Source organism: Marichromatium sp. PS1, assembly GCF_041155115.1.
GTDB classification, from domain to species: Bacteria; Pseudomonadota; Gammaproteobacteria; order Chromatiales; family Chromatiaceae; genus Marichromatium; species Marichromatium gracile.
This window is the reverse complement of record NZ_BAAFHB010000001.1, coordinates 56236-169630: the sequence shown is the minus strand read 5'-3', so window position 1 is coordinate 169630 and position 113395 is coordinate 56236. Positions and strand designations below refer to the sequence as shown.

The 113395-nt window shown below is 67.5% G+C and carries 98 protein-coding genes, 5 pseudogenes and 1 riboswitch (2 of these 104 running past the window's edge); of the genes and pseudogenes, 53 read left to right on the top strand and 50 right to left on the bottom strand.

The annotated features are described in order from the left end of the window. The 11 genes from bchB to ACAM26_RS00735 all read left to right on the top strand — a co-directional run. Positions 1-466, top strand: the 3' end of a protein-coding gene (gene bchB, locus ACAM26_RS00785) for a ferredoxin:protochlorophyllide reductase (ATP-dependent) subunit B (protein WP_123139967.1). Its footprint begins 1124 nt before the window's first position; only the last 466 of its 1590 coding nucleotides appear in the window; its start codon lies off the left edge, out of view; it ends in the stop codon at positions 464-466. After that, complete coding sequence (locus tag ACAM26_RS00780) at positions 441-4187, top strand: magnesium chelatase subunit H (protein ID WP_123139966.1); 3747 nt, start codon at positions 441-443, stop codon at positions 4185-4187. The genes bchB and ACAM26_RS00780 overlap by 26 nt, the downstream gene beginning before the upstream one ends. A gap of 26 nt (positions 4188-4213) precedes the next feature. After that, positions 4214-5062, top strand: a complete 849-nt coding sequence (gene bchL / locus ACAM26_RS00775) for a ferredoxin:protochlorophyllide reductase (ATP-dependent) iron-sulfur ATP-binding protein (RefSeq protein ID WP_207301277.1) — start codon at positions 4214-4216, stop codon at positions 5060-5062. Continuing rightward, a complete protein-coding gene (gene bchM, locus ACAM26_RS00770; protein ID WP_123139964.1) occupies positions 5062-5763 on the top strand; it encodes a magnesium protoporphyrin IX methyltransferase in 702 nt (233 codons plus the stop codon). The genes bchL and bchM overlap by 1 nt, the downstream gene beginning before the upstream one ends. A 266-nt stretch (positions 5764-6029) precedes the next feature. Then, positions 6030-6812: a photosynthetic reaction center subunit H gene (gene puhA / locus ACAM26_RS00765; protein WP_123139963.1), complete on the top strand. Its 783-nt coding sequence runs from the start codon at positions 6030-6032 to the stop codon at positions 6810-6812. Continuing rightward, positions 6809-7450, top strand: a complete 642-nt coding sequence (gene puhB, locus ACAM26_RS00760) for a photosynthetic complex putative assembly protein PuhB (RefSeq protein ID WP_123139962.1) — start codon at positions 6809-6811, stop codon at positions 7448-7450. Before puhA ends, puhB begins: the two co-directional genes overlap by 4 nt. Before the next feature lie 51 nt (positions 7451-7501). Further along, a complete protein-coding gene (gene puhC / locus ACAM26_RS00755) occupies positions 7502-7921 on the top strand; it encodes a photosynthetic complex assembly protein PuhC (protein ID WP_223806025.1) in 420 nt (139 codons plus the stop codon). Between the two features lie 134 nt (positions 7922-8055). Beyond that, positions 8056-8964, top strand: coding sequence for a putative photosynthetic complex assembly protein PuhE (gene puhE, locus ACAM26_RS00750; RefSeq protein ID WP_123139960.1), 909 nt, complete (start codon positions 8056-8058; stop codon positions 8962-8964). A 485-nt stretch (positions 8965-9449) separates the two neighbouring features. After that, on the top strand, positions 9450-10808 hold the full coding sequence (hemN, locus tag ACAM26_RS00745; RefSeq protein ID WP_123139959.1) for an oxygen-independent coproporphyrinogen III oxidase: 1359 nt from the start codon (positions 9450-9452) through the stop codon (positions 10806-10808). Continuing rightward, the gene (gene bchJ / locus ACAM26_RS00740) at positions 10805-11416 is read left to right on the top strand and encodes a bacteriochlorophyll 4-vinyl reductase (RefSeq protein ID WP_123139958.1); all 612 of its coding nucleotides are present in this window, start codon (positions 10805-10807) and stop codon (positions 11414-11416) included. Before hemN ends, bchJ begins: the two co-directional genes overlap by 4 nt. A gap of 4 nt (positions 11417-11420) precedes the next feature. Continuing rightward, positions 11421-12839, top strand: coding sequence for an AMP-binding protein (locus ACAM26_RS00735; RefSeq protein WP_123139957.1), 1419 nt, complete (start codon positions 11421-11423; stop codon positions 12837-12839). Positions 12840-12881: 42 nt separating this feature from the next. Here the strand turns inward: ACAM26_RS00735 and ACAM26_RS00730 are convergent, their stop codons facing one another. From ACAM26_RS00730 to ACAM26_RS00690, 9 genes are all read right to left on the bottom strand, one after another. Then, a complete protein-coding gene (locus ACAM26_RS00730) occupies positions 12882-13652 on the bottom strand; it encodes a DUF4412 domain-containing protein (RefSeq protein WP_123139956.1) in 771 nt (256 codons plus the stop codon). Positions 13653-13679: 27 nt separating this feature from the next. After that, positions 13680-15017, bottom strand: coding sequence for a phenylacetate--CoA ligase family protein (locus ACAM26_RS00725; RefSeq protein WP_082805914.1), 1338 nt, complete (start codon positions 15015-15017; stop codon positions 13680-13682). A 23-nt stretch (positions 15018-15040) separates the two neighbouring features. Beyond that, positions 15041-15478 (bottom strand): hypothetical protein, encoded by a 438-nt coding sequence (locus tag ACAM26_RS00720; RefSeq protein WP_005221249.1) that lies wholly within the window; start codon positions 15476-15478, stop codon positions 15041-15043. Between the two features lie 56 nt (positions 15479-15534). Further along, positions 15535-16869, bottom strand: coding sequence for a phenylacetate--CoA ligase family protein (locus ACAM26_RS00715; RefSeq protein WP_123139955.1), 1335 nt, complete (start codon positions 16867-16869; stop codon positions 15535-15537). Between the two features lie 88 nt (positions 16870-16957). Next, complete coding sequence (locus ACAM26_RS00710) at positions 16958-17449, bottom strand: indolepyruvate oxidoreductase subunit beta (RefSeq protein WP_062272373.1); 492 nt, start codon at positions 17447-17449, stop codon at positions 16958-16960. 92 nt (positions 17450-17541) lie between these two features. Next, positions 17542-19161, bottom strand: coding sequence for a thiamine pyrophosphate-dependent enzyme (locus ACAM26_RS00705; protein WP_369612939.1), 1620 nt, complete (start codon positions 19159-19161; stop codon positions 17542-17544). Between the two features lie 90 nt (positions 19162-19251). Beyond that, the gene (locus ACAM26_RS00700; RefSeq protein WP_369612938.1) at positions 19252-20622 is read right to left on the bottom strand and encodes an alginate export family protein; all 1371 of its coding nucleotides are present in this window, start codon (positions 20620-20622) and stop codon (positions 19252-19254) included. Continuing rightward, positions 20609-20782 (bottom strand): symporter small accessory protein, encoded by a 174-nt coding sequence (locus tag ACAM26_RS00695; RefSeq protein WP_165913431.1) that lies wholly within the window; start codon positions 20780-20782, stop codon positions 20609-20611. The genes ACAM26_RS00700 and ACAM26_RS00695 overlap by 14 nt, the downstream gene beginning before the upstream one ends. An 81-nt stretch (positions 20783-20863) precedes the next feature. Next, complete coding sequence (locus ACAM26_RS00690) at positions 20864-22690, bottom strand: sodium:solute symporter (protein WP_369612937.1); 1827 nt, start codon at positions 22688-22690, stop codon at positions 20864-20866. A 127-nt stretch (positions 22691-22817) separates the two neighbouring features. On the opposite strand from ACAM26_RS00690, the gene ACAM26_RS00685 reads away from it, so the two are divergent. Further along, entirely contained in the window at positions 22818-23177 is a 360-nt protein-coding gene (locus tag ACAM26_RS00685; RefSeq protein ID WP_123139952.1) for an acyl-CoA thioesterase, read from the top strand. 383 nt (positions 23178-23560) lie between these two features. Beyond that, entirely contained in the window at positions 23561-24550 is a 990-nt protein-coding gene (locus ACAM26_RS00680) for an IS110 family transposase (protein WP_369612936.1), read from the top strand. 98 nt (positions 24551-24648) lie between these two features. Here ACAM26_RS00680 and ACAM26_RS00675 read toward each other — a convergent pair whose 3' ends face one another. Further along, on the bottom strand, positions 24649-25080 hold the full coding sequence (locus ACAM26_RS00675) for an acyl-CoA thioesterase (RefSeq protein WP_369612935.1): 432 nt from the start codon (positions 25078-25080) through the stop codon (positions 24649-24651). A gap of 128 nt (positions 25081-25208) precedes the next feature. On the opposite strand from ACAM26_RS00675, the gene catB reads away from it, so the two are divergent. From catB to ACAM26_RS00660, 3 genes are all read left to right on the top strand, one after another. Next, the gene (gene catB / locus ACAM26_RS00670; RefSeq protein ID WP_123139950.1) at positions 25209-25844 is read left to right on the top strand and encodes a type B chloramphenicol O-acetyltransferase; all 636 of its coding nucleotides are present in this window, start codon (positions 25209-25211) and stop codon (positions 25842-25844) included. A 129-nt stretch (positions 25845-25973) separates the two neighbouring features. Next, entirely contained in the window at positions 25974-26291 is a 318-nt protein-coding gene (locus ACAM26_RS00665) for a hypothetical protein (protein WP_148040507.1), read from the top strand. A 395-nt stretch (positions 26292-26686) separates the two neighbouring features. Further along, on the top strand, positions 26687-26875 hold the full coding sequence (locus tag ACAM26_RS00660; RefSeq protein WP_200189243.1) for an SHOCT domain-containing protein: 189 nt from the start codon (positions 26687-26689) through the stop codon (positions 26873-26875). A gap of 15 nt (positions 26876-26890) precedes the next feature. On the opposite strand, the gene ACAM26_RS00655 is transcribed toward ACAM26_RS00660, so the two are convergent. The 5 genes from ACAM26_RS00655 to ACAM26_RS00635 all read right to left on the bottom strand — a co-directional run bounded on the left by ACAM26_RS00655 (position 26891) and on the right by ACAM26_RS00635 (position 33742). Continuing rightward, on the bottom strand, positions 26891-27580 hold the full coding sequence (locus ACAM26_RS00655; RefSeq protein ID WP_132228647.1) for a M48 family metallopeptidase: 690 nt from the start codon (positions 27578-27580) through the stop codon (positions 26891-26893). Between the two features lie 19 nt (positions 27581-27599). Continuing rightward, on the bottom strand, positions 27600-28229 hold the full coding sequence (locus tag ACAM26_RS00650; protein WP_123142049.1) for a glycine zipper domain-containing protein: 630 nt from the start codon (positions 28227-28229) through the stop codon (positions 27600-27602). Between the two features lie 70 nt (positions 28230-28299). Continuing rightward, positions 28300-29469, bottom strand: a complete 1170-nt coding sequence (locus tag ACAM26_RS00645; RefSeq protein WP_369612934.1) for a VWA domain-containing protein — start codon at positions 29467-29469, stop codon at positions 28300-28302. A gap of 120 nt (positions 29470-29589) precedes the next feature. Continuing rightward, on the bottom strand, positions 29590-31374 hold the full coding sequence (locus tag ACAM26_RS00640) for a protein kinase (protein WP_369612933.1): 1785 nt from the start codon (positions 31372-31374) through the stop codon (positions 29590-29592). 91 nt (positions 31375-31465) lie between these two features. Next, positions 31466-33742 (bottom strand): FHA domain-containing protein, encoded by a 2277-nt coding sequence (locus tag ACAM26_RS00635; RefSeq protein WP_369612932.1) that lies wholly within the window; start codon positions 33740-33742, stop codon positions 31466-31468. A 174-nt stretch (positions 33743-33916) separates the two neighbouring features. Between ACAM26_RS00635 and ACAM26_RS00630 the strand changes: the two genes are divergently transcribed. Beyond that, positions 33917-35263 carry an alpha/beta hydrolase gene (locus tag ACAM26_RS00630; protein ID WP_369612931.1) on the top strand — a complete coding sequence of 449 codons (1347 nt, stop codon included), beginning with the start codon at positions 33917-33919 and terminating at the stop codon, positions 35261-35263. Here ACAM26_RS00630 and ACAM26_RS00625 read toward each other — a convergent pair. The 4 genes from ACAM26_RS00625 to ACAM26_RS00610 form a co-directional block, all read right to left on the bottom strand. After that, entirely contained in the window at positions 35250-36518 is a 1269-nt protein-coding gene (locus ACAM26_RS00625; RefSeq protein ID WP_123143435.1) for an alpha-amylase family glycosyl hydrolase, read from the bottom strand. The two genes, ACAM26_RS00630 and ACAM26_RS00625, sit on opposite strands and share 14 nt — an antisense overlap. A 43-nt stretch (positions 36519-36561) precedes the next feature. Beyond that, on the bottom strand, positions 36562-38448 hold the full coding sequence (locus tag ACAM26_RS00620) for a glycogen synthase (RefSeq protein WP_369612930.1): 1887 nt from the start codon (positions 38446-38448) through the stop codon (positions 36562-36564). Between the two features lie 95 nt (positions 38449-38543). Beyond that, positions 38544-40367, bottom strand: a complete 1824-nt coding sequence (locus ACAM26_RS00615) for an Hsp70 family protein (protein WP_369612929.1) — start codon at positions 40365-40367, stop codon at positions 38544-38546. Next, positions 40364-40876 carry a DUF2760 domain-containing protein gene (locus tag ACAM26_RS00610; RefSeq protein WP_369612928.1) on the bottom strand — a complete coding sequence of 171 codons (513 nt, stop codon included), beginning with the start codon at positions 40874-40876 and terminating at the stop codon, positions 40364-40366. Before ACAM26_RS00610 ends, ACAM26_RS00615 begins: the two co-directional genes overlap by 4 nt. A 176-nt stretch (positions 40877-41052) precedes the next feature. Between ACAM26_RS00610 and ACAM26_RS00605 the strand changes: the two genes are divergently transcribed. The 7 genes from ACAM26_RS00605 to secF all read left to right on the top strand — a co-directional run bounded on the left by ACAM26_RS00605 (position 41053) and on the right by secF (position 47856). Continuing rightward, positions 41053-41268 carry a DUF2934 domain-containing protein gene (locus ACAM26_RS00605; protein ID WP_369612927.1) on the top strand — a complete coding sequence of 72 codons (216 nt, stop codon included), beginning with the start codon at positions 41053-41055 and terminating at the stop codon, positions 41266-41268. 373 nt (positions 41269-41641) lie between these two features. Further along, entirely contained in the window at positions 41642-42175 is a 534-nt protein-coding gene (gene msrA, locus ACAM26_RS00600) for a peptide-methionine (S)-S-oxide reductase MsrA (protein WP_123139936.1), read from the top strand. 373 nt (positions 42176-42548) lie between these two features. Beyond that, on the top strand, positions 42549-43241 hold the full coding sequence (locus ACAM26_RS00595; RefSeq protein WP_123139935.1) for an HAD family hydrolase: 693 nt from the start codon (positions 42549-42551) through the stop codon (positions 43239-43241). Between the two features lie 19 nt (positions 43242-43260). After that, entirely contained in the window at positions 43261-44364 is a 1104-nt protein-coding gene (gene tgt, locus ACAM26_RS00590; protein WP_123139934.1) for a tRNA guanosine(34) transglycosylase Tgt, read from the top strand. A gap of 182 nt (positions 44365-44546) precedes the next feature. Then, positions 44547-44879, top strand: a complete 333-nt coding sequence (yajC, locus tag ACAM26_RS00585; RefSeq protein WP_123139933.1) for a preprotein translocase subunit YajC — start codon at positions 44547-44549, stop codon at positions 44877-44879. A gap of 159 nt (positions 44880-45038) precedes the next feature. Next, positions 45039-46895, top strand: a complete 1857-nt coding sequence (secD, locus tag ACAM26_RS00580) for a protein translocase subunit SecD (protein WP_123139932.1) — start codon at positions 45039-45041, stop codon at positions 46893-46895. A 10-nt stretch (positions 46896-46905) separates the two neighbouring features. Then, the gene (secF, locus tag ACAM26_RS00575) at positions 46906-47856 is read left to right on the top strand and encodes a protein translocase subunit SecF (protein ID WP_123139931.1); all 951 of its coding nucleotides are present in this window, start codon (positions 46906-46908) and stop codon (positions 47854-47856) included. Positions 47857-47936: 80 nt separating this feature from the next. On the opposite strand, the gene ACAM26_RS00570 is transcribed toward secF, so the two are convergent. Together ACAM26_RS00570 and ACAM26_RS00565 are read right to left on the bottom strand one after the other, a co-directional pair. Continuing rightward, a complete protein-coding gene (locus tag ACAM26_RS00570; protein WP_369612926.1) occupies positions 47937-49064 on the bottom strand; it encodes an NAD(P)/FAD-dependent oxidoreductase in 1128 nt (375 codons plus the stop codon). A 53-nt stretch (positions 49065-49117) separates the two neighbouring features. Continuing rightward, positions 49118-49738, bottom strand: a complete 621-nt coding sequence (locus ACAM26_RS00565; protein ID WP_123143249.1) for an arylesterase — start codon at positions 49736-49738, stop codon at positions 49118-49120. Between ACAM26_RS00565 and ACAM26_RS00560 the strand changes: the two genes are divergently transcribed. Further along, a complete protein-coding gene (locus ACAM26_RS00560) occupies positions 49737-50426 on the top strand; it encodes an ABC transporter ATP-binding protein (protein WP_123139928.1) in 690 nt (229 codons plus the stop codon). The two genes, ACAM26_RS00565 and ACAM26_RS00560, sit on opposite strands and share 2 nt — an antisense overlap. After that, the gene (locus ACAM26_RS00555) at positions 50423-52912 is read left to right on the top strand and encodes an ABC transporter permease (RefSeq protein ID WP_369612925.1); all 2490 of its coding nucleotides are present in this window, start codon (positions 50423-50425) and stop codon (positions 52910-52912) included. The genes ACAM26_RS00560 and ACAM26_RS00555 overlap by 4 nt, the downstream gene beginning before the upstream one ends. Positions 52913-52946: 34 nt before the next feature. Here ACAM26_RS00555 and ACAM26_RS00550 read toward each other — a convergent pair whose 3' ends face one another. Beyond that, positions 52947-53144, bottom strand: a complete 198-nt coding sequence (locus ACAM26_RS00550; RefSeq protein WP_005221303.1) for a hypothetical protein — start codon at positions 53142-53144, stop codon at positions 52947-52949. Positions 53145-53557: 413 nt separating this feature from the next. Here ACAM26_RS00550 and ACAM26_RS00545 point away from each other — a divergent pair, with 413 nt between their 5' ends. From ACAM26_RS00545 to soxZ, 3 genes are all read left to right on the top strand, one after another. Further along, positions 53558-55036 carry a M48 family metalloprotease gene (locus ACAM26_RS00545; RefSeq protein ID WP_123139926.1) on the top strand — a complete coding sequence of 493 codons (1479 nt, stop codon included), beginning with the start codon at positions 53558-53560 and terminating at the stop codon, positions 55034-55036. 197 nt (positions 55037-55233) lie between these two features. Continuing rightward, positions 55234-55707, top strand: coding sequence for a thiosulfate oxidation carrier protein SoxY (gene soxY / locus ACAM26_RS00540; protein WP_369612924.1), 474 nt, complete (start codon positions 55234-55236; stop codon positions 55705-55707). A gap of 49 nt (positions 55708-55756) precedes the next feature. Further along, entirely contained in the window at positions 55757-56071 is a 315-nt protein-coding gene (gene soxZ, locus ACAM26_RS00535; protein ID WP_123139924.1) for a thiosulfate oxidation carrier complex protein SoxZ, read from the top strand. 40 nt (positions 56072-56111) lie between these two features. On the opposite strand, the gene ACAM26_RS00530 is transcribed toward soxZ, so the two are convergent. Continuing rightward, entirely contained in the window at positions 56112-57113 is a 1002-nt protein-coding gene (locus tag ACAM26_RS00530) for a lysophospholipid acyltransferase family protein (RefSeq protein ID WP_255419406.1), read from the bottom strand. A 116-nt stretch (positions 57114-57229) separates the two neighbouring features. Here ACAM26_RS00530 and ACAM26_RS00525 point away from each other — a divergent pair, with 116 nt between their 5' ends. Further along, positions 57230-57661: a rhodanese-like domain-containing protein gene (locus tag ACAM26_RS00525; RefSeq protein WP_123139922.1), complete on the top strand. Its 432-nt coding sequence runs from the start codon at positions 57230-57232 to the stop codon at positions 57659-57661. Between the two features lie 15 nt (positions 57662-57676). On the opposite strand, the gene hscB is transcribed toward ACAM26_RS00525, so the two are convergent. The 4 genes from hscB to ACAM26_RS00505 form a co-directional block, all read right to left on the bottom strand. Then, positions 57677-58234, bottom strand: a complete 558-nt coding sequence (gene hscB / locus ACAM26_RS00520) for a Fe-S protein assembly co-chaperone HscB (RefSeq protein WP_223806177.1) — start codon at positions 58232-58234, stop codon at positions 57677-57679. A 64-nt stretch (positions 58235-58298) separates the two neighbouring features. After that, positions 58299-58781: a Fe-S cluster assembly transcriptional regulator IscR gene (gene iscR, locus ACAM26_RS00515; protein WP_123139921.1), complete on the bottom strand. Its 483-nt coding sequence runs from the start codon at positions 58779-58781 to the stop codon at positions 58299-58301. Positions 58782-58879: 98 nt separating this feature from the next. Next, positions 58880-59689: a serine O-acetyltransferase gene (cysE, locus tag ACAM26_RS00510; RefSeq protein ID WP_123139920.1), complete on the bottom strand. Its 810-nt coding sequence runs from the start codon at positions 59687-59689 to the stop codon at positions 58880-58882. Beyond that, positions 59674-60483, bottom strand: a complete 810-nt coding sequence (locus tag ACAM26_RS00505; protein ID WP_123139919.1) for an RNA methyltransferase — start codon at positions 60481-60483, stop codon at positions 59674-59676. Before ACAM26_RS00505 ends, cysE begins: the two co-directional genes overlap by 16 nt. Before the next feature lie 78 nt (positions 60484-60561). Between ACAM26_RS00505 and ACAM26_RS00500 the strand changes: the two genes are divergently transcribed. The 4 genes from ACAM26_RS00500 to ACAM26_RS00485 all read left to right on the top strand — a co-directional run bounded on the left by ACAM26_RS00500 (position 60562) and on the right by ACAM26_RS00485 (position 64641). Further along, a complete protein-coding gene (locus ACAM26_RS00500; protein WP_123139918.1) occupies positions 60562-61359 on the top strand; it encodes an inositol monophosphatase family protein in 798 nt (265 codons plus the stop codon). A 198-nt stretch (positions 61360-61557) separates the two neighbouring features. Beyond that, complete coding sequence (locus tag ACAM26_RS00495) at positions 61558-63291, top strand: 2-oxoacid:acceptor oxidoreductase family protein (protein WP_369612923.1); 1734 nt, start codon at positions 61558-61560, stop codon at positions 63289-63291. After that, positions 63284-64126: a thiamine pyrophosphate-dependent enzyme gene (locus tag ACAM26_RS00490; protein ID WP_369612922.1), complete on the top strand. Its 843-nt coding sequence runs from the start codon at positions 63284-63286 to the stop codon at positions 64124-64126. Before ACAM26_RS00495 ends, ACAM26_RS00490 begins: the two co-directional genes overlap by 8 nt. A gap of 17 nt (positions 64127-64143) precedes the next feature. Next, the gene (locus ACAM26_RS00485) at positions 64144-64641 is read left to right on the top strand and encodes a rubrerythrin (protein ID WP_369612921.1); all 498 of its coding nucleotides are present in this window, start codon (positions 64144-64146) and stop codon (positions 64639-64641) included. A gap of 3 nt (positions 64642-64644) precedes the next feature. Here the strand turns inward: ACAM26_RS00485 and ACAM26_RS00480 are convergent, their stop codons facing one another. From ACAM26_RS00480 to ACAM26_RS00465, 4 genes are all read right to left on the bottom strand, one after another. After that, positions 64645-65808, bottom strand: coding sequence for a DUF5610 domain-containing protein (locus ACAM26_RS00480; protein WP_123139914.1), 1164 nt, complete (start codon positions 65806-65808; stop codon positions 64645-64647). 235 nt (positions 65809-66043) lie between these two features. Beyond that, entirely contained in the window at positions 66044-67669 is a 1626-nt protein-coding gene (locus ACAM26_RS00475) for a methyl-accepting chemotaxis protein (RefSeq protein ID WP_123142924.1), read from the bottom strand. A gap of 362 nt (positions 67670-68031) precedes the next feature. Continuing rightward, positions 68032-68424, bottom strand: a complete 393-nt coding sequence (locus ACAM26_RS00470) for a superinfection immunity protein (protein ID WP_369612920.1) — start codon at positions 68422-68424, stop codon at positions 68032-68034. Positions 68425-68498: 74 nt separating this feature from the next. Continuing rightward, complete coding sequence (locus ACAM26_RS00465; protein ID WP_123142923.1) at positions 68499-69431, bottom strand: AraC family transcriptional regulator; 933 nt, start codon at positions 69429-69431, stop codon at positions 68499-68501. Between the two features lie 154 nt (positions 69432-69585). Between ACAM26_RS00465 and ACAM26_RS00460 the strand changes: the two genes are divergently transcribed. Beyond that, entirely contained in the window at positions 69586-71106 is a 1521-nt protein-coding gene (locus tag ACAM26_RS00460) for an aldehyde dehydrogenase family protein (RefSeq protein WP_123139910.1), read from the top strand. 51 nt (positions 71107-71157) lie between these two features. Here ACAM26_RS00460 and ACAM26_RS00455 read toward each other — a convergent pair whose 3' ends face one another. Beyond that, complete coding sequence (locus ACAM26_RS00455) at positions 71158-71493, bottom strand: hypothetical protein (RefSeq protein ID WP_369612919.1); 336 nt, start codon at positions 71491-71493, stop codon at positions 71158-71160. Positions 71494-71648: 155 nt separating this feature from the next. Then, positions 71649-72707, bottom strand: a complete 1059-nt coding sequence (rsgA, locus tag ACAM26_RS00450) for a ribosome small subunit-dependent GTPase A (RefSeq protein ID WP_369612918.1) — start codon at positions 72705-72707, stop codon at positions 71649-71651. Positions 72708-73089: 382 nt separating this feature from the next. Between rsgA and ACAM26_RS00445 the strand changes: the two genes are divergently transcribed. Continuing rightward, positions 73090-77442: a hypothetical protein gene (locus tag ACAM26_RS00445; RefSeq protein ID WP_369612917.1), complete on the top strand. Its 4353-nt coding sequence runs from the start codon at positions 73090-73092 to the stop codon at positions 77440-77442. A gap of 39 nt (positions 77443-77481) precedes the next feature. Here ACAM26_RS00445 and ACAM26_RS00440 read toward each other — a convergent pair. The 3 genes and pseudogenes from ACAM26_RS00440 to ACAM26_RS00430 all read right to left on the bottom strand — a co-directional run. Then, positions 77482-77742, bottom strand: a pseudogene (locus ACAM26_RS00440) (transposase); the annotation flags it as partial. A gap of 251 nt (positions 77743-77993) precedes the next feature. After that, positions 77994-78734: a hypothetical protein gene (locus ACAM26_RS00435; RefSeq protein ID WP_132228674.1), complete on the bottom strand. Its 741-nt coding sequence runs from the start codon at positions 78732-78734 to the stop codon at positions 77994-77996. A 123-nt stretch (positions 78735-78857) separates the two neighbouring features. Continuing rightward, positions 78858-79139 (bottom strand): annotated as a pseudogene (locus ACAM26_RS00430) (GNAT family N-acetyltransferase); the annotation flags it as partial. An 81-nt stretch (positions 79140-79220) separates the two neighbouring features. Between ACAM26_RS00430 and ACAM26_RS00425 the strand changes: the two are divergent. The 4 genes and pseudogenes from ACAM26_RS00425 to ACAM26_RS00410 all read left to right on the top strand — a co-directional run. Beyond that, a complete protein-coding gene (locus ACAM26_RS00425) occupies positions 79221-79931 on the top strand; it encodes an IS1 family transposase (RefSeq protein WP_369612975.1) in 711 nt (236 codons plus the stop codon). A gap of 164 nt (positions 79932-80095) precedes the next feature. Then, positions 80096-80800 (top strand): GIY-YIG nuclease family protein, encoded by a 705-nt coding sequence (locus ACAM26_RS00420; RefSeq protein ID WP_369612916.1) that lies wholly within the window; start codon positions 80096-80098, stop codon positions 80798-80800. A 163-nt stretch (positions 80801-80963) separates the two neighbouring features. Beyond that, a protein-coding gene (locus ACAM26_RS00415) for an IS3 family transposase (protein WP_369612915.1) occupies positions 80964-82054 on the top strand; the annotation gives its coding sequence in 2 pieces (ribosomal slippage) (positions 80964-81216 and positions 81216-82054; 1092 coding nt in all). Between the two features lie 17 nt (positions 82055-82071). Next, positions 82072-82233, top strand: a pseudogene (locus ACAM26_RS00410) (transposase); the annotation flags it as partial. Positions 82234-82547: 314 nt separating this feature from the next. On the opposite strand, the gene ACAM26_RS00405 reads toward ACAM26_RS00410, so the two are convergent. From ACAM26_RS00405 to ACAM26_RS00360, 10 genes and pseudogenes are all read right to left on the bottom strand, one after another. After that, positions 82548-83257 (bottom strand): IS1 family transposase gene (locus ACAM26_RS00405; protein WP_369612976.1). Its coding sequence is split into 2 segments (ribosomal slippage): positions 82548-82976 and positions 82979-83257, totalling 708 coding nucleotides; the frame shifts between segments, so codons are not numbered across the junction. Between the two features lie 256 nt (positions 83258-83513). Next, on the bottom strand, positions 83514-84224 hold the full coding sequence (locus ACAM26_RS00400) for an IS1 family transposase (RefSeq protein WP_369612975.1): 711 nt from the start codon (positions 84222-84224) through the stop codon (positions 83514-83516). A gap of 67 nt (positions 84225-84291) precedes the next feature. Next, the gene (locus ACAM26_RS00395; RefSeq protein ID WP_369612914.1) at positions 84292-84852 is read right to left on the bottom strand and encodes a hypothetical protein; all 561 of its coding nucleotides are present in this window, start codon (positions 84850-84852) and stop codon (positions 84292-84294) included. 262 nt (positions 84853-85114) lie between these two features. After that, a pseudogene (locus ACAM26_RS00390) lies at positions 85115-85285 on the bottom strand (transposase); the annotation flags it as partial. A gap of 306 nt (positions 85286-85591) precedes the next feature. After that, positions 85592-86249: pseudogene (locus ACAM26_RS00385) on the bottom strand (IS5 family transposase); the annotation flags it as partial. Next, positions 86246-88609: a nitric oxide reductase activation protein NorD gene (locus ACAM26_RS00380; protein WP_369612913.1), complete on the bottom strand. Its 2364-nt coding sequence runs from the start codon at positions 88607-88609 to the stop codon at positions 86246-86248. The pseudogene ACAM26_RS00385 and the gene ACAM26_RS00380, both read right to left, overlap by 4 nt. A gap of 132 nt (positions 88610-88741) precedes the next feature. Further along, complete coding sequence (locus ACAM26_RS00375) at positions 88742-89128, bottom strand: GxxExxY protein (protein ID WP_369612912.1); 387 nt, start codon at positions 89126-89128, stop codon at positions 88742-88744. A gap of 77 nt (positions 89129-89205) precedes the next feature. Further along, the gene (locus ACAM26_RS00370) at positions 89206-90012 is read right to left on the bottom strand and encodes a CbbQ/NirQ/NorQ/GpvN family protein (protein ID WP_062272487.1); all 807 of its coding nucleotides are present in this window, start codon (positions 90010-90012) and stop codon (positions 89206-89208) included. A gap of 91 nt (positions 90013-90103) precedes the next feature. Continuing rightward, complete coding sequence (locus ACAM26_RS00365; protein ID WP_005221368.1) at positions 90104-90460, bottom strand: ribulose bisphosphate carboxylase small subunit; 357 nt, start codon at positions 90458-90460, stop codon at positions 90104-90106. Positions 90461-90740: 280 nt separating this feature from the next. Further along, complete coding sequence (locus ACAM26_RS00360; protein WP_369612911.1) at positions 90741-92159, bottom strand: form I ribulose bisphosphate carboxylase large subunit; 1419 nt, start codon at positions 92157-92159, stop codon at positions 90741-90743. A 198-nt stretch (positions 92160-92357) separates the two neighbouring features. On the opposite strand from ACAM26_RS00360, the gene ACAM26_RS00355 reads away from it, so the two are divergent. The 3 genes from ACAM26_RS00355 to gloB all read left to right on the top strand — a co-directional run bounded on the left by ACAM26_RS00355 (position 92358) and on the right by gloB (position 96158). Beyond that, positions 92358-93275: a LysR family transcriptional regulator gene (locus ACAM26_RS00355; RefSeq protein WP_123141482.1), complete on the top strand. Its 918-nt coding sequence runs from the start codon at positions 92358-92360 to the stop codon at positions 93273-93275. A gap of 93 nt (positions 93276-93368) precedes the next feature. Beyond that, entirely contained in the window at positions 93369-95300 is a 1932-nt protein-coding gene (dxs, locus tag ACAM26_RS00350) for a 1-deoxy-D-xylulose-5-phosphate synthase (RefSeq protein WP_123142916.1), read from the top strand. Between the two features lie 78 nt (positions 95301-95378). After that, positions 95379-96158 (top strand): hydroxyacylglutathione hydrolase, encoded by a 780-nt coding sequence (gene gloB / locus ACAM26_RS00345; RefSeq protein ID WP_369612910.1) that lies wholly within the window; start codon positions 95379-95381, stop codon positions 96156-96158. A 40-nt stretch (positions 96159-96198) separates the two neighbouring features. Here the strand turns inward: gloB and metF are convergent, their stop codons facing one another. The 3 genes from metF to metK form a co-directional block, all read right to left on the bottom strand. Next, the gene (gene metF, locus ACAM26_RS00340) at positions 96199-97059 is read right to left on the bottom strand and encodes a methylenetetrahydrofolate reductase [NAD(P)H] (RefSeq protein WP_369612909.1); all 861 of its coding nucleotides are present in this window, start codon (positions 97057-97059) and stop codon (positions 96199-96201) included. A gap of 145 nt (positions 97060-97204) precedes the next feature. Beyond that, positions 97205-98611, bottom strand: coding sequence for an adenosylhomocysteinase (ahcY, locus tag ACAM26_RS00335; RefSeq protein WP_369612908.1), 1407 nt, complete (start codon positions 98609-98611; stop codon positions 97205-97207). 25 nt (positions 98612-98636) lie between these two features. Next, a riboswitch (S-adenosyl-L-homocysteine riboswitch) is annotated at positions 98637-98724 on the bottom strand. A 16-nt stretch (positions 98725-98740) separates the two neighbouring features. Then, positions 98741-99931, bottom strand: coding sequence for a methionine adenosyltransferase (gene metK, locus ACAM26_RS00330; RefSeq protein WP_062272501.1), 1191 nt, complete (start codon positions 99929-99931; stop codon positions 98741-98743). A 361-nt stretch (positions 99932-100292) separates the two neighbouring features. Here metK and ACAM26_RS00325 point away from each other — a divergent pair, with 361 nt between their 5' ends. The 10 genes from ACAM26_RS00325 (at position 100293) to tilS (ending at position 113015) form a co-directional block, all read left to right on the top strand. Then, complete coding sequence (locus ACAM26_RS00325) at positions 100293-100850, top strand: thioredoxin family protein (RefSeq protein ID WP_123142913.1); 558 nt, start codon at positions 100293-100295, stop codon at positions 100848-100850. 363 nt (positions 100851-101213) lie between these two features. Then, positions 101214-103226: a transketolase gene (gene tkt, locus ACAM26_RS00320; RefSeq protein WP_369612907.1), complete on the top strand. Its 2013-nt coding sequence runs from the start codon at positions 101214-101216 to the stop codon at positions 103224-103226. Positions 103227-103364: 138 nt separating this feature from the next. Then, positions 103365-104366, top strand: a complete 1002-nt coding sequence (gene gap, locus ACAM26_RS00315) for a type I glyceraldehyde-3-phosphate dehydrogenase (RefSeq protein WP_123141473.1) — start codon at positions 103365-103367, stop codon at positions 104364-104366. Between the two features lie 159 nt (positions 104367-104525). Then, a complete protein-coding gene (locus tag ACAM26_RS00310) occupies positions 104526-105707 on the top strand; it encodes a phosphoglycerate kinase (protein ID WP_369612906.1) in 1182 nt (393 codons plus the stop codon). Between the two features lie 72 nt (positions 105708-105779). After that, on the top strand, positions 105780-107222 hold the full coding sequence (pyk, locus tag ACAM26_RS00305; protein WP_123141470.1) for a pyruvate kinase: 1443 nt from the start codon (positions 105780-105782) through the stop codon (positions 107220-107222). A gap of 57 nt (positions 107223-107279) precedes the next feature. After that, positions 107280-108344: a class II fructose-bisphosphate aldolase gene (gene fba / locus ACAM26_RS00300; RefSeq protein ID WP_123141469.1), complete on the top strand. Its 1065-nt coding sequence runs from the start codon at positions 107280-107282 to the stop codon at positions 108342-108344. Between the two features lie 140 nt (positions 108345-108484). Next, on the top strand, positions 108485-108946 hold the full coding sequence (locus tag ACAM26_RS00295; protein WP_123141468.1) for a hypothetical protein: 462 nt from the start codon (positions 108485-108487) through the stop codon (positions 108944-108946). Positions 108947-108969: 23 nt separating this feature from the next. Then, complete coding sequence (locus ACAM26_RS00290) at positions 108970-109683, top strand: DUF2726 domain-containing protein (RefSeq protein WP_369612905.1); 714 nt, start codon at positions 108970-108972, stop codon at positions 109681-109683. 1015 nt (positions 109684-110698) lie between these two features. Further along, positions 110699-111655: an acetyl-CoA carboxylase carboxyltransferase subunit alpha gene (locus tag ACAM26_RS00285; RefSeq protein ID WP_123141459.1), complete on the top strand. Its 957-nt coding sequence runs from the start codon at positions 110699-110701 to the stop codon at positions 111653-111655. Position 111656: 1 nt separating this feature from the next. Continuing rightward, positions 111657-113015 carry a tRNA lysidine(34) synthetase TilS gene (tilS, locus tag ACAM26_RS00280; protein WP_123143340.1) on the top strand — a complete coding sequence of 453 codons (1359 nt, stop codon included), beginning with the start codon at positions 111657-111659 and terminating at the stop codon, positions 113013-113015. Here the strand turns inward: tilS and trxA are convergent. Further along, a protein-coding gene (trxA, locus tag ACAM26_RS00275; RefSeq protein ID WP_123143341.1) for a thioredoxin crosses the window boundary here: on the bottom strand, positions 113009-113395 show its final stretch. The gene runs 477 nt beyond the window's last position; the window shows 387 of its 864 coding nt (coding positions 478-864); its start codon lies beyond the right edge, outside the window — the gene reads right to left on this strand; the stop codon is at positions 113009-113011. The two genes, tilS and trxA, sit on opposite strands and share 7 nt — an antisense overlap.

Genomic DNA, 113395 nt, shown 5'->3' with positions numbered 1-113395 from the left:
CGCCAAGCGTCTGGGGGTGCCGTGCGCGGTGATCTCGGCGCCGGTGCACGTGCAGGACTTCCCTGCGCGCTATGCCCCGCAGATGGGCTTCGAGGGCGCGAACGTCCTCTTCGACACTTGGGTCCACCCGCTGATGATGGGTCTCGAGGAGCACCTGATCACCATGTTCAGGGAGGACTTCGAGTTCAACGACGCGTCGACCCCGTCGCATCTGGGACATGGCGCGAGCCCCGGACGGGCCCCTGAAGCCGCCGCGTCCGCACAGCCGGAGGAGACGCCCGCCGCCGCGGCTGGCGACCCCGCTGCAATGGCTTGGGCACCGGAAGCCGAGCAGGAACTGAAAAAGATCCCGTTCTTCGTGCGCGGCAAGGCCAAGCGCAACACCGAGCGCTATGCCACGGAGCGCGGGATCCAGACCATTACTGTGGAGACGCTCTACGATGCCAAAGCGCATTTCGGCCGCTGATCAGCGCGCCAAGAAACCCGATGAGACTCCGGTTCGCGTCGTCATCATCAACCTTGACGGGCATCTGGCGGGAACCACCGAGCGCGCACTGCCGGAGGTGCGGCGCGACCTCCCGGGTCTGGAGCTGAGTCTGCACGCGGCGACCGACTGGGCCGGTGACGCCGAGTCGCTCGAGCGTTGCCACGCCGACATCGCCCGGGGTGACATCATCATGGTCACCATGCTGGTGATGGAGGAGCACTTCCGCCCCATCCTGCCGGCGCTGCAGGCGCGTCGCGACGACTGCGACGCGATGATCGTGTGCATGTCGGCCAGCGAGCTGATGCGCCTGACCAAGCTCGGCGGCTTCACCATGGACGGCAGCGCCCAGGGCGGCCCGATGGCGCTGCTCAAGCGTCTGCGCGGCAACAAGGAGCGCAAGCAGCAGAGCGCCGGCGCCCAGCAGATGTCGATGCTGCGCCGCATCCCCAAGCTGCTGCGCTTCATCCCCGGCACCGCGCAGGACGTGCGCGCCTACTTCCTCACCCTGCAGTACTGGCTCGCCGGCTCCGCCGACAACCTCGGCAACATGATCCGTTTCCTGGTCGACCGCTACGCCGACGGCGAGCGGCGCCATCTGCGCGGCACCCTCAAGGTCGGCGCGCCCATCGAATATCCCGAGGTCGGGCTCTTCCACCCCGCCGTCAAGGGTCGCATCACCGAGCAGCTTGCCCAGCTCCCCAATCCCGGCAAGGGTGGCTTCAAGGGACGTGTCGGCCTGTTGCTGATGCGCTCCTACGTACTCGCCGGCAACTCCGGGCACTATGAGGGCGTGATCAAGGCGATTGAGGCCCACGGTCTGCAGGTGGTCCCGGCCTTCGCCAGTGGGCTCGACGCCCGTCCGGCGATCGAGAAGTTCTTCATGAAGGACGGCAAGGCGACGGTCGATGCGGTGGTCTCGCTTACCGGCTTCTCGCTGGTTGGCGGTCCCGCCTACAACGACTCCAAGGCCGCCGAGGAGATGCTCGAGAAGCTCGACGTGCCCTACATGTCGACCCTCGCCGTGGAGTTCCAGACCCTCGATCAGTGGCAGGACTCCGACCAGGGGCTGATGCCGGTCGAGTCGACCATGATGGTGGCCATCCCCGAGCTCGACGGCGCCACCAACCCGATGGTCTTCGGTGGTCGTACCGGCGACGGCAGCGGCGATGCCAACCGCGACATGAACGCCAAGGACGATCGCGCCGCGATGCTCGCCGCCCGTGTCGCCAAGCTGGTGCGGCTGCGTCGCGCCGAGCGCGCCGAGCGCAAGGTCGCGGTGGTGCTGTTCAACTTCCCGCCGAACGCCGGCAACACCGGTACCGCGGCCTATCTGTCGGTGTTCTCCTCGCTCTATCACACCCTGGTGTCGATGAAGGAGGCCGGCTATGGCGTCGAGCTGCCCGAGAGCGTCGATGACCTGCGCGAGCGTGTGGTCAACGGCAACGCCTCGCGCTTCGGTGCTCACGCCAACGTCCACACCCGCATCGCCACCGACGATCACGTCCGTCGCGAGCCGCATCTCGCCGAGATCGAGGCCCACTGGGGTCCGGCCCCGGGTCGTCAGCAGAGCGACGGCGCCTCGATCTTCGTGCTCGGTGCCCAGTTCGGCAACGTCTTCGTCGGCATCCAGCCCTCGTTCGGCTACGAGGGCGACCCGATGCGCTTGCTGTTCGAGAAGGGCTTCGCCCCGACCCACGCCTTCTCGGCCTTCTATCGCTATATCCGCGAGGACTTCGGCGCTCACGCGGTGTTGCACTTCGGCACCCACGGCGCGCTCGAGTTCATGCCGGGCAAGCAGGCCGGTCTGTCCGGCGCCTGCTGGCCGGATCGTCTCATCAACGATCTGCCCAACGTCTATCTCTACGCCTCCAACAACCCCTCCGAGGGCGTCATCGCCAAGCGTCGCGCGGCTGCGACCCTGGTGAGCTATCTCACCCCGCCGATCGCGCATGCCGGTCTCTACAAGGGGTTGGTCGAGTTGAAGTCGTCGATGGAGCGGTGGCGCTCGCTGCCGCCGAGCGAGACCGACGAGCGCGCTCAGCTCGCCGAGGTGATCCAGGCCCAGGCCGCCGAGCTGGAGCTCGCCGAGCTCGAGCCGCAGTGGGCCGGCACCGAGATCGACTCGCGCATCACCCGCCTCAACGAGGAGGTGCTCGAGCTCGAGTACACCCTGATCCCGCACGGTCTGCACGTGGTCGGCGAGGCGCCGACCGACGAGGAGCGCATCGACACCCTGGTGGCGGTGGCCGAGTCGACCCGCGACATCCGCCCGGAGCGCGACGCGGTCGCGGCACTGGTCGCCGGCAAGTCGCCGGAGAAGGCGCTCAAGGCCGCCAAGATGGCGACCTCCGAGGAGAACGTCGAGCTGTTCCGCGAGCTGGCCAAGATCAACCTGCAGCTGCAGCAGGACACCGAGACCCCGGCGATCCTCGCCGCGCTCGACGGACGCTTCATCCCGCCGGCGCCCGGCGGCGATCTGCTGCGCACCCCGGAGATCCTGCCCACCGGTCGCAACCTGCACGGCTTCGACCCCTTCCGCATGCCCAGCCGCTTCGCCCAGCGCGACGGCGCGCTGCAGGCCAAGCTGCTGATCGAGCGTCACCAGGCCGAGGGCAACGGCTTCCCCGAGAGCATCGCGCTGGTGCTCTGGGGCACCGACAACCTCAAGACCGAGGGTGGCCCGATCGGTCAGGCCCTGGCGTTGATGGGCGCGCGCCCGCGCTTCGACAACTACGGCCGGCTGTGCGGCGCCGAGCTGATCCCGCTCGAAGAGCTGGGACGCCCGCGCATCGACGTGGTGATGACCCTCTCGGGCATCTTCCGCGACCTGCTGCCGCTGCAGACCAAGCTCCTCGCCGAGGCCGCCTTCCTCGCCGCCGAGGCCGACGAGCCGGTCGAGCAGAACTTCATCCGCAAGCACGTGCTCGAGTACATGGAAGCGCACGACTGCGACCTCGAGACCGCCGCGCTGCGGGTGTTCAGCAACGCCGACGGGGCCTACGGCGCCAACGTCAACAACCTCATCGACAGCAGCAGCTGGGACGAGGACGGTGAGCTCGCCGAGACCTATACCCGGCGCAAGAGCTTCGCCTACGGCCGCTCCGGCAAGCCGATGCAGCAGACCGAGCTGCTCAAGGACGTGCTCGGCAAGGTGCAGCTGGCCTATCAGAACCTCGACTCGGTCGAGCTCGGCGTCACCACCGTCGACCACTACTTCGACACCCTCGGCGGCATCGCCAAGAGCGTCGGTCAGTTCAAGGGCGACGAGGTGCCGGTCTACATCGGCGACCAGACCCGTGGCGACGGCGTGGTGCGGACCCTGGCCGAGCAGGTCGCGCTCGAGACCCGCACCCGCATGCTCAACCCCAAGTGGTACGAGGGCATGCTCAAGCACGGCTACGAGGGCGTGCGCCAGATCGAGGTCCATGTGACCAACACCATGGGTTGGTCGGCCACCACCGGTCAGGTCGCCCCCTGGGTCTACCAGCAGCTCACCGAGACCTTCGTGCTCGACGATGAGATGCGCAACCGGCTGGCCCAGTTGAACCCCACCGCCTCGGCGAAGGTCGCCAACCGACTGATCGAGGCGCACGAACGTAACTATTGGTCGCCCGACGAGGCGACGCTCGAGGCCCTGCGCAAGGCGGGCGAAGAGCTTGAAGATCGCCTTGAAGGCGTCGTCGAGGAGGCTGCCGCGTGACGAAGTACCTGGACGGAGAGGGCAGCATGCAGGTGCAGCTCGATCCCAACCTGCAGATCGAGTCGGCCAAGGTCTTTGCCGTCTACGGCAAGGGCGGGATCGGCAAGAGCACCACCTCGTCGAACCTGTCGGTCGCCTTCTCGAAGCTCGGCAAGCGGGTGCTGCAGATCGGCTGCGATCCCAAGCACGACTCGACCTTCACCCTGACCAAGTGCCTGGTGCCGACGGTCATCGACGTGCTCGAGTCGGTCGACTTCCACGCCGAGGAGCTGCGCCCCTCCGATTATGTCTACGAGGGCTACAACGGGGTGATGTGCGTCGAGGCCGGCGGCCCGCCCGCCGGCACCGGTTGCGGCGGCTACGTGGTCGGTCAGACGGTGAAGCTGCTCAAGCAGCATCATCTGCTCGAGGACACCGACGTGGTGGTCTTCGACGTGCTCGGCGACGTGGTTTGCGGCGGTTTCGCCGCGCCGCTGCAGCATGCCGATCGCGCGCTGATCGTCACCGCCAACGACTTCGACTCGATCTTCGCGATGAACCGCATCGCCGCGGCCATCCAGGCCAAGGCCAAGCACTACAAGGTGCGTCTCGGCGGCGTGGTGGCCAACCGCAGCCGTCAGACCGACGAGATCGATCGTTTCATCGAGGCCGTCGGTCTCGAGCGTCTGGCACACCTGCCCGACCTCGACATCATCCGTCGCAGCCGACTGAAGAAGTCGACCGTGTTCGAGATGCAGCCGGAGCCGGACTCCGGGCTGGAGGCCGCGCAGCAGCAGTATCTGCAGCTCGCCCAGCAGCTCTGGAACGGGGTCGAGCCGCTGGACGCGCGACCGATGCGCGATCGCGACATCTTCGATTTTCTGGGGTTTGACTGATGACCGAGGGTTCCTATCAACAGCGTCGGAGTCAGATCAAGACCTACTTCGACCGCACCGCCTCCGAGGCCTGGTCGAAGCTGACCTCGGATGCCAAGGTCTCGCGTATCCGCGAGACGGTGCGCGCCGGGCGCGACGACATGCGCAACACCCTGCTCAGCTGGCTGCCGGGCGATCTCGCCGGCAAGCGTCTGCTCGACGCCGGGTGCGGGACCGGGATGCTCTCGGTCGAGGCGGCGCGCCGCGGTGCCGAGGTCTGCGCCATCGATGTGGCGCCGAGTCTGATCGAGGTGGCGCGTGAGCGCCTGCCGGCCGATCTCGGGCCCGGTGTGGTCCACTTCGAGGCCGGTGACATGCTCGACCCGGCCCACGGTCGCTTCGATTACGTGGTGGCCATGGACTCGCTGATCCACTACAGCCCCGAGGATGTGGTGGATGTGCTCGCCGGGATCGCCGAGCGCACCAGCGGATCGATCCTGTTCACCTTTGCGCCACGGACGCCCTTGCTGGCACTGATGCACGCCGTCGGCAAGTGGTTCCCGCGCAGCGATCGCTCGCCGGCGATCGTGCCGGTGAGCCTGGAGCGACTGCAGGCGCTGATCGCCGCCGAGCCCAGGCTCAGTGGCTGGAAGCCAGGGCGCACCCACCGGGTGATGGTCGGCTTCTACACCTCTCAGGCCCTGGAGCTGGTGCCGGCATGAGTGCCTGCCCCAGGGTGCAGTGCGCACTGTCCACGCCGCGCGTGGCTGTGTTCGGGTCGCGCCACGGGGCGGAGAGGGGTCCGGTCGAGACCGGTTTGTCGGCCGGTTATGGAGTTGTCACATCACGCGAGTTCGTTTTTTCATCTGCCACGTTGGTCGTCACTGGTGCGCTTGCGGGTCTGGCCCATCGACCCGGTCCAAGGCGGTCATCGCGCTTCGGTCTGGCCGGTTAGCCGGCTGGCCATTTGTCCTACGGAGGTCACAACATGAATGCTGCCATCACTGAATACATCGATGTCGCCCAGCTCACGATCTGGGCTTTCTGGTTCTTCTTCGCCGGTCTGATCTACTACCTGCGTCAGGAAGACAAGCGCGAGGGTTATCCGCTCGACTCCGATCGCACCGAGCGCTCGGGCGGTCGCGTCAAGGTTGTCGGTTTCCCCGGCATGCCCGCGCCCAAGACCTTCATCCTGCCGCACAACGGCGGTACCGTGCAGGCGCCGAACCCGAAGGCACCGGAGACCAACCTCAAGGCCAAGCCGATCGCGCCCTTCCTCGGTGCCCCGATCGAGCCGATCGGCGATCCGATGACCGCTGGCGTCGGCCCGGGCTCCTCGCCCAACCGTGAGAAGCACCCCGACCTCACCGAGGACGGTCGTCCGAAGATCGTGCCGCTGCGCGTGGCCACCGACTTCTCCATCTCCAGCAAGGATCCCGATCCGCGCGGCATGACCGTGGTCGGTCTCGACGGCGCCAACGGCGGCACCATCACCGACGTCTGGGTCGATCGCTCCGAGCCGCAGATCCGTTACCTCGAGATGAAGACCGCTCAGGGTGGCAAGCAGGTGCTGCTGCCGATCAACTTCTGCCGCTTCAACAAGAAGGAAGGCAAGGTCAAGGTGGTGTCGCTGCGCGGCGAGCACTTCGCCAAGGTGCCGACCCTGGCCAGCCCGGATCAGGTCACCCTCTATGAAGAGGACAAGGTCTGCGCCTTCTATGCCGCAGGCAAACTCTACGCCACCGAAGAGCGTGCAGAGCCCCTGCTGTGAAGGAATACGACTTCGAGCCTATTCGGGGTTTGCCCGAGCAGCTTCCTCCTGGTGAGGAGCTGCTCTGGCAGGGCGCGCCGCGCTGGAACGTCCTGGCGCGGCGCGTCTTCCACGTCAGGAAGATCGCCGTCTACTTCCTGTTGCTGGCAGTGCTGCTGGCATTCGGGTGGGCGGATCAGGGCGGCGTTGCCGCCGTGGTGCAGGGAACGCTGTGGATCGCCATGCTGGCGGCGCTGGCCATCGGCGCCCTCGTGTTGCTGGCCTGGGGGATGGCGCGGACCACCGTCTACACCATCACCTCGCGTCGGGTGGTGATGCGGATCGGTGTGGCGCTGCCGATGATGATGAATCTGCCCTTCGCGCAGATCCGCACCGCTGATCTGCGTCGCTACGCCGATGGCTGTGGCGACATCCCCCTGCTGCTCGCTGAGTCCGCGCGTCCTTCCTACGTGCTCTTCTGGCCCCATGTCCGCCCCTGGACCTTCTCGCCTCCACGCCCGATGCTGCGGGCGATCCCGGACGTCGACCGGGTCGCCGGAATCCTGGCCGATGCCCTCAAGGCCTTCGCCGAGAGCGGCGAGGAGCAGGATTCCGCGAGCGACAGCGAGGCCGAGTCCAGTCCCGCAGCCGCTTCCTGACGAGGTCTCATCTTGAGTGATCCATTTGGTGAACGCCCGTTTCCGCGGGGCGTGCTGATCGCAGTCGCGATCCTGCTCGGCTCGATCATCCTGATGATCAGCATCGCGCGTCTCACCGGCATGTCGCCGGAGCAGATCCCGGTGGCCCCGGCGGTCGAGACCAGGGATCTGCGTTTCGAGTCGCAGCCCGAGGACGTGCTCGCCGTCTACGACGACACCACCGGCGAACTGATCGAGACCTTCGCGCCCGTCGAGGGCGGTTTCGTGCGTGGCGTGCTGCGCAGCATGGGGCGCGAGCGCATGCTGCACCAGGCCGAGGCCGGGGCACCCTTCCAGGTGGCGCGTCGCGCCGACGGTGCGATCACCCTGGAGGATCCGGAAACCGAGATCCTGATCCGGTTGCGCGCCTTTGGCGAGAGCAACGAAGGCGTGTTCGCCGAACTCCTGGACGCCGAGCCGGTCTCCCAGTGAGCCCATTCGTGGCGCGTCCCCGCGGGGACGCGCCTGCTCGCGCGTATCGACCCTGATGCGACCGAGCAGCGGATGGTCTCGGTGATATCGGCGAGCCCTGCGGCTCGCCTCAGCAGCAGAATGGGTCGCATCGCATGACCGACTTCGGTTTCCCAGTCCTCTTCGCGCTCGGGCTGTGGTGGTTGGGCACCGGCGTGGTGCTCTATCTCGACAATCTGCCGCGTCGCACCTTCCGCTGGACCATGCTCGGCGGCATCGTGGTGCTGGCGGTGGCGATCTTCGGTTTCGCCCTGAGCAGCCTGCACGACGGCCGTCTCGCCGCCTATGCCGGTTTCACCTGTGGTCTGGTGATCTGGGGGGTGTTGGAGATGAGCTATTTCACCGGCTTTCTCACCGGTCCGCGCAAGCTTGCCTGCCCCCGGGACTGTCGTGGCTGGCGTCGCTTCTGGCTGGCGGTGCTCACCAGCCTCTATCATGAGCTGGCGATCATCGCCACCGCCGTGTTCCTCATCCTGATCGCCTGGGAGCAGCCCAACCAGGTCGGGGTCTGGACCTTCATGGTGCTGTGGCTGATGCGCTGGAGCGCCAAGCTCAATCTCTTCTTCGGTGTGCCCAACCTCAACGAGGATTGGCTCCCCGAGCATCTGCGCTATCTCAAGAGCTACATGCCCAATCGCGGCATGAACCTGCTCTTCCCGATCTCGATCACCGTCTCCACCGTGGTGGTGGTGCTGATGGTGCTCGAGGCGATTGCGCCACACTCGGCCGGCGCCGCCGCGGTGCGCCTGAGCCTGGCCACCACACTGCTCGCGCTGGCGCTGCTCGAGCACTGGCTGCTGGTGCTGCCGCTGCCCGACGAGGCGCTCTGGTCCTGGGCGTTGCCGAATCGCCAGGATGCGGCCAAGGATGATCAGGGTGGCTCGGGTGCGGATGGTGGCGCGCTGCGCTCGGCGGTTTCGCGCACCCGCCCGCAGGGCGGCGAGGGCGGTGATTATGCCGCCCCCGCCTGTGGCCGACGAACCGGATGGGCCTCCGGGCTCTGAGGGTTTCGGCCTACCTGTGCAAGGTGTCGAGCGGGGTGGTCGGCATCGCGCCGCATGGGTGCCGGGAACTTTTTCGTCGGTCACCGTGACAAGGTAGAGCTTCGTCTGCAGTCGACGTATAATCCTCGGTGCCAGCCATGGCGAGCGCGGCGCGGTCGCATGGAGTCCTGAGCGCAGATCGACGAGACCGTCGGTGTGCTCGATCCATTCGGAAAATCCCGCTTGGACAAGCGCTTGCAAGATGCTTTCGGCGGCCCGACGGGGTGCCGAGACATCCTGAGCCAGGTTCTTCGCGGAGAGATTCATTGAGTCGTGCTGGCCGTCCAGCGCTCGCGCGCCCTCGTCCACGAGGTCCGTGAATCCGCCGGACATTCCGAGTCGGATATGGATGGATTCGAGACTGCGACACTTTGGGGTGGCCACGGCCTGGTCCGTCGCGTCGGTACCCGGATGTTCGCGGCACAACCTGAAGACAGGTTTGACACATGGCGCCTCTCTCTACCAGTGTGCCGTTCGAGTTGCTCGACCGGTATGGCCAATCCTCGAGCGGATGTCCGTTCTCCCCCTCGGGTCTGGTCTCCGACCGATCCTTCTGCGAAACCCTCTACCGAGAAGCACTCGCCGAGCTGGCAAGTGCCCCGGATGATGATCTCGCGCTCTACGTCCACGTGCCCTTCTGTCACGTGCGCTGTCTCTACTGCGCCTGTGATACCACCATCACGCATAGCGAGGAGAAGGTCGACGGCTATCTCGACGCCCTCGAGCGTGAGTTCGGGCGGGTCGCCGAGCTGATCGGGCGGGGACGCCGGGTGGTGCAGCTGCATGTCGGCGGTGGGACCCCCAACCATCTCAACGAGCCCCAGCTCGCCCGGTTGATGGAGATCGTCGAGCATCACTTCACACTCGCCCCCGATGCCTGCACCTCGATCGAGTGCAACCCCCGTCGGGCCTCGGCCGGCCAGCTCGATCTGCTCTACGGGCTCGGCTTCAAGCGCGTCAGCTTCGGGGTGCAGGACCTCAACACCGATGTGCAGCGCGCCATCGGCCGCTTGCAGTCGCTGGGGATGGTGCGCGATGTCTACCATACCGCGCGCGACACCGGCTTCGAGAACATCAGCTTCGACCTGATCTATGGTCTGCCCTTCCAGACCGCCGAGGGTTTCCGCACCACCCTCGATCAGGTGATCGATCTCGCCCCCGACCGCATCTCCTGCTTCAGTTACAATCACGATCCGGTTCGCCGTCCCCACCAGCACGCCATCGACGCCGCGATGCTGCCGAGCGCCGAGCAGAAGCTGGCACTGTTCCGCCAGGCCGTCGAGGCCTTCACCAAGGCCGGTTATCGCTGGGTCGGTCTCGACCTGTTCGTGCGCGAGGGCGATGAGCTGGCCGTCGCCCAGCGTGCTGGTCAGCTTCACCGCACCGCCATCGGCTATACCCCGTTGCCGGCCTCGCGGGTGCTCGCCTTCGGCCCCAGCGGTGTCGGTGAGCTGGGTGAGGTGCTGGTGCAGAACGAGTCCGATCTGCGTGCCTGGCGGGGACGGCTCGATGCCGGTCAACTGCCGGTCGCCGCGGGACGGCGACTGGGTGAGCGGGAGCGTCGGCGCCGTGATGCGCTGGTCTCCCTGATGTGTAACATGCGTCTGCCCGCCGCGTCGGCCGCCGCGCTCAAGGAGGACCAGGATCGTCTGCTGTGCGATGGCGACGGTGGGCTGGTCGAGGTCAGCCAGGATGGTATCCGGGTCACCCCCGAGGGGCGCTATCTGCTCCACGGACTCTGTGTCGAGCGGGGCGGTTCGAGTGGCTGGGGCAGTACGCAGTGGCGATCGATCCTAGTCCAATGAATCAACCAGTCAATACCACCGTCCCGGCCCCGGGGCGAGTCGGTCCCAACGCCATCATTCGCATCGCCGAGGCGCTCGAGTCCTTCGAAGGACGCGAGCGCGTCGAGGCGCTGCTCGAGGCCGCGGGCCTTGCGCACTATCTCGATGCCATGCCCGAGACCATGGTCGACGAGCGCGAGGTGACCCGGCTCCATGTCGCGCTGCGCGAGCTGATCGGGGTCGAGGGCGCCAAGGCGGTCTCGCGCGATGCCGGCGTGCGCACCGGCGACTATCTGCTCGCCCGGCGCATCCCGCGCCCGGCGCAACGTCTGCTCAAGATCCTGCCCGCGCCCCTGGCCAGCCGCGTGCTGATGACCGCGATCCGGCGCAACGCCTGGACCTTCGCCGGCTCCGGTCGGTTCGAGGCGCTGCCGGCCTATCCGCCGCGCTTCATCATCGAGGACGGCCCGATCTGTGCCGGCGCCCGCGCCGAGCATCCCCTCTGCGACTTCTACGCCGGGACCTTCGAGCGTCTCTACCGCAAGCTGGTGCAGCGCGAGGCGCGGGTCACCGAGACCGCCTGCCAGGCCAAGGGCGCAGAGACCTGCGTCTTCGAGGTCCGCTGGTAGACCGATGTCCGATGCACTTTCGCATGCCCCGCGGGGCATGCCGGTGCGCACTCGCTCCCCCGACTTCTCCGCCGCCCCCTGGTGCTCGGGCACCGGGCTGGCGCTGGTCTGTGGTGATCAGCGCTGGGACTACGATCGGCTCGGCGTCGAGGTCGCAGCGCGTGCCCGGCTGCTCCGCGATCAGGGGCTGGCCGCCGGTGAGCTGGTGCTCGCCCCCGATGCCCCGGTGCTCGATCTGCTGCTGATGCAGCACGCCCTGGCGCGGCTCGGTGCCGCGCTCTTCCCCTATCGTGCCGGACTCGACCGCGAGGCCCGCGCCGACCTGGCGCGGTTGGCCGCGGTCGAGTGGCACTGGGATCCGCTCGGCGCCCGGCTCGAACGGCTCGGCCCGGGGCCCGGGACGCCCCCGGCGCGCCCCCCGGCGCTGCTGATCCGTACCAGCGGCAGCAGCGGTGGGCGCATCAAGGCGGCGATGCTCGGCGCCGATGCCGTGCTCGCCTCGGCGCTCGGCTGCAACCACAGCCTCGGGCTCGGGGGCGGCGATCGCTGGCTGTGCTGTCTGCGCACCAGTCATGTCGGCGGTCTCGCCATCGCCTATCGCTGCGCCCTGGCCGGCGCGACCCTGGTGTTGCACCAGGGGTTCGCCGTCGAGCAGGTGGCGCACGATCTCGATGCGCACGCCATCACCCATCTCTCGCTGGTACCGCCGATGTTGGCGCGTCTGCTCGATCACGGCGTGCGGCCACCGGCCTCGCTGCGGGTGGTGATGGTCGGTGGTCAGGCGTTGAGCCCGGCGCTCGCCGCGCGCGCACTCGAGGCCGGCTGGCCGCTGCACGTCACCTACGGGATGACCGAGACCGGCTCGCAGATCGCCACCTCGGCGCGGCTGCACGCGGCGCCGTCGCCCGGACGGATCGGGCCGCTGCTACCCGGTTGTGCGGCGCGCGGTGGCAAGGCCGAGGCGCCGGCGCGGCTGTGGCTGCGTGGGCCGGTGCTGATGCAGGGTTATGCCAACCCCGACAGGCGCCCCGGCGAGGGGCTGCGCGATGGCTGGTTCGAGACCTCCGACCTCGGCTGGGTCGCCGACGCGGGCGCGCTCTGGGTGCAGGGACGCGCCGACGACCTGCGGGTGATCGCCGGCAACAACGTCTCGCTCGCCCGCGTCGAGGCGGTGCTGGCCGGGGCGCCCGGGGTCACGGCGCTCGCCGTGGTCGCGCTCGAGGACCCGGTGTGGGGGCATCGGCTGGTGGCCGTCTACAGTGGCGAGGCGAGTGCCGATGAGCTGGCGGTGTGGTGCGCGGGGCCGCTGTCGGGCTCGGAGCGTCCGCGGAGCTGGCTGCGGGTGGCGGCGCTGCCGTTGCTCGACTCGGGCAAGTACGATCGGGTGGCGATCGGTTCGCTGGCGCGGACGGGGTCGGGCTGAGTCGGGTGCCGTGGCCGGCGCGCGCCGGCCACGGGGCGCGGATCACTGCGCCGGCGGGTGTCCGGCCGGGGGCGCCATGCCCATGCCGATCTCCTTGAGCTGATAGTCGTCGGGGACGGTGAAGAAGTCGTCGGCGATCGTCTCCTGGCGTACCGCGGTGACCTCGGTCTCGGTCCGCACCTCGGTGCCCATCATGTTCATGGTGCTGATGGTGAGGATCGGGAAGCCCTTGATCTTGTCGAGCTCGGCCATCTGCTCGGCGCCGCCGGGGATGTCGCCGGCGCCGGCCATGCGCATCATCCGGGTGTAGGGACGGACGTCGAGATCGATCTCCTCGGTCGCCCACACCTCCTGCTCGACCTGCATCATGCCCTGCTTGGTGACTGCGTACTTGCGGCACTCCCAGTCGCCGATCTGGCGGGTCTCGCCGGTGTCCTCGACGCTCACCTTGGTCTCGCTGATCATCGCGCGCATCTGCGCCATGCTCGGGTCGGCCATCGCCTTGGCGACGTCGTCGACGTTGATGGTGAAGTACTGCTGCAGACCGTCGTTGAGGAAGGTGATCACCCCGGACTCGGGGTCGAGGATCATGCTGTCGGCGTTCTCGCCGCTGTTGACCACCTTCATCTTGCCCGCGGCGATGTAGGTCTTGGTGAGGCTCTCCTGCGGCCCCTCGGTCATCACCGCCGAGCCGCGATTGACGGTCTCGATATAGTAGCCGTCGCCGGCGACGGCGAGCAGCGGCAGCAGCAGGGCGGCGAGCAGCAGCCCGGCCGGGAGTCGGGTTCGGCGCGCGGTATGGATCATGGTCATGCTCTCTCCTGGGATGTGGCCCTTGGGTCAGTCGTTGAGCCGGCGCTTGTCGAGTACGCGCCGGGCCTTGCCGACGAAACGCTCGATCGATCTCGGCTCGACCAGGTCGACATGGGCACGGATGCCGGCGACGGTCTGGATCTCGCGGCTGATGTGCTCGCACAGCCCCTGCATCCGGTCCATGCGATCGGAGAAGATCTCCGGGCGCATCTCGACCTTGACGTGGACCTCGTCGAGGGTGCCCGGGCGGTCGACCTCGATCAGATAGTGCGGGGTGGTGCCCTCGACGCGCAACAGCGCCTCCTCGATCTGCGAGGGGAAGACGTTGACGCCGCGGATGATCAGCATGTCGTCGGTGCGCCCGGTCACCCGGCTCATCCGCATGGTGGTGCGGCCGCAGGCGCAGGGCTCGCGATAGAGCCGGGCGATGTCGCGGGTGCGGTAGCGGATCAGCGGGGTGGCCTCGCGGGTGAGGTTGGTGATCACCAGCTCGCCCGGCTCGCCCTCGGCGACCGGCTCCAGGGTCTCGGGGTCGAGACACTCGACGATGAAGTGATCCTCCTGGATGTGCATGCCGTCGTGCAGCGGGCACTCGCCGGCGACCCCGGGGCCGAACACCTCCGAGAGCCCGTAGTTGTTGAACGCCTGCAGCCCGAGCTGGTCCTCGATCTCGCGGCGCATGTCCTCGGTCCAGGGCTCGCCGCCGAAGTGGCCGTAGCGCATCGGCAGGGTGGCCGGATCCATGCCGAGTTCGCGCGCGCTATCGGCGATGGTCAGCGCATAGCTCGGGGTGCAGATCAGCACCTCGGGGGTGAGCTCGCGCATGATGTCGATCTGGCGTCGGGTGTTGCCCGCCGCCGCCGGGATCACCGCCGCGCCGACCCGCTCGATGCCGTAGTGCAGGCCGAACCCGCCGGTGAACAGGCCATAGCCGAAGGCGACCTGGGCGGTGTGCGCCGGGCGCAGCCCGCCGGCGACGAGAAAGCGCGCGCACAGCTCCGACCAGGTGCGCAGGTCCTGCGCGGTGTAGGCGACGAAGGTGGGCACGCCGGTGGTGCCCGAGGAGCCGTGGATGCGCGCCAGCTCCTTGCGCGGCACGGCGAGGAAGCCGAGCGGCTGGTGGCGGCGCAGGTCGTCCTTGGTGGTGAAGGGCAGGCGCCGCAGATCGGCCAGCGAGCGGATGCTCTGCGGGCCGATCTCGGCGTGCTTGAACTGATCGCGGTAGAAGGGCACCTGGGCCACGCGCTCGACCATGGCGCGCAGTCGTTCGAGTTGCAGCGCCGCGATCTCCTCGCGCGGGAGGGTCTCGGCGCTGCGGTTCCAGATACGGTTCTCGCTCGACCAGTCGGGGTCTTGGTTGGACATTGGCATTGGGTCTGTGGTTGGCGTCAGCCGACGTGACGCATCAGTTCCTCGGCCTCGACCACGTGCAGCCCGTGCTCGAGCAGGACCTCGATGGCGCGGTCGGGGTCCTCGAAACGGAAGATCAGGATCGCCTTGTCGTCGCGGCGCAGCGAGAAGGCATACATGTACTCGATGTTGAGTTCGGCGGCCTCGAGCACCGCCAGCGCGCCGGCCAGGCCGCCCGGGCGGTCGAGCACGTCGACGGCGACCACCTCGGTCTGCTTCACCACCCAGCCGCCTTGCTCGAAGATCTGCTTGGCCTGCTCCCACTCGCGCACGATCAGACGCAGGATGCCGAACTGGGCGGTGTCGGCGAGCGACAGGGTGAGGATGTTGATGTCCTCGGCCGCGATCGCCTCCAGCGGTGCCCCGAGCTGGCCGGGACGGTTCTCGAGAAAGAGTGACAGTTGTTGCAGTTTCATGGGTTCGACTCCCCTTTGTGCATCTTCCTGGCCGTCGTCACCGACGACGGGGCCGCTCAGTCGTGGCGGCGATCGATCACGCGCTTGGCCTTGCCCTGACTGCGCTCGATGGTGCGCGGCTCGACCAGACGGAGCATGACACGGATGCCGATGATGCGCTCGATCGACTGTGCCAGACGGGCGCGCACCTCCTCGAGTGCGCGCACCTTGTCGCTGAACACCTCGGCGGTGACCTCGACCTCGACGGCCATCTGATCGAGACCGTGATCGCGGGTGAGGATGATCTGGTAGTGCGGCAGGGTGCCCTCGACGGCGAGCAGCGCGGCCTCGACCTGCGAGGGGAAGACGTTGACGCCGCGGATGATGAACATGTCGTCGGAGCGGCGCTCGATGCGGCGCATCCGTCGCAGGGTACGACCGCAGGCGCAGCGCTCGGGGATGATCGAGGTGATGTCGCGGGTGCGATAGCGGATCATCGGCATCGCCCGCTTGCTCAGCGTGGTGATGACCAGCTCGCCCTCCTCGCCGTCGGGTAGCGGCTCGCCGCTCTCGGGGTCGATGATCTCGGGGTAGAAGTGGTCCTCGAACAAGTGCAGGCCGTGCTGCTCGGTACACTCGCTCGCCACCCCGGGGCCGACGATCTCGGAGAGCCCGTAGATGTCGTAGGCGCGGATCCCGGCGGCCTCCTCGATGTGACGGCGCATCGCGTCGCTCCAGGGCTCGGCGCCGAACACGCCGACGCGCAGCGGCGAGGCCGGCAGGTCGACGCCGAGCTCCTCGGCGCGCTCGAGCATGTGGGCGAAGTAGCTCGGCGTGCAGCACAGCGCCGAGACGCCGAAGTCGCGGATCACCATCAGCTGGCGGTCGGTGTTGCCGCCGGAGATCGGCACCACGGTCGCGCCCAGGGTCTCGGCGCCATAGTGCACGCCGAGCCCGCCGGTGAACAGACCGTAGCCGAAGGCGTTCTGGATGATGTCGCCGCGGTGCAGGCCGTAGCAGGCCAGCGCGCGGGCCATCACCTCGGACCACACCTGGATGTCCTCGCGGGTGTAGGAGACCACGATCGGCTTGCCGGTGGTGCCGGAGGAGGCGTGCAGCCGCACCACGTCGCCCATGGGCACGGCGAACAGCCCCGAGGGATAGGTGTCGCGCAGGTCGGCCTTGACGGTGAAGGGCAGCTTGGCGATGTCGGCGAGGCTCTGGACCGATTCCGGGGTGAGACCGCGCTCCTCCATCCGACTGCGGAACAGCGCCACGTTCTTGTAGGCATGCTCGACCACGGCGCGCAGTCGGCGCAGCTGCACCTCGCGCAGTGCCTGCTCGGGCAGGTAGTCGGGGGCGCTCGCGGGGTGGAAGCCACCGGCGGCGTCGTTCCAAAGCTCTTTAAACATGGGTGTCCTCTTGATCCGGATCGACCGTGGGCGTGCCCGGTCGACCCATGCTGGCGGATGGCGGGGCGCGGCGCGCCCCTGCCGATCGTTATTGACCGAGGTGGCGCGCCGCGCCCTCGCGACCGAGCGCGAAGGCCTGTTCGTTGATGGCGTGGAGCTTCTCGGCGAGGTTGGCGTGGAGCGCCGCCTCCCAGTGTGCCTGATCGATCTCGAGCGCGGTGGAGAGCGCGCCGAGCAGGGCGACGTTGAGGCTCTTGCGGTTGCGCAGCGCGCCGGGCTCGATGACATCCGGGCCGATCAGCAGTCCGCCGGCGCGCAGGGTGGGGCGGTTGATCTCGACCTGGGTGGCCTCGAGCACCAGCAGCACGTCGGCCTCGCCGGGCGGTACCATCGGGCTGAGCACGCCCTCGCCGTAGCGCACGTCGCTGCTCACCGAGCCGCCGCGCTGGCTCATCCCGTGCAGCTCGCTCTTCTTGACGTCGAAGCCGGCGCGGAAGGCCGCGTCGGCGAGGATGTCGGAGGCCTTGATGACCCCCTGGCCGCCGAGTCCGGCGATCACGATGTTCTTGACCTGTTGCATCGAATCTTCTCGCTCAAGGTGCGGGCGCGTGCCGTGGCGCGCGCCCCGGGTTCGGGGCGGCGTCGGCGCCGGGTGGGCGCCGACGACCGGGTTCAGTCCTGGGTCGCGGCGGCGCACTCGGCCTGTTCGGCCGCGGCCTTCTCGTAGAGCCGGATCTTCGGCGCGGCGAGCACGCAGGGCTGACGGGTGATCACCACCGAGGTCTCGTCGCGGGCGAGCAGCTCCTCGAGCAGCGGGCGCAGCCCGTCGGCGTTGCGGTGCAGGTCGAGCACATGGACGTTGTCGACGCCCATCGACTCGCACACCGACTCGAAGCTGATGCGCTTGGTTGGGCTGTGGTCGAGCAGGCGACCGGTGCCCGGGTGCTCCTGCTGGCCGGTCATCGCGGTGGTGGCGTTGTCGAGGATCAGCACCACGTGGCCAGTGGCCGGCGGGTTGTAGACCATCTCGGCGATGCCGGTGAGCCCGGAGTGGACGAAGGTCGAGTCGCCGATCACGCTGACCACCCGGCGTGCCTCGTCCTCGGGGAGGACGTGACGCAGCCCGAGCCCGACGCCGACGCTCGCGCCCATGCACACGCAGGTGTCCATGGCGGAGAAGGGCGGCAGTACGCCGAGGGTGTAGCAGCCGATGTCGCCCGAGACGATGCAGTCGAGATCACGCAGGGTCTCGAACACCGCGCGGTGCGAGCAGCCGGGACAGAGCTCCGGCGGCTTGCCCGCCGGCGGCTCGCTCTCGGGGCTGGTGTCGCGGGCGAGGATGCGCCGTACCCGCGCGACATTGAGTTCACCGAAGCGATACTGCTCGGGCTTGCCCTCGGCATCGATGCCGGCGGCGCGCAGGCTGTCGACCAGCACCGGGTCGCCCTCCTCGATCACCACCAGACGGTCGACGCTGGCGGCGAAGGCACGGATGCGCTCGAGCGGCAGCGGGTAGGTCAGGCCGATGGTCAGCTGGCAGGCATCGGGCGCGGCCTCGCGGGCGTGCACGGCGGCCACGCCGGTGGCGACGATGCCGAGTTCACGGTTGCCCCGGTGCTCCTCGATCGGCCCCTCGGCCTCGTTCCAGGCGGTGATCTCGGCGAGCTTCTGGCGCAGCCGACGATGTGCCGGCTTGGCGAAGGCGGGGATCATCACCCGCGCCGGGACGTCGCGGCGGAAACGCAGTGCGCTGTCGTCCTGATGCGGTGCGCGCGGACGCACCACCGTCTTGGCGTGACAGACGCGGGTGGTCAGACGCAGGATCACCGGGATCTTCCAGCGCTCGGAGAGTTCGAGCCCGAGCCAGGTGAAGTCGTAGGCCTGCTGCGAGTCGATCGGCTCGAGCACCGGCGCGGCGGCGGCGCGACCGTAGTGACGGTTGTCCTGCTCGTTCTGGCTCGAGGCCATGCCCGGGTCGTCGGCCGAGACGATCACCAGTCCGCCGTCGACATCGGTGTGGGTGGCGGTGAACAGGGCATCGGCGGCGACGTTGAGGCCGACGTGCTTCATGGTGACGATGGTGCGCGCGCCGGCGAAGGCCGAGCCGCAGGCGACCTCGAGCGCGACCTTCTCGTTGGGCGACCACTGGGCGCGGCCGCCGATGCGATCGAAGGTCTCGAGGATCTCGGTCGAGGGCGTGCCGGGATAGCCGGTGCCCAGCCGCACGCCAGCGTGCAGTGCTCCCAGGGCGACCGCGTCGTCGCCGCTCAACAAAAGCCGTTCTCCAGTCATGGTCTCGGTTTCGCTCTCGTAGTGCAGAAGGATTCTGGTTGCATTATCGGTCCCCTTGTTGCGTCGCAGCAACCAAGGGGACCGCGGCCCCTACCAGCTCAGGGTGAGCTCGGCGCGGACGAAGTAGCCGTTGTCGCGGCGGTGGGCGGCGTAGTAATCGCCCGGTTGCAGGTATTCGGCCATCAGGTGGCCGGCGAGATGGTCATTGAATCGGGTCTTGAGCCAGGCGGTGAACAGATGGCCGCGGAAGTCGCCCGTGCCGCTGATGTTGGCCAGCTGCGCGGCGCTGCGGGTGCTGTGCTGATCGGCCCAGAGGGCGTGGTAGTCGAGGGTGAGGCGGGTCGAGGGCAGCAGCTGGGCGATCCAGCCGAGGTTGGCGCGGTGCAGGTTGCTCGCCTCGCCCACCCGGGTCTCGAGCGGCCACTGATAGATCATCAGCTCGCTCCACTGCGGCCAGCGTCCCCACAGCGGGTCGAAGGCCTGGTCGCCGGCGCTGTCGGGGTCGTCGCCGGAGAGATACTCGTAGTCGAGATGGAGCTTGCTGTCGAGCCCGCCGCCGAGGTTCAGCGTCAGCCGGCTGTTGAAGCCGAGTGCGTTGAGATCGCGCCCGTTACGGGTGCCCCATTCGTAAACGCCCTCGGCGCGCAGCCGCCAGCGCTCGGCGAGCGGGGTGTCGATGCGCGCGCCGGCGGCATAGACGTCGCCGTGCTCGGTGGGCGAGGTGAAGGGATAGCCGTTGTTGAAGCGCAGGTTGCCGGGCGTCTCGTTGGGGCGTGCGTGCTTGTAGATGAAGTAGCCGTCGAGATCGGCGCCGGGGATCAGCGCGCGGTTGCGGGCATAGAGGATGACGCCGCTCTCGTGTTGCTCGACCTGATCCTCGAGCTCGCCGTTGAGCGCCTGCGGGAAGCGTCCGGTGTCGGCGCTCTGGTCGATGTAGACCAGGTCGAGCTGGGTGTCGCCGGGGAGGTCGAGGGTGGCGCGGGCGGCGTCGAAATAGATCGAGCGCGAGCCGTCGAAGGGGCTGCTCTCGAGCACCAGCCAGCCGTTGCCGAAGATCAGGTCCTGACGACCGAGCTTGAGGGTGAGCGGCAGCCCGCCCGGCTCCTCGAGGGTGAACACCAGCCGGTCGAAGAGCACCCCGCCGCTGTAGTTGCGCTCGAACCCCGGCAACGGCCAGGCGCCCGGGGTCGGCAGCACATAGTGACGCCCCTCCCAGATCAGCCGGGCGTCGAGGCGCACGCCGGGGTCGATCTCATAGCCGCCCCAGAGCCTGGCGCGATAACGCTGGAAGTTGCGTTCGGCGGTGGGGCTGTCGCTGTTGAAGCCGACGTTGCCGATGGAGACATGGCGCAGTCTGAGGTCGGCGCCCCAGTCGAAGGCGTCGTCGGCGGCCTGGGTCGGGGCCGCGAGCAGCAGCGCCGAGAGCGCGATGAGGGGACGGGTGAGCCTAGCGCAGCGCATCTTCCACCTGCTGTTCTTCGAGTGCCCAGAGTCGGTCCGCGGCGCTGGGTTCGTCGTCCGCGGTGTTGCGTCGGATCCATCCATAGAGCAGACAGATCAGGGTCACCAGGATGCTGCCGAGATAGGCGAGCCATACCCAGGGGTCTTCGATGCCGAGCATGCGTCTTCTCCTGCTGGGGCCCGGTCGGGCCGGGCGTCGTTGCGTCGTCCGGGGCGCCGGCTGGTGATGGCGACCGGTGTTTCAGTCTCGGGCGGCGCGCTCCGGGAAGCAGCGGGCCAGGTGTTCGGGCTCGGGCGGGCGGGTGATCGCGCTCACCAGGATCAGCGTCAGGGTGGCCGCCGGCAGTGCGATCAGCACCGGGTCGACCATCGGCCAGTTGGGGTGATCGGCCAGCAGGCTGGTCTCGCCGCCGGTGAGGTGCTGTACCAGACCGATGGCGGCGGCCTCCTTGGACTTGATCAGCACCAGCCAGAACAGCGACACGCCCATGCCCACCAGCATCGAGGCGAGCGCCCCGGCGCGGGTGACCCGGCGCGAGAACAGCGCGCCGAAATAGGCCGGCAGGAAGCTCGCCGCGCACAGCCCGAAGAAGATCGCGGTGAAGCGCGCGACCACGTACTCCTGACGCACCGCGTAGCTGATGGTGACGGCGATCAGCAGTCCCAGCATCACCGCCAGACGCATCACCATGAGGCTCGGTTCGCGCTGGCGGCCGCGGCCGATGCGCTCGTAGAGGTCGCGCCCGGCGGCGGTGCCGATGGTGTGGAACTGGCTCGACATGGTGCTCATCGCCGCGGCCAGCAGCGCGAGCAGGAAGACCACGCCGAACCAGCGCGGCAGCGCCGCGCCGATATAGGCCGGGATGATGCGGTCGGCATCGCCGCCGACGGCGGTGATCGCGGTGGAGCGCCCGCCGAGCAGGGTGAAGGTGGCGCCGCTGGCATCGCGTGCGGGATCGCGGCTGGCGACGATCAGCGGCACCGGGCCGCGCGCCGGGTCGACCGACCAGTGGCCGGTGGCGTCCTGCACCATCGGCTGGACCAGGGCGTGGTCGTGCTCGCCGTCGAGCGTCTCGACCAGCTGGCCGTGGATCTCGGGGCCGTTCTTGGCGAACCAGACGTTCGACAGGCTGCCGACCAGATAGGGGGTGCCGACCATCAGCAGGATGAACACCGCGCCGATCGGGACCGCGCGATCGAGCTCGCGGCGGCTGCGCACGGTCATGAAGCGCACCGCCAGCTGCGGTTGGGCGAGCACGCCGATGCTGACCCCGAGGATGATGCCGCTGACCACGATCCACCACAGGTCATATTGGTGCGAACCCCAGCCGAACTCGGGCATCGCCGTCCAACCGCGGTGGCCGATCTCCTGCAGGGGCGCCGGCACCAGGTCGGCCATGTCGGTGAGCGCCTGGTGGGCCTCGCCGATGCCGCCGAGGGAGGAATAGGTGAACACCAGCAGGAACAGCATCGCCCCCATCATCACCAGCCCCTGCAGGGTGTCGGTGTACATCACCGCCTTGAGCCCGCCGGGGATGACATAGGCGGCGGTGATCAGCGCGAAGACCAGCAGCGCGACCTCGAAGTCGATACCGAATTGGGTGGCGGCGAAGACGCTGCCGCCGGTCATCACCGCGGCGGCGTAGAGCGGCATGAAGAGGAAGATCAGCCCGCCGGAGAAGAGCTGGATGGCGCGGCTCTGGTAACGCTTGCCGAGCAGCTCGGGGAAGGTGTGGGCGCCGAGCTGATGGCCGAGTCGGCGGGTCGGCTCGCCGAGCAGCGCGAAGGCGAGCAGGATGCCGACGGCGATGTTGGTGAACACCAGCCACAACAGGCTCATGCCGAACAACCCGGCCACTCCGCCGAAACCGACGATGGCGGCGGTGGAGATGAAGGTGGCGCCATAGGAAATGGCCATCACCATCGGATGGGTGCCACGCCCGCCGACGAGGAAATCGGCCGCCGAGCGAGTGCCGCGATAACCGAGCCAGCCGAGATAGGCGGTCGTCAACAGATAGGTCAGAATGACGACGATGTCGATCCAGCCCAGGGCCGCGGTGTCGGGCATGTTTCCCCCTCGATCAGGTCGTTAGCGAATGCGGGGGCGAAAAATACCCAAGTCGTGCGGGGCTTTATATAGATCCAGCGCAGTTAAACGCGGTTTTTTGAAGGTTTTGTTGCATCGAGGGACACTTATGGAAAACTACAAGGTCGTCAGACCCGGACATCTCAACCACTATGGTTATCTGTTCGGTGGTTTCTTGCTGCAGTGGGTCGATGAGATCGGCTGGATCGCCGCCAGTCGCGACAATCCCGGTTGTCGCCTGGTCACCGTCGGGATGGATCGGGTCGAGTTCCATCACAGCGTGCGCGAAGGGGCGGTGCTGCGCTTCGAGGCCGTCGAGTCGTGCCGTGGCACCAGCTCGCTGACCTATGCGGTGAGTGTCTTCGCCGACGACCTCGAGACCGGCGCCGAACAGGAGATCTTCTCGACCTGCATCACCTTCGTGCGGGTCGACGAGGATGGGCACAAATGCCCGTTGCCGGGGCGCTGAGGTCAGTCGTCAGCCGGAAAGACTGAACCGCTAAGACTGAACCGCTAAGACTGAACCGCGAAGACGCAAAGCGCGCAAAGTTATTTAATTTCAAGGCTTTGGCGACTGGAGCTGCTTCCCGCTGGAGGCTGAAGATAGCTTGCTCTTTTCCCGCTTCGCGACCTTGGCGTCTTGTATCTTGCCACCCCGTGGTGGTTAGCTCCCACCGCGCGAGATTGAGGCAGCTCGATTGCGACTGAAGGCCTGGACCTTGCCGCGAAGATTCAGCCCTCGATCTCTCTTCTCATGCCAGTCTCGACACTGAACGGTATCCAAGGGGCGAACCCTGCATGGACAAGGCGAGTGGGTATGAGGACTGGCCCAGGATCAAGGAGTGGACGACGATGATGTATCTCGGAATCGATGTCTCGAAGGCGAAGCTGCACACCGCGCTGGAGCTGAGCGAGCAGGAGCGGGTCAAGCTCAAGACCAAGACGGTGCCCAATACCGCCGCGGGGGTGGAGGCGCTGATCGACTGGCTGGGGCGTCAGGGGGCGAGGCCGGAGGCGGTCCATGTGGTGCTGGAGGCCACCGGCCCTTACCACGAGACGGCCGCCGAACTGCTCCACGGGCGTGGCCTGACGGTCTCGATCGTCAACCCGGCCCAGGCCCGGGACTTTGCGCGCGGCCTGGCGGTGCGCACCAAGACCGACGCGGTCGATGCCAAGGTGCTGGCGCGCTTCGGCGCGCTCCTCAAGCCCGCGCCCTGGACGCCGCCCTCGCCCGAGGTGCGCGCCCTGCGGGCGTTGCTGGCCCGTCAGCGCGCCCTCATCGAGGACCTGCGACGCGAGCGCAACCGCCTGGAGAAGGTCGAGGCAACCCACACCCCGGCGCTGGTGCGCGACTCGGTGCGCGAGAGCATCGCCTTCCTCGAAGAAGCCCTCGCCAAGCTCCAGCAACAGATCGACGACCACCTCGACGGCCACCCTCAGCTACGCGAGGACGTCGACCTCCTCACCTCGATCCCCGCCATCGGCCTCAAGGTCGCTCAGCGCTTCGTGGCGTTGCTGCAAAGCCGCCCCTTCACCTCGGCCCAACAGTTCGCCGCCTACCTCGGGCTCGTGCCCGTCGAGCGACAGTCGGGCACCTCCGTGCAGGGGCGCCCCAGACTCTCCAAGGCCGGGCCTGCCCATGCACGCGCCACCCTCTACATGGCCGCCGTCACCGCCATTCGCTACAACCCACACGTCAAGGACCTCTACGAACGCCTCCTGGCGCGCGGCAAGCCCAAGATGGTCGCCCTCGGCGCCGCCATGCGGAAACTCGCCCACATCTGCTTCGGCGTGTTCAAGAACCGTCGTCCCTACCAGCCCGATTACGCTTCTGCGGCTTGACGGGAAAGACGGTATCTTCGCGGTTCAATCTCGCTGGCCGCTGGCCGCTGGCCGCTGGCCGCTGGCCGCTGGCCGCTGGCCGCTGGCGTCGCGGGTCCTCACTCGGTCGGCGCGGCGGCGAGGTGGGGTTCGAGGGCCGCGCGCAGTTCGGGGGCGAGGCTGCGCGCGCTCCCCGGCTCCAGGGCGATCTGCACATGGACCGTGCGCGCCCGCGCGGCGAGGCGGCCGGCGGCGTCGAGGAACCGATAGTCGAGGCTGAAGGCGCGCTGGCGTAGCTCCAGCACCTCGACCTCGACGCAGATCCGCTCGCCGTGCTGCATCGGTTGCAGATAGTCGGCCTCGGCGTGGGTGAGTGGCAGCAGCAGCGTCTGCGCGGCGATCATCGGCGGTAGCGGCTGGCCGATCTCGCGCATCAGCGCCTCGTAGGCGTCGTGTGCATGACGAAACAGATGGGCGAAGAACAGGCGTCCGGCGGCATCGGTGTCGTGTAGCTGGACGGTGAAGCGGTATTCGAAGGGGCGGGGGATCATGACGCGCTCTGGCTGCGGCTGGACCTGGGCGTCGATGATAGCAGCGCGGCGCGACGGGCGGTTACACTCGGAGGTTTCAGCGAGTCGACGCACCTCGTGTCGCGTGCGTCATGGATCGGAGCGTCAGGATGCGCAACCATTTCGAGAGCCCCTTCGCCGGCAAGTCACTGCGCGAGCAGGTCAGCAACCCCAATATCGAGGTCGGCGAATACAGCTACTACTCGGGCTACTATCACCATCACTCCTTCGATGAGTGTGTGCGCTATCTCGATCCCGATCGCGACGATGTCGACCGCCTGATCATCGGGCGCTTCTGCTCGATCGGCAGTGGTGCGGTGTTCATGATGGCCGGCAACCAGGGCCATCGCAGCGACTGGATCAGCACCCATCCCTTCTTCTATCGCGACGACACCCCCTTCGCCGGCGCCCTCGATGGCTATGTCCCGGCCGGTGACACCGTCATCGGCAACGATGTCTGGATCGGCAGCGAGGCGATGCTGATGCCCGGCGTGCGGGTCGGCGACGGAGCCATCGTCGCCAGCCGCGCCCTGGTCAGCCGCGATGTGCCGCCCTATACCGTCGTCGCCGGCAATCCGGCGCGTCCGATCCGGGTCCGCTTCACCGCCGAGGAGATCGAGCGGCTGCTCGAGATTGCCTGGTGGGACTGGGAACCCGAGCAGCTCGAGGCGGCGATGCCGCTGCTCTGCGCCCAGAATGTCGCGGCCCTGCATCGTTTCTGGTTGCAGCATCACCTCCCCGCCTGATCCTTCCGCCTGGTTGAATCCTTGCCCTCTGCGCCCAGTGTCGCGGGTGAGTCGGGAGATTCCGACTCACCCTGACGAGGACATGTCTCGTCTGCAGGTTTGCAACCAGCCGATCAAGGGAGGTCAGAGATGATGTCTGCAACGCATGTGTCTGCCGTGCGCATCCTCGGCGCCGCGCTTCTCGCGCTGCTGTTCGCCATGCCGGTGCCGGCCGAGGAGGGAGAGGCGGTCCCGGCGACCACACCGATGCCGATGGGAGGCCCGGGGCCGATGCCGCCCGCGGGCATGTCCCCGGGTGCGATGGGCATGGGCCCCGGCATGCCGCCGCCGATGATGCGCTCGCGCTGGGAGATGCAGCAGGCGCACATGGAGCGCATGGAGCGTCACATGGCCAATATCGAACGTCTGCTCGAGGCGCTGGTCGAAGCACAGCGTAAGGGCGACTGAGCCCAGGCCGGCGCGCCCACGGGCGCGCCCGTTCCATGCGGCCAGCACCGAGGTCGGTCATGCGGTCTGCCAGCGATGCCGCGACGGGTCTGTGCTGTGGCATGAGCGTTGCCCACGACCCGACCCGTGTCCACCGTCATCGCGGCATTGTCCATCGATTCTGCAGCGCCTTTCCGCGCCGATCCGGATCCTCGCCTTCGTCTACAACGCGCTCGGTGTCGCGGTTGCGGCTGGGGTGTTGTATCCGGCCCTTGGCCTGCTGCGCTCGCCGATCGTCGCCGCCGCCGCGGTGGGCCTCAGTTTTTGATCTGATCGCCAACGCGCTGCGGCTCAAATCCCTGAAACTCTGACTTCTGGAGCAACGAACGATGCATCATGGCTGGATACCCGGTGGGTTGGGTTGGATCTTCTGGGTCCTGGTGATCCTGGGCGTGGTCTGGGCACTGCGTGCCGGGCGGCGCGATGGGCGCGGCCGCGAGGGATGTGCCAGCGAGGAGGCGCTGCGCATCCTCGAGTCGCGCTATGCGCGCGGCGAGATCGAGCACGATGAGTTCGAGCGCCGACGCGAGGATCTGTTGCGCTGAGCGGTGATGCGGCGCTCAGCGTGGACGACAGCCGCCGCTCTCCGACCAGAGCCCGTCGAGTTCGTCGACGAGTTGCGCGCGCACTCTGGTGAAGGCGGGCGAGTCGTGCTCGGGGTGGGGCGGTGGCGCCGGGGCGAGCGCGCCGATTCGTGCGCTGAGCTGGGCGCTGGCGCCGTGACCCTGTTGCAGACAGACGAGCACCCCGGCCATGGCGCCGGGGTCGAGCCCGGCGCGCGCGAGCAGTGCCTCGGCGGCCCGGTCGGCGGCGATCTCGCGCTGCAGGTCGAAGTGCTGGACGACGGCGCCGAGATCGATGCGCTGATCGGCCGAGTCGGGGGCGGAGCAGAAGTGACCGAGCCGCTGGTGGGAGATCTCGTGGGCGAGTACCGCGGCGAGCTGGGCCTCGTCGCCGACCAGTGCGATCAGACCGTCGCTGACCAGGAACTGGCCGCCGCCGAGGGCGAAGGCGAGCGGCTCGAGGTTGCGTACCAGGTGGATTCGCACCTCGGTGTCGAGCCCGGCGATCGCGCCGAGTCGGGCGCCGAGGGCCTGGACGTGACGGCGCAGCGGGTCGCCCGAGGCGCGCAGCGGCCAGTCGCGCTCGATGCGCTGCATGGTCCGCTCGGCGGTGGCGCAGCCCTGGTCCGCGCCGCCGCCGAACAGCCCACCGAACAGCGCCAGTCCGAGCAGCCAGTGGAGCGGCATCGTCCGGTCGGTGCCGCGCTCAGCCGCGCACCACGAAGGTCGACTCGTCGGTGTCGTAGCTCGACCCGGCCTTGACGCGGTGCTCGATCACATAGGTCCCCGGTGGCACGTCGCTGGGGATGGTGATCTCGGCCTGGGCGGCCCAGCCACCGGCGGAGCGGGTGCTGGTCTTCGCCGGCAGGCGTGCTACCGAGCGGCCATCCTTCTTCAGCGTCCAACTCTCGGTGACCGAGGTGCGCGAGACGCTCGGGGGCAGCATCACCGAGTAGTCGGTGACCAGATCGACCGACTGGCCGCGGCCGACCGTACGCGGCGAGTTGGAGCCGCGGCGGATCTTGACCTGGGTGCGCTCGACCGGTTTGCTCAGACCGTAGACCCGGCTGTCGGCGGCGCTCGAGCGCACCTGACGCGACTGGTACTGATTGAGTGCGACCACGCTCCAGCCGAGCGCGCCACCGATGGCCGCGCCCGCCGCCGCGCCGCGCGCATCGCCGGTGACCAGCGCGCCGATGCCGGCGCCGACCAGCGCGCCGATGCCGGCGCCGGCGGCCTGATCCTGGGTATCGCCGGTGGTCTGGCAACCGCTGACCGCCACCGTGGCGGCGAGCGCCGCCGCGGTCAGACCCTTACGATATGGTGTTTTCATCATCTGCTTCCTCGCGATGCTGTCGATTCGGTGTCGAGGGCCGTCCGGGCCGAGCGGCCCGGACCGGCGTGCCTCACTGGGGCATGGTCGGGGCCGCTTCGGGGGCCGCTGCGGGATCATCCCAATAGGGGGTCTGACCCGCCGGGAGCTTGGGGATGGCCTGCTCGAACTTGGTGATGGCCGAGCGGATCGCCGGGATCGGCGGCGGCTGGATCGCCTCGAAGCTGGTGTCGTCATAGACGTACTTGCCGCTGCCGCTCGGGTACTCGACGCCGAGCTTGAGGCTGTGGCTCTCGCCGTCGACCGGGATGTAGGAGCGGAAGGTGACCACGTAGTCGCTCTGGAGGATGTTCTGGATCTCCTCGACGATGCGCTGCATGCGTGCGGTGGTCTCGCCGACCAGGTAGTAGACGCCGAAGGAGTTCTTCGACAGCGCCTCGAGGTTCTGGAAGTGGCTCGGGTCGATGCGTGAATAGGCGAGCGAGTAGATCGGGATCGGCACGCTGAGGTTGGAGATACGGGTCATCAGCTCGTTGCGGGTGATCGAGCTGCCCTCGTCCTTGCCGTCGGAGAACACCACCAGCGAGCAGGAGACCACGTAGTTGCCGCCGGCCACCGAGCCCTGGGCGCTCATCGCGCACATCTGCATGCCGGCACCGATGGTGTCGTAGAGCCGGGTCTTCATGCCGTCGGGCTGGATGTCGGCGATGCGCCGGGCGAGCACCCGCTCGTCACGCTCGAACTGCGAGACCAGCTCGTAGCCCTGCTTGGTGTCGCGTACCGCCAGCACCGCGATCTCGTCCTGCGGACGCTTGCTCTCGATATGGCCGATGGCGGCGCGCAGGGTCTCCTCGAAGGGTGCGCCGGACATGGTCTTGCTCGCGTCGATGACCAGAACGCTGCGGGTGGCCTCCTCGCGCTGACGGATCGACTGGATGCCGTACTGACGCTTCATCGGGTTGTAGGGACGGCCCTTGACCATCAGCCCGATGTTGAGCTCGTTGAGGTTGATCAGCGGCTGCATGTCCGAGTCGAAGGTGCGCAGATAGACCTGGACGAAGGGGTAGAGCGTATAGTCGGTGCGGTAGATCTTGAGGCCGTAACCGCCGGGTGCGGCGAAGCCGTAGCCGCTCTGGGCCAGCGCGGCGCCGCTGCCGGTCAGGGCGAGGATCAGGGTGGTGAGGGCCAGGAGCGCGTGGCGCAGCCACGGACGGCGGGTGGTTCGGGGACGAGCTGATTGCATGGGCGATTCCTCGATGTATCACACGATGGGCCGAACGCCACGCCGGGCGTGGCGTCACTCGTGCCGCCGCCCGGTCCCTCGACGCGGGCGACGAACGATCCCTGTCCGGGGCGGGCGAGGTCAGTAGCTGCGCTCCGCCCCCTTGTACTTGAATCCCCACCCCGAGCTACCGCCACTCGATGGGGCTGGCTTGGGCGTGGGCTTGGGCGCGGGCCGGGGCCGCGCCTTGGACGGTTCGGGTGGTGGCTTGGCGACCACCACCGGTTCGCGCCTGGGTTGCGGCTTGGGCTCGACGGCTGGTGCCGGCTCCTCTGCCGCCTTGGTCTCGGGCTTGGGGGTCGAGACCACCGGCTGCGAGAGGTTGGGCGCGCGCTGCTGCTCGAAGAGGTCCTGCAGCGATCCGGGGCGGCGGGTCGAGGTGCTCGGGGCGTCGGGCTGCTGATCGGAGAAGATGCTCGGCAGCGGGCCGCTGGGGATGCTGGCGGTCTGTGGCGGTGGCGTGGGGCGCTCGCTGCGGGGCGCGACCAGCGCGGCACCCGCGCCGGCCGCTGCTGCGGCCGCAGCAGCGGCCGTTGCCGCGGACCCCTCGCTCGTCGGGGAGGTGGCGGGCTCAGGTTGAGCCTCTGTCTTGGTTGACGTGGCGTCCTGTTGTGCGGTGTCCGGGGCGGCCTCGTCCTCGTGGCCGGGCAACCCGTCCAGCACCAGCCAGGTCCCGGCCCCAGCGCCGGCCAGCAGCAGCAGACCGACCACCAGGGCCAGCGGTGATCTGCGGCTCGGCTGCTTGGTCGGGGGGGGCGCGGCTGTGGCGCCGACCTGGCCGGTTGCGGCGGTGGCATGGGTCGGCAGCGGTAAGGAGTGGATCTGCGCACCGGTCTGCGTGGCCGCGGTCGGGTTGAAGCCGCCGGGTGATTGCGGGAGCACGGTGGTGGCGGCCACGGTCGGCGAACTGGTGCCGTTGCCGCCGGCCAGTCGCTCGAAGACCTCGGCGAACTCGGCGATCGACTGCTGGCGCTGGTTGATGTTGAGCTCCAGCGCCTGGAGCACGGCGGCGTCGACCGCCGGCGGGATCTCCGGGAGGAATTGCGACAGCGGTACCAGGGTTGCGCCGGTGACCCGCTCGTAGGCCGCCGCCGGCATCTTGCCGCTGAGCAGGTTGTAGACGATGGCGCCGAGCGCATAGACGTCCGAGCGCTGATCGGTGCCGGTGCCGAGCACCTGTTCGGGGGGGCTGAAGCCCTGGCTGGCGGCGCGCCCGAGGGTACGGGTGGCGGTGTCCGGCGCCGCCTCCTTGGCGATGCCGAAGTCGATCAGCATGATCCGCCCGCTGTCGTCGAGCAGGATGTTGTCGGGCTTGAGGTCGCGATGCACCACCGGCGGGTCCTGGTCGTGCAGATAGCCGATCGCGGCGCACAGCTGGTTGATCCAGGGCAGCAGCACGAACAGCGGGATGCGCCCGCCGCGCTGCTCCTGCTCGCCGCGCAGGGTGCGATCGCCGCCGAACTCCAGTACCAGACAGACCATCTCGCTGTCGGTGAAGCGGTCGGTGATGTCGGGAACGGCGGGGTGGCTGAGACGTCCGAGCAGGCGCGTCTCGTGTTCGTCGAAGAGGATCTCGGGGATCTCCTTCAACGCTCGGTGCTTGCCGTGCAGGCGCAGGTCGTCGACCAGGTAGGTGACGCCGAAGCCGCCCTTGCCGAGCACCGAGTTGACCCGGTAGCGCTCGTTGATGATCTCGCCGGGCTCGCGCAACCAGCGGATGACGCCGCGGATCACCCCCTGCGCCGTGGTATCGAGGTGGGCCAGTTCGAGTCCGCAGTCGCCGCAGCGGTAGTCGCGTCCCGGCAGCTCGGCGGTCAGGTTCTGGGCGCCGCACTTGGGGCAGGTCTTCAGCTCTTGGTCTTCCACGGCGCGTCTCGCTCGTTGCTGGGGGCGTGCGGGGTTATGCGTTGCGTGTTCAGTGCCTCACTCTAACCCCAGGATCCGTGTTCGCCAAGCCTCACAGTCGCCGGTCCTTGAGCTTGAGAGACAGGGTGGTGAGCACGAGGAAGCCGAGCGCCAGGCCGCCGAGCGCGAGCATCGAGTCGTCCCAGCTCGCCTGCACCTCGATCAACGCCCTCTCGCTGCCCGGCAGCGGGGTGCGCAGCGTCTCGTCGAGGGTCGCGCGCATCGCGTCCAGCCCCCAGTAGGCGATCACCGAGAAGCGGGCGACCTGCTCGGTCACCCCGGAGAGCGCGACCACCGAGTTGGAGAGGATGAACTGCGGGATCAGCAGCAGCGGCAGTGCGGCGATCGCCTTGTCGTTGGAGTTGACCAGGGCGCTCACCGCCAGCCCCATGCAGGTGGCCGCGAGTCCGGCGAGGAAGAGGGTGGCGAGACGCTCGAGGAAGGGCCCCTCGAAGCCGAGCATCAGGGTGACGATGGCGAGGAAGCTGGCGCACTGGAGCAGACAGAGCAGCGCCAGCGGCACCAGCTTGCTGGTCAGGTAGGCGGGGATGCGCACCGTCACCGAGCGCTCGCGCAGATAGACCGGCAGCTCCTTGACGATCTCGCGCGCCGAGTTGATACAGCCGAACCAGATCGCCGAGAGCACCAGCACGAAGGTCACCTGCCCCTCGGCGGCGGCGCGCTCGGGCAGGGTGCCGCCGATGTCGAACACCGCCCCCACCACCAGCGCGATCAGGGGCGCCTGCAGCAGCAGCACCAGCAGGTTGAGCCGGTCGGAGAGCAGCAGGTCGGCATAACGGGTGGTGAGGGTGAGCATCTGGCGCAGCCCGGCGCGCAGCGAGGTGCCGGGGCGCTTGGCGCGCGCGCCCTTGGCCTGCTGCGGGGCCTCGATCGGGGCCGGGGTGGCGGCGCGGCGCGCGGTGATATAGGTCTGGTAGAGCGGTGAGGCGCGATAGCGCGCGCGCCACTGCTCGGCCTCACCCTGCTCGAGCAGCTCGTAGACGTCGGAGAGACGCTCGACGCCGAAGTAGGCGGCCGCCTCGCCGGGCGGGCCGTAATAGACCAGACAGCCGCGATGGAGCAGGGCGACGAGATTGCAGCAGTCGATGTTCTCGAGCGAGTGGGTGACGCAGACCACCGTCTTGCCGTCGGCGGCGAGGCGCGCGAACAGCCGCATCATCTTCTTGTCGGTGCCGGCGTCGAGCCCGCTGGTGGCCTCGTCGAGGAAGAGGATGTTGGGGTTGGCCACCAGCTCGACGGCGAGACTGACGCGCTTGAGCTGGCCGCCGCTGAGCGGCTCCGGGGTGTCGACGGCGAGCTGGGCCTTCTCGCTGAGACCGACGCGCTCGAGCACCCGTTCGCTGAGCGTGGCGATCTCCTCGCGCGAGGTGTCCGGCGGCAGTCGCAGCCGCGCGGTGTAGCCGAGTGCGCTGATCACCCGGATCTTGCGATGGACGATGTCCTGCTGGGGGACATAGCCGATACCGGAGCGGAACTGGTCGAAGGCGCCGTAGAGGTCGACGCCGTTGTAGGCGACCTGCCCGGAGGTGGCCGGGCGGCGACCGTTGAGGGCGTCGAGCAGGGTCGACTTGCCCGAGCCGCTGGTGCCGAAGATGACCACGAACTCGCCGGGGTCGATCACCAGGTCGATCTCGTCGAGCAGGCGCCGCGGGGCGCCGGTGGTGCGGTCCTTGACCTCCTTGGTGAGGGCGTTGACCTCGACCCGCACCATGTTGCCGATCTCGGCCGGCTCGAGCGCGGCGCCGGTGAACACGAACACGAAGCTGGCGAAGGCGACGCGATCGCCGGGGGTGAGGGTGACCGGGCTGCGGATCGGCGCGCCGTTGACCGAGGTGCCGTTGGTGCTGCGCAGGTCCTCGAGCCAGACCTGATCGTCGACGATCGACACCCGGGCGTGATGACGTGAGATCTGGGGCGAGTCGATCACCAGCCCGCAGTCGCCCTGACGTCCGACCAGGATCTCGATGCGCTCGGCGCTCTCGGGCGCCGGCGCCAGTGGCGCGACCGTGTCGGTCGAGAGCTGGACCAGTACCCCGGCGAGCGCGATCCAGTCGCCCTGACCGACCCCGACGGCGCCCTGCACGGGGCGGCCATTGACCATCAGCGGTGCCCCATCGATCGGCTCGGCGAAGAGCGCGCCGCGCTGCATGAACAGACGGGCGTGACGGGGGCGGACCTCGGCGCCCTGGATCTCGACGTCGCACTCCGGCGCGCTGCCGAGCACGCAGTCGGCGGTGGGCTGGAGACGCAGCTGTGCGATCACGTGTCGCGCCGTCTTCAGCTCGATCTGCTGCGCCGCCTCTTCCATCGCCCGGTCCTCGTTTCGTGGATGACTGCTGTAGCGAAATCTACCCCATTGTTCGCGTCGATAAAACCGTGTGCGCGCCATGAGGCGGCGCTGGCGGCGGGGCGCGGCACGGTTCTGGTCTATGCTCGAAGCCGGGCCGAGGTGACGCGATGAGCACGGAGACGAGCCATGTGGATGGTGCGGACGATGGTCGGGGTGCTGTTGGTCGGGGCGCTGACCGGCGGCTGCGCCGGCAAGGCGCGCGAGTTGATGCCGACTCCGCTGCTCTATCAGTCGCCAGGGCAGTCGCCAGGGCAGCCGTCAATGCAGCAGGTGCTGTTCACCCGCGCGCCGCGCGACCCCCGTGATCTCGAGCTGCTCTATGTCACCGACCGTGCTGGCGGCGATACCGATGCTGCTGTGCCCTATGGCGAGGGACGGTTGCGCGGGCTGGTCTATGGCAGCGCGCGGGTGCGGATCGGCCCCGGACTCGACGGCGATGGGGTGTTGCGCCAGAGCCTGCTGGCGCGGCGCACCCGACCGGTGACCCTGGAGCTGGGGCGGGTCGAGGAGCTCGGGCGCTTTCCCGAGGAGCCCTATGCCATCGTCCGCGACGCCGCCGATCGGGTCCGTCTCGATCCGGCCGGGCTGCGTCGCTTCGCCCGCGCCCGCGCCGATCTCCAGCAGCAGTTGCGGGTGCGTCTGACCGCCACGCCGCGCAAGGAGCTGCTGCTCTATGTCCACGGCTTCAACGAGACCTTCGCCAGTGCCGCCTACACCGCCGCCGAGCTGTGTCACTTTCTCGGCCGCGAGCCGGTCTGCGCCATCTTCACCTGGCCGGCGGCGGCGAGCGGCAATCTGCTGACCTCCTACACCGCCACCACCGAGTCGGCCGAGTACGCCGTCGAGCACCTCAAGAAGACGCTGCGCATGCTCGCCGCCACCCCGGGGCTCGAGCGCATCCAGCTGCTCGCCCACAGTCGCGGCACCCTGGTGCTGGTCGATGCGTTGCGCGAGCTGGTCGTCGAGGCGCTGATCCAGGGGCAGGATCCGCGCGCACGCTATCGCATCGACAACCTGGTGCTGATGTCACCGGACATCGATATCGATCTGGCCGCGCAGAAGATCACCGGCTTCGTCTCCGATCCCGACCTGCTCGGCGCGCGTGCCGCCCGGCCGCTGCCCCGACTGCTCTCCGGGCGCTTGACCGTCTATGCCTCGCCGCGCGATCGCGCCCTGCTGATCTCGCGCATCCTGTTCCGCAGTCGCGACCGGGTGGGACAGATCGCCCTCGAGGACATCCGCCCGGGCGCGCAGCGTTATCTTGCGACCCTCGGTCGGATCGATCTGGTCAGTTACGAGGGGCGGCGCACCGACTTCTTCGGACACGGCTACTTCACCACCAATCCGCGGGTGAGCGCCGATCTGGTCGCCCTGCTGCGCTATGGCCGGGGGCCGGACGACCCGTTGCGCGCGCTCGAACGTACCGGGCCGGCGACCTGGCGCTTTCCCGACGTCGAGGACGGGGTCAGTCTCCGGTGACCAGTACCCGCGCCATCCCCGGCCCCAGCTCGAAGTCGAAGGGTGTGGGCAGATAGTCCATCGCCCACTGGAAGGAGCAGTCGCGCAGCGGCGCCGGGCGTTCGAGGTGGCGGTAGAGGTCGTCGACGTGCAGCCACTGGCGTTGCTCGATGTCCTTGTTGAGTGCGATCAGCGCCTCGCCGGCGCCGTCCTCGGCGCGCTTGTGCAGCAACAGCACCGCCGGGTTGTCGAGCGGGATGATGCGCACCGGCCCCTCGCCCTGGAACACCGGGTGGGCGTCCTTGATCGCGTTGACGTGGCGGATGAAGTCACCGAGATCGAGGTTGGGCGTCTCCCAGTGCGTCGGCCGGGTGGCGACCACGTCGAGCCGTCGGGCGAAGCCGAACTCGTAGCCGATCGGCATCAGCACCCCGCCGGAGAACAGCGCGGCGAACAGATAGCGCTGTTCCAGGGCGTGAGGGTTGCCGCCGGACTCGGCATAGAGTCGCGCGGTGTCGTGGCTCTCGGGGAAGCCGATCGAGGGCACCAGGGCGCGGGTGGCGTCGTACTGCTCGAGCAGCCAGGGCGAGGCGAGGTCCCACCACTTGCCGCTGTTGAAGATGGCGTCGAAGCCCGCGGCGGCGGTCTCGCGGGTCTGCTCGGGCGAACAGCCGAGGGTCTCGGCGACGAACACCACCTCGGGGTGATCGCGCTGGACGTGCTCGATCAGTCGGTGCCAGACCGCCGCCGGGACCTGATAGGCGGCGTCGCAGCGGAAGCCGCGAAAGCCGAGCGCGATCAGGTGCTCGACCACCTCCAGACAGTAGCCGAACAGCCCCTCGCGATCGCTGGTGTTGTGCCAGTCGAACTGCGCCAGATCCTCCCACACCACCCGGGTGCCGTCGGCCTCGATGCAGGCGGCGTTGGCCACTCGCTGTCCCTCGCGCACGAACCACTCCGGGTGATTGCGCACCAGTCTGGAGTCGATCGCGCAGTGGTTGATCACCAGATCGATCATCACCCGCATGCCGAGGTGCTCGGCCTCGCTGATCATGGCGCGGACCTGACGCTTGTGCGGGGTGCGCGAGCCGGGACGGAGGAAGTCGCGGCTGATGGCGAAGTAGTCGGTGATCGAGTAGAGACTGTCGGAGCGGCCGCGTTTCTGGATGGGGTTGACGAACACCCAGTCGAAGCCGAGGTCGGCGGCACGCTCGAGATGGGGCGTCCACTCATCGAGAGGGCCACAGAGCCGGGGGAAGAGGTTGTAGAGCTTCATCGCATGATCCTTACTCGCCACAGGCTGCTGATGGCCGCCGACCTCAGCCGTTACGAATGTAGTCGTAGATGTTGAGATAGTCCTGACCGGGACGGTTCCAGGAATAGTCGGTACGCATCGCGTTGTGCATCAGCGCGCGGAAGTCACCGGGATAGTCGTGGTAACAGGCGATCGCCCGGCCCAGGGCCGATTCCAGCCCGGCGTGGTCGTAGTCGTTGAACACATAGCCGTTGCGCTCGTGCAGCGGGCGGGCGGCGTGATCCTTGTCGAACACGGTATCGGCCAGTCCGCCGACGGCGCGCACCACCGGGATGGTGCCGTAGCGCAGCGCGATCATCTGGGTCAGCCCGCAGGGCTCGAAGCGGCTGGGCACCAGCATCATGTCGGCGCCGGCATAGATCAGGTGCGCCAACTCCTCGTCGAAGCCGATCTCGAGATGACAGTCGGGGCTGTCGTTGAGCATCCGCTTGAGCCCCCAGAAGTCGGCATTGATCGCCGGGTCCGGACTGGAGCCGAGGAGCACGAACTGGGCGCCGCGCTCGAGGGTGTAGAAGATCGCGTGACGCACCAGCTCGAGCCCCTTCTGCGGGTCGAGCCGGCCGATGAAGGCGACGATCGCCTTCTCGTTGTCGGCGAGCATCAGCCGTTGGCGCAGCGCGCGCTTGTCGTCGTACTTGGCCTCGATGGTCTCGAGGCCGTAGCGCGCCGGGATGTGGCGGTCGATCTCGGGGTTCCAGAGGTCGTAGTCGATGCCGTTGACCACCCCGCCGTACTTGATCTGGTGGGCGTGGAGCACGCCTTCGAGACCGAAGCCCTGTCCCTGGTCCTTGGTCTCGAAGGCATAGCGCGGCGAGACCGTGGTGACGAAGTTGGAATAGACGATGCCGCCCTTGAGCAGGTTGAGCATGCCCGGGTAGCGCGGGTCGCCGAGACGGTCGTGGTGATGAAAACGCGCGGGGTGCTGCAGCCCGGTGGCGTGCAGCAGCTCGCCGTCGACCACGCCCTGATGGGCGAAGTTGTGGATGGTCAGACAGACCCGGGGGTGAGTCATCCCCAGACGCTGATAGAACTCGTAGAGATAGACCGGCAACAGCGCGGTTTGCCAGTCGTGGCAGTGGATCACGTCGGGGTGCTTGCCGCTCTGCCAGAGGAACTCGATGGCCGCGCGCGAGAAGAAGGCATAGCGCAGCACGTCGTCGGGATAGCCGTAGATCGCCGGACGATCGAAGAAGTCGTCGCCCGAGTGCGGCTCGATGAAGAAGCACTTGCGGTCGTGGACGAAGCCGAAATAGACGCTGCAATGGATCGCCCCGTCGTACCAGGGCACCCACAGGTCGCGGTGGACCTCGTGCAGGTCGTAGATCTGGTCGTAGCGCATCGAGGCGTACTTCGGCAGCACGATCTCGACATGGTTGCCGCGGATCGCCAACTCGCGGCTGAGTCCGAAGACCACGTCGGCCAGCCCGCCGACCTTGGCCACGGTGGCCAGCTCCGGGGTGACATGGACCACGAACAGCCCGGGGCGCGCCGGCGCGGACGGGGGAGGGGGCTCGGACTCGGGATACGGCGCGGGAGCCTCACGGGCTGGCGGCTGCGCCACCACCGGGCTAGCCTCCGGCTGCTCCGGCTGCTCCGGCTGCTCCGGCTGCTCCGGCTGCTCCGGCTGCTCCGGCTGCTCCGGCTGCTCCGGCTGCTCCGGCTGCTCCGGCTGCTCCGGCTGCTCCGGCTGCTCCGGCTGCTCCGGCTCGAGTCTTGATTGCGTGGTGGGACGCTCCTGGGGGACAGGCGCAGCGCTGGCCGTCTCCGACGAGATCGGTGACTCGGTGGTCTGCGGCGTCGGCGGCGGGTTGGTCCCGACCGTGTCCTTGGCCGCGCTGCGGCGCCGCCGGGTGCTGGGCTTGGTTTTCGATCCCGTGGGCTGTTTCGCCATCGACTCGGTTCCTGCTGCTGTCGTTGCGCGCGGTTCGCGACCCTGGGGCGCGACGCATCCAGTGTACCCCTTATCGTCTCGGCTGCGGGTGGCGCCTAACGCCGGGTGTGGCGACCGCGGGTATCGAAGGCCACCGCCCAGCGCTCATCGCCACCGTCGCTCGGCAGTGCGGTCAGCTCCAGGGTGCCGGTCTCGGTCACTGCCGCCTGCAGTCGCACCGCGACCACCTCGCCGGGGCGGTGGCGGTGCGCAGTGAGGGTGACCTGGACCTCCTCGAGTTCGCTCAACTCATCCGGTGACCATTCCTCGAGCAGGTCGCCGACGCGGTCATCGCCTCTGAGGTCGGCGCCGAAGAAGCGAAAGCGCACCGGCTCGCCGACCACCAGGCCGAACTCCTGATCTGGCGCCGCTGCGGGCGAGCCCTCCTCCAGCCCGAGCGGGACCAGACAGAGCGCGGCAAGCTCCGGCTCGATCCCGGGTACCGCCGGGGCCGCGCCCTCGACACCGACATAGTAGGCATGTGAGGTCCCGCCGCGGATCCGCACCCCGCCGTGGCGACGGGCATGGGCGTGGAAGGCGGCGCCACGGGCGACGGCGAGATCGAGATCGGTGGCGGTGAGCTGGCGCGGTGGCGGCGCGCCGGTCGGCGCCAACCAGGCGGCAAGCACGGCCATCACCCGCTCGCGCAACGCCTCGGCCTTGAACACCCCGCCGTTGAACAGCACCGCCGTCGGTCGCGCGAGCGTCGCGGCGGGCGCTGCAGCCTCGCGGTGGCGGGTGAGGAAGGCGGCCAGGTGACGGGTGATCGCCGGGTCCTGCGCATAGGGCAGCCCGACCCGGGTGAGCGCGGCGCGGGCGCGACCCTGGGGGTGGCTGTCGGCCGCGACCTCGGGGAAGAAGCCCTCGACCAGGGTCTCCTCGAGCTCTGCGCGGGTCAGCTCGGTGCGGATGCTGGCGCCGACCAGGCGCGCGCCGCGGCTGGCCAGGACTACCGGCAGGCGCTCCAGCGCGGGGTCGGCGAACAGTGCCTCCTTGGCGTCGCGACAGCCGTGGGTGAGCTGCTGGAGCTGCCAGCGGTCGAGTTCGACCCCGGCGGCGGCGAGCTTGGCGCGCAGCCGGTGGGCGAGCGCGAGGTCCATGTTGTCGCCGCCGAGCAGGATGTGCTCGCCGACCGCGACCCGGGTCAGTTCGAGCGCGCCCTCGCGCGCGTCGACGGCGATCAGCGAGAGATCGGTGGTGCCGCCGCCGACGTCGATCACCAGGATCAGGTCGCCGACCGCGACCTGCTCGCGCCAGCCGCCGGCGCTTGCCGCGATCCAGCTGTAGAGTGCCGCCTGCGGCTCCTCGAGCAGGGTGAAGTCGTCGAGTCCGACGGCGCGCGCCGCCGTGGCGGTGAGCTCGCGCGCGGCCGGATCGAAGGAGGCGGGGACGGTGATGGTCAGCGCCTGGGCGGCGAGCGGGTCCCTGGGGTGGGCGCTGTCCCAGGCCGCCTGCAGATGGGCGAGATACTGCATGGTCGCGGCCAGCGGCGAGATCCGCTCGACCTCGTCCGGGGCCTCGAGCGGCAGGATCGGCGCCTCGCGATCGACCTCGGGGTGACACAACCAGCTCTTCGCGCTCGCCACCAGCCGGATCGGGGTGGCGAGGCCGAGCGCACGGGCCAGCGCGCCGGCGATCGGGCTCGGCGCGGCCGGCCAGGGCAGGGTGAGCGCGCCGGGGGCGAGCTCGTCGCGGTGCGGCAGATAGAGGAAGGCGGGCAGCAGCGCGCCTGCCTCCAGGGTGCCGGGGGCGGTCAGTTGCGGGATCGTCAGCTGGTGCTGCGCGATTTGCTCGCCTTCGCTGTTGGCGGCGTCGATCCAGGAGAGGGCGCAATGGGTGGTGCCGAGATCGATGCCGACGGCATGGCGCGGGGTGCTCACAGCTCCACCTCCGCCGCGGCGATGATGCGTGGGTCGTGACCCGCGACGGGCTCGGGCAGGCGGACCGCGCGCACCTCCCAGCCGGGGTGTACCAGGGTGCCGGTGAAGGGTGGGCTGCCGACCAGCGCACCGCTCGGGTGCAGCCGGTTGGCGTCGAAGCCGGGCTCGAGGGTGATGCGGGCGCCCTCGGGCGCTTGGCAGATCGGGGCGAGCGGCAGGTGCTCGTCGAGCACTCGGCGACACCCTGTGTGCACGATTCGCGCTGCGGCGCCAAGCGTCGCGTCGTCGCTGGCGGTGATGTCCTGCTGCAGGAAATCGACCAGACGACCCTCGCGCTGGAACAGTGCGAGCAGCTGTAGCGCGGCCTCTTGCGCATCTCGCCGATCGCCTTCATCGTGCTTGCGCTGTGCGTCTGGTTCGGCGACGGGTTGCGAGTCGCCGAGGGTGCGCCAGGCCTGCTTCAGGGCGAGTCGGATGCGACGTGACAGGGAGAGCTTGGGGGCGGCCATGTCGGTCCTCTGCAAGAGTGTGGATGGCGTTTTTTGCTTCGTTTCGTGTATGAAGCATCGCGCCGTCACGACGGCGCTGCAAGCGGCTTGGCCCGCCGGTCGTCATCCCGTCGAGACGGTGTCGAGGCAGGATTGTGCCGTGCAGGTGTTACCGAACCGATGCGAGGAGGCATGCGATGCAAGAGGTTGCAGGGGAGGGTGCGGCGCGGAGACGGCGGATGATCGCCGAGGCGGCCTACTATCTGGCCGAGCGGCGCGGGTTCGCGCCGGGTGGTGCCGAGCGCGACTGGCTCGCCGCCGAACGCACGATCGATGCGCTGCTGGTCGGTGCCCGGGTCGATCCCGGCGAGTTGCCGTATGGGCTGCGGTTGCTGGCCGGGCGCGAGACATAAAAAAAGCGCGGCGGTGAGCCGCGCTTCAAATCATTACCACCAAAGGAGGTTGAAGGATGCACCAAAGCCCCAGCTTTAGTACATCATAAGTTTCTTAATTAATGTTTTTCTTGTCAAGGCCGCTCTGGGGCCTAATCTGGCGCCAGCCACGTCTTTTTTGACCGATAGTGAGATGTCGAGGTCAAGCATGCGGTCATGAGGTAGTGGCGGCGCATTGATATCCATCAGTCGGCAACCGACCGGCGGGCAGGGGGCGGTCGCGTTCGGGGTGGCGCCGGCCTTGTCCATCCACCCGGTCGTCGCAATCTCTGGGCCGAGACCCCGGTCCCTGCCGGGAAGGCTCAACGACATGGCGATCGCCGGAGGAGACAGCATGCAGCACGAGACGGCGACACTGGGAGGCGGTTGCTTCTGGTGTCTGGAGGCGGGATTCGAGCGGCTGCGTGGCGTGGAGACGGTGGTCTCCGGCTATGCCGGCGGTGCGCTGGAGCAACCGAGTTACCGCGATGTCTGTCGTGGCGATACCGGTCATGCGGAGGTGGTGCAGGTGCGATTCGATCCGACGGTGATCGGCTACGAGACCCTGCTCGAGGTGTTCTTCACCCTCCATGACCCGACCACGCGCAACCGTCAGGGCGCCGATGTCGGCACCCAGTACCGCTCGGTGATCTTCCATCACGGCGAGGCGCAGCGCGAGCAGGCCGCGGCGATGATCGCCCGGCTCGATGCCGCCGGACTCTGGCCCAATCCCATCGTCACCGAACTCACCCCGGCGCCGACCTTCCACCCGGCCGAACCCGAGCACCAGGGCTACTTCCGCCGCCACCCCCGGCAGCCCTACTGCCAGGCGGTGATCGACCCCAAGCTCGCCAAGCTGCGTCAACGCCATCGCGCGCTGCTCGCGTAGGGCGTCGCCAGCCGCCAGGAAGTTTGAACCGCAAAGGCCCAAAGGGCGCGAAGAAGAGAAGGGCTTCCAGCCGCCAGCCGCCAGCCGCCAGCCGCCAGCCGACAGGAAGTTTGAACCGCAAAGGCCCAAAGGGCGCAAAGAGTGAGAAGGGCTTCCAGCGATCAGCCGCCAGCCGCCAGCTGACAGCCTCCAGTGATGCCCCGCGTCGGCGTTGGAGTCTTGCCTATCCAAACCCCTTTGCGCGCTTCGCGCCTTCGCGGTGCAATCTTCTGGCCGCTGGCCGCTGGCCGCTGGCCGCTGGCCGCTGGCCGCGGCGTCTGGAGCGCGCTGTCGATTACGGGCACAATGGAGCTTTAGGATCGCCGGTCACCGCATGTCCGTTCCGCCGCTGCGTCTCATCACCCTGGATCTCGACGATACCCTCTGGCCCTGCAAGCCGGTGATCGAGGGGGCCGAGCGCGCGCTCCACGATTGGTTGCGTGCGGTGGCGCCACGCCTGGCCGAGGCCCACGACATCACCGCGCTGCGCCGTCATCGCCAGCGGCTCGCCGAGCGCCTGCCGCATCACGCCCATGATCTCGGCGAGATCCGGTTGCGCTCGCTGCGTCTGCTGCTCGCCCGTCACGGCTATCGGGTGGGGCTGGCCGAGGCCGGACTGCGTCTGTTCCTCGATCATCGCAACCGGGTCACGCCCTATCCCGACGTGATCCCGGCGCTGCGTATGCTCGGACGGCACTATCGGTTGATCTCGTTGACCAACGGCAATGCCGAGGTGCAGGCCACCCCGTTGCGCGGGCTGTTCGCGCACTCGCTCAATGCCGTCGACGTCGGCGCGGCCAAGCCCGATCCGGCGCTCTTCGAGCGTGCTCTGGCGCTTGCCGGCTGTCGTCCCGAGGAGGCGCTGCACCTCGGCGACGACCCCGAGCGCGACGTCGCCGCGGCGCGCGCCTGCGGGCTGCGCGCGGCCTGGATCGATCGCGACCTGCGTCCCTGGCCCGAGGGCCTGGCGCCGCCGGGCTGGCGCGCGACCGATCTGGCCGAGGTGGTGGGCCGGCTCGTCCCCTGACAATCCCGAGGAGAACCTGATGGAATTCGAACTGCTCGCCCGCGACGGGCTGGCGCGGCGTGCCCGGCTGCACTTCCCCCGTGGCACGGTCGAGACCCCGGCGTTCATGCCGGTGGGCACCTATGGCACGGTCAAGGCGATGAGCCCGGAGGAGCTGCGCGAGCTCGGCGCCGAGATCGTGCTCGGCAACACCTTCCACCTGATGCTGCGCCCCGGCACCGAGGTGATCCGCCGTCATGGCGACCTGCACGACTTCATGCACTGGGAGCGACCCATCCTCACCGACTCGGGCGGCTTCCAGGTGTTCAGCCTCGGCGAGCTGCGCAAGATCACCGAGGAGGGGGTGCACTTCCGCTCCCCGGTCGATGGCAGTCGGGTGTTCATGAGCCCTGAGGTGTCGATGCAGGTGCAGCGCGAGCTCGGCTCGGATATCGTGATGATCTTCGACGAGTGCACCCCGTATCCGGCCGACGAGGCCCAGGCGCGCGCCTCGATGGAGCTGTCGCTGCGCTGGGCGGCGCGCTCGCGCGAGGCCCACGGCGACAATCCCGCGGCACTGTTCGGTATCGTCCAGGGCGGCATGCACGAGGGGCCGCGCGCCGACTCGCTCGAAGGCCTGATGCGCATCGGCTTCGACGGCTATGCCATCGGCGGACTGTCGGTCGGCGAGCCCGAGGCCGACCGGCTGCGGGTGCTCGACTTCCTCTCCGACAAGCTGCCGGTCGATCACCCGCGCTATCTGATGGGGGTCGGCACCCCGGAGGATATCGTCGCCGCGGTCTGTCGCGGGGTCGACATGTTCGACTGCGTGATGCCGACACGCAACGCGCGCAACGGCTATCTGTTCACCCGGCACGGCACCATCAAGATCCGCAATGCCGCGCACCGCACCGACGAGCGCCCGCTCGATCCCGAGTGCAGCTGCTACACCTGTCGCCACTACAGTCGCGCCTATCTCCACCATCTCGATCGCTGCAAGGAGATCCTCGGCTCGCGTCTGGCCACGATCCACAATCTGCACTACTACCAGGAGCTGATGGCCGGGCTGCGTGCGGCCATCGCCGCTGGACGGCTGGCCGAGTTCGTCGCCGAATTCAAGGCGCTGCGCGGCCTGGCGGATTGATGGCGTGCCGCGCCATCGTGCACACGCCTCGCCGGTGCGGTCGGTGGCGACGCTGTATCTTGGCCGGCGCTGTGCGATAATCGCGCGCTGGAATTCCCGCGATCGCGCGGTCCAGGCCGCGTCGGTGCGTTTCCACATCCACTGGATCGGGTGAGATCGATCCAAACGCCGAAGGAACCGATATGAGCTTCTTTATCTCCGACGCCTTCGCCCAGGGCGAAGCGGCCGCTGCTGGCGGCGACCCCTTCATGGCCCTGCTGCCTCTGGTGCTGTTCGCCGTCGTCTTCTACTTCCTGCTGATCCGTCCGCAGGCGAAGCGACAGAAGGAACACCGCAAGATGGTCGAGGCCCTGGCCAAGGGCGATGAGATCGTGACCCTCGGCGGCATCGCCGGGCGCATCGCCGATCTCGGCGAGAACTTCATCCTGATCGAGATCGCCGATGGCGTTCAGATCAAGGCGCGTCGCCAGGCCGTCGAGTCGGTGATGCCCAAGGGCACGCTGAAGGATCTCTAAGATCGTGCGGACGCCCGAGGCCGGTCGCGGCCTCGGGCGTCATCGTGTCCGACCCATCTCGCGGATCACACCCCCAGCCCTGGATCGGTGTCCGATCCGCGTCCCCGTTTTTCCGTTGCGCGCAGTGGCATCCCCAATGCCCTTGCACTTGGACATGCAATGAACCGATACCCCCTGTGGAAGAATCTACTGATCCTGGGCGTGGTCCTGCTCGGCCTGTTGTTGGCGATGCCGAACCTGTTCTCCCAGGACCCTTCGATCGAGATCACCGCCGCGCGCGGCGCCGAGGTGACCGAGACGAGCGTCGACGAGGTGCGCGCCGTGCTCGACAACGCCGGGGTGCCCTACAAGGACGTCGAGCTGAGCGAGGACGGTCGGCTGCTCGCGCGCTTCGCCCTCTCCGGTGAACAGCTGGCCGGTCAGGAGGCGATCGAGCGCACCCTCGCCGAGCAGTATCGCACCGCCTTGACCCTCTCGGCCGATCTGCCGGGGTGGATGCGCGCGCTCGGGCTCAACCCGATGTCGCTCGGACTCGACCTGCGTGGCGGTATCCATGTGGTCATCGACGTCGACATGGAGAGCGCGCTCGATCAGGCGCTCGAGCGCTATGTCGGCGATATCCGCGCCCAGTTGCGCGAGCACAAGGTGCGTTACCTGACCGTGCTGCGCGACGGTGGCGAGATCCTCGTCAAGTTCAAGGACGAGGAGGCGCGTGCCGCGGCCGACAAGCTGCTCGGGCGTGAATTCCGCGCCCTCGCGCTCTCCAGCGCCGAGCAGGGCGGCACCTATCTGATCCGTGCCGTGCTGCAGCCGGCCGAGCAGGAGCAGATCAAGGACTTCGCCCTCAAGCAGAACATCACCACCCTGCGCAACCGCGTCAACGCCCTCGGCGTGGCCGAGCCGAGCATCGCCCGTCAGGGCGAGCGGCGCATCGTCGTGCAGCTCCCCGGCGCCCAGGACCCGGGTCGGCTCAAGGAGATCCTCGGCGCCACCGCGACCCTCGAGTACCGTCTGGTCGACACCGAGCACAGCGTCGCCGATGCCGTCTCCGGGCGGGTGCCGGTGGGTAGCCGGCTCTATCGCGATCGCGACGGCGTGCCGATCCTGCTCAAGCGCCGGGTGATCGTCACCGGTGACCAGATCACCGACGCCTCTGCAGGCTTCGACGGTCAGAGCGGCTCCCCGGCGGTGTTCGTCAACCTCGACGGCCAGGGCGCGCGGCGGATGCGCGATGTGACCACCGAGAACGTCGGCAAGCCGATGGCGGTGGTGTTCATCGAGAACCGCACTACCACCGAGATGGTCGACGGCGAGCCGGTCAAGCGCACCCACAAGGTCGAGGAGGTGATCAGCGTCGCCACCATCCGCGAACCCTTCGGGCGCCGCTTCCAGACCACCGGGCTCGACAGCAGCGAGGAGGCGCACAACACCGCGCTGCTGCTGCGCTCGGGCGCGCTGGCCGCGCCGATCCAGATCGTCGAGGAGCGCACCATCGGTCCCAGCCTGGGTCAGGACAACATCGACCAGGGCTTCCGCTCGGTGATGATCGGTCTCGGCCTGGTGGCGCTGTTCATGGCGCTCTACTACCGGGTGTTCGGTCTGGTCGCCGACCTGGTGCTGGTGGTCAACCTGGTGATGATCGTGGCGGTGCTCTCGCTGCTGCAGGCGACCCTGACCCTGCCGGGCATCGCCGGCATCGTGCTCACCGTGGGCATGGCGGTCGATGCCAACGTGCTGATCTTCGAGCGTATCCGCGAGGAGATCCGCAACGGCAGCACGCCGCAGGCGAGCATCCGCGCCGGCTACGACAAGGCGCTCTCGACCATCGTCGATGCCAATGTCACCACCCTGATCGCCGCCGTGGTGCTGTTCAGCTTCGGTACCGGCCCGGTCAAGGGCTTCGCCGTGACCCTGTTCATCGGTATCGTCACCTCGATGTTCACGGCCATCCTCGGCTCGCGCGCCATGATCAACCTGATCTATGGCCGTCGTAACGTCAAGAAACTGGCCATCTGAGGAGATCGGCATGCGCAACAAGGCTATGGCCAAGACCCTGAACATCGACTTCATGGGCATGCGGCGTGCAGCCGCGATCGTCTCCGGCGCGGTGCTGGTGATCGCACTGCTGTCGATGCTGCTACGCGGCTTCGACTTCGGGCTGGACTTCACCGGCGGTACCGTGATCGAGGTCGGCTACGAGACCCCGACCGAACTCGCCGAAGTCACCGGGGCGCTCGAGGCCGGCGGTTTCGTCGGCGCCACGGTGCAGCACTTCGGCTCGCGTCAGGACGTGCTGATCCGGCTCGCGCCGGGGAGCGACGACGAGGGGACGAGCGCCCAACTCAGCGATCGCGTCTTCCAGGCGTTGAGTGCCGCCGCCGCAGGCGAGGTGGATCTGCGACGGGTGGAGTTCGTCGGACCCCAGGTCGGCGAGGAGCTGCGCGAGCAGGGTGGACTGGCGGTGCTGTTCTCGCTGATCGGCATCCTCATCTATGTCGCGCTGCGTTTCGAGTGGCGCTTCGCCGTCGGCTCGGTGGTGGCGCTGGTGCACGATGTGATCGTCGTGCTCGGCGTGTTCTCGCTGTTCCAGATCAGCTTCGACCTGACGGTGCTGGCGGCGGTGCTGGCGGTGATCGGCTACTCGCTCAACGACACCATCGTGGTCTTCGACCGGGTGCGCGAGAACTTCCGCAAGATGCGCAAGGGCACGGTGACCGAGATCATCAACGCCTCGATCGGTCAGACGCTCTCGCGCACCGTGGTCACCTCCTGCACCACGCTGCTGGTGCTGGTCGCGCTCTACATGCTCGGTGGCGAGGTGATCAGCGGCTTCTCGCTGGCGCTGATCATCGGCGTGGTGGTCGGTACCTACTCCTCGATCTATGTCGCCACCGCGGCGGTGGTGTGGATGGGGCTGAACAAGACCGACCTGCTGCCGCCCGAGAAGGAGGGCGCCGGGGCCGAGGTGCGGCCCTGAACGCGACGGGGCCGGCATGTGCCGGCCCCGTGTTCCTCAGCTGATCCCTTCCGGCGCCGTTCCCCCGGCGCCCGTCGCCCTCAACGGAAGCGGCGCAGATAGTTCCACTCGAAGAAGCGCTTGAGCCAGTGGAAGACCCGTAGGCTCGGCAGCACCAGGTTGAAGCGCTCGTTACGCGCCACCAGCATGCCGTCGCGATTGGCGTCGACGATGCAGAGCAGCTCGACGCGGAAGGTCTCGGTCGGTGTCTGACCGGCGAACTCGGCGAGCAGGTTGCGCGCCGCGGTGCGCGCCTGCAGGTCGGCCATGTGCGCCTGCTTGGGCATCCACTCAGGTCCCGGGAAGCTGCCCGAGTCGCCGGCGACATAGACCCGGTCGTAACCCGGCACGCGACAAGTGCGCTCGGCCTCGATCAGTCCGCCGGGCGAGCGCGGCAGCTCGGTGTTGTCGAACCAGGTGTTGCCGGTCATCCCCGGCATGAACAGGATCAGGTCGGCGGCGAAGTCGCCGCCCTCGGTGCTCACCCCGTGCTCGGAGAAGCCCTTGAGCTTGTGACCGAGATGGGTGCGGATGTCACGGCGGTGCATCTCCGCGAGCAGCCCCTCGACCGCCTTGGGACCGAGCCGGTTGCCGGGGCGCGGCGCCGGGGTGAAGAACACCAGCTCGAAGCGTTCGCGCCGGCCCTCCTGGCGCAGCTGGTTGTCGAGTCCGAAGAGGAATTCGAACATCGGCCCGCCGCGCATCGCGCTCGGCTCCTTGGGGTTGCCGGCGAAGCCCAGGGCGATGGTGCCGCCGTCCATGGCGCGGATGCGCTCGCGGATGCGCTCGGCCGCGGCGATGCCCTCGCAGGGCGTGATGGCGTGCTCGATGCCGGGCAGCTTCTTGAGGAAACGTCCGCCGCTGGCGATGATCAGCCCGTCGTTGTTGATCGGTGCCTGGGTGGTCTCCAGGGTGCGCCCGCAGTGGCTCAGGCCGGTGGCCTCGGCGGCGACGTGGCGCACCCGCATGCGTTGCAGGAAGCGGGTCAGGTCGATGCGCAGGTCTTCGCCCCGACGCAGCCCCGGCGGCACCCAGATCAGGCCGGGCAGATAGACGAACTCGGCCGCGGGGCTGACCAGGGTGATCTCGACATCGGGGTTCGACTTGCGCAACTGCTGGATGGCGGTCAGGGCGGCGAAGCCCGACCCGACGATGGTGACGCGATGCATGGCGCTCTCCTGGTCTTGAAAGAAGGGTGATGAATGGCGCTGGCCCTTCGGGATCAGTGTCGCGGCGGGACGAGCAGCGGGTGTAACGTCGGCCAGACGTTGTCGAGGATGCGCGCCTGGGCGGCGGCCGTGGGGTGCAGTCCGTCGGCCTGCATCAGCGCGCGATCCTCGGCGATGCCGCGCAGCATCTCCGCCACCAGCGGGACCGCGTGTGCGGCGGCGGCCTCGCGGAACACCGCTTGAAAGCGATCGGTGTAGACCGCACCGTAGTTCGGCGGCAGTCGCACACCGAGCAACAGTACGCGGCTGCCGCTCGCCTGCGTCTGGGTGATGAGCGCGTCGAGATTGGCGCGCAGTCGCTCCAGGCTCAACCCACGCAACCCGTCATTGGCGCCGAGCTCGATGATCACCACCGCCGGGCGGTGGCGTTCGAGCAGTGCCGGCAACCGCGTCAGGCCGCCCGCCGTCGTCTCCCCGGACACGCTCGCGTTGACCGTACGATAGGCCAGCGCCTCCTGCTCGAGACGTTGTTCGAGCAGTCGCACCCAGCTCCGCTCGCGGTCGATGCCATAACCGGCGCTCAGGCTGTCGCCGAGCACCAGCAGGGTCGGCGTGGCGGCCAGGGTGAGGGGGGCACACAGCGACAGAGCAGCAATCAGGAGTAGACGGATCATGTCAGTGCAACGGAGTCAGACCGTATCCAAGGCGGTGGGACTGGATAAACATGTTACCGGCCCCGCTGGTGGCTTGACCATCCTCGAGGGGCTGGAGCTTGAGGTCGGCGCCGGCGAGGCGCTGGCCATCCTCGGCGCCTCGGGGTCGGGCAAGTCGACCCTGCTCGGGCTGCTCGCCGGGCTCGACCGCGCCAGCAGCGGCGAGGTGTGGCTGTGCGGCGAGCCGCTCGGCGCGCTCGACGAGGACGGTCGCGCCGAGCTGCGCAGCGGCCGGGTCGGCTTCGTGTTCCAGAACTTCCAGCTGCTGCCGACGCTCACCGCGCGCGAGAACGTGCTGCTGCCGCTGGAGCTGACCGATACCCCGGATGCCGCCGCGCGCGCCGACGAGGCGTTGGCGCGGGTCGGGCTGGGCGCGCGCGCCGGTCACTATCCGCGCCAGCTCTCCGGCGGCGAGCAGCAGCGGGTGGCGATCGCCCGCGCCTATGCACCGCGCCCGGCGGTGCTGTTCGCCGACGAGCCGACCGGCAATCTCGACCAGGCCACCGGCGAGCAGATCATCGAGCTGCTGTTCGAGCTGCGCGCCGAGGCCGGTGCCGCGCTGGTGCTGGTCACCCACGATCCGGGGCTGGCCGCACGCTGCGATCGCCGCCTGGCGATGCGCGAGGGCCGCCTGGAGGCCCTGGCATGAAGGCCTGGCGGATCGGACTGCGGCTGTTGCGCCAGGACTGGCGCAGCGGCGAACTCTACCTGCTCACCGCCGCGCTGGTGCTGACGGTGGCGGCGGTGACCGCCGTCGGCTTCTTCGCCAGTCGCATCGAGGCGGGCATGGCGCGTCAGGGCGGCGAGCTGTTGGCCGCCGATCTGGTACTCGAGGGCAGTGATGCGCCACCCGCGGCCTGGCGCGATCGCGCCGAGTCGCAGGGATTGGTCAGTGCCGCGACCGTCGAGTTCCGCTCGGTGGTGCTGGGGTCCGACGGGCCGCAGCTGGTGCAGGCCAAGGCGGTCGAGCCGGGTTATCCGCTGCGCGGCCAGTTGCGGGTGCGCGCCGATTTCGCCGCCGCCGAGCAGCCGCGCGAGCAGGGACCGCCGGCCGGCGAGCTGTGGGTCGAGTCGCGCCTGCTGCGCCTGCTCGAGCTGCAGGTCGGCGACCCTCTCACGCTCGGCGAGACGGACCTGCGCATCGGCGCCATCCTCGCCTATGAGCCGGATGCCGGCGGTCGGCTGTTCAATCTCGCCCCGCGGGTGCTGCTCAACGCCGCCGACCTGCCCGCCACCGGGCTGCTCGGCCCGGCCAGTCGCGCCACCCATCGGCTGTTGCTCGCCGGCCCCGAGGACGCGGTCGCCGACTATGCCGCCTGGGCCGGATCGCGGGCCGAGACCGCGGGGTTCGAGCTGCTCACCGCGAGCGCGGCGCGACCCGAGTTCGCCAATGCCGTCGAGCGTGCCTCGCGCTTTCTCCACCTCGCCAGCCTCAGCACCCTGCTGGTGGCCGGGGCGGCGATCGCCCTGGCCAGTCACCGGTTGGTCGGACGCCAGATCGATGCGGTGGCGGTGATGCGCTGTCTCGGCGCCCGCCGACACCTGCTGATGCGGGTATTCGTGTTGCGGTTGGTGATGTTCGGGCTGGCCGCGAGTCTGCTCGGCACCGCACTCGGCTGGATCGCCCAGGCCGGGCTGCTGGCGGTGTTCAGCGACTGGTTCGGCACCGCGCTGCCGGCCGCCTCCTGGTCGCCGCTGCTGGTGGGCCTGGGCACCGGGCTGGTGACCCTGCTCGGCTTCGCGCTGCCGCCGCTGCTGCAGCTCGCCCAGGTCTCGCCGCTGCGCGCGCTGCGCCGCGATCTCGGCGCGCCGCGCGGCTCGGTGGCGCTGGCCGTGGTGCTGGCGGCGCTGGCGCTCTCGGCCCTGGTGTTGTGGCAGGCCGGCGAGTTCGCGCTCGCCTGGAAGTTGCTCGCCGGGCTGGCCGCGGCGCTCGCCTGTCTGGTGGTCGCGGTGCTCGCGCTGGTGCGGCTGGCGGCGCTGCTCGCCGGGCGCAGCCGCGGGCTGTGGCGGCTCGGGCTGGCGGCGCTGACCCGCCGTCCCGGCGGCGCGGTGCTGCAGATCACCGGGTTCGGGGTCGGCATCCTCGCGCTGCTGCTGCTCGCGGTGGTGCGGGTCGATCTGTTGCAGGGCTGGCGCGAGAGTCTGCCGCCGGGGGCGCCGAACCAGTTCGCGATCAACATCCAGCCGCAGCAGGTCGAGCCGATGCGGGCGTTGCTCGCCGCGCAGGGCATCGAGGACGTCGCCTTCGACCCGATGATCCGGGGCCGGCTGGTGCGGATCAACGATCGCGCGGTGGCGCCCTCGGACTATGCCGATCCGCGCGCCGAGCGGCTCGCCACGCGCGAGTTCAACCTCAGCTACGGTACCCGGCTGGGCGCGGACAATCGTATCGTCGCCGGTGCCTGGTGGCAGGATGCCGCTGCGCCGCCGCAGTTCTCGGTCGAGCGCGATCTGGCCGAGACCCTGGGCATTTCGCTCGGCGACGAGATCGCCTTCATGGTCGCGGGGCGCGAGGTCGCGGCCCCGGTGACCAGCCTGCGCGAGGTGCAGTGGGACAGCTTCAACGTCAACTTCTTCGTCATCGCCTCGCCGGCGTTGCTCGGTGACGAGCCGGCAAGCCATATCACCAGCTTCCATGTCCCGGCGAGCGACGAGTCGCTGCTCGTCGAGCTGGTGCGCCGCTTCCCCAACCTCACCCTGCTCGATGTCGACGCGCTGCTCCAGCAGGTGCGTCAGGTGGTCGATCGCGGGGTGCTGGCGGTGGAGTACGTGTTCCTCTTCACCCTCGCCGCGGGGCTGCTGGTGATGTATGCGGGGATCCAGGCGAGCCTGGAGGACCGTCGTGTCGAGCACGCCATCCTGCGCACCCTCGGGGTGGGACGGGCGCGGCTGCTCGGTGCGCTGGCGGTGGAGTTCGTCGTCGCCGGTCTGCTCGCCGGTCTGCTCGCCTCGGTGTTCGCCGAGGGCATCGGCTGGCTGCTCGCCGAGCAGCTCTTCGGCATCGCGTTCGTCTTCAACCCCTGGTTGTGGACGGTCGGGGTGCTGGGTTCGGGGCTGCTGATCGGCGTGGCCGGGGTGGTGGCGACCTATCCGCTGCTGGTGCGCCCGCCACTGCACACCCTGCGTCATCACTGAGAGGTCCGGGGCGCGCTGGCGCCCCGGACCGGGGTCACTCCCTGACCCAGTTGGCGAAGTTCTCGGCGTTCTTCTCCTCGCCGTCGTCGTAGCCCGCGGCATAGGCCTCGGTCAGGCGCTGTTCCTCGCGCTTGGGGTTCTGCAGGAAGCCGCACTGCCAGCCCTGGATGTATTCGTCATCGACGCCGAGCTGTTCCATCTTGGTGACCGCGTCGTAGTAGAACTGATTCATGTCCGAGTCTCTCCGCGCTAGTTCGTGATGGCGCCCGGCCGGGACGCTCGCCCGGCCGGGTCTCGATGCCGGCCGCCGGTGTCGTCCGCGCGGCCTCGTCCTCTCCATAGAGACGTTGATCCCCGTCGCTGCGGGGCTTGCGGGGCGGGTGGGCAGCGGTTGGCGCCGCGTCCTCACCCGTCACCACCCCGGCCAGCGGCTGGCGCGCATGGTATACGCAGCGTTGGCGCGCGGTGGGTGGTTAAGAATACAGCGGTTTTCTAATAGTTGACAACGCAGTTGGGTTTGTCGGGGCAATGAGGATTCTCAATCGTCGCCGGGCGTCGACATGACGCGCGATGTCGGCGAGGATGGGGCGGAAACCTCGCCGTCTCCTTCTGATCTGATTCGTCGGTTATGTGATGAAGCGATCCATGTGTCGACTGCCACGCCTCCGCCGCCTGCTCGCCTCGGCGCTGCTCCCGGCCCTGCTCGGTGCCGGAGCGGTGCAGGCCCAGCACTTCGAGTTGCCCGATCTCTCGAGTTCGGCCGATGCGGTGATGACCCAGGGCGCGGAGACCCGTCTCGGCAAGGCCTTCATGCAGCACGTGCGCGAGCGTCTGGCGGTGCTCGACGATCCGTTGCTGGCGAGCTATATCGAGTCGCTCGGACGCTCGCTGGTGCTCGCCGACCCGGATGCCGAGGGGCGGCGTTTCACCTTCTTTCTGATCGACGAACCGGTGGTCAACGCCTTCGCCGGTCCGGGCGGTTATATCGGTGTCTATGCCGGACTGGTGCTCGCCGCCCAGACCGAGAGCGAGCTGGCGGCGGTGATCGCCCACGAGATCGCGCACGTCACCCAGCGCCACCTGATGCGCGGGGTCGAGGACCAGAGCCGGCTCAGCGTCCCGGCGACGGCGCTGCTGGTGGCCGCGGCCATCCTCGGCGCCCAGGTCTCGAGCGATGCCGGGATGGCGGCGATCGTCGGTATCCAGGCCGCGGCGATCCAGCACCAGATCAACTTCACCCGCGAGAACGAGAAGGAGGCCGATCGCATCGGTATCTCCACCCTGGTGCGCGCCGGGCACGATCCCTACGCCATGGCCGGATTCTTCGAGCGGCTCTCGCGCGCCGGGCAGATCCACGACAGCGCCGCCCCCGAGTTCCTCCGCACCCACCCGGTGACCAGCAATCGTATCGCCGAGGCGCTGCAGCGCGCCGAGCGCTTCGGCGCCCGCCAGCGTCCCGATAGTCTGCGTTTCCATCTCACCCGCGCGCGGTTGCGCGAGCGCGCCTATGACCGCGCCGAGCAGGCGGTGGCGCACTTCGGCGCGACCTTGCGCGAGGGGCGCTACCGCAACGCGCTGGCCGAGCGTTACGGCTATGCGTTGGCGCTGTTGCGCGCGCGTGATTACGGCGGCGCCGAGCGTGAACTCGCCCGGCTGCTCGCGGCCCAGCCCAGCCAACCCGAGTTCGTGGTGCTCGAGGCCGAGCTGGCGCAGCGGCGCGGGCGTTCGGACGAGGCGCTGAGCATACTCACCCAGTCGCTGGCGCTCTCGCCGAACGACTGGGTGCTCGGCACCGTGCGGGCACGACTGCTGCTCGAGCAGGGCCGCGCGCGCCAGGCGCTCGACGCGCTCGAGGACCTGGCGCGGCTGCGTCCCGACGACGTCATGCTCTACGACCTGCTCGAACAGGCGGCGCTCAAGTCCGGCAACCGTGCCGCGACCCATCGCTATCGGGCCGAGCGGCTCTATCTGCTCGGCGACCTGGAGCCGGCGATCCGCCAGCTTGAGATCGCCCTGCGGCAACGCGATATCCCTTATCACGACGCCGCCCAGATCCAGGCGCGGCTCGATGCGTTGCGCGAGGAGGAGCGCGACCGGCGCGAGCGCGACGACCCGCTGGGCTGAGCGTCGCGCCTGCTCCTCACGATATCCGCTGTCCCGCGACCCGCTCGCTCGAGGCGCCGGGATGGCGACGCACGACAACAACAACGCCCGATGGACTCGGGCACCCAGGTTCCGCGCGCCGCTGTCGTGAACACCGGCAGCGGTCCTCCTCCAGCGGATCCGCAGACCATCCACCCATGCTCGACAGGAGAGAGTTGATGATCGATGCAAAACGCAGAATCCTGCTCAAGGGCTCGCTGAGTGCAGGCTCGATCGGGATCGCGGTGAGTGCCGGGTTGCTGTCGCCCCGGCTGGTGCTCGCCGACTGGAACGAGGTGGCCTTCAAGGCCAGGGAGATGCCCGAGGCGCTCGCGGCGCTGGTCGGCAGCGAGAGCGCCGAGCGCGACGAGCGCATCCGCATCAAAGCCCCGGACATCGCCGAGAACGGTGCCGTGGTGCCGGTGACGGTCGAGGCCGATATCGAGGGTGTCACCTCGATCGCGATCTTCGCCGAGAAGAATCAGACCCCGTTGATCGCCTCTTTCGAGCTCGCACCCAACGCCATGCCCTTCGTCTCCACCCGGATCAAGATGGCCGAGACCGCCGATGTCACCGCCGTGGTCAAGGTCGGCGATCAGGTCTTCAAGAACAGCAAGAGCGTGAAGGTGACCATCGGTGGTTGCGGCGGGTGACAGGACGCCATCGCAGCGAGCTCAACGGATAACCTGAGGTAGAGAGCCAATGTCTGATATCAAGATCCGCGCCAAGACCAAGAACGACGTGACCACGGTCAAGTGTCTGATGAGTCACCCGATGGAGACTGGGCTGCGCAAGGACAGCAAGACCGGCGAGCCGATCCCGGCGCACTTCATCCAGGAGGTGGTGTGCAAGGCCAAGGGGGAGGTGGTGATGACCGCCTCGTGGAGCGGCGGGGTGTCGAAGAACCCCTATCTGTCGTTCAAGTTTGCCGGGGGCGCCGAGGGCGATCCGATCGAGATCACCTGGACCGACAACCAGGGGCAGACGCAGAGCGCCTCGACCACCATCTCGTCCTGATCTCGCGCGGCCGGCGGTCTGCCGCCGGCCGCGCCTCCGCTCAGCTCGGTGGCGCGTCCTCGGCGAGCGCCGCGTGCCGCTCGCGCAGCCGCGCCACCTGCTCCAGCGCCTCGGCGTCGGAGAGCCCGCCACTGTAGATCTTCGGCCAGCCCTCGGGGCGACGTCTGAGCCGCTTGTAGGGCCAGATGTACTGGTTCGGGCAGGTGCGCACACACTGCTCGATGCCCTGGTTGAGGGCGCGCGCGGCGACCTCGTCGTCGGCGCTGTCGATGCCCTCGGGGGCGCGGATGCAGTGGATGCGGAAGCCGCTCTGGTCGTCGAGCCGTTCGGCGAACATGAAGATCACCGGCGCCCCGGTGCGCCGCGCCAGGCGGTTGACCAGCAGCATGGTGAAGGCGGGGATGCCGAACAGCGGCGCGAACACCGCCCCCTTGTCGGCCTTGGGCTCCTGATCGGGCAGGACGCCGACATAGTCGCCGCGCTCGAGCGCCTGCACCAGTACGCGGATGCCCTTGCCGGTGATCGGTGCCAGGGTCGCGCCGCTGCGCCCGCGGGCGCGCCGGATCAGGTCGTCGAGATACTTCTGCGGCTTGTAGAAGATCGCCGTCGGTCCCTGCTCGGCGAGATAGAGTCCGGCCAGCTCCCAGGCGCCGATGTGCGGCGAGAGCACGATCAGCCCCTTGCCGTCGCGCCGCTCGAGCAGCTCCGCCCCGCGCACCTCACGGACCAGCGAGAGGGTCTGCTCGACGGGGCGCAGCCACAGATGGGCGATCTCGCAATAGGTCTTGGCGACCTCGCGCAGGGTGTCGTCGCGCAGTGCGAGCAGTTGCTCGCGGTCGCGCTCGGGGAAGTTGAGCGCGAGGTTGATCAGGGCGTTGCGGCGCTGACGGTTGGGCCAGCGCGCAACCAGCCAGCCGAGGCCGTTGCCGAGACGGTGGGCGAAGGCCAGCGGCAGACGTGCCATCAGTCGCATCAGCGCCCGTGCCAGCGCGTCCTTGATGCGTACGTCCAGCGGGGGTCGTGGATCTCGATGTGTCGCCAATACTGTCTCCCGATGCTTGCGCTGGGCGGTGATGCCCGAGGGCGCTAGGATAGCCGGACGCGCCTCGGCGCGCGGCACAATAACAAGAGCGATCCCACCACCAACGAGGAATCCCCATGCACGACGCTGCTCCGCAGAGTCTGACGCCGCAGCAGGCGCAGGCGATGCTCGACTCCCACCCCCAGGCGATCCTGGTCGATATCCGCTCGTCGATGGAGTATCTGTTCGTCGGTCACCCCAAGGGCGCGGTGCACGTACCCTGGATCGACGAGCCGGACTGGACCGTCAACCCGGACTTCGAGACCGAGATCCGCAAGCTCCTGCTCGGCGGCGCGAGCTGCGAGTCCGACACCGAGCAGTGCCCGCCGGTGATCCTCATCTGTCGCAGCGGCAAGCGCTCGCACGAGGCGGGCAAGGCGCTGCTCCAGGCCGGGCTCAAGCGTGTCTATCACGTCGGCGAGGGGTTCGAGGGCGAACTCGACGAGCACCATCACCGCAGCAGCCTCGGCGGCTGGCGCTTCCACGGTCTCCCCTGGGAGCAGTGCTGAGCCCGCGGGTCGGGCTCAGCCCCGGCGCTGGAGCGCGTCGCGGCGCTGCTCGGCGTCGCGCCGGCACAGCGCGATGAACTCGAGCTGGTGCACCAGGTCGTGCGCCAGTTCGAGATTGTCCGTCGAGGGATCCTCGAACAGGGTCCGCAGCTCCTTGGCCAGTACCGCGCTCTGCTCGGCCAGATCGGTGAGCACGCTGGAGACGGCGAGCGCGGTGCGGGTGCGGTTGCTCACCTCCTGGAGCTGCTCGCGCAGCTCGAGCTGCTCGACCAGCAGCCCGGCATTGCCCCGTCCGCGCCCCAGCTCACGCCCGTGCAGGCGCAGCAGATAGCGCGCGCGCGCCAGTGGGTCGAGCAGCGTGCGGTAGGCCTCGTCGAGTTGCGACGGCGAGGCGGCGGCGAGGGCGGTGTCGGCGCGGGCCTGGGCGCTCAGCGCACGATAGCGCTCCGCCAGGCGGTTGGTGTCGACCGTGAAGCTCGTCGGCAATCCGAAGAGCTCGAAGTGGTTCTTGGCTGCGTCCAACTCGGCGAAGACAGTTGGGTGGATCTCGGGCATCCCGCCGCCCGGGGTCATCCGCACGGCTCACCCAGATCCTAGGCCCTCGGAGCGCGTGCTGGCAAGGCGTTTGCGCGCCTGCTCAGGTGTTGGCGGCGACCCGCGAGACGTCGAGCTTGACGTCGACGGTGGCGCAGGAGGTCGGTGGGTGCGGCTGGGTGGCCTCGCGCTTGTCGACGAGCTGCTGCAGGGTGATGGCGTTGAGATAGTCGAAGATGTGGTCGCTGAGGTCGTTCCACAGGTCGTGGGTCAGGCAGGGACCATTGTTCTGACAGTTGTGGGCGCCGCCGCAGCGGGTGGTGTCGACGTTCTCGTCGACCGCGGCGATCACCTCGGCAACGCGGATCTCGGCGGCGGTACGGGCGAGGTTGTAGCCGCCGCCCGGGCCGCGCACGCTGGTCACCAGCGCACGCTTGCGCAGCTTGGCGAAGAGCTGTTCCAGGTAGGACAGCGAGATGCCCTGGCGCTGGGCGATGTCGGCCAACGCGATCGGTCCCCGGCCCTGGTGGATGGCCAGGTCGAGCATCGCGGTGACCGCGTAGCGGCCTTTGGTAGTCAGTCTCACGTTGCACCCAAGGGAAAATACAGCGAACAAGTGTAGGGTTATTCTACGTTACCCGACCGTTACGATCAATTAATCCGCACCACGCCAGGGCACTGCGCTCAGCGCTGGCGTGCATCCTCGGGTCGGCGCTGACCCGAGTCGGCGTCCGTCTCGCCGTCGGTGGCCGGGGGGATGCTCATCGCGTCGAGATCGCACTCGTGCTCGAAGCGGCGCATGATGCCGTGGCCCTCGAGTGCCTGCGACATCAACTCCATGCGACTGTCCATCTGGTGGATATGATCGAGCATGCGGTTGATGGCGTTGGCCACCGGGTCGGGGACATCGCGGGTGGCGCCATAGGCGTCGAAGCCGATGCGTCGGGCGGTGTCGGCGCGGCGCTTGCTCGCCGCATCACGCGCCGGCTCGATGACCCGGCCCGGCACCCCGACCGCGGTCGCTCCGGCCGGCACCGACTTCACCACCACGGCGTTGGAGCCGATGCGCGCGCCGTCGCCGATGTCGATCGGACCGAGCACCTTGGCCCCGGCACCGACCACCACGTCGCGTCCGAGGGTGGGATGACGTTTGCCCTTCTCCCAGGTGGTGCCACCGAGCGTCACCCCGTGATAGAGGGTGCAGTCGTCGCCGATCACCGCCGTCTCGCCGATCACCACGCCCATGCCGTGGTCGATGAAGAAGCGCCGGCCGATCACCGCGCCGGGGTGGATCTCGATCCCGGTGAACAACCGCGCGATGTTCGAGAGCAGGCGCGCGGCCCACTTGAACTCGCGCCGCCACAGACCGTGGGCGATGCGATGGACCACCACCGCGTGGATGCCGGGATAGGTGGTGAGCACCTCGAAGGTGGTACGCGCCGCCGGGTCGCGGTCGAAGACGCAGGCGATATCCTCTCTCAGTCGTCTGAACATGTGGTGTCCTTGGCGGTGGGGGCGGGTTCCGTTGGCGCCGGGTCGTCGCGCCCGGGGCGCTTGCGACCCTGGGCGGCGCTGAGGATGCCGCGCAGGATGTTGATCTCGGTGCGGTCGGGGCGGGCGCGGTTGAACAGCCGGCGCAGACGGATCTGCAGGGTGCGCGACTGCTCGATGTCGCCGAAGCCGACCGCGCGCATGGTGGCGGCGAGATGGCCGTGGAGGCCCTCGAGGTCGGCGGCGTCGGCCAGATCGGGGCGCTCGTCGACGTGCTCGCTGAGGCGGCCGACGAGGGCGTGGCGACGCAGTTCGTAGGCGAGCACCTGGACCGCGGCGGCGAGGTTGAGCGAGCTGAACTCGGGGTTGGTGGGGATGTGCACCAGATAGTGACAGCGCGACAGCTCGGCGTTGGTCAACCCCGAGCTCTCGCGCCCGAACAGCATCGCCACCTCGCCGTGGGCGGCCTCGGCGAGCAGTCGGCCGGCGGCCTCGGCGGGGTCGAGCACCGGCCATTCGATGCTGCGCAGCCGGGCGCTGGCGCCGATCACCAGACGACAGCCCTCGAGCGCGCTGTCGAGGTCGTCGTGGATGCCGGCGCGCTCGATCAGGTCATCGGCGCCGGCGGCGCGGGCCAGGGTCTCGGCGTCCGGGCGTTGACGCGGCGCGACCAGCTCCAGACGCGACAGGCCCATGGTCTTGAGCGCACGCGCCGCGGCGCCGATGTTGCCGGGGTGGCTGGTCTCGATCAGCACGGCGCGGATGCGCCCGAGGTTTTCTTCGCTGGTTTGGGTCATGGATGGGGCGTTCTCTCAAGACGCTGATAGGGTTCTCAATCTATGATACGCGGACCACATCCGTTATCTTTCATCCTTATGCATCCAAGCCTCAACATCGCCATCCGTGCCGCGCGCAGCGCCGGCAAGATCCTCCTGCGTTATCTCGATCACGTCGACCACATCAAGGCCGAGACCAAGGGACGCAACGATTTCGTCAGCGACGTCGATCGTCTCGCCGAGGCGACCATCATCAAGGAGCTGCAGGCACGCTTCCCGGGCCACGCGATCCTTGCCGAGGAGAGCGGTCTCCACGGCAAGGGCGACTATCAGTGGATCATCGATCCGCTCGACGGCACCACCAACTATCTCCACGGCTTTCCGCAGTTCTCGGTGTCGATCGCGCTCAAGCACAAGGGGCAGCTCGAGTGCGGCGTGGTCTACGATCCGCTGCGCGAGGAGATGTTCACCGCCGCGCGCGGCGAGGGCGCCCAGCTCAACGACCGCAAGATCCGGGTCGCCAAGCGCCCCTCGCTCAACGGTGCGCTGATCGGCACCGGCTTCCCGTTCCGTGACCAGCGCCATATCGACGCCTACATGGGCATGTTCAAGGCCATGACCCTGGCCACCGCCGGGCTGCGTCGTCCGGGCTCGGCGGCGCTCGATCTCGCCTATGTCGCCGCCGGACGCACCGACGGTTTCTGGGAGCTCGGCCTGTCCGAGTGGGACTGCGCTGCCGGCGCCCTGCTGGTGCAGGAGGCGGGCGGTACGGTCAGCGACCTCGGCGGTGGCAATCGCTTCCTCGAGACCGGCAATCTGGTCGCCGGCAACGTCAAGGTCCACAAGGCGATCCTCGAGACCGTCGCGCCCTTCCGCTCCGAGCAGCTCCAGGCCTGATCCCGGCCGGCCCGCACGGCGGGTCCGGTCGCCCTCCATCGAAACGCCCCTCGACTGTGCCAGATCAACCGGGACGCTCGGCGTCGCGGCTATGATCGGTGCACGGGGGTGTGTCGTGGTGTCCCCGAAACCGCTTCGCACCCCATCCCCGCGCCGCCGATCCGAGTGCGGCGCACCGGCCTGGGAGGAGTGCCCGCGATGCCGTGCGATCGCGACCCCGTCGCCCCCGAGGGCATGCTGGCGATCACCGGTGCAGGTGGTCACGGCGCCCTCACCACTGCCCAGATCCTGCTTGCCGCGCTCGGTCGCGCCGGTGTCCACGGGTTGCTGACGCGCGCCGCCGGTCCGCAGATCCGCGGCGGCGAGTCGGCCGCCACCCTCCGCTTCGCCTCGCGCCCGGTCGCCTGCATGGCCGATCGGCTCGACCTGTTGCTCGGGCTCGACTGGGCCAATGTCGAGCGCTTCGTCGACGAGCTGCCGGTCGACGCCGACACCCTCATCCTCCAGGACGTCGCCAGCGCGCCGCCGCCGCCCTGTCTGACCGGGTGCGGCGCACGGGTGCGGGCGCTGCCGCTCGCCGCGCGCGCCGCCGAGATCCCCGGGGGGCGCGCCAACATGGTCGCCCTGGGCGCGCTCGGCGGCTGGCTGGGGTTGTCTCATGCGGTGCTGAGCGCGGCCAGCGAACGGGTGCTGGCGAGCAAGGACGCCGCCACCCGTGCTGCGGCCATCGCCTGTCTGGAAGCGGGGCTGGGGCTGGTGGAGCAGGGTGGGTGTGCGCCCGTTGGCGGCGCTGCCGGGCTGTGGAACCTCAGCGGTAACGAGGCCGCCGGTCTCGGCGCGCTGCGCGCCGGGGTGCGCTTCGTCGCCGCCTACCCGATCACCCCGGCGACCGAGCTGCTCGAATGGCTGGCGCCGCGTCTGCCGCAGCGGGACGGTCAGCTGCTCCAGGCCGAGGACGAACTGGCGGCGGTGAACATGGTCATCGGCGCGTCCTTCGGCGGGGTGGCGGCGCTGACCGCCACCTCCGGCCCCGGACTGAGCCTGATGGTCGAGGGGCTGGGACTGGCGGTGGCCAGCGAGACCCCGCTGGTGGTGGTCGACGTGCAGCGCGGCGGTCCCTCGACCGGGATCCCCACCAAGACCGAGCAGTCCGATCTCGGTCTGGCGCTCTACGGGCTCCACGGCGATGCCCCGCACCTGGTGCTCGCGCCCCTCGGTATCGCCGATTGTTGCTTCACCCTGGAATGGGCGGTGGGGCTCGCCGAACACCTGCAGACGGTGGCCATCGTGCTCTCCGACCAGGCGCTCGGCCAGTCGCGCGCCATCGTCGATCCGCCGCCACGGGCCCCGCTGCTGCCGCCCCGACTGGTGCCCGACGGGCCCCTCGATGCGCCCTTCCAGCGCTATGCACCGAGCGTCGACGGACGCTCGCCGATGCCCGCACCCGGCCGGTCGGGCTGCCGCTATGTCGCCGAGGGACTGGAGCACGACGCCTCGGGGACGCCCTCGAGCCTGGCCGCCGATCATCGCCAGCAGCTCGACAAGCGCGCGCGCAAGCTCGACGGTCTCGATCCGGGGCCCGATTGGGCCGAGATCCGTGGTCGGGGTACGCGTTGTCTCGTCACCTGGGGCAGCAGCGCCGGGGCGGTGTTCGAGGCCGCCGCGCGGCTCACCGCAGCGGGGCATCCGACCCGGGTGATCGCGCTGCGGCTGATCGCCCCGCTGGCGCGCGCGGCGCTGCGCGAGGCGCTCGATGGCGCGGCGTGGATATGGGTGGTCGAACTCAATCAGGACGGCCAGCTGTTTGCCCATCTCCATGCCCAGCGGGTGCTGCCGCCACAGGCGCGCGCGCTGGCCCGGCCCGGCCCCCTGGCGTGGCGACCGGGCGAGATCGTCGCCGCGGTGCTGGATGCGGAGGAGACCGATGACTGAGTCGCAATCACCGACCACCTCGACCTTGCGTGCCCGTGACTACAAGTCCGGGGTGACACCGGTGTGGTGTCCGGGCTGCGGACATCACGGCGTGCTCGCGGCGCTGACCCGGGCGCTGGCCCATCTCGAGTTGCCGCGCGAGCGCCTGGCGCTGATCTCCGGCATCGGTTGCTCCTCGCGGCTGCCGGCCTATGTCGCCGCCTACGGCTTCCACGGCGTGCACGGTCGCGCCCTGGCGCTCGCCGGCGGTCTCAAGGCGGCGCGCCCCGAACTCACCGTGCTGGTGCTCGGGGGCGACGGCGACGGTTTCTCGATCGGCGGCAATCACTTCCTGCACGCCTGTCGGCGCAACCAGGACCTCACCTATGTGGTGATGGACAACGAGGTCTACGGCATGACCAAGGGACAGGCCTCGCCGACCACCGCGCCCGACTGGCAGCAGGCCAAGCTCACGCCGCACGGCACCGGGATGCCGCGCTTCCTGCCCACCGCGATCGCTCTGGCCGCCGGCGCCGGATTCATCGCCCGGGGCTTCTCCGGCGATCCCGCGGGCTTGAGCCGGTTGCTGGTCGAGGCGATCGAGTATCCCGGATTCGCCCTGGTGCACGTGCTCACCCCCTGTCCCACCTTCAGGCCCGAGCATCGCGACTGGAAGGGGCGGGTGCATGTCGATGACACGGGGCCGAGCATCGATCCGGTGGCGGCGGCGCGCCGGATCCAGGCCGATGACGGCAAGACCCTGGGACTGCTGTTTCGCCGCGCCCTCACGCCCTGGCGGGCCGAGCAGGCTCCCGCGTGCACGCTCGAAGAGATCGAGTCGGGGCTGCTGGCATGAGCGCGGGCCCGGGGTCGGTGGATTCTCTCGCGGCGCTGCTCGCCCACGCGCTCGAACTCGAACACGCCAGCCACGAGCGCTATACCGAACTCGCCGCCGGGATGGTGCTGCACCACAATGCGCCCGCGGCGGCTGCGTTCGATCGACTGGCCGGGCTCAGCGAGGCCACCGTGGCCCGGGTCGAGCACCGCGCGCGTGGGCTGTGTCTGCCGCGCATCGCGCCCTGGGACTTCGCCTGGTGTGGTGACGGTGCGCCGGCGCCCGATGTCGGCGGGGAGGGCGTCGACTATCTGATGAGCGTGGCCGAGGTGCTGGAGCTGGGCATGCGCGATGCCCGGTGTCGTCGTGACTTCTATGCCGGGTTGGTCGATCAGGCGGCGCCCGAGGTTCGCGAACTCGCCGTGTTACTGGCCGCCGCGAGCCGCGCTCAGTTCGAGCGGCTCGCGGCGTGGCGCGCGGCCTGTGCCTCGGGGGCGCGACTCGATGACTGGGATCCGCCCAACCTGCCCGAGTAGTCCTCAGTCATCGCTGTCGGTGCGCCGTGGCGCGAAGGCGTCGAGCAGTCGGCTCATGTGCGAGCGGAAGTCGTCCTGCTGCTGCTTCTCGGCGCTGACGAAGCGCTCATCCTGCTCGACCAGGCCCTGCATCAGCTCGGCACCGCTGGCGCGGGCGTCCTCGAGGAAGCCGAGCGCAGGCTGCGAGAAGCGCTCCTGCATCTGATCCATCAGCTGACCGATCCGACGACCGGGGCGCTCGCTCTGCGAGTCGTTGCCGAGTTGCTGGGTCTCCTGATAGCGCTGGGCCTGAGCGACCGAGTAGCTGGTACTCGAACTCATGTTCAGCTCCATGCGCGAGAGCTGCCCGGCGTCGAACGAGAGACTGCCGGCCTGGGAGAAGGCCGCCTGCACGTCGCCCTGGAAGAAGCTGTTGGCCAGCTCGCTGGTGTCCTGTACCAGGTTGCGGATGGCGTCGAGCTCTTCGGTGTCGAGATCACCCTTGACGCTGAAGCTGTAGTTGCTGGAGGCGCTGCGCGAGACGTCGAACTGCGCCACCTGATTGCCCTCGCTGTCGCGTGCGAGTGCTGCAGTGGCGCTGTAGTCGAGCTGCTGGCCGAAGTCGATACGCACGCTGTCGCCGTCGCGGGTGCGCACCTCGAGCGAGAAGGACTCGGCGTGCTGGAAGCGCTCGGCGACGCCGATGGCGGTAGTGGCGCTGCTCGCCGTGCTCTGGCCGCCGGGGGCCAGGCCGTCGAGCGCGGCGAAGGTCAGTTGCTCGGTCTCGTCGAGCTGTTCGGCGACCTTGCCCTGGAGCATGTCGAGGTTGGAGAGGATCTCGCGCGCCTCCTCGAAGCCCTTGCGTGCGCCCTCGACGGCCTGCTGATAGAGCTGTTCGACCTCGGCCTCGGAGCGGCCACGGGCGCGGGCGCTCTCCAGCCCGGTGGCCACCGCATCGGCGATGCGGTTGGCGACCTTCTCCGGGGTGAAGTTCTCGGCGTCGAGCTTGCGCACGGCATTGGCGTCCATGCCGGGGATGTGCGCGGCGAGTCGCTCGAGCACCTGCTGCTGTGGCGCCGCTGCGCTGCCGTCGCGGGTCGCTGTCGTCGGCGAGCCCGATGCGCCGGCACCCGAGCGCAGGGTCGTGAGCGATTGGAGCTGCGAGACGGATGAGTGGAGCGAGATCATCTCTGGGCCTCCGGGGCGAGTCTGTTCCGTCCCTGAGTAACGGCCGCGGCAAGAGGTTCTTGAATCTTAGCTATCAGCGATCAGCCTCCAGCTGCCTGTCATGGCTGCCAGCCTTCGGCGCTGGCAGCTGGTCGCTGGTGGCTGAACCACCAACGGCGAGTCTCCAGCTCTCGGCCTTAGTCATGGGCGCTAGCCTTCCCTGGCGGCTGGCGGCTGGCGGCTGGCGGCTGGCGGCTCAGATATGGAAACGCCCGAGCAGGGTCTGGAGTTCGAGGGCGAGCGCGGCCAGGGCCTCGCTGGCGTGGGCGATCTGGCCGGAGGTGGTGGCGGCGTGCGCGGTGCCGTCGTTGATGTTGGAGACGCTGCGGTTGACCTCCTCGGCGACCGCGGACTGCTCCTCGGCAGCGCTGGCGATCTGGGCATTCATGTCGGTGATGGTGCTGATCGACTGGGTGATGGTCTGGAAGGACTCGGCGGCGTGCGTGGTCTGGGCGACGCCTTCGCCGGCCTTGGCGCGACCGCGCTCCATCGCCTCGACCGCGCCGAGCGCGCCGCCCTGCAATCGTTCGATCATCTCCTGCACCTCGGTGGTCGAGGCCTGGGTGCGACTGGCAAGGTTGCGCACCTCGTCGGCGACCACCGCGAAGCCGCGCCCGTGCTCACCGGCGCGTGCCGCCTCGATCGCGGCGTTGAGTGCGAGCAGATTGGTCTGGTCGGCGATGGCGCGGATCACGTCGAGCACCTTGCCGATCTCCTCGCTGTCGGCGGCGAGGCGCGAGATCGCCTCGGCCGCGCTCTCGACCTCGAGGGCCAGCGCATCGATGGTGGTGTTGGCCTCGCCGACCACGGCGCTGCCGGCCTCGGCCTCGTTGTCGGTGTTCTGAGCCGCCTGCGCGGCCTCGGCGGCGTTGCGTGCGACCTCGGCCACGGTCGAGGCCATCTCGTGCATCGCGGTGGCGACCTGCTCGACCTCGCGCTGTTGCTGGGCGACGTGTTCGCGGCTCTCGGTGCTGGTCCCGGAGAGCTGCTCGGCGGCGGCCGAGAGTTGGCTGGCGGCGCCGGCGACCTGGCTGACCAGCGTGTGAATGCGCGCGATGAAGGCATTGAAGGCGTGCGAGAGATCGGCGATCTCGTCGTTGCCGTGGACCTCGAGACGCTGGGTCAGGTCGCCCTCGCCCTCGGCGATGTCACGCAGTCGCGCGGTGGTGGCGCGCACCGGTCGGACCACCAGGCGGGTGAGCAGCACGCCGAGCAGGGCCGCGAGCACCAGTGCGACGCTGGCCGCGCCCAGCATGCTCCAGCGTGCCAGCTGGCTGGTCTCTGCGGAGATGGCGATGCTCTCCTGCTGCTGGGCCTGGAGCGATTCCTCGAGCACCCCGAACAGATGGCGCAGGGTCTGCAGGTAGGCGAGGGTCTCGTTGCGATAGATGCGCAGCGCCTGATCGTGATCGCCGCGCTGTAGTGCGCTGTTGATCCGCTTGGCCGACTCGTGGACGGCGCGATGCGGGACCGCGATGGTGTCGAAGGCGGCGCGGAACGCTTCGGGGTAGCGCGCATAGCCCGGGTCGTTGCGCAGGCTGTCGTACCACTTGCCGAAGTCACACCGGTGCGGGTCGAGTTCGCCGGTGAAGGGTTGGTCGAGCAGCAGACTGAGCCCGAGATCGTTGACCCAGGCCAGGTGGTCGATCTCCTTGACCAGCTGGAAGTTGGATTGCTCGAAGCTCTTGATCAGCGCCTGCTGGACCTTGTCGGTGCGTTGCAGTCCACTCCAGCCGATCAGCGCGATCAGCAGCATGAAGACGAGTATGACGGTGAGGGCCAGGCCGATCTTGCGGCCGAGGCTGAGATGGATGCGGGACATGTTGGCTCGGTTGTTCTTGACTGTGCGTGTGGACCGGGGCGGTCCTGGTCGTTGTCTTGCCGAGCGGCGATGCGGCGGGGTCGGACGTGATGAGTGCGGGCGCCCGGATGGGCGGGCCACGTCAAGACCGGGCGTGATCCGTGCGCTCGGGCGATTGGATCCTCGGGCGAGCGATCCCTGCTTCGCGAACTCCTTCAGACCATGCGCCCGGGGCGATTGTCACGCGATTGTAACCTGATCGTCACCGGGTGTCCGGGGTTCAGGTCACGGAAACCCGGTGACTTTTGTACGCCGGGTGTCCGTGTTGCCGGCGAAGGTCGAGGCGGCCGTGGGGCGGTTCGGGCCGCGCGCCGACGGGCCGATCAGGCCTGGGGTTCGGCGCCGCCCTGCGGGGTGGGTTCGCCGTCGCCGAGCAGTGCCCAGAACAGCACCGCGACCCAGCCGACGAGGGTCCAGCCGAAGAGCACATTGATGAGGGTGATGCGCAGACGTCTGGTCAGTCCGCGGTCATGGGCGATCAGCCCGGGCAGCACATAGAGGGTGAGGAAGACCGCGGAGAGGAAGAGACCGCTGACGTCGATCGGGTAGAGCGCGTTGATCCCGACCAGCACGACCAGCCAGCCGAGCAGCAGCGCGGTGACGCTGAGACGCAGCCCGAGCGCCTGGGCGAGCCGCATCGGTGCGGACGAGGCGATGCGGTCGATGGTGTCGCGCCAGTCGGTGCGGGTCTCCTGGGTGGGGTGTTCCTGGGCCATGCTCGATGTCTCCAAAGTGCGAGAAGGGGGCAGCATAGTCCAGAACCCGGGCGAGTCGGAAGCGAGCCGGCGGGTCAGCCGGGCAGGGGCGGGGCGGCGTGCGCTCGGTAGCGGCTGGGGGCGACCCCATAGCGCGCCTGGAAGCGGCGCGAGAAGTGGCTCGGGCTCTGGAAGCCGACCTCGTAGGCGACGCGGGTGACGGCCATCCCTTGGTCGAGCAGCTCGGCGGCACGGCGCAGCCGACGCTCGAGCAGATAGGCGTTGGGGGTGCAGCCGAGCAGGGCGGCGAAGCGGGCATAGAATCGGGTGCGCGACATGCAGCTCAGTCGGCACAGCCGCTCGATGTCGAGCGGCTGGGCGAGATGACGCTCGATATGGTCGAGCACCGCGCTGAAGGGGTCGTGATCGGGCTCGGCGGCGGCGCAGGCGAGCAGGAACTCGCGCCCCTGCTGGCGCAACAGCCGGCCCAACAGCTCGTCGACGCCGTGATCGAGTACCAGGTCGTTGTCGGCGTCGGCCTGGAGAAAGCTCCCGGCGATGCGTTCGAGCAGGCGCTGGGTGGCCTCCGAGTGATGGCCGTGCCAGCTGTGCCGAGACACCGTCTGCCAGCTCCCGCGCCCGCGCGGCAGCGGCGCGTGGCGATCGAGCCGGTCGCACAGTCGGCGCAGTCGCTCGCGCTCGACGGCGATGGTCAGGCAGCGCGTCGGTCGTTGCAGCGTCGCCTCGGGGAAGTCGATCAGCACCTGCTCGCCGGGGGCGAGCACATAGGACTGGTGCGGCAGGAAGTCGTGCGCCGGGTGCGGGCCGTGCATCCGCTTGCGGCCCTGGGTCATCGCGCAGTAGAGCAGCTCCTCGGCGCGCAGCGGCACGTCGCGGGCCGGGGCGAAGGTGTCGTAGATCGACAGCTCGGCCGCGTGACGCGCGAACAGCGTGCGGTTCTCGATCAGGTCCACCGGCGGTTGCGATGGCAAGGCGGTGTTCAACGACATCGGTACGCTTGGCGACATGCTGTTCCCTCCGTGGTCCCCGGGCCTGGACTGTCAGGCCAGTCTTGGGGACTGCGGGGCAAGTATTCGATGGTCATGCCCCGTTAACGTCCTGTTGCCGGCACGGCGCGTGTCTTGCCGCCCAAGCGATGACGACAACAGGAGGATCTGAGCCATGATCTATGCCAACCCTGGTGATCCCGGCGCCGTGGTGCGCTTCGCCGAGCGCTATGAGAACTTCATCGGTGGCGAGTGGGTCGCCCCGGTCAATGGTCGCTACCTGGACAACGTCAGCCCGGTCAACGGCCAGGTGTTCTGTCAGGTGGCCCGCTCGGATGCCGCCGACATCGCCCTGGCGCTCGACGCCGCCCACGCCGCCGCTCCGGCCTGGGGGCGGACCTCGGTGACCGAGCGCTCCAACCTACTGCTCAAGGTCGCCGATCGGATCGAGGCCAATCTGGAGCGGCTGGCGGTGGCCGAGAGCTGGGACAACGGCAAGGCGGTGCGCGAGACCCTGGCCGCCGACATCCCGCTCGCCGCCGACCACTTCCGCTACTTCGCCGGCTGTATCCGCGCCCAGGAAGGCTCGATGGCCGAGATCGACGAGCACACCGTCGCCTATCACGTCCACGAGCCGCTGGGCGTGGTCGGGCAGATCATCCCCTGGAACTTCCCGCTGCTGATGGCCGCCTGGAAGCTCGCCCCGGCGCTGGCCGCGGGCAACTGCTCGGTGCTCAAGCCCGCCGAGCAGACCCCGGCCTCGATCATGCTCTTCATGGAGCTGATCGCCGACCTGCTGCCGCCCGGGGTGATCAACGTCGTCAACGGTCTCGGCGAGGAGGCCGGGCAGGCGCTGGCCACCAGCGAGCGCATCGCCAAGATCGCCTTCACCGGCTCGACCCCGGTCGGCCAGCACATCCTGCGCTGTGCCGCCGACAAGTTGATCCCCTCGACCGTCGAACTCGGCGGCAAATCGCCCAACATCTATTTCAGCGACATCCTCCGTCACGAGGACGACTATCTCGACAAGTGCGTCGAGGGGCTGGTGCTGGCCTTCTTCAACCAGGGCGAGGTCTGCACCTGTCCGTCGCGGGCGCTGATCCAAGAGGACATCTACGAGGACTTCATCGGCCGGGTGATCGAGCGCGCGGCGCGTATCAAACGCGGCAACCCGCTCGACACCGACACCCAGGTCGGCGCCCAGGCCTCGCAGGAGCAGTTCGAACGCATCATGTCCTATCTCGACATCGGTCGCGAGGAGGGCGCCGAGGTGCTGATCGGCGGCGGCGCCGAGTGTCTCGACGGCTGTCTGAGCACCGGCTACTACGTGCAGCCGACCCTGCTCAAGGGGCGCAACGACATGAAGGTCTTCCAGGAGGAGATCTTCGGCCCGGTGGTCGGCGTGACCACCTTTCGCGACGAGGCCGAGGCCATCGCCATCGCCAACGACACCGAGTTCGGGCTCGGCGCCGGGGTCTGGACCCGCGACACCAACCGCGCCTACCGCGCCAGCCGCGCGATCCAGGCCGGGCGCGTCTGGGTCAATTGCTATCACGCCTATCCCGCGCACTCGGCCTTCGGCGGCTACAAGAAGTCGGGGATCGGCCGCGAGACCCACAAGAAGGCGCTCGATCACTACCAGCAGACCAAGAACATGCTGGTGAGCTACAGCACCAGCCCGCTGGGCTTCTTCTGAGCGCACGGGGCCGCCCCCGGGGTGCGAGCCCCGGGGCGGTCCGTCGGACGATTAATTGAACATCTGGCAGGAGATGCTGCACGAGGACCTGGTGAAGACGGTGCCCGGCGGGCAGGGCATGCGCTGCGGGACGTCCTCGGGTACGCAGACCGTCGTCTGGTGCGGCTCGAAGCTGCCGACCGAGGTCGTCCAGCCGGGCGGGCACTGATAGCGGATCTCGAGCGGCGGGCGGGCGACGTGCAGGTCATCCGGGTCCGGGTGTTGCTGGACCTCGACCTCCCTCGGGTCGGGTTTGGTGAACTGATCCCCGGGCTCGGCCTGGGTGGTCGGCGCCAGTCCGGTGAGCAGGGCCAGGGAGAGGCCGAGTGCGGTCACGGTAGGTCTCATGCGCGGATACCTCGCTAGTCCATTGATCGAGATGATGTCCTTGCGCGCGCTCCTGGCACCGATCTGCAGGGATGCGATCGGTGAGGCGCTCGCCTCACCGACCGAGCCGTGCCACCGGACCGCGTGTCTATTGAGCCGGGTCCTGTCGTCACGGGTCAGCGTCTCAGCTGTTTCTTCACCGACTTGAGGTATTTGCCGAAGTCGCGGTCCTTCTTGCGCCGCTCGGCATGGGAGCGCTGGTGGAAGGCGGATTCCTCCCGGAGCTTCAGGTAGCTGTCGAGCTGTGCCCGACCGATCGTCCCGACCTCCACCGCCTGCAGGATAGCGCATCCGGGCTCGTCGGTATGGGTGCAGTCGCGGTAGCGGCAGTGCTGCGCGAGCGCGGTGATCTCGCCATAGCTGGCGTCGAGACCGCCCTCGGCGCCGATGACGCCGAACTCGCGCATCCCGGGGTTGTCGATGACCAGCGCGCCGCCGTCGAGCCGCATCAGCTCGCGTCGTACCGTGGTGTGACGTCCCTCGCCGGTGCCGCTGACGCCGCCGGTCTCCTGACGTGCCTGATCGGTCAGCAGGTTGATCAGGGTGCTCTTGCCGACGCCGGACGAGCCGACGAAGCAATAGGTCCTGCCCGGGGTGAGCAGCAGTTCGAGCGTCTCCAGCCCCTCCCGCGTCACGCTGCTCAGTGTCAGCGCCGGCGCACTGATGCCGGCGTCACGGATCTCCGCGATCTGGGCCTCGAGCACCTCCGGCGCGACCAGATCGGTCTTGGTCAGCAGGATGTAGGGCTCGGCGCCGCCGTCGGTCACCATCACCAGATAACGCTCCAGGCGCCTCAGATTGAAGTCGAAGTGGCAGGACTGGACGATCACCGCGCAGTCGATGTTTGCCGCGATCATCTGCGGCTCACTGCTGTTCCCGGCGACCTTGCGGCGCAGCGCGGTGCGCCGCGCGAGCAGTGCATGGACGATGCCGAAGTCGTCGTCCGCGCCACCCTCCACAGACACCCAGTCACCGACGCAGGGGTGTGCGTCGGGGTGTGGGTGGCGATGGAGATAGCGACCGGCGAGCCTGGCACGGAACGGGCCGGTCTCGTCGAGCAGCAACAGCTGGTCGCGATCGACCGCGGCGACGCGGGCGAGTCGTGTGTTCGGGGCGGGGTCGAGCCTGTCCTCGAACCAGTCGGTCCAGCCCAGGGGGATCAGTTCGGCGTGCATGGTGGTCGTGTCGTCCGGTGATGGGTGGGTCCATGGGGGCAGCCGAGGCGCTGTCGCGATCGTCTTCGGGAGGCGTCATCAGCCGTGCCTTCGTGCCGATTCTAGCGGTCCCGCGAGACGGGGTCCTTGCGGACATGCCGGTCGGGGACGGGCGGGGTCGCCTTCGTGCCGAGCCGCCGCGAGATCGGCGCGAGACCAGGGCGGTTGCGTGGGACGGCCCGAGGCGTTCACTCGGGCTCGATGAACGGCTGTATGATGCGAGGCGTCGCAGACGAGGAGCGTCAGCCCGGTGATTGCCCCCTTGACGCGCATGTTCCGCGCGGCCCGACAGCTACCCTCCAGCGCACCCAATCCATCATCGACGCCACAGGGAGGGGACGCGATGTCTCGCTCAGGACACCTGATACGCAGCGCCCGCGAGAACACCGGCGTGTCTCTCGGCATCAGGCCATTGGCGCCCGTGGCCGGGCTCTTCGTCGTCCTCGCCGTGCTGCTCCTGCCGGCGACGACGCTCGCCCAATCGGCGCCAGAGGTTGTGTCTCCGGGCCAGGAGACGGCATCGGGCGCGATGATCGAGGGGCAACCGCTCGATCTGGTGGAGGACTGGCGGCTCACCGGCGTTCCTGCCGAGCTGCAGGCATGGGTCCCGTGGGCGCTGCGAGACCAGGCCGCCGCGCTCGGCTGCACCCCCGCGCTGGCCGCCGGCGCCGCCCTCGATCCCGTGTGTGCCTGGCCGGGACCGCTCGTCCTGTCGATCGGGCGCGAGGCCATGAGCTTCCGACAACCCTGGACCTTGCTCGAGCGGGGCTGGCTGCCGCTCCCCGGTCAACGCGGGGCCTGGCCGACCGAGGTGACGCTCGACGGCGCGCCCGCGACCGTGGTCGATCGGGACGGGAAGCCGTTCCTGTTCCTGGACGGACCCCGCGCATCCGCCCGCGTCGAGGGCGAGATCGCGTGGCTCCGCCGCCCGACGCAGCTGTCCATCCCCGAGCAGGTCGGGGTGGTGCTGGCGGCCGACGGCACGCCGCTCCGGCTCGACGACAACGGCGATCTCTGGCTCCAGCGCCCTCGCGACGCGACGCCGGCGGCGCCCCAGGACTCGCTGTCGATCAAGGTCTTCCGGCGCTTCACCGATGGCAACCCGATGGTCGTCGTCACCCGGCTGCTGATCTCCGTGACCGGGCGCGAGCGATCCCTGACGTTCGCGGACTTCCTGCCCGAGGGCTTCGTCCCCCATCAGGTCGAGAGCGCGCTCCCGGTGGGCATCGATCAGGCGGGGCGGCTCGAGATCCAGGTCGGGCAGGGCTCGCACTCGGTCGACGTCCTGGCGCACGCCACCGGCGACATCCTCAGCATCCCGGTTCCCGATGTCGCCGGCGAGGGCTGGCCCGGCAGGGAGCTGTGGTCGTTCCAGGTGGTGCCGGCGCTTCGTTCTCTCGGCTTCACCGGGCTGGATCAGATCGACCCCAGCCAGACCGAGATCCCCGAGCCGTGGCGCGGCGATCGCGCCTTTCTGGCCGAGGCCGGCAAGGCCGGATCACTCGACGTGCAGTTGCTCGCCGATATCGGCTCGGGCGTCGGGCGTGTGGACCTGCGCCGCGAGGCGTGGCTCGACTTCTCCGGTCGCGGGCTGACGTTCCGCGACAGCATCACCGGCGAGCTGTTCGCGCCGGGCCGCTTTTCGTCGCCCCTGGACATCGGCCGTCTCGAGCTGAACGGCACACCGTGGGTGCTCTCGGAGATCGCCTCGGACGATGAGACGGCGTCGCTGGACGGGATCGAGGTGCCGGCGGGGCGACTCGCGCTCACCGCGGAGGGGCGTCTGGAGACCGATCCCGAGCAGTCCGGCACCTTCCCCCTGCGGCTCGCGAGCAATGGCTGGGCGGCCGAGAGCGCGGTGTTCGACTCGGTCAACACCACCATCAACCTGCCGGCGGGGTGGCTCGCCGTCGCCGCCTTCGGCACCGACAACCTCCCGCAGACCTGGCTCACCAAGTGGAACCTGCTCGATCTGTTCCTGCTCATCCTAGTCGCCGCGCTCTTCGTCAAGGCTCTGGGCCTCTGGGCCGGCGTGCTGTGGGTGATCGTCGGGGCGCTGACCTGGCAGTTGCCCTTCGGCGGCGGGTCGCTGTGGATCGCCGTCATCCTCCTCGGCATCCTGACGCGGGCGTGCTACCAGCGCGATATCCCGCGTCTCGGCAACCTCGTCGGCGGGATCGCCGCGGTGCTGTTCGTCGTGCTCGCCGTGTTCGTCGCCTCCTACACGGTCTATGCGGTCAAGACGTCGCTGTTTCCGCAGCTTGATCGCAACTTCGCCAACCGCTACGACGCGGCGTTGTCCAGCCCGAACCGCGCGATGGGGCTCGCCGAGGCCGAGATGGCGATGCCCTCATCCGCGCCCATGCGGGGCAAGGCCGCCGCGCCTTCTGACTATCTGGGCCTCGATCAGGACGGTGGTCGCCTGCAGGTGATCGTCGATGCCGAGGCCAAGATCGGCACCGGGCCGGGACTGCCCACCTGGCGCGGCAACCAGACCACCCTTGCCTGGCAGGTCCCGAACGTCCCGGATGCCTTCGAGTCCGCCTCGCTCTATCTGCTCACGCCGATGATGTTCGGCGCCGCGAAGCTGATCGGCGCGGGCGGTCTCATCGTGCTGCTGGTGGCATTGGCCTTCCGCGGCTACCGGACCTATCGCGACCGGCCCGCGGCATCGGACGAGGAGGCGATGACGCTCGACGTCGGCGCCGCGCGGCCCTCGTCGCCCACCGTTGCGCTGATCGCCGTGGCGGTGCTGTCGAGCCCCGCGCTCTTCGTCAGCGACGAGGCGCTCGCCCAGTCCGTCGGCTATCCCTCGGACACGTTGATCGAGGCGCTGCGTTCGCATGTGCTCCGCTCCCCCGAGTGCGCGCCCAACTGTGCGTCCTCGGGCGACATGCGGGTGATGATCTCCCGCGCCGAGGACCAGCAGGGGTGGACGCTGCGGCTGCTCCTGGACGTCTCCGCCCTGCACGAGACCGCCTATCCGCTCCCGGCGCGGCGCTCCGAGTGGCAGCCACGGGCGGTCCTGCTCGACGGCGAGACGCCGCCGGTGCGCGCGGATGCCGCATCGCGGATCAGGTACGTCCGCATGCCCGCCGGGCGACACACCCTCGAGCTGTCCGGCGCCATCCCGCCCGGCGGGCTGACCCTGACGCTCAACGCCCCGCCGCAGCGAATCCGGGTCGAGGCCCCGGACATCTGGCGCGTCGATGGCGTCTCCGCGCTCGGGCTGTCCAACGGCAGTCTCAGCATCGCGCCCCGGCAGCGCGCTGAGGCCGGGGACGCGAGCGCGCCCGATACCGCGGGACTCGAACCCTTCACCCGGGTGCTCAGGACCATCTCCTTCGGTCCCAAGTGGACGGTCTCGACGCGGGTGCAGCGCCTGTCGAGCAGCAGCGACAGCGCCGTCGTGCTGGTGCCCCTGCTCGATGGCGAGCGCGTCGTCTCCTCGGGCCTATCCGTTCGGGACGGCCGCATCGAGATCCCGTTCCGCGCCGGCCAGACCGAGCGTCGCTGGACCAGCGAACTGGAGTTCGCCGACCGCATTCGTCTGGAGAGCCCGGGCGGGGGCGCGTTCAGCGAGACTTGGGCGATCGCGGAATCCCCCTTGTGGCGCGTCGAGGCGGTCGAGGACGAGGGCGTCGCAACCCTCCAGCAGGGCGCGCTGCGGACCTGGAAGCCCTGGCCGGGACAGCGCATCGAACTCAACGTGACCCGGCCCAAGCCGGTGCCGGCCGCAACCATGACGGTGCGCGCCTCGACCCTGACCGTCATGCCGCGGGCCAAGGGCTCCCGCTACACACTGGAGGTCAGCATCCAGTCCAGTCAGGGGGATGTGCTGCCGATCAGGCTGGCGGCCGGGTCGCGCTTCGAGGCGCTCGAGGTGGATGGCTCCAGACGGCACGTCCGAGAGACCGCGCTGGAGGATGGCCGGGTGGAGCTTCAGGTCCCGATCGATCCCGGTCTCCATAGGGTCCTGGTGAGCTGGGACGCCGAGGCGGCGATCGCGACGCGCTACCGGGTCGAGCCGGTCGAGCTTGGCGTGACCGCCGCGACGAACCTCAGCGTCAAGGTGATGCCCGCCGAGGATCGATGGGTGGTCTGGACCGCCGGTCCATCCATGGGGCCTGCCGTGACCTTCTGGGCACTGCTGATCGCCGTTGTCGTCGCGGCCCTGGTGTTCGGGGCGATTCGCGGGATTCCGCTCAAGCGCCTCGATTGGTTCGTGCTCCTCGTCGGACTGACGCAGTCGCTCCTTGCCGCGGTGGTCGTGGTGGTCTGGGTGCTCGCCTTCCATGCGCGCGGTTGGTTGTCACCGAAGGCCTCGGCGTGGCGGCACAACCTCGTGCAACTGGTGCTGGCGCTGCTGACCGTCGCGGCCTTCGCCACGCTGCTCGACTCGATCCCGTCGAGCCTGCTCGGCCAGCCCGAGATGCATATCGCCGGCAACGGATCGAGCGCCGATGCGCTGCAGTGGTATCAGGACCGGGTCGAGGGTGAGGCGTGGGTGGCGCTGCCGCAGCCCGAGATGATCTCTGCCTGGGTGATCGTCTACCGGGCGTTGATGCTGCTGTGGGCGCTGCTGGTCGTGCGTCTGGTCGTCCGGCTGGCAAGCTGGGCCTGGGCGCGGTTCGTCGCCCCCGTGGCGTTCAAGCCGATCGGGGGAGGGGCGCGGCGCGCGCAGCCGAAGGTCTAGCGTGCAGGGGCTGGCGCGGCCAGGGACAGGCCATGCACACTATCGGCCAGGGACGGGCGAGGGCGATGCGGTCGCAGCCGGACGATCGGTCGGCGTGGTCGGGCCGAAGAGGGCCATGGCGCGGCGCACGCCGCGTAGATAACGACACTCTCGCCGTGCCGCGAGCGCCGTCAGTCGCTCCGGCGCACCGATTGCCGCGCCGAACCCCTTGAGCAGGAAACCGGCGTGCTCGACGAAGCGCTCCGGCGCGATGCCGAGTCGGGTGAGAATCTCGGGCAAGTCCGACGGGATCGCGCCGCGATCCCGTTGTGCGTACTTTCTTCCGGTGTCTTCGGGGTCACTGCCCAGACTGGGTTGATATCGACATCGGCTATCACCGCCAATCTACCCAGCCCCGTCGATGTTTGAAACTCCCTCTGTCAACCGATAGAAGCCGCAGAGATATACTTGCCGCCCACAGCGCGGGCAAGCGTAGGAGAGGTTTTTGTATAAGTGGGCGGGGTGGGTGTTCCTTAATTATTGGTGTTGCTTGTTTTTGGGTTGCGCATGAATTATTTGTTGCGTATTTTTGAGTTTTTCGCGAAATCAATTTGAGCGAAGGCGCCTTGCCCTAAACCATCCGGAAGCCCGGGGATATTGCTCCTGCCTTGAAATATTGTGCATGGAAGTAATGTTGTGCCTGGGTATATGTCTATGGCGGGATTGTATTTGAACATAAGTGAAAAGACTGCCGTTTCTTCAAGAAGGTATAGCTTGGAAAGTTCGAGAGAGCGGGCTAGTGTTCTTTTCGAGGAGCGGTTTCTGTTTTTTTGTCTTTCCCAAAACACATATGCATTTTTGTCGATTGCGTTATGGAATTCTATATTGCGATCGTAGAGTTTATATGTCGAGTCTAGTGATTTTTTGTAATCTTTATGGCTTCTCCAGGAATCCCAGCGGGATAGGTAAAGGTTTCTGATTTTTGAGAAAAAACAAGAGTTCCTTTCTATCCATTCATTGCCCAATTCTATGCTTTGCTCTAACGCTTTTTTTTCTGTGATGTTGTCTTTTGACATTGAGTTGTATCGCTGCAATGTGTCATTTACGCATAAAAATATTTGACTCCCCTGTTCTGGAGTAAATCTGTTTGTGGCCCATTCTATTGTGGCGCTGAGTTTTTCGGCTTCGTGGTACTGGTGGCCGACGCTTATTTGAAGCCTGCAATTGCGATGATTTCTCCAGCTGTCTCCACGTTTCACTTTTACTGAGTAATTTCCTGACGGGGGCGGGTATTGAGTTCTCCTGTGAAACATGAGCTTTCTCTTTTTGGTTTGCGTTTTTTGCTGCGGGCTTGTTTATAACTGGGCGGAAAAGCGTTCTGCGATAAGTGTAGAGTGTCGCTCTTGGGGGGGGGCACGTTATTTTGGCTTGGCTTGTTAGTGTTTTTGATTTATGAGGTTTGCCGTAAAGTGGCGATGACTTTCTGTCCAGTTTATATTTTTTACGGAAATGTTAAGGTCTGCCATCTCTTTGATTTGGTAGCTTGATTCTGATAGTGCTTTTTGAAACATTTTGAGGCTGGCGAAATTATTTGGGGGTACTGAAAACTCTACACTTTCAATGTTGTGTTTTTCGAAATTACAAAGTATTTCTTTTATCATTCTTTTTCCAATTCCTTTTTTTCTGAAGTTTATATCTACGCCAACCTGCCAGATATACGCTAATTTTTTTGGTAGTGCCCTGACCGATAGGTTTCGATAAGATCAGAATCCATTTCTTTAAGGTTGAAGAAAATGTATCTGACATGTCCGCAGTGTCACTCCAACCATGTGACCAAAAATGGATTCAACCGGCTGAAAAAGCAGTTATACAAGTGTCAAGATTGCGGTCGCCAGTTCGTTATCCATCCTGCCAAGGGGCAGGTTTCTCAGGAAACCCGCGAACTGATCGATCGGTTGCTGCTGGAAAAAATCTCCCTGGCCGGAATTGCCCGTGCGGTGAAGGTCTCCGAGGCTTGGCTGCAGAACTACGTGAACGAGAAGTACAAGAAGGTTCCTCGTCAGGTCGCGCTAAAAAAAAACACCACATCCTACGGAGTAATCCTGGAGTGCGACGAACTGTGGTCCTTTGTCGGAAAACGCCTGAACAAACAATGGATCTGGCTCGCTATGGATCGCCTGACCCGGCGTATCGTCGGGGTCCATGTTGGCGATCGTACGGAGCGCTCCGCACAGGCTCTGTGGGATTCCATCCCAGCGCAATATCAGACTTCCGCTCCCGTCTACACAGATTTTTGGAGCGCCTATGCGCGGATCATCCCGGCACACCGACATTATCCCAGTGCGAAGTCACAAGGGGAAACCAACCATATCGAACGGTTTAACGGTACACTCCGGCAGCGTATCTCCCGCTTGGTGAGAAAGTCGCTCGCGTTCTCGAAGAACCAGGAAAACCATCTTGGTGCACTCTGGAACTTCATTCATCACTACAACGCCAAGATGTGCGTGTGATTCATTGTGGGAAGCCAAACACATCGAGAGATTCAAAACCCTATCGGTCAGGGCACTACCACACCTAACAAACGCATGTTGCCGGACTGTTTTTCCGCTGCGCTACAAACCAGCCGCAAATGCGGGCGTTACGTGTCTTTAAGAGTTCGGAGTATTTTTGAATAATGCAAAATATTATCTATGTAATGCGTCATGTAGATATTGGTGGGAACGTCGATATTCCGTATAAAAAAGTGGGTATAACTGGAGCCGGGAATGCAAGCCTTAGTTCAAGGTTGTTACAGATAAGCAATACAAAATCTCCTATAAAGGCGCAATGTATAGCTGCTTGGGAGCATCATGACGCACGGGCTGTTGAAAATGCGTTACATATGCTCCTGGATGACAGCCGAGTTGAGGGTGAATGGTTCTTAGATAAAGACGATACTTTAGTCGAGCGTATGCAACCAATTATGGAGCTAATAGGTGCGAAGGAATTACCGATTGAGCAAAGTAATGACGTTTATACTCAAAGCGTCCTTCGTAAAGAGGTAGAAGCGAAACAAACGTCTGATCATATTTTACTTGGCGAAATTTCAGATTTACTAGAGAAGCCTCTTAGATCCAGTTCACGGATTTCTGGGCCTACATTTTTCAGTGATGAAAAACAGCTAACTTACTACGTAAATGCAAGGAAGTCGGGTAAGCATCATCTCTCTATAGGCCGGAGCAGGGATATCTATGATGATATTAAAGAGTTTCTTGAAGGTCGAGGATTTGCCGTAGAGCAAGGAAAAAAAGGTGGTGCAAAAGTAATGAGTATAAGCAATGAAACAGTTGCCTCAGTAATTAACTTAATTGAGCGCGAGTTTGTACCAATCAACACGTAACAAGTTGCACCAGCCGACATTTTTTCCGTAGCCCCTTTTTGTGCTTAATAGAACCGAAGAAAGGAACACCCACTTACCGTTGACGTGTCCCCTTCCCCAAAAATAGGTCCAGCGAAAAGTAGAGACCGAGAGCATGATGGTGGCCGAGCAGAGGAGAGCCCACATGCGCAAGAGCAAGTACAGCGAGCAGCAGATCGTTAACGCATTGCGTCGCGCTGAGTCTGGAGTAGCCGTCAAGGACGTGTGCCGGGAGCTGGGGGTCAGCGCGGCGACCTTCTATCAATGGCGCTCGAAGTACGGGGGGATGGAGGCTTCGGACCTGAAGCGGCTGCGCGCGCTGGAGGAGGAGAATCGCCGGCTCAAGCACATGTACGCGGATCTGAGCCTGGATCACAAGATCCTGAAGGAAATCGTCGAAAAAAAGCTCTGAGCGCCAGGGCGCGGCGCGCCCTGGCGGGTGAGTCCATGGTCGAGGGTGTGAGCAAGCGGCGCGTCTGTCGACTGCTCGGGCTGAGCCGTTCGGTGCTCGACTATCACGCCCGCCCGCGTGACGACGGGCCGCTGATCAAGGCGCTGAGCACGCTGGCCGAGCGCTATCCATCCGCCGGGTTCCGCAAGCTCTATGTGCGGCTGCGCCGCGCCGGACATCCCTGGAACCACAAGCGGGTCTGGCGGGTGTATTGCGCGCTCAAGCTCAATCTGCGGCGTCGGCGCAAGCGGCTCCGTGCGCTCCGCCCGCCGCAACCGCTGGTGCAACCGATCCGTCCCAACCTGCAATGGTCGGCCGATTTCATGAGCGATGCGCTGAGCAGCGGCATGAGCTATCGCACCTTCAACCTCATCGACGACTACAACCGCGAGGCGCTGCGTATCGAGGTCGACGTCTCGCTGACCTCGGCGCGCGTCATCCGCGTACTCGAACAGGTCATCAGCGTCCGGGGGCACCCCGAGCGTCTGCGTCTCGACAACGGACCGGAGTTCACCAGCACCGTCTTCCAACGTTGGGCCGCCGAACGTGGTATCGCCCTCGACTTCATCAGCCCCGGGAAACCGACCCAGAACGGCTTCATCGAGCGTTTCAACGGCAGCTTCCGCCGCGAGGTCCTCGATGCCTGGCTTTTCAACACCCTCGAGGAGGTTCGCCAACAGGCAGACGACTGGCTCGACGAATACAACCTGCGCCGACCGCACGAGTCGCTCGGCGATCTTTCACCAATCGAGTTTCTTAACCGCCGCGGACATGCCGCAGAGTAAAGGACACCCACTTACCAATGACTCGTCCCCGCGCCTCGCTCGTCTCCCTCTCCGATACGCCCTGGTATCACGTCGTCACGCGCTGCGTGCGCCGGGCGTATCTCTGCGGCTTCGATCGGTTGACCGGACGGAGTTTCGAGTATCGGCGCGGGTGGGTGGAGTTGCGGTTGCGCCAGCTCGGAGAGTAAAGGACACCCAACGGAGAGTAAAGGACACCCACTTACCGTTGACGCTCCCAAGGCCCTCTCCATGACTCGTGCCCGCGCCGCGCTCGTCTCCTTGTCCGATACGCCCTGGTATGGCAGAAACAAAAGGACACCCACTTACCACTTACCACTTACCACTTACCACTTACCACTTACCACTTACCACTTACCACTTACCACTTACCACTTACCACTTACCACTTACCAGCGTAGACTTGAAACGCGGGTAGTGCCCTGACTGATAGGATTTTGAATAGCTCGATGTTTTTGAGCTTTCCCGCAATGAATCACACGCACATCGTAGCGTTGTAGTGATGAATGAAGTTCCAGAGTGCACCCAGATGGTTTTCTTGGTTCTTCGAGAACGCAAGCGACTTTCTCACCAAGCGGGAGATACGCTGCCGGAGTGTACCGTTGAACCGTTCGATGTGGTTGGTTTCCCCTTGTGACTTCGCACTGGGATAATGTCGGTGTGCCGGGATGATCCGCGCATAGGCGCTCCAGAAATCTGTGTAGACGGGAGCGGAAGTCTGATATTGCGCTGGGATGGAATCCCACAGCACCTGTGCGGAGCGCTCCGTACGATCGCCAACATGGACCCCGACGATACGCCGGGTCAGGCGATCCATGGCGAGCCAGATCCATTGTTTGTTCAGGCGTTTTCCGACAAAGGACCACAGTTCGTCGCACTCCAGGATTACTCCGTAGGGTGTGGTGTTTTTTTTAGCGCGACCTGACGAGGAACCTTCTTGTACTTCTCGTTCACGTAGTTCTGCAGCCAAGCCTCGGAGACCTTCACCGCACGGGCAATTCCGGCCAGGGAGATTTTTTCCAGCAGCAACCGATCGATCAGTTCGCGGGTTTCCTGAGAAACCGGCCCCTTGGCAGGATGGAGAACGAACTGGCGACCGCAATCTTGACACTTGTACAACTGCTTTTTCAGCCGGTTGAATCCATTTTTAGTCACATGGTTGGAGTGACACTGCGGACATGTCAGATACATCTTTTTCATCCTTAAAGCAAGAGATTCTGATCTTATCGAAACCTATCGGTCAGGGCACTACCTTAGGTGTTTTCCAGCACATACTCTGCGGCATTAATATTGTCCAATGTGTTATCAACGAGTTTCTTATATAAATCAAAATGTATGGAAGAATACTCCAGTTTGTGAATCTCGTTGATATAAAAATATTGGTAGTGCCCTGACCGATAGGGTTTTGAATCTCTCGATGTGTTTGGCTTCCCACAATGAATCACACGCACATCTTGGCGTTGTAGTGATGAATGAAGTTCCAGAGTGCACCAAGATGGTTTTCCTGGTTCTTCGAGAACGCGAGCGACTTTCTCACCAAGCGGGAGATACGCTGCCGGAGTGTACCGTTAAACCGTTCGATATGGTTGGTTTCCCCTTGTGACTTCGCACTGGGATAATGTCGGTGTGCCGGGATGATCCGCGCATAGGCGCTCCAAAAATCTGTGTAGACGGGAGCGGAAGTCTGATATTGCGCTGGGATGGAATCCCACAGAGCCTGTGCGGAGCGCTCCGTACGATCGCCAACATGGACCCCGACGATACGCCGGGTCAGGCGATCCATAGCGAGCCAGATCCATTGTTTGTTCAGGCGTTTTCCGACAAAGGACCACAGTTCGTCGCACTCCAGGATTACTCCGTAGGATGTGGTGTTTTTTTTTAGCGCGACCTGACGAGGAACCTTCTTGTACTTCTCGTTCACGTAGTTCTGCAGCCAAGCCTCGGAGACCTTCACCGCACGGGCAATTCCGGCCAGGGAGATTTTTTCCAGCAGCAACCGATCGATCAGTTCGCGGGTTTCCTGAGAAACCTGCCCCTTGGCAGGATGGATAACGAACTGGCGACCGCAATCTTGACACTTGTATAACTGCTTTTTCAGCCGGTTGAATCCATTTTTGGTCACATGGTTGGAGTGACACTGCGGACATGTCAGATACATTTTCTTCAACCTTAAAGAAATGGATTCTGATCTTATCGAAACCTATCGGTCAGGGCACTACCTAATATTGAATATAGACTAAAGATAATGACACGGTGAGCGAAAGGTAGAACAGAGAAAGCGTAAGAACGAGATCGCTGTAAGCGATCACTAAGAATCGGGAAAAACCAGGGTTTGCGCTTAGCAGTCTTAAAAAAAATCTAGTTTGCGCTATTGATACTGCGTCAATAAAAATGTTTGATAAAAACAAGAATGATACGGCAAATAACAGAAAGGGATGATCATGGAAGTTGTCCGATATTTGCGAAACTAAATCAGGGTTGAGTAAGTGCACTATTAAGATGTTAAGGATAACAAATGAAGTGGAGAACAAAGCTGTAACGAAAAAGAATCGCAAGCTCCAGAACTCATTTCCAAAAACTCGAAGAAAAACGTCTTCTAAGAATAGTTTTATTGCGTTGGTGCTGTTGGCAATTTCCGCGGTAAACTTGTTACTTGACGCTTTGCCGAGCAAAGCATTTGCAAGTTTGGCTTTCGATTCTGTTGTTGCGAATCGATCTAAAGCAGAGCCAAGAGTTAATAAAAATCCGGCAATGGTAAGTGCCGCAAGGGTCGCGTCCATGTTTTTCTGTCCTTAGTTATTGGCTGTCAAGCCTCCTGAGATTATATGTCCGCTTATTGAATGGTTTTGGGTGTTTCTGTGTGCGCTCCTTGATTATGTGAGTTAAGAATGTCTATTAAGGGTTTGATTTTTATTTTTTGCTCTAATAGTTGAATGGGGTGGCGCCTGCGTTTCCAGTGTTATGCTGATAGCAGCCTAACACAATATTGGCCGACCGCAATGCGTTGCGCTTATCCTGTTTTTTCATCCCCAAGGGTTTGGTCTACGTTTTGTACGAAAAGTAGTGCCTGAGGCATCTACGGATGTAAGCAAGCGTGAACATTGCCGAGAAGCTGGTCGCTAACTTGTCGTAACGGGAGGCGATGCGTCGACAGGACTTGAGCCAGCCGAACAGCCGCTCGATGACGTTGCGCTTGCGATAGCTGGGCTTGTTGAGCGTCCAGGGCTATCGTATCAAGGATCTATAATATTATAAGATGCCAATATCTTTTGATATCAGTCTATTGTCGCCATCTTGCATCGAAACCCCGTCGTTATTCCCACGAAAGATTTAGGACTGTGCAAGACAAGATCCACAACTGGAGCGAGGCTTCGTCTTGATCATGGCGCCAAGAAACGAACCCTCGGCGAAGCCTCGTCTTGAGCAACGAGTGCTGACCTTCCTATCGCCTTGAATTATATTTAATATTAGCGCAATCGAATATTAGTGGTACTTGATGCGATAGCCCTGGTTGAGTGTCCGAGGGCGGCCAGGCTTGGGTTTACGCACGCCCTTGCGCTGAGGGATCACCGGACGGATGCCGCGCCGATCGCAATAGCGGCGTAAGTCGTCGGCATCGTAGCCCTTGTCGGCGGCAGTTGGCGGCAACGGGTGCGCGGACGACCTCGATGAGCGCTGGGCAAGCGGACCTGATCGAGGAGCGATTGGGCATAGCGGATGTCGCTGTGCTGCTCCGGAGAGAGCAGAAAGCTCAAGGGAACGCCTTTGGCGTCGCAGAGCAGGTGGATCTTGGTCGTCAGGCCGCCGCGACTGCGCCCGAGCGCATGGCTCAGCGGCTCCTGTGGCCCCCCTTTTTTCCGCCGCTAGCGGCGGCGCGCGTTGCACGGATCGAGGTCGAGTCGATCATCCAGGTCTCCAGATCGATCAGCCCATCCTCGCGCAGCCGGATGTGCAGCCGGTCCAGGACCTTGGTGAAGGTGCCGTCGTCACGCCAGTCGCGAAGCCGCTGGTAGACCGTCGACCAAGGACCAAAGCGCTCAGGCAGGTCGCGCCACGCCGCACCCGAGCACAGCACCCAGAAGATGCCGTTGAGCATCAGGCGGTCATCCCGGCGTGGGCGGTCGGTGCGCTGCGGGCGGGAAAACAGAAATGTAGTCGCAGTAAGGTTCCCCCTCACCCCGTCAACACCCCAAACACCCCAGGCAACCGCTCCGGCAACCGCTCAACCTGATCGACGATCGAGTACCCGTTCTCGCCGAAGATCCGCGCGACGTAGCGGTCGGCCTCGGGGTCGAGGGTGAGGCAGTGGGTGTGGATGCCGCGGGTGCGCAGGTCCTCGACCGCCTTCTTGGCGTCGTGGCGGAGGTATTGCGGGTCGCGCTCGTCGATGTCGGCGGGCTCGCCGTCGGTGATGAGCAGCACCAGGCGCTTTTGCGCCGGTTGCTGTTCGAGGTGATGGCCGGCGTGGCGCAGCGCCGCGCCCATGCGGGTGGAGAGCCCGCCGCGCATCCCGGCCATGCGTGACTTGGCCGCGTCGCCATAGTCCTGGTCGAAGTCCTTGAAGCGGTAGTAGCGGACGTCGTGACGACCGTCGGAGGCGAAGCCGTGGACGGCGAAGGCGTCGCCGATGGCGTCGATCGCCCAGGCGAGCAGGCCGGTGGCTTCGCGGGTGAGGTCGAGGATGCTGGGGGCCGCGTCGTAGCCGGGCTCGCCCTCGTTGACGCCGACCTTCTCGTTGGTCGACTCGGAGAGGTCCATCAGCACGACGATGGCGAGATCGCGGACGTGGCGGGTGATGCGGATGTTGATGCGCGGGTCGGGCATGACGCCGCGACGGATGTCGACCATGGCGCGCACCGCGGCTTCGAGGTCGAGTTCCTCGCCCTCCTCGTAGCCGCGCCGACGCACCACGCCCTGGGGCTGGAGGGCGTCGATGAGGTGGCGGATGCGCGAGGCGATGGGGCGATGGCGGGTGAGGATCTCGTCCATCAGCGCCGGGTCGCCGCGCTCCTGGCGGCGCTCGATCACGCTCGTCCAGTCGGGGCGGTAGAGCTGGACGTGGTAGTCCCACTCGGGATAGTGGAAGGGCTCGGAGATCGGCTCGCGGCCCTCCAGCTCGTTGATGGTGCAGTCCTCCTGGTCGAGCCAGAAGGGGGTGGCGAGGTTCCACACCTCCTGGGCGTCGTCGCCGGCAAGCTCGCAGTCGAGTTCGTTGACCATCTCCATCACGCTGACCTGACGGCGCACCTGTCGCGCGCGCTCGGGCAGGTAGTCGAGCCCCTGGGTGATGAACAGGTTCTCGTCGAAGGCCCAGCAGTAGCGGTTGTCGTCGCGATAGGGCAGGGGCATGTCCTCGAGCACGCGCAGGCTCGGCAGTGCCACCAGTTCGAGTGCGCGGTCGTGGAAGGCGAGCCCGGCCTCGCGGCTGATCGCGTTGTCGGTGCCGCGGTTGGCGCAGTGCTCATGGAAGCGCGCGGCGCTCTCGGCGATCGCCGGTTCCGGGTCTTGGTACTCGGGGTCGAGCAGGGCGCGCGCCAGCCGGGTGAGCAACGATTGCATCGGGTGGGCGTTGGCCGCGAGGGGGAGGGCGTGGGCGTGGATGGCGCCCCAGAGCTTGCGCAGGCCGGGGAACTCGGCGACCGCCAGGGCCTCGACGCGGGCGTCCTCGAACAGGGTGACGACGAAGCGCTGCGCCGGGCTCAGGCCGGTGCCGTCGAGCGGCGCGGTGGTGTAGACCAGATGGGCAGCGCAGTGGGCGGCGGCGGCGCGGTAGAGGTCGACGCCGGGGATGCCCTGCCAGTCGTCGAAGGCATCGGGGAGATGGATCTGGAACTCCTCGATGAAGGGGCGCAGTCCCTCGCGCGACTCATAGTCGCCCGAGGTCGGACGCATGAAGAAGGCGCGCGCCCAGAGCGCGCGCAGATAGAAGTTGAGACGGCGCTGGTTGTCGACGAACAGGGTGCCGCGCCGCTCCTGCTGGAGCACCGCGCGCGAGGCCTCGCTGGCCAGGCCGAAGTAGGCGAGCTGGCCGTCGAGGTCGCGGGCGTGGGCCTGGGCGCCCCACAGCGCCCAGCGGCGCAGTCCGCCGAGGGTGAGCTTGGCGAACAGCTCGTCGCTGTGTTCGAGCATCGGGCGCAGGCCGCGCGGGGCCTTGCCGGCGAGCTGGTGGAGCAGGCCGAGATAGCCGCGCATCAGCTCGGCGTCGCCGAGCCGGGTGGCGGCCAGCCCGAGCGAGCCGAGCAGCAGGGTGAGCACGGTGCCGGAGGTGTGCGAGGCGAGCTTCATCAGCGCGCCGACGATGTCGGGGATGATGTCCTCGCCGAGTTCGCGGGCGACCCCGGGCATCTCCTGCACATAGGTCATCACCAGATCGTCGCCCTTGTTGAGCGTGCACATCGCGCGGATGCCGGTGACATAGTGCTCCAGCCCGCGCGGCGAGAGCAGGCGCGCGGCCTCGTGATGGCTCGCCTCGAGCGCCTGGGCGTGCTCGGCGCCGGACTTGAGGCAGGAGAGTGCATCTTGCATATCAGGAGTCATGGGCATCTTGAACCGCAAAGGCGCCAAGGGCGCGAAGGGAATCGAGTGGTGGGCGGGCGCGGGCGCTCTCGGTGTCGGTGGCTCGACCCGGGGCGGGAGCGCGGCGACGCGAGGGTATGGAAGTGGGCGTGCTCAGCGCGAGCGGATGACGCGCTGGATGCCCTGACGCAACACCGGGACCTTGAAGTTGATGAGCAGGCCGAGCGGTTGGTCGAGCGCCTTGAGATACGAGAGCAGCTGGGCCTTGTGGATGGGGAGCAGTGTGTCGACGGTCTTGAGCTCGACGATCAGGCGCTCCCCGATCAGCAGGTCGAGTCGCGCCTGTCCGACCCGCGTGCCCTTGTAGTCGATGTCGACCTCGACCTGGCGCTGGTGGACGATGCCACGGCTGGCGAGTTCCAGCGCCAGGGCCGTCTCGTAGACCGCCTCGAGGAATCCCGGCCCGAGCTGGCGGTGCACCTCGATGGCTGCACCGATGGTGGCATGGGCCAGTCGTTCGAGCGTCTCGTCGGGTTGCACCCTGTGGCCTCCTCATGGCTCCAGCCTCCCGCGCTCAGTGCATCTTCGTGTCCTTCGCGTCTTCGCGGTTCACCGACTCAGAAGTAGGTATCCACCGCCGCGTCGAGGGTGTCGCGCATGTCGGGGTCGTCGGTGAGGGGGCGGACCAGGGCCATCTGGGCGGCGGCGCGGGGTTCGATGCCCTTGGCCATGAGCTGGGCGGCGTAGACCAGCAGGCGGGTGGACATGCCCTCGTCGAGGCCGTGGCCCTTGAGGTTGCGGCTGCGCTGGGCGACCTGCACCAGCCTGTCGGCCTGATCGCGCTCGATGCCGCCCTCGTGGGCGACGATCTCGGCCTCGATCGCGGCGCTGGGGTAGCTGAAGTCGAGCGCGCCGAAGCGCTGCTTGGTCGACTGCTTGAGGTCCTTCATCAGGCTCTGGTAGCCGGGGTTGTAGGAGATGACGATCTGGAAGTCGGGGTGGGCCTCGACCAGCTCGCCCTTCTTCTCCAGCGGCAGGCAGCGACGGTGGTCGGTGAGCGGGTGGATCACCACGGTGGTGTCCTGGCGCGCCTCGACCACCTCGTCGAGATAGCAGATGGCGCCGATGCGCGCGGCGACGGTGAGCGGGCCGTCCTGCCAGCGGGTGCCGTCGGCGTCGAGCAGGAAGCGCCCGACCAGATCCGAGGCGGTCATGTCCTCGTTGCAGGCGACGGTGATCAGCGGGCGTTCGAGCCGCCAGGCCATGTACTCGACGAAGCGCGACTTGCCGCAGCCGGTCGGCCCCTTGAGCATCACCGGCATGCGCGCCGCGTAGGCGGCCTCGTAGAGCCGTACCTCGTCCTCGACCGTGCGGTAGTAGGGCTCCTCTCGGATCAGGTATTGGTCGCGATGGGTCTCGCTCATGGGGGCAGTCCTTGAACGCTGGGCGGGCGGGGGACGGACGCGACCGGCGCGGGTCGCGTCCGTGACGTCACAAGCGATGGCGGGGCCGTGGTCAGACCGGGGTGCCGCGATAGATGACCATGGCCGCGCCCTGCGACTGGGCGTAGTTGTCGTAGCCGATCAGGCGCACGTGGTTGTCGGGATGGGCCTGGTGACAGGCCTCGGCCTCGGCGAGGATGGTGTCGACGTCGGTCTCGCCGAACATCGGCAGCTTCCACATGTACCAGTAGTGGTCGAAGGCGTTCTCCGGCTCGGTGTGCTCGATCGCCGGATTCCAACCCTTGGAGACGATGAACTCGACCTGTTGGCGGATGCCCTCGGGGCTCATCGCCGGCAGGTAGGAGAAGGTCTCGAACTTGCGGCTGCTCGCGTCCTCGAGGCTCGATTGGTAGTCCTGCATTTCGCTCATGGTGACACTCTCTATGGTTGGAACCGCACAGGCGCCGAGGGCGCGACGAGTGATCTTGTTGGGTCGGGTCGCCGCCGCCATCGCTGGCGGCACCGCCCGTGGGACTTGGTGCCCCTTATGGTTATGCGTGCGCCTCGCGGCGCCGCGCTGCTCCCCGGCGTTGCCGGGCCCGTCCGCGGACGGGGTCCTCCTCGTCTCTACGATCGGCGAGCCTGCGGTCGGTCGGCTCGGATGACTCGGGGTGGCCGGTGCCGGGCCCGTCCGGGCCCGGGCTCCGGGGTCACTTGTGGGCGACGTCGAGCTTGTCGACGGTGTCGAACTCGAACTTGATCTCCTTCCAGGTCTCCATCGCGGCCTTCAGCTCGGGGCTGTGGGCGGCGGCGGCGGTGAGCACCTCCTTGCCCTCCTTCTCGATCGCGCGTCCCTGGTTGCGGGCCTCGACGCAGGCCTCGAGCGCGACCCGGTTGGCCGCCGCGCCGGCGGCGTTGCCCCAGGGGTGGCCGAGGGTGCCGCCACCGAACTGGAGGACCGCGTCGTCACCGAAGATGGCGAGCAGCGCCGGCATGTGCCAGACGTGGATGCCGCCCGAGGCGACGGCGAAGACGCCCGGCATCGCGCCCCAGTCCTGATCGAAGAAGATGCCGCGCGAGCGGTCCTCCTCGATGTAGGACTCGCGCAGCAGGTCGATCCAGCCGAGGGTGGCGGCGCGATCGCCCTCGAGCTTGCCGACCACGGTGCCGGTGTGGAGGTGGTCGCCGCCGGAGAGACGCAGCAGCTTGGCGAGCACGCGGAAGTGGATGCCGTGGTGCGGGTGACGGTCGATCACCGCGTGCATCGCGCGGTGGATGTGCAGCAGCACGCCGTTATCGCGACACCACTGGGCCAGTCCGGTGTTGGCGCACCAGCCGCCGGTGATGTAGTCGTGCATGATGATCGGGGCGCCGATCTCCTTGGCGTACTCGGCGCGCTTGAACATCTCGTCCGGGGTCGGGGCGGTGACGTTGAGATAGTGCCCCTTGCGCTCGCCGGTCTCGCGCTCGGCCTTGTCGATCGCCTCCATGACGAAGTCGAAGCGTTGACGCCAGCGCATGAACGGCTGCGAGTTGACGTTCTCGTCGTCCTTGGTGAAGTCGAGACCGCCGCGCAGGCACTCGTAGACGGCGCGACCGTAGTTCTTCGCCGAGAGTCCGAGCTTGGGCTTGATGGTGCAGCCGAGCAGCGGCCGACCGTACTTGTTCATGACGTCGCGTTCGACCTGGATGCCGTGCGGCGGGCCGTTGCAGGTCATCACATAGGCGATGGGGAAGCGCACGTCCTCGAGACGCAGGGCACGCACGGCCTTGAAGCCGAAGACGTTACCCACCAGCGAGGTGAAAACGTTGACCACCGAGCCCTCTTCGAACAGGTCGATGGGGTAGGCGATGAAGGCGTAGAAGCGCTCGTCGTCGCCGGGCACGTCCTCGATGGCGTAGGCGCGGCCCTTGTAGTGGTCGAGGTCGGTGAGCAGGTCGGTCCACACCGTGGTCCAGGTGCCGGTGGAGGACTCGGCCGCGACCGCCGCCGCGGCCTCCTCGCGCGCCACCCCGGGCTGCGGGGTGATCTTGAAGCACGCCAGGAGGTCGGTGTCCTTCGGCGTATAGTCGGGCATCCAATAGGTCTCGCGGTATTCTTTGACGCCCGCGTTATAGGTCTTGGCCATGCTCGGTCCTCCGCATAGAGCTCGGTGTGTTGCTGCTGTGCCGGTATTCTCGGGCCGGACCCGGTCGTGGTGGCCGGGGGCGGAACCTGGGGATCGATTATATGGAACAACCCTATAATTACTACTAAATATTGCTTATGTTTAATATAAGCTATAGATTATGATCTATCCCTTCTACTTCTATTGATTGGCCTCGTCATGCACGTCTCATTGCGACAGTTGCGCGTATTCGAGGCGGTGGCGCGCCACCTGAGCTATACCCGCGCCGCCGAGGAGCTGCATCTGAGCCAGCCGGCGGTGTCGATGCAGGTGCGCCAGCTCGAGAATGCGGTCGGGCTGGCGCTGTTCGAGCGTCTGGGCAAGCGCATCGAGCTGACCGAGGCCGGGCGCGAGCTCTTTCATTACAGTCGTGCGGTCAACCGCTCGCTGCAGGAGATGGAAGAGGTGCTGGAGTCGCTCAAGGGCGTCAACCGGGGCCGTCTGCACCTGGCCGCGGCGAGCACCGTCAACTATTTCGCGCCGCGGCTGCTGGCGGTGTTCCAGCGTCGCTATCCGGGGATCGCGCTGCATCTCGACATCACCAACCGCGAGTCGCTGGTACAGATGCTCGAGGGCAATGCCGTGGATCTGGTGTTGATGGGCCGCCCGCCGGAGCGCGTCGAGGTCGAGTCCGAGCCCTTCATGGAGAATCCGCTGGTGGTGATCGCCCCGCCCGAGCACCCGCTCGTCGGGGTCGCCGACATCCCGCTGGCGCGGCTGGCCGAGGAGCCCTTCGTGATGCGCGAGCCCGGCTCCGGCACCCGTCAGGCGATGGAGCGGATCTTCGCCGAGCAGGGGCTGGCGATCCGTCACGGCATGCAGATGACCCGCAACGAGGCGGTCAAGCAGGCGGTGCGCTCGGGGCTGGGGCTGAGCGTGGTGTCGCTGCACACCATCGAACTCGAACTCGAGACGCGCCGCCTGGTGGTGCTCGATGTCGAGGGCTTCCCGCACCGGCGTCACTGGTTCCTGGTCTATCGTCAGGGCAAGCGCTTGTCGCCGGCGGCGCGCGCCTTTCGCGACTTCGTCATCGCCGAGGCCAGTGGGATTGCCGCGCCGGTGGCCCTGGGGCGCTGAGCCGTGGCGCCCTCCGATGCGCTTTCGCATTGGGCAGCGCCGAATCGATTCGTCTAAACTAGTCGACCTGCCAAAAAAACAGCCAGTCAGATCATGCCCGACCGCACCCAGAGTGATACCGGCGCCGCCGTGCAGCGGCATCCGCTTCTCGCCTCGATCGACTCCCCGGCCGACCTGCGCGCCCTGCCCGAGAGCCAGCTCCCGGAGGTCGCGCGCGAACTGCGCTCGTTCCTCGTCGATACCGTCTCGCGCACCGGGGGTCATCTGGCGGCCGGGCTCGGGGTGGTGGAGCTGACCCTCGGCCTGCACTACGTCTTCAACACCCCCGAGGACCGGGTGGTGTGGGACGTCGGTCATCAGGCCTATCCGCACAAGATCCTCACCGGACGGCGCGCGCGCATGCACAGCCTGCGTCAGAAGGACGGCCTGTCCGGCTTCCCCAAGCGCTGCGAGAGCGAGTACGACACCTTCGGCGTCGGTCACTCCAGCACCTCGATCAGTGCGGCGCTGGGCATGGCGATCGCGGCCAAGCAGCGCGGCGAGCGGCGCAACGTCATCGCGGTGATCGGCGACGGTGCGCTGAGCGCGGGGATGGCCTTCGAGGCGCTCAATCACGCAGGCTCGATGGACATCGACCTGACGGTGATCCTCAACGACAACGAGATGTCGATCTCGCCCCCGGTCGGTGCCATCAGCAATCATCTGGCGCGACTGCTCTCGGGCAAGCTCTACACCAGCATGCGCGAGGGCAGCAAGAGCGCGCTGCGCGGCATGCCGCACCTGCGCGAGCTGGTCGGGCGCTGGGAGGAGCACATGAAGGGCATGGTGATGCCGAGCACCCTGTTCGAGGAACTCGGCTTCAATTACATCGGCCCGATCGACGGTCACGACCTCGACTCGGTGCTCAAGACCCTGCGTAACGTCAAGGGCATGCCGGGACAGCGCCTGCTGCACGTGGTCACCCACAAGGGGCACGGCTACGAGCCCGCCGAGGGCCAGCCGGTGACCTTCCACGGCGTCACCCCCTTCGACCGTCAGACCGGCGAGTTCCGCAAGTCCAAGGCCAAGGGCCCGACCTATACCAAGGTGTTCGGTTCCTGGTTGTGCGACACCGCCGCGCGCGATCCGCGTCTGGTGGCGATCACCCCGGCGATGTGCGAGGGCTCGGGGATGGGCGACTTCGCCAAGCGCTTCCCGCAGCGTTTCCACGACGTCGGCATCGCCGAGCAGCACGCGGTGACGCTCGCCGCGGGCATGGCCTGCGAGGGCGTCAAGCCGGTGGTGGCGATCTATTCGAGCTTCCTCCAGCGCGCCTTCGACCAGCTCGTCCACGACGTCTGTCTGCAACAGCTCGACGTCACCCTGGCGGTCGATCGCGGTGGTCTGGTCGGGGCCGACGGCGCCACCCACGCCGGCTGCTTCGATCTCAGCTTCTCGCGTCCGCTGCCCGATCTGGTGATCATGGCCCCGGCCGACGAGAACGAGTGTCGGCAGATGCTCAAGACCGGCTACGAGTTCGAGGGCCCGGCGCTGGTGCGCTATCCGCGCGGCGTCGGTCCCGGCGTCGCCGTCGACCCCGAGGCCCCGGCGCTGCCGATCGGGCGCGGCCTGCGGGTGCGCGAGGGCCGTCGGGTGGCGATGCTCGCCTTCGGCACCATGGTCGTGCCGGCCCTGGAGGTCGCCGAGGAGCTGGATGCGACGGTCGCCAACATGCGCTTCGTCAAGCCGCTCGATCGCGAGCTGATCCTCGCGCTGGCGCGCGAGCACGCGCTGCTGGTCACCCTGGAGGAGAACACCGTCGCCGGCGGCGCCGGCAGCGCGGTCACCGAGCTGCTCGCCGCCGAGGGCGTGGTGGTGCCGGTGCTCCAGCTCGGGCTGCCCGATCGCAACATCGACCATGCCACCCAGGCCGAGCAGCTCGCCGAGTGCGGGCTCGATGTCGCGGGTATCCACGACTCGGTGAGTCGGGCGCTCGCCGCGCTCGAGACCACCACGCCGCGCCGCGAGCAGACGCTCGCCGGCTAGCCGCAGCCGTGCCGGGCGTCATGCGCCCGGCCGTCTCCCCCATCGCCGTCCCCGCTGTCGCCCGAGGAGCCGTCGATCATGCTCGAACCCATCGCCATCCCCGCCTTCGAGGACAACTACATCTGGCTGCTGCGCGCCCCCGGTGGCGCCGGCGCGACCCTGGTCGATCCGGGCGAGGCCGCGCCGGTGCTGGCCTATCTCAGCGAGCACGGGCTGCATCTCGCGGCGGTGCTGCTCACCCATCATCACGGTGACCACATCGGTGGCGTCGAGACGCTCTGCGCCGCCTTCCCCGAGGCGGTCGTTTACGCCCCGGAGGATGCGCGCATCGCGCTGGCGCATCATCGGGTGGGGGAGGGGGACGCCATCGAGCCCGCCGGGCTCGGCGTGACCTTCCGGGTGCTGGAGGTGCCGGGTCATACCGCGACCCATGTCGCCTATCTCGGCGAGGGGCGGCTGTTCTGCGGCGATACCCTGTTCGCCGCCGGCTGTGGCCGGGTGTTCGACGGCACCGCCGAGCAGCTGGCGCGCTCGCTGGCGCGGATCGCGCGGCTGGCGCCGGAGACGCGGTGTTATTGCGCCCACGAGTACACCGAGGCCAACCTCGGCTTCGCCCAGTGGGTCGAGCCGCAGCACGCAGCGCTCGAGGCGCGCATCGCCGCGGTGCGCGCGGCGCGTGCGGCAGGCCGCGCGACGGTGCCGAGCACGCTCGCCGAGGAGCTGGCGACCAATCCCTTCCTGCGGGTTGCGGTGCCCGAGGTGCGCGCGGCCGCCGAGCACTTCGCCGGCGAGGCGCTGGAGGAGCCGGCGGCGGTGTTCGCCGCGCTGCGACGCTGGAAGGACGAGCGCTACGACTGAGGCGCCGGCGCGTCCGGGGCGCGCGCCGGCGTTGGCTGGCTCAGTCGTCGGTGGGCAGTCCCAGCTCCTGCCACAGACGCAGCGTCGGGCCGGACTGGTTCATGGTGTAGAAGTGCAGTCCGGGGGCGCCGCCCTCGATCAGGCGCCGGCACAGCTGCAGCACCACCTCGTGACCGAACTCGCGGGTGCTGGCGAGATCGTCGCCGAAGCCCTCGAGCCGACGGCGGATCCAGCGCGGGATCTCGGCGCCGCAGGCGTCGGAGAAGCGGGCGAGCTGGCTGTGGTTGGTGATCGGCATGATGCCGGGCACGATGGGGATGTCGATGCCCTCTGCCTGGCAGCGCTCGATGAAGGCGAAATAGGCGTCGGCGTTGTAGAAGTACTGGGTGATGGCGGCGTCGGCGCCGGCCTCGACCTTGCGCTTGAAATTGGCCAGATCGCGGTCCGGGGTGCCGGACTGGGGGTGGTACTCGGGATAGGCCGCGACCTCGATGCGGAAGTGATCGCCGGTGCGCTCGCGGATGAACTCGACGAGTTCGTTGGCATAGCGGAAGTCACCGCCGAGTCCGCCGCCCATGCCCGAGGGCAGGTCGCCGCGCAGCGCCACCAGGCGCTCGATGCCCTGCTCGCGGTAGTGCTCCAGCAGCTCCTCGACCTCGGCCCGGGGAGAGCCGATGCAGGCGAGGTGGGGGGCGGTGTCGATGCCCTGGCTGCGCAGCCAGGAGACGGTCTCGAAGGTGCCCTTGCGGGTCGAGCCGCCGGCGCCGTAGGTGACCGAGAAATACCGCGGCGAGACGGTGTTGAGGGTGGTGATCTCGCTCTTGAGCCGCTCCATGCGCTCGGCGGTCTTGGGCGGAAAGAGTTCGAGACTGTAGGTCGGGGTGGGATCTTGTGGCGACATGCTCTGGCACTCCGGCTACCGCCGCGCGAGGACGCGGGTGCGCGGTGCGCGACGGTCGCGAGATGAGTTGAGGTGAGGAACCGTGGCGGCCGCGACGGCCGTGGCCAAGAGGCCGCGACCGCCGCGTCCGGGACGCGCGAGCCGCTTAGTAGCGGTAGTGCTCGGGCTTGTACGGTCCGTTCACATCGACGCCGATGTAGGCCGCCTGATCCTCGGTGAGGGTGGTCAGGTGCGCGCCGATCTTGTCCAGATGCAGTCGCGCGACCTCCTCGTCGAGGTGCTTGGGCAGGATGTAGACGCCGATCGGGTACGCGTCTTCCTTGGTGAAGAGCTCGATCTGTGCCAGCACCTGGTTGGTGAAGCTGTTGGACATCACGAAGCTCGGGTGGCCGGTGGCGCAGCCGAGGTTCACCAGTCGACCCTGGGCGAGCATGATGATGCGCTTGCCGTCGGGGAAGATGATGTGATCGACCTGCGGCTTGATCTCCTCCCACTGGTACTGGCTGACGCTGGCGATGTCGATCTCGTTGTCGAAGTGACCGATGTTGCAGACGATCGCCTGATTCTTCATCGCCGCCATGTGCTCGTGACGGATGATGTCCTTGTTGCCGGTGGTGGTGACGAAGATGTCGGCGATCGGCGCCGCCTCTTCCATAGTCACCACGCGGAAGCCTTCCATCGCCGCCTGCAGGGCGCAGATCGGGTCGATCTCCGAGACCCACACGGTGGCGCCGAGTCCGCGCAGCGACTGCGCGCAGCCCTTGCCGACGTCGCCATAGCCGCAGACCATGGAGATCTTGCCGGCGATCATCACGTCGGTGGCGCGCTTGATGCCGTCGACGAGCGACTCGCGACAACCGTAGAGGTTGTCGAACTTGGATTTGGTCACCGAGTCGTTGACGTTGATCGCGGGGAACAGCAGCGAACCGTTCTTGGCCATCTCGTAGAGACGGTGGACACCGGTGGTGGTCTCCTCGGTGACGCCCTTGATGCCCTCGGCGATCTTGTGCCAGTGCTGGTTGTCACGCTCGAAGGTGCGCCCGAGCACGCCGAGCACCGCGGTCCACTCCTCGTTGTCCTCGGCGGTGGGCGCGGGGACCGCGCCGGCCTTCTCGTAGTCCACGCCCTTGTGCACCAGCAGGGTGGCGTCGCCGCCGTCGTCGAGGATCATGTTCGGGCCCTGGCCGTCGGGCCAGTTGAGCACCTGCTCGGTGCACCACCAGTACTCCTCCAGGGTCTCGCCCTTCCAGGCATAGACCGGGATGCCACCAGCGGCGATCGCGGCGGCGGCGTGATCCTGGGTGGAGAAGATGTTGCACGAGCACCAGCGCACCTCGGCGCCGAGCGCGACCAGGGTCTCGATCAGCACGGCGGTCTGGATGGTCATGTGCAGGCTGCCGGTGATGCGGGCGCCGGCGAGGGGCTTGGAGGGGCCGTACTTCTCGCGCAGGGCCATCAGGCCCGGCATCTCGGTCTCGGCGATGGCGATCTCGCGACGACCGAAGTCGGCGAGGGTGATGTCAGCGACCTTGTAATCGGTGAACTCACTCATGGTTGATCAACTCTTCCTGATGAATCGTGAGTGAGCGCCGTTCGAACTGTATGCCCCGTCCCCGAGCCTGGCCCGGACCTCGGTGGTCCCGGGTTGCAGCGCTCCTCGGTGGCGGGGGGCTGGGTGGGCTTAGAGCCCGGCGGCGGCGCGCAGCGCCTCTGCCTTGTCGGTCCGCTCCCAGGTGAAGCCGGCCTCGGGACGACCGAAGTGACCGTAGGCAGCGGTATCGCGATACTTGATCAGTTCGTGGTTGGTCAGGTCAAGCATGTTGATGATGCCATAGGGGCGCAGGTCGAAGTGCTCGCGCACCAGCTCGATGATGCGCTCCTCGCTCACATGCGCGGTGCCGAAGGTCTCGATCGAGACCGAGGTCGGCTCGGCGACGCCGATGGCGTAGGAGACCTGGATCTCGCACTTGTCGGCGAGCCCGGCGGCGACGATGTTCTTGGCGACATAGCGACCGGCGTAGGCGGCCGAGCGGTCGACCTTGGACGGGTCCTTGCCGGAGAAGGCGCCGCCGCCGTGACGGGCCATGCCGCCGTAGGTGTCGACGATGATCTTGCGCCCGGTCAGGCCGCAGTCGCCGACCGGACCGCCGATGACGAACTTGCCGGTGGGGTTGATGTGGTACTTGGTCTCGGCGTTGAGCCAGCCGGTGGCGCCGAGCACGGGCTTGATGATCTCCTCCATCACCGCCTCCTGCAGCACGCGCTCGCTGACCTCCTCGCCGTGCTGGGTGGAGAGCACCACGGCGTCGACGCCGACCGGCTTGCCGTCGCGGTAGCGCATGGTGATCTGCGACTTGGCGTCGGGGCGCAGCCAGGGCAGGGTGCCGTTCTTGCGCACCTCGGCCTGACGCTTCACCAGACGGTGGGCGTAGTCGATCGGCGCCGGCATCAGCATGTCGGTCTCGTTGGTGGCATAGCCGAACATCAGCCCCTGGTCACCGGCGCCCTGGGCCTCCTCGCTCTCGCGATCGACACCCTGGTTGATGTCCTTGGACTGCTCGCCGAGGGCGATCATCACGCCGCAGGTGTTGCCGTCGAAGCCGACCTCGGAGTTGTCGTAGCCGATGTCCTTGACCACCTCGCGCACCACGCGCTCGTAGTCGATCTTGAGGTTGGCGTCGGTCACCGTGATCTCGCCGGCGAGCATCACGAAGCCGGTCTTGACCAGGGTCTCGCAGGCCACGCGCGCCTTGGCGTGGTTGGGGTCGCGGCGGTAGATCTCGTCGAGGACGGCGTCCGAGATCTGGTCTGCCATCTTGTCCGGATGTCCTTCGGAGACCGATTCCGAGGTGAAGATGTAGTCCTTGCTCATACGAGTCGAGCCCTATTCATGGCGCCGGGGTGGCGCGTTGATGAAGCCGCTCATGATAGCGGCTCGCGTGACGTTCGCGAAGCCCGCGCCGCGGCCTCATGAGGCGGCGATCGGCGGCGATCGGGGCGAGATTTGGAATCCCCTTCCGTTCCGGTAACATGCGGGGCGCGGACGGGTCGCCGACATCCTCCCCGACCGCCGGGGCGCGGGGGTGGGGATGCGCCCGAGGGGGCGGATGTGGCATGTTGCCCGGGGCCGTGCTCGCCGGCGTCGTGCCCGCGAGGACGCTGATGTCCCCTTTGGTCGCGCCCGCCAGGGGCGGCCCCGCACCATCGAACCGCCAACTCGGAGGATCCCCGTCATGGTTTCACTCGAGACCCCCGTGTGTGACTTCGGCCAGCCGGCCCCGGATTTCGCCCTGCCGGGCGTCGACGGCCGTACCTGGACGCGCGATGCCTGCAGCGGCGAGCGCGGGCTGCTGGTGATGTTCATCTGCAACCACTGCCCTTACGTCCAGTCGGTGCGTGAGCGTATCGTGCGCGATGCCGCCGAGCTGGCCACGCTCGGCATCGGCAGCGTGGCGATCATGTCCAACGACGTCGCCGACTACCCCGAGGACTCGTTCGACAACATGCGCGAGATCGCCGAGCGTTTCGCCTTTCCCTTCCCCTATCTCTACGACGCCGACCAGGCGGTGGCCAAGGCCTATGGTGCGGTCTGCACCCCCGACTTCTTCGGCTACAACGCCGCGCTCGAGCTGCAGTATCGCGGTCGGCTCGATGCCAGTCGCAAGCAGGCCGCCCCCGCCGACGTGCGCCGCGACCTGTTCGAGGCGATGCGCGAGGTCGCGCTGAGCGGACGCGGCCCGGCCGAGCAGATCCCGAGCATGGGCTGCTCGATCAAGTGGATGGAGGGCTGAGCACGGCCCGGCCCGCGCCGGCCCGCCCGGCGCGGTGGTAAACTGATGTGGTATTTCAAGCGTCAATCCTGAATATTATGAAATGTTAAAATAGTTTTTGGCGGTATAAGTTTGTTTTGATGTCCGACCCTGGACCTTTGGTTCACAATCAAAGGCCCTGTGTGGGAATCTCCGGCCAACTCGCGCGTCCTCGCCCCGGGCCGGAGGATGGAAACTTCCCTGCTCGATGCGGCCGCCAGCCCCGCACGCCACATTCATCGCATTCGCGGGCCGTTTCCGGGTGAGCCTCAGTCCGCCGTGATGCCTCGGCGCCCCGGTCCGCACAATCAGTATCTTCGTCATCGTCAACTTCAGGAGGGGCTCATGTCCTCACGCAGAGAACTCGCCAACGCCGTCCGGGCACTCGCCATGGATGCGGTGCAGAAGGCCAAGTCCGGGCATCCGGGCGCGCCGATGGGCATGGCCGACATCGCCGAGGTGTTGTGGAACGACTTCATGAACCACAACCCGGCCAACCCCCAGTGGCCCGATCGCGATCGCTTCGTGCTCTCCAACGGGCACGGCTCGATGCTGCTGTATTCTCTGCTCCATCTCACCGGCTACGACCTCGGTATCGAGGACCTCAAGCAGTTCCGCCAGCTCCATTCCAAGACCCCGGGACACCCCGAGTACGGCTATGCCCCCGGCGTCGAGACCACCACCGGGCCGCTCGGCCAGGGCATCACCAACGCCGTCGGCATGGCGATCGCGGAGAAGGCGCTCGCCGCCCAGTTCAACCGCCCCGGTCACGACATCGTCGATCACTACACCTATGCCTTCCTCGGCGACGGCTGTCTGATGGAGGGGATCTCGCACGAGGCCTGCTCGCTCGCCGGCGCGCTCGGTCTGGGCAAGCTGATCGCCGTCTATGACGACAACAACATCTCCATCGACGGCGAGGTGCGCGGCGAGGGCGATACCCCCGGCTGGTTCCTCGACGACACCCCGAAGCGCTTCGAGGCCTATGGCTGGCACGTCATCCCCGAGGTCGACGGTCACGACCCCGACGCCATCCAGGTCGCCATCGAGGAGGCGCGCGCGGTCACCGATCGACCGACGCTGATCTGCTGCCAGACCATCATCGGTTACGGCTCGCCCAACAAGCAGGGCAAGGAGTCCTGCCACGGCGCCGCGCTCGGCGAGGAGGAGATCGCCCTCACCCGCGAGGCGCTGGGCTGGAACCACCCGCCGTTCGAGATCCCCAAGGAGGTCTACGCCGGCTGGAGCGCGCGTGAGCGCGGCGCCGCCGCCGAGTCCGCGTGGCGCGAGCGCTTTGCCGCCTATGCCAAGGCCCACCCCGCCGAGGCCGCCGAGTTCGAGCGGCGCATGGCCGGCGAGCTGCCGGCGAACTGGACCGAGCAGGCCGATGCCTTCATCGCCGAGGTCGCCGCCAAGGGCGAGAGCATCGCCTCGCGCAAGGCCTCGCAGAACGCGCTCAACGGTTTCGGTCCGCTGCTCCCCGAGCTGCTCGGCGGCTCGGCCGATCTGGCCGGTTCCAACCTGTCGCTGTGGCAGGGCTGCAAGGGCATCGGCAAGGGCGAGGCGCCGGGCAACTACGTCTACTACGGCGTGCGCGAGTTCGGCATGTCGGCGATCATCAACGGCATCGCCCTGCACGGCGGCTTCGTGCCCTATGGCGCGACCTTCCTGATGTTCTCCGAGTACGCCCGCAACGCGCTGCGCATGGCGGCGCTGATGAAGGTGCCCTCGATCTTCGTCTACACCCACGACTCCATCGGTCTCGGCGAGGACGGTCCCACCCACCAGCCGGTCGAGCAGATCCCGACCCTGCGCATGATCCCCAACATGAACGTGTGGCGGCCCTGCGACGCGGTCGAGTCGGCGGTCGCCTGGCGTCAGGCGATCGAGCGGCGCGACGGCCCGAGCGCGCTGATCTTCTCGCGTCAGTCGCTGCCGCACGTCGAGCGCGGCGCCGAGCAGCTGGCGGCGATCGCGCGCGGCGGCTACGTGGTGCGCGATTGCGCCGGGACCCCGGAGGTGATCATCATCGCCACCGGCTCCGAGGTCGCCCTCGCCCTCGGTGCCGCCGATGCGCTCGGCGAGCGCGCGGTGCGCGTGGTGTCGATGCCCTCGACCGACGTCTTCGACGCCCAGGACGCGGCCTATCGCGAGTCGGTGCTGCCGCGCGCGGTCGAGGCGCGGGTGGCCGTCGAGGCGGCCGTCGGCGACGGTTGGTGGAAGTACGTCGGCTCGCGCGGCGCGGTGCTCGGCATCGATCGCTTCGGCGAGTCGGCCCCGGCCGGCGCGCTGTTCAAGGAGTTCGGTTTCACCGTCGACAACCTGGTCGCGGTCGTCGAGGGGGTGCTGCAGGGTTGATGGGTCCGGCCGCCGGGGCCCGCTCCCCGCTGGCCGAACGCTCAATGACCGACAACCGCGCGGGCGGTCGCGATGCGGCGTCGCGCTCGCCCGCGCGGTTCGACATATTTCGCTCAACAAGTTAAGGAGCTTGAACGCATGACAATCAAAGTCGGTATCAACGGGTTCGGTCGTATCGGCCGGATGACCTTCCGGGCGATCTCCAAGCACTTCCCGGACATCGAGGTGGTGGCGATCAACGACCTGCTCGACCCCGAGTACCTGGCCTACATGCTCAAGTACGACTCGGTGCACGGCCGCTTCCCCGGCGAGGTCGCGGTCGACGGCTCGACCATGATCGTCGACGGCAAGCGCATCCGTCTCACCGCCGAGCGCGATCCGGCCAACCTCAAGTGGAACGAGGCCGGGGTCGAGCTGGTGATCGAGAGCACCGGCTTCTTCCTCACCGCCGAGGCCTGCCAGAAGCACCTCGACGCCGGCGCCCGCAAGGTGGTGCAGAGCGCGCCCTCGAAGGACGCCACGCCGATGTTCGTGTTCGGCGTCAACCATCAGGAGTACGCCGGTCAGACGATCGTCTCGGCCGCCTCCTGTACCACCAACTGTCTGGCGCCGGTGGCCAAGGTGCTCAACGACAACTGGGGCGTGAAGCGTGGCCTGATGACCACGGTGCATGCCGCCACCGCCAGCCAGAAGACCGTCGACGGTCCGTCGATGAAGGACTGGCGCGGTGGTCGCGGTATCCTCGAGAACATCATCCCGTCCTCGACCGGTGCGGCCAAGGCCGTCGGCAAGGTGCTGCCGGCGCTCAACGGCAAGCTCACCGGCATGTCCTTCCGCGTGCCGACCTCGGACGTTTCGGTGGTCGACCTCACCGTCGAGCTCGAGGCGCCGGCCGACTACGACGCCATCTGCGCGGCGATGCGCAAGGCCTCCGAGGGTGAGATGGCAGGCGTGCTCGCCTACACCGAGGACAAGGTGGTCTCGACCGACTTCCGCGGTTTCAACGCCCCCTCGATCTTCGACGCCACCGCCGGCATCGCGCTCGATCCGACCTTCATCAAGGTCGTCTCCTGGTACGACAACGAGTTCGGCTATACCTGCAACATGCTGCGGTTGGTCGAGTACGTGGCCAACAACTGAGGCCGCGCGCGGCGCCGCGAGGCGCCGTCGTCCCGGCGACCGCCGTCTGGCGGTCGCCGCCGCGTCGCCGACCGTCCCGGTCGGCGGCCCCGCCGAGGGCGATCAGGCAAGCCCGGGCTTGCGCCTGATCTCTTTCCCCATCCATCCAGAGGGTTTGTCATGTCCTTCATCAAGCTCACCGACCTCGATCTCGCCGGCAAGCGGGTGCTGATCCGCTCCGACCTCAACGTCCCGGTCAAGGACGGCCGGGTCAGCTCGGATGCGCGCATCCGCGCCTCGCTGGCGACCTACGAGCACTGTCTGCGCGCCGGCGCGCGGGTGCTGGTGATGTCGCACCTGGGCCGTCCCCAGGAGGGCGAGTTCTCGGCCGAGAACTCGCTCGCCCCGGTTGCCGCCGACCTCGGCGCCAAGCTCGGGCGCGAGGTGCGGCTGGTGCGCGACTATCTCGACACCCCGCCGGAGGTCGCCGAGGGCGAGCTGGTGCTGCTCGAGAACGTGCGCTTCAACGCCGGCGAGAAGAAGGACGACGAGGCGTTGGCGCGCCGCTACGCGGCGCTGTGCGATGTCTTCGTGATGGACGCCTTCGGCACCGCCCACCGCGCCCAGGCCTCGACCCACGGGGTCGGTCACTTCGCCCCCCAGGCCTGCGCCGGGCTGCTGCTCAGCGCCGAGCTCGAGGCGTTGCGTCAGGCGCTGGCCGAGCCGGCGCGCCCGATGGTCGCCATCGTCGGCGGCTCCAAGGTCTCGACCAAGCTCACCGTGCTCGAGTCGCTCGCCGAGAAGGTCGATCAGCTGGTGGTCGGCGGCGGCATCGCCAACACCTTCCTCGCCGCCGCCGGGCTGCCGGTCGGCCAGTCGCTGCACGAGGCCGATCTGGTGCCCACCGCCAAGGCGCTGATGGAGACCATGACCGCGCGCGGCGCCGGCATCCCGATCGCCACCGACGTGGTCTGCGGCAAGCGCTTCGACGAGCAGGAGCCGGCGGTGACCAAGGCCGCCGCCGAGGTCACCGAGGACGACATGATCTTCGACATCGGCCCGGACTCGGCGCGCGCCCTGGCCGAGGTCATCCAGGGGGCCGGCACCATCGTCTGGAACGGCCCGGTCGGGGTGTTCGAGTTCGACCAGTTCGGCGAGGGCACCCGGGTGGTCGCCGAGGCGATCGCCGCCGCCCCCGGTTTCAGCCTCGCCGGCGGTGGCGACACCATCGCCGCGATCCAGAAGTACGGCATCGAGGACCGTGTCTCCTACATCTCCACCGCCGGTGGCGCCTTCCTCGAGTATCTGGAGGACAAGACCCTGCCCGCGGTGGCCATGCTCGAGGCCCGGGCCAAGGACTGATCGACCACGACGGGTCGATCCCGGCCGCGCCATCCGGCGCGGCCCCATTTGCACGCGGGAGGCAGTGACACCATGCCCAGACGTACCAAGATCGTTGCAACCCTGGGGCCGGCAACCGACGCGCCCGAGGTCATGGACGGGCTCATCCGCGCGGGTCTCGATCTGGCCCGCCTCAACCTCTCCCACGACAGCCATGCACGCCATCGCGAACGTGTCGAGCGGCTGCGCGAGCGCGCCCGCGCGGCCGACGTCGACGTCGCGGTGCTGTTCGACCTGCAGGGGCCGAAGATCCGTATCGGGCGCTTCGCCGACGGGCCGATCGTGCTCGAGCGCGGCGCGCCCTTCGCCATCGATGCCGACTGCCCGCTCGACGGCGGTGACGCGACCCGGGTCGGTACCACCTATCCGGCGCTCGCCGAGGACGTGCGCGCCGGCGACACCCTGCTGCTCGACGACGGCGCCATCGAGCTGTGGGTCGAGTCGGTCGAGGCCGGGCGGATGGCCTGCCGGGTGGTGGTCGGCGGCAAGCTCTCCGACAACAAGGGGATCAACCGCAAGGGCGGGGGGCTCTCGGCTCCGGCGCTGACCGACAAGGATCTGGCCGACATCCGCTTCGCCGCCGAGCTCGACGCCGACTACCTGGCCGTCTCCTTCGTGCGCAGCGCCGAGGACGTGCGCCAGGCGCGCGCCCACTTCCAGGCCGCCGGCGGTCGCGGCGGGGTGGTGGCCAAGATCGAGCGCGCCGAGGCGCTCGACGGCATCGACGCCATCATCAACGCCGCCGACGCCATCATGGTCGCGCGCGGCGATCTCGGGGTGGAGATCGGCGATGCCGAGCTGCCGGCGGTGCAGAAGCACCTCATCAGCCGCGCCCGCGAGCTCAACAGCGTGGTGATCACCGCCACCCAGATGATGCAGTCGATGATCGAGAACCCGATCCCGACCCGCGCCGAGGTCTTCGACGTCGCCAACGCGGTGCTCGACGGCACCGACGCGGTGATGCTCTCGGCCGAGAGCTCGATCGGCAGCAATCCGGTGAAGGTGGTCGAGGCGCTCGACCGCATCTGCCGCGAGGCGGAGAAGAGCGCCACTCGCTCCGGACACCGCCTCGACTCGGTGTTCGGGCGTGTCGACGAGGCCATCGCCATGGCGGCGATGTACACCGCCAACCATCTCGGGGTGAAGGCGATCGCCGCGCTCACCGAGACCGGCTCGACGGTGAAGTGGATGTCGCGCATCAGCTCCGGCATCCCCATCCACGCCATGACCCGCTTCGACTCGACCCGGCGCAAGGTGTGTCTGTTCCGCGGTGTCTACCCGGTCGCCTTCGACGTCGCCAGCACCGACATCCACGAGGTCAACTGCGCGGTGATCGAGGAGCTGCTGCGCCACGGCACCGTGCGCGACGGCGACCTGGTGATCATCACCAAGGGTGATCGCAGCGGGGTCGAGGGCCAGACCAACATCATGAAGATCATGAGGGTCGGAGAGCATCGAACTGCGAGCGAAGATTGACCCACGGGCGTATCCTGAACATCGATTCCACCCCGTCACTGACACGAGGAGAACATCATGGCACTGATATCCATGCGCCAGCTGCTGGACCACGCCGCCGAGTACGGCTATGGCGTGCCCGCCTTCAACGTCAACAACCTCGAACAGATGCGCGCCATCATGGAGGCGGCCGACGAGACCGACTCGCCGGTGATCGTCCAGGCCTCGGCCGGGGCGCGCAAGTACGCCGGTGCGCCCTTCCTGCGTCACCTGATCCTCGCCGCCATCGAGGAGTGGCCGCACATCCCGGTGTGCATGCACCAGGACCACGGCACCTCGCCGGCGGTCTGCCAGCGCTCCATCCAGCTCGGCTTCTCCTCGGTGATGATGGACGGCTCGCTGGGCGAGGACGGCAAGACCCCGACCAGCTACGACTACAACGTCGACGTCTCCCGGCGGGTGGTCGAGATCGCCCACGCCTGCGGCGTCTCGGTCGAGGGTGAGCTGGGTTGTCTGGGCTCGCTCGAGACCGGCACCGCGGGCGAGGAGGACGGCATCGGCGCCGAGGGCACGCTCGACCACAGCCAGCTGCTGACCGACCCCGAGGAGGCCGCCGACTTCGTCGCCAAGACCAAGGTCGACGCCCTGGCGATCGCCATCGGCACCTCCCACGGCGCCTACAAGTTCACCCGGCCGCCGACCGGCGACATCCTCGCCATCAGCCGCATCAAGGAGATCCACCAGCGCATCCCCAACACCCATCTGGTGATGCACGGCTCCTCCTCGGTGCCGCAGGAGTGGCTGGCGATCATCAACGAGTTCGGCGGCGACATGGGCGAGACCTATGGCGTGCCGGTCGAGGAGATCGTCGAGGGCATCAAGCACGGGGTGCGCAAGGTCAACATCGACACCGACCTGCGTATGGCCTCGACCGGTGCCATCCGCAAACACCTCGCCGAGAATCGCGCCAACTTCGATCCGCGCAAGTACTACATCGCGGCCACCAAGGCGATGAAGGAGATCTGCCGGACCCGCTACGAGGCCTTCGGCACCGCCGGCAACGCCAGCAAGATCACCGCGCTCTCGCTGGAGCAGATGACCGCCCGCTACGACAGCGGCGAGCTCGACCCGCGTATCAACTGATCGGTGCGCGCAAGGCCGCTGGGCGTCTGCTCATCGGCCATTCGATCGGGGTCCGGCAACAACGGGCCCCGGTCGCCTTGGGGTAGAATCTCCGCCAGCGACCATCCGGTCGGACCTGGATCTCGTGGAGTTGCTTCCCCATGCTTGGTTTCATTCGTAACGCAATCATCCTCTCGGCCATCGCCCTGGCGCTGTTGATGCTGACCCTCTCCTGGGCCCCGCACGGGCTCAAGCCGCGGCTCTGGCAGCTCAACGAGCTGCTCGCGCAGGATCAGGCGGTCGCCGAGTATCCCTACGATTTCCGCGTCCTGACCTTCCTCAACGGGGTGGCCACGGTGAGCAGTCCGCGCGCCTCGACGGTCGAGGAATCACGCTATCTCGGCTGGATCGATCCGACGCTGGGACGCGGTGAGGCCTCCGCCCGGGCGCAGTCGCTGCGCGTCGCGCGCGAGCAGCTGCAATACACCGAGATGTACGTGCTCCAGCTGCTGCTGTCACAGTCCGACGTCGATTCGGTGGTATGGGCGCTCGATCGCGCCTGGTTCAATCAGCACGGGGTGAAGCTGCCGCCCCAGGCCGAGCCCGGCCTGCCGCGCGGCTGATCACGTCCCAGACCGGAGGGAGCATGGCTCATTTCTATCTGCTGCTCGGACTCACCGCGCTGGTGCTGCTCGCCCTCGCGATCAGCCTGTGGCGCGCGCTGTCGCCGCGTAACCGGCGCCCCTACGTGATCGCCGGGCCGCTGCTCACGTCCACCCAGCGTGAGTTCGCGCACGCTCTGGAGCAGTGTCTCGACGATCGCTACCGACTCTATGCGCGGGTGCCGGTGGCCGAGGTGTTGGCGGTGGCGCGACGCACCCCGAAGCGTTGGCGCGAGCGCGCCGAGTTGCGGATCGGTGAGCGTGTCCTCGACTTTCTGGTCTGCGATGCCGCGACCAGCAAGCCCTGCTGCGCCCTGGCGCTCTCGCCGGTGGGCTGGCTGCGTCGGCGCGAGCCGCCGCGCGACCAGCTCGATGCCATGTGTGCCGCCGCCGGTCTGCCGCTGCTGCGCTTCCTCGAGCGCGAGCACTATGCCCCGGGCGACCTCGCGCCACGGCTGCGCGCGGTGCTCGGCGTGACCAGCCGCCGCGCGCCGCGCGCCAGAGCCGAGGTCCGCGAGTCCGTCGAGCCGCAGCCCAAGGTGATGGTGCCGACCCTCGGTGGTCGCCGCGCCGAGCCGGTGCTCGGCGAGGTCGGCCCGACCGACGTCACCGACGGGCCGCGTTTCCGCATCGACGACGACGTCGAGATCGGCGCCGACCGCCGCGAACCGGCACTGACCCCGCCTCGGGCGGAGTGAGGCGCGCCGGGTCAGCGGTCGGCTTCCAGCGACCAGCGACCAGCGACCAGCTGCCAGCTGCCAGCGACCAGCGACCAGCTACCAGGGGATTGAACCGCAAAGCCGCAAAGGGCGCGAAGAGGTTCAAGTTACCAGCGGCCAGCTGCAGCCGCCAGCGAGAGGATGCAGGCTTGTCTCGTACCTTGGCAGTTCGAATCAGCTTCCAGCAATCAGCCTTCAGCCTCCAGTCGGGGAGGTTGGTATGCATGATCGGCGATTGACGGGCAAGACGGTATCTTCAAGGTTGACTGCAAACCGACACTGGAGGCTGTTTGCTGAAGGCTGGTCGCCAGCCGCCAGTTGCCAGTTGCCAGTTGCCAGCCGCCAGTTGCCAGCCGTCAGCCGTCAGCCGTCAGCCGTCAGCCGTCGGTCGTCAGCCGCCGGTCGCTATCGGGGTGCAGGCGTTGGTCTCTCGCGATGCCCCTGAAGGCACCGCCACTGGCGACTGAGGGCGGTGGCGGGTGACTGATCATTGGCCCCGGAACCGCTTCGTCCGACGCCGCGCTTTTACGGCTTTTTCCCGCCAGGGTGGCTGATTCTCGGCGGTTGGGGCGGGTTTTTCCGCGGGTTTGCTGTAAAGGCCTGGTGTTGTTCGAATTTGGCGGCATTTAGCTGCCTGATCGCGGATCTTTGTCGAAATCCTGAGGCCATGTCGGTTAAGTGCGCGAAATCGCCTTCGAGACGTCGCGCGGCCCTGTGCTCGTATGTCCGATGCGGTCGTGCAGAGCCTGGTGCGCGATGCTGTACTCACTGCGGTCGCTGCGCTAGATTGGCAGGTTGCTGTGTGGCCGCGGGCATGCGCCCGTGCCGGGGTCGAGCCGGGTGGGCGGGGGCGACGAGGTCGGTCTCGCGATGCCCGACCGGGGCGTCGTTGCGATGGCCTCCGGTGCTCGACCGCTGCCTGATGACGGGGCGCCGTATGCGGAGTCATCCGTGGGCGATCCACGCGTAACTCTCAAGACGATGTAGTGGGGCTATGGATCTCAATTTCCTCGATTTCGAACAACCCATCGCAGAGCTCGAGGCGAAGATCGAAGAACTTCGCCTGGTCGGCCACGACAACGAACTCAATATCCAGGAGGAGATCGAGCGTCTCCAGACCAAGTGTGTGGCGCTCACCGAGTCGATCTTCTCCTCGCTGACGCCGTGGCAGATCTCGCAGCTCTCGCGTCATCCGCAGCGTCCCTACCTGCTCGATTACGTGCGCCGGATCTTCGACGAGTTCCACGAGCTGCACGGTGATCGCGCCTTCGCCGACGATTTGGCCATCGTCGGTGGGCTGGCACGGCTCGACGGTCGACCGGTGATGGTGATCGGTCACCAGAAGGGACGCGACACCAAGGAGAAGATCCAACGCAACTTCGGCATGCCGCGCCCCGAGGGCTACCGCAAGGCGCTGCGCCTGATGGAGATGGCCGAGCGCTTCTCGCTGCCGGTGCTGACCTTCATCGACACCCCCGGCGCCTATCCCGGCGTCGGTGCCGAGGAGCGCGGTCAGAGCGAGGCGATCGCGCGCAACCTGCGCGAGATGTCGCGGCTGCGTACCCCGATCCTCAGCACCGTGATCGGCGAGGGCGGCTCGGGCGGGGCGCTGGCGATCGGCGTCGGCGACTGGCTGGGGATGCTGCAGTTCAGCACCTACTCGGTGATCTCGCCCGAGGGCTGCGCCTCGATCCTGTGGAAGAGCGCCGACAAGGCCCAGCTCGCCGCCGAGGCGATGGCGATCACCTCCGACAAGCTGCTCGAGCAGGGGCTGATCGACGAGATCATCAAGGAGCCCTCGGGCGGCGCGCACCGCGACCCCGATGCCAACGCCGCCGCGCTCAAGGCGGTGCTGGTGAAGCGGCTCGACGAGCTCGCCGCGGTCGACCTCGACACCCTGGTGGCCAAGCGCCATCAGCGCCTGATGGGCTACGGTCGCTTCAAGGAGTGAAGTGGACGCGCTCGACCCCGAGCGCCTCGCCGCCGATCTGGTCGCGCTCGGTGGTCGGGGCCGTTGCTGGATCGCCTACAGCGGTGGACTCGACTCCACCGTGCTGCTGCATGCGCTGACCCGGGCGCCACTGGCGCGCCCGCTCGGCGCCATCCACATCGATCACGGGTTGCAGCCAGTGGCGCGGGACTGGCGCCGGCACTGTCGTGAACGCTGTCGCGTGCTCGGGGTGCGTTTCGTCGCCCGCGCCCTGGCGCTCTCGCCGCCCCCTGGCGAGAGCCTCGAGGCCCATGCCCGCGAGGCGCGCTATCGCGCCTTCGCCGCGCTGCTCGACGACGACGAGCTGCTGCTGACCGCCCATCATCTCGACGACCAGGCCGAGACCCTGCTGCTCGCGTTGCTGCGAGGGAGTGGGGTGCACGGGCTGGCGGCGATGCCGGGGTGTGCGCCGCTCGGTCGGGGGCGCTTGGTGCGTCCGCTGCTCGGGGTGTCGCGCGCGCAGCTGCTCGATTACGCCCGACGTCATCGGCTCGACTGGATCGAGGATCCGAGCAACGACGCCCTCCACCACGATCGCAACCTGCTGCGCCACCAGGTGCTGCCGCTGCTGCGCGGCCGCTGGCCGGCGGCGGCGTCCACCATCGCGCGCAGCGCGGCGCACTGCGCCGAGGCGGCGACGCTGATCGATCGCCAGGCCGGGCGCGATCTCGCCGCCGTCGCCGGCGCCGTGCCCGGCACCCTCTCGGTGGCCGGCCTGTGCGGGCTGGAGCCCTCGGTGCGGCGGGCGGTGGCGCGGCTGTGGCTGCGTCGTCAGGGGTTCGCGGTGCCGGGACGGGCGCGGCTCGAACGGGTCGTCGGCGAGCTGTTGACGGCGCGTGCCGATGCCGCGCCGCAGGTGGCCTGGACCGGCTGCGAGGTGCGCCGCTATCGCGACGATCTCTATGCGCTGCAACCGCTGCCGAGGCCGCCGGATGCGGCCCTGCGCTGGGTGTCGGGGCGCGAGCTGGTGCTGCCGCAGGGACTGGGCGAGTTACGGCTGGCTGGAGTCGAGCTGGCGCTGGAGGTGCGGTTCGCCGGCGCCGGTGGGCGGTGTCGGCAGCGCCCGGGTGGGCCGCTGCGAGCGCTCAAGAAGGTCTTCCAGGAGGCCGGGGTGGCGCCCTGGCTGCGCCCGCTGGTGCCGTTGCTGTTCGTTGCCGGGACCGATCGACTGGTCGCGGTCGCCGGGGTCTGCGGCTGTCACCCGGAGGAGACCGGGGCGCCGGGTCGGCTGCGCTGGTCGGGGCACCCCTGGGGCGCGCTCGGGGTGTTTCGCGAGGTCTGCGAGATCGGGCACGCCGCCGGGGGGGAGGGCGCTCAGTAGAGCGCGTTCATCATCTTGGCGCGGTAGCGCGCGACCAGGTCGCCGTCGCCGCCGAGCAGGTCGAACACCGCGAGCATGCCCTTGCGCCCGGCGTCCTCGCCGTAGCCGCGATCGCGCTTCATCAGCTCGAGCAGCAGCTCCAGCGCGGTGGCGTGATCGCCCTGGCTCACCGCGCGGGCGGCGAGCTGATAGCGGGCCTCGCTGTCGGTGGCATCGGCCTCGAGTCGGGCGCGCAGCGTCGCCTCGTCAGCGGCGTCGACGAGCGCGGTGGCGAAGCGCAGCCGGCCACGCAGGGCATTGACCTCGGGGTCGTTGGCCAGCTCGATCGGCAGTCGATCGATCGCCGCCTCGGCCTCAACGACCTCGCCGCGCGCGGCGCG

Excerpts from the sequence above, each read along its gene's own strand:
- ACAM26_RS00470 (WP_369612920.1), bottom strand. The coding sequence starts at position 68,424 with ATGGCCCAGGAACACCCCACCCAGGAGACCCGCACCGACTGGCGCGAC.
- ACAM26_RS00560 (WP_123139928.1), top strand. The coding sequence starts at position 49,737 with ATGTCAGTGCAACGGAGTCAGACCGTATCCAAGGCGGTGGGACTGGAT.
- ACAM26_RS00545 (WP_123139926.1), top strand. The coding sequence starts at position 53,558 with ATGTGTCGACTGCCACGCCTCCGCCGCCTGCTCGCCTCGGCGCTGCTC.
- ACAM26_RS00370 (WP_062272487.1), bottom strand. The coding sequence starts at position 90,012 with ATGAGCGAGACCCATCGCGACCAATACCTGATCCGAGAGGAGCCCTAC.
- ACAM26_RS00475 (WP_123142924.1), bottom strand. The coding sequence starts at position 67,669 with ATGTCCCGCATCCATCTCAGCCTCGGCCGCAAGATCGGCCTGGCCCTC.
- metF (WP_369612909.1), bottom strand. The coding sequence starts at position 97,059 with ATGTCGCCACAAGATCCCACCCCGACCTACAGTCTCGAACTCTTTCCG.
- ACAM26_RS00635 (WP_369612932.1), bottom strand. The coding sequence starts at position 33,742 with ATGGAAGAGGCGGCGCAGCAGATCGAGCTGAAGACGGCGCGACACGTG.
- secF (WP_123139931.1), top strand. The coding sequence starts at position 46,906 with ATGCGCAACAAGGCTATGGCCAAGACCCTGAACATCGACTTCATGGGC.
- ACAM26_RS00325 (WP_123142913.1), top strand. The coding sequence starts at position 100,293 with ATGGTTTCACTCGAGACCCCCGTGTGTGACTTCGGCCAGCCGGCCCCG.
- ACAM26_RS00610 (WP_369612928.1), bottom strand. The coding sequence starts at position 40,876 with ATGGCCGCCCCCAAGCTCTCCCTGTCACGTCGCATCCGACTCGCCCTG.
- bchL (WP_207301277.1), top strand. The coding sequence starts at position 4,214 with ATGCAGGTGCAGCTCGATCCCAACCTGCAGATCGAGTCGGCCAAGGTC.
- ACAM26_RS00380 (WP_369612913.1), bottom strand. The coding sequence starts at position 88,609 with ATGACTCCTGATATGCAAGATGCACTCTCCTGCCTCAAGTCCGGCGCC.
- msrA (WP_123139936.1), top strand. The coding sequence starts at position 41,642 with ATGCAGCACGAGACGGCGACACTGGGAGGCGGTTGCTTCTGGTGTCTG.
- ACAM26_RS00650 (WP_123142049.1), bottom strand. The coding sequence starts at position 28,229 with ATGATGAAAACACCATATCGTAAGGGTCTGACCGCGGCGGCGCTCGCC.
- gloB (WP_369612910.1), top strand. The coding sequence starts at position 95,379 with ATGCTCGAACCCATCGCCATCCCCGCCTTCGAGGACAACTACATCTGG.
- ACAM26_RS00290 (WP_369612905.1), top strand. The coding sequence starts at position 108,970 with ATGGCTCATTTCTATCTGCTGCTCGGACTCACCGCGCTGGTGCTGCTC.
- hemN (WP_123139959.1), top strand. The coding sequence starts at position 9,450 with ATGGCGCCTCTCTCTACCAGTGTGCCGTTCGAGTTGCTCGACCGGTAT.
- metK (WP_062272501.1), bottom strand. The coding sequence starts at position 99,931 with ATGAGCAAGGACTACATCTTCACCTCGGAATCGGTCTCCGAAGGACAT.
- ACAM26_RS00360 (WP_369612911.1), bottom strand. The coding sequence starts at position 92,159 with ATGGCCAAGACCTATAACGCGGGCGTCAAAGAATACCGCGAGACCTAT.
- ahcY (WP_369612908.1), bottom strand. The coding sequence starts at position 98,611 with ATGAGTGAGTTCACCGATTACAAGGTCGCTGACATCACCCTCGCCGAC.
- soxY (WP_369612924.1), top strand. The coding sequence starts at position 55,234 with ATGATCGATGCAAAACGCAGAATCCTGCTCAAGGGCTCGCTGAGTGCA.
- ACAM26_RS00645 (WP_369612934.1), bottom strand. The coding sequence starts at position 29,469 with ATGCAATCAGCTCGTCCCCGAACCACCCGCCGTCCGTGGCTGCGCCAC.
- ACAM26_RS00625 (WP_123143435.1), bottom strand. The coding sequence starts at position 36,518 with ATGAAGCTCTACAACCTCTTCCCCCGGCTCTGTGGCCCTCTCGATGAG.
- ACAM26_RS00570 (WP_369612926.1), bottom strand. The coding sequence starts at position 49,064 with ATGCATCGCGTCACCATCGTCGGGTCGGGCTTCGCCGCCCTGACCGCC.
- ACAM26_RS00680 (WP_369612936.1), top strand. The coding sequence starts at position 23,561 with ATGATGTATCTCGGAATCGATGTCTCGAAGGCGAAGCTGCACACCGCG.
- ACAM26_RS00720 (WP_005221249.1), bottom strand. The coding sequence starts at position 15,478 with ATGAAACTGCAACAACTGTCACTCTTTCTCGAGAACCGTCCCGGCCAG.
- bchJ (WP_123139958.1), top strand. The coding sequence starts at position 10,805 with ATGAATCAACCAGTCAATACCACCGTCCCGGCCCCGGGGCGAGTCGGT.
- ACAM26_RS00435 (WP_132228674.1), bottom strand. The coding sequence starts at position 78,734 with ATGTTTCACAGGAGAACTCAATACCCGCCCCCGTCAGGAAATTACTCA.
- ACAM26_RS00735 (WP_123139957.1), top strand. The coding sequence starts at position 11,421 with ATGTCCGATGCACTTTCGCATGCCCCGCGGGGCATGCCGGTGCGCACT.
- ACAM26_RS00505 (WP_123139919.1), bottom strand. The coding sequence starts at position 60,483 with ATGACCCAAACCAGCGAAGAAAACCTCGGGCGCATCCGCGCCGTGCTG.
- puhA (WP_123139963.1), top strand. The coding sequence starts at position 6,030 with ATGAATGCTGCCATCACTGAATACATCGATGTCGCCCAGCTCACGATC.
- ACAM26_RS00690 (WP_369612937.1), bottom strand. The coding sequence starts at position 22,690 with ATGCCCGACACCGCGGCCCTGGGCTGGATCGACATCGTCGTCATTCTG.
- ACAM26_RS00555 (WP_369612925.1), top strand. The coding sequence starts at position 50,423 with ATGAAGGCCTGGCGGATCGGACTGCGGCTGTTGCGCCAGGACTGGCGC.
- ACAM26_RS00710 (WP_062272373.1), bottom strand. The coding sequence starts at position 17,449 with ATGCAACAGGTCAAGAACATCGTGATCGCCGGACTCGGCGGCCAGGGG.
- ACAM26_RS00675 (WP_369612935.1), bottom strand. The coding sequence starts at position 25,080 with ATGATCCCCCGCCCCTTCGAATACCGCTTCACCGTCCAGCTACACGAC.
- fba (WP_123141469.1), top strand. The coding sequence starts at position 107,280 with ATGGCACTGATATCCATGCGCCAGCTGCTGGACCACGCCGCCGAGTAC.
- tgt (WP_123139934.1), top strand. The coding sequence starts at position 43,261 with ATGGAATTCGAACTGCTCGCCCGCGACGGGCTGGCGCGGCGTGCCCGG.
- ACAM26_RS00355 (WP_123141482.1), top strand. The coding sequence starts at position 92,358 with ATGCACGTCTCATTGCGACAGTTGCGCGTATTCGAGGCGGTGGCGCGC.
- ACAM26_RS00550 (WP_005221303.1), bottom strand. The coding sequence starts at position 53,144 with ATGAATCAGTTCTACTACGACGCGGTCACCAAGATGGAACAGCTCGGC.
- ACAM26_RS00620 (WP_369612930.1), bottom strand. The coding sequence starts at position 38,448 with ATGGCGAAACAGCCCACGGGATCGAAAACCAAGCCCAGCACCCGGCGG.
- hscB (WP_223806177.1), bottom strand. The coding sequence starts at position 58,234 with ATGACCCCGGGCGGCGGGATGCCCGAGATCCACCCAACTGTCTTCGCC.
- ACAM26_RS00705 (WP_369612939.1), bottom strand. The coding sequence starts at position 19,161 with ATGACTGGAGAACGGCTTTTGTTGAGCGGCGACGACGCGGTCGCCCTG.
- puhE (WP_123139960.1), top strand. The coding sequence starts at position 8,056 with ATGACCGACTTCGGTTTCCCAGTCCTCTTCGCGCTCGGGCTGTGGTGG.
- ACAM26_RS00480 (WP_123139914.1), bottom strand. The coding sequence starts at position 65,808 with ATGATCTCGCTCCACTCATCCGTCTCGCAGCTCCAATCGCTCACGACC.
- ACAM26_RS00780 (WP_123139966.1), top strand. The coding sequence starts at position 441 with ATGCCAAAGCGCATTTCGGCCGCTGATCAGCGCGCCAAGAAACCCGAT.
- dxs (WP_123142916.1), top strand. The coding sequence starts at position 93,369 with ATGCCCGACCGCACCCAGAGTGATACCGGCGCCGCCGTGCAGCGGCAT.
- ACAM26_RS00525 (WP_123139922.1), top strand. The coding sequence starts at position 57,230 with ATGCACGACGCTGCTCCGCAGAGTCTGACGCCGCAGCAGGCGCAGGCG.
- rsgA (WP_369612918.1), bottom strand. The coding sequence starts at position 72,707 with ATGCACGCCGAACTGATCCCCCTGGGCTGGACCGACTGGTTCGAGGAC.
- ACAM26_RS00655 (WP_132228647.1), bottom strand. The coding sequence starts at position 27,580 with ATGCCGCTCCACTGGCTGCTCGGACTGGCGCTGTTCGGTGGGCTGTTC.
- secD (WP_123139932.1), top strand. The coding sequence starts at position 45,039 with ATGAACCGATACCCCCTGTGGAAGAATCTACTGATCCTGGGCGTGGTC.
- ACAM26_RS00630 (WP_369612931.1), top strand. The coding sequence starts at position 33,917 with ATGGTGCGGACGATGGTCGGGGTGCTGTTGGTCGGGGCGCTGACCGGC.
- ACAM26_RS00395 (WP_369612914.1), bottom strand. The coding sequence starts at position 84,852 with ATGGACGCGACCCTTGCGGCACTTACCATTGCCGGATTTTTATTAACT.
- ACAM26_RS00455 (WP_369612919.1), bottom strand. The coding sequence starts at position 71,493 with ATGAGACCTACCGTGACCGCACTCGGCCTCTCCCTGGCCCTGCTCACC.
- pyk (WP_123141470.1), top strand. The coding sequence starts at position 105,780 with ATGCCCAGACGTACCAAGATCGTTGCAACCCTGGGGCCGGCAACCGAC.
- ACAM26_RS00285 (WP_123141459.1), top strand. The coding sequence starts at position 110,699 with ATGGATCTCAATTTCCTCGATTTCGAACAACCCATCGCAGAGCTCGAG.
- ACAM26_RS00700 (WP_369612938.1), bottom strand. The coding sequence starts at position 20,622 with ATGCGCTGCGCTAGGCTCACCCGTCCCCTCATCGCGCTCTCGGCGCTG.
- catB (WP_123139950.1), top strand. The coding sequence starts at position 25,209 with ATGCGCAACCATTTCGAGAGCCCCTTCGCCGGCAAGTCACTGCGCGAG.
- ACAM26_RS00445 (WP_369612917.1), top strand. The coding sequence starts at position 73,090 with ATGTCTCGCTCAGGACACCTGATACGCAGCGCCCGCGAGAACACCGGC.
- ACAM26_RS00495 (WP_369612923.1), top strand. The coding sequence starts at position 61,558 with ATGCCGTGCGATCGCGACCCCGTCGCCCCCGAGGGCATGCTGGCGATC.
- ACAM26_RS00500 (WP_123139918.1), top strand. The coding sequence starts at position 60,562 with ATGCATCCAAGCCTCAACATCGCCATCCGTGCCGCGCGCAGCGCCGGC.
- ACAM26_RS00420 (WP_369612916.1), top strand. The coding sequence starts at position 80,096 with ATGCAAAATATTATCTATGTAATGCGTCATGTAGATATTGGTGGGAAC.
- bchM (WP_123139964.1), top strand. The coding sequence starts at position 5,062 with ATGACCGAGGGTTCCTATCAACAGCGTCGGAGTCAGATCAAGACCTAC.
- ACAM26_RS00605 (WP_369612927.1), top strand. The coding sequence starts at position 41,053 with ATGCAAGAGGTTGCAGGGGAGGGTGCGGCGCGGAGACGGCGGATGATC.
- ACAM26_RS00665 (WP_148040507.1), top strand. The coding sequence starts at position 25,974 with ATGATGTCTGCAACGCATGTGTCTGCCGTGCGCATCCTCGGCGCCGCG.
- ACAM26_RS00695 (WP_165913431.1), bottom strand. The coding sequence starts at position 20,782 with ATGCTCGGCATCGAAGACCCCTGGGTATGGCTCGCCTATCTCGGCAGC.
- gap (WP_123141473.1), top strand. The coding sequence starts at position 103,365 with ATGACAATCAAAGTCGGTATCAACGGGTTCGGTCGTATCGGCCGGATG.
- ACAM26_RS00715 (WP_123139955.1), bottom strand. The coding sequence starts at position 16,869 with ATGTTTAAAGAGCTTTGGAACGACGCCGCCGGTGGCTTCCACCCCGCG.
- ACAM26_RS00595 (WP_123139935.1), top strand. The coding sequence starts at position 42,549 with ATGTCCGTTCCGCCGCTGCGTCTCATCACCCTGGATCTCGACGATACC.
- ACAM26_RS00565 (WP_123143249.1), bottom strand. The coding sequence starts at position 49,738 with ATGATCCGTCTACTCCTGATTGCTGCTCTGTCGCTGTGTGCCCCCCTC.
- yajC (WP_123139933.1), top strand. The coding sequence starts at position 44,547 with ATGAGCTTCTTTATCTCCGACGCCTTCGCCCAGGGCGAAGCGGCCGCT.
- ACAM26_RS00310 (WP_369612906.1), top strand. The coding sequence starts at position 104,526 with ATGTCCTTCATCAAGCTCACCGACCTCGATCTCGCCGGCAAGCGGGTG.
- ACAM26_RS00490 (WP_369612922.1), top strand. The coding sequence starts at position 63,284 with ATGACTGAGTCGCAATCACCGACCACCTCGACCTTGCGTGCCCGTGAC.
- ACAM26_RS00295 (WP_123141468.1), top strand. The coding sequence starts at position 108,485 with ATGCTTGGTTTCATTCGTAACGCAATCATCCTCTCGGCCATCGCCCTG.
- tkt (WP_369612907.1), top strand. The coding sequence starts at position 101,214 with ATGTCCTCACGCAGAGAACTCGCCAACGCCGTCCGGGCACTCGCCATG.
- ACAM26_RS00460 (WP_123139910.1), top strand. The coding sequence starts at position 69,586 with ATGATCTATGCCAACCCTGGTGATCCCGGCGCCGTGGTGCGCTTCGCC.
- cysE (WP_123139920.1), bottom strand. The coding sequence starts at position 59,689 with ATGTTCAGACGACTGAGAGAGGATATCGCCTGCGTCTTCGACCGCGAC.
- ACAM26_RS00685 (WP_123139952.1), top strand. The coding sequence starts at position 22,818 with ATGGAAAACTACAAGGTCGTCAGACCCGGACATCTCAACCACTATGGT.
- ACAM26_RS00725 (WP_082805914.1), bottom strand. The coding sequence starts at position 15,017 with ATGTCCAACCAAGACCCCGACTGGTCGAGCGAGAACCGTATCTGGAAC.
- ACAM26_RS00730 (WP_123139956.1), bottom strand. The coding sequence starts at position 13,652 with ATGACCATGATCCATACCGCGCGCCGAACCCGACTCCCGGCCGGGCTG.
- ACAM26_RS00365 (WP_005221368.1), bottom strand. The coding sequence starts at position 90,460 with ATGAGCGAAATGCAGGACTACCAATCGAGCCTCGAGGACGCGAGCAGC.
- ACAM26_RS00465 (WP_123142923.1), bottom strand. The coding sequence starts at position 69,431 with ATGTCGCCAAGCGTACCGATGTCGTTGAACACCGCCTTGCCATCGCAA.
- soxZ (WP_123139924.1), top strand. The coding sequence starts at position 55,757 with ATGTCTGATATCAAGATCCGCGCCAAGACCAAGAACGACGTGACCACG.